Origin of the sequence: Ruminococcus sp. AF17-12, assembly GCF_003479245.1 — a bacterium.
Classification (GTDB): domain Bacteria; phylum Bacillota; class Clostridia; order Lachnospirales; family Lachnospiraceae; genus Blautia_A; species Blautia_A fusiformis.
In genome coordinates this window covers 1-87,674 of record NZ_QUGY01000016.1, presented here as the reverse complement: position 1 = coordinate 87,674, position 87,674 = coordinate 1, and the positions used below count along the sequence as shown (strand labels likewise).

69 protein-coding genes, 8 tRNA genes, 3 pseudogenes and 1 riboswitch are annotated in these 87,674 nt (G+C 43.4%); of the genes and pseudogenes, 59 read left to right on the top strand and 21 right to left on the bottom strand.

Translation table 11 applies throughout. The annotated features are described in order from the left end of the window. Positions 1-381 precede the first annotated feature (381 nt). Complete coding sequence (locus DWW77_RS15430) at positions 382-633, bottom strand: DUF5060 domain-containing protein (RefSeq protein WP_118609061.1); 252 nt, start codon at positions 631-633, stop codon at positions 382-384. Positions 634-969: 336 nt separating this feature from the next. On the opposite strand from DWW77_RS15430, the gene DWW77_RS15425 reads away from it, so the two are divergent. The 4 genes and pseudogenes from DWW77_RS15425 to DWW77_RS15410 all read left to right on the top strand — a co-directional run. Continuing rightward, positions 970-1,581 (top strand): ECF transporter S component, encoded by a 612-nt coding sequence (locus DWW77_RS15425; protein WP_118514791.1) that lies wholly within the window; start codon positions 970-972, stop codon positions 1,579-1,581. A 389-nt stretch (positions 1,582-1,970) separates the two neighbouring features. Continuing rightward, complete coding sequence (locus tag DWW77_RS15420; protein ID WP_118514789.1) at positions 1,971-2,390, top strand: MarR family winged helix-turn-helix transcriptional regulator; 420 nt, start codon at positions 1,971-1,973, stop codon at positions 2,388-2,390. Positions 2,391-2,418: 28 nt separating this feature from the next. Beyond that, on the top strand, positions 2,419-3,705 hold the full coding sequence (locus tag DWW77_RS15415; protein ID WP_118609060.1) for a cytidylate kinase family protein: 1,287 nt from the start codon (positions 2,419-2,421) through the stop codon (positions 3,703-3,705). A 522-nt stretch (positions 3,706-4,227) separates the two neighbouring features. Then, positions 4,228-4,629: pseudogene (locus DWW77_RS15410) on the top strand (family 1 glycosylhydrolase); the annotation flags it as partial. A gap of 104 nt (positions 4,630-4,733) precedes the next feature. Here the strand turns inward: DWW77_RS15410 and DWW77_RS18385 are convergent. Then, a pseudogene (locus DWW77_RS18385) lies at positions 4,734-4,895 on the bottom strand (helix-turn-helix domain-containing protein); the annotation flags it as partial. A gap of 15 nt (positions 4,896-4,910) precedes the next feature. Next, positions 4,911-5,591: an AraC family transcriptional regulator gene (locus tag DWW77_RS15405; RefSeq protein WP_286188028.1), complete on the bottom strand. Its 681-nt coding sequence runs from the start codon at positions 5,589-5,591 to the stop codon at positions 4,911-4,913. 150 nt (positions 5,592-5,741) lie between these two features. Between DWW77_RS15405 and DWW77_RS15400 the strand changes: the two genes are divergently transcribed. The 4 genes from DWW77_RS15400 to DWW77_RS15385 all read left to right on the top strand — a co-directional run bounded on the left by DWW77_RS15400 (position 5,742) and on the right by DWW77_RS15385 (position 11,535). After that, positions 5,742-7,112, top strand: a complete 1,371-nt coding sequence (locus DWW77_RS15400; RefSeq protein WP_118514783.1) for an MFS transporter — start codon at positions 5,742-5,744, stop codon at positions 7,110-7,112. Between the two features lie 16 nt (positions 7,113-7,128). After that, positions 7,129-8,307: a glycoside hydrolase family 5 protein gene (locus DWW77_RS15395; RefSeq protein WP_118609058.1), complete on the top strand. Its 1,179-nt coding sequence runs from the start codon at positions 7,129-7,131 to the stop codon at positions 8,305-8,307. Position 8,308: 1 nt separating this feature from the next. Further along, positions 8,309-9,955 (top strand): glycoside hydrolase family 43 protein, encoded by a 1,647-nt coding sequence (locus tag DWW77_RS15390; RefSeq protein ID WP_118609057.1) that lies wholly within the window; start codon positions 8,309-8,311, stop codon positions 9,953-9,955. 173 nt (positions 9,956-10,128) lie between these two features. Continuing rightward, positions 10,129-11,535: an MATE family efflux transporter gene (locus DWW77_RS15385; protein WP_118609056.1), complete on the top strand. Its 1,407-nt coding sequence runs from the start codon at positions 10,129-10,131 to the stop codon at positions 11,533-11,535. On the opposite strand, the gene DWW77_RS15380 is transcribed toward DWW77_RS15385, so the two are convergent. The 3 genes from DWW77_RS15380 to DWW77_RS15370 form a co-directional block, all read right to left on the bottom strand. Then, positions 11,517-12,635 (bottom strand): RluA family pseudouridine synthase, encoded by a 1,119-nt coding sequence (locus DWW77_RS15380; RefSeq protein WP_118609055.1) that lies wholly within the window; start codon positions 12,633-12,635, stop codon positions 11,517-11,519. The two genes, DWW77_RS15385 and DWW77_RS15380, sit on opposite strands and share 19 nt — an antisense overlap. 103 nt (positions 12,636-12,738) lie before the next feature. Continuing rightward, positions 12,739-13,359, bottom strand: a complete 621-nt coding sequence (locus tag DWW77_RS15375) for a response regulator (RefSeq protein ID WP_118609054.1) — start codon at positions 13,357-13,359, stop codon at positions 12,739-12,741. A gap of 132 nt (positions 13,360-13,491) precedes the next feature. Then, positions 13,492-14,673 (bottom strand): sensor histidine kinase, encoded by a 1,182-nt coding sequence (locus DWW77_RS15370; protein ID WP_118609053.1) that lies wholly within the window; start codon positions 14,671-14,673, stop codon positions 13,492-13,494. A gap of 330 nt (positions 14,674-15,003) precedes the next feature. Here DWW77_RS15370 and DWW77_RS15365 point away from each other — a divergent pair, with 330 nt between their 5' ends. From DWW77_RS15365 to DWW77_RS15330, 8 genes and pseudogenes are all read left to right on the top strand, one after another. Next, positions 15,004-15,945, top strand: coding sequence for an ABC transporter ATP-binding protein (locus tag DWW77_RS15365; protein ID WP_330383010.1), 942 nt, complete (start codon positions 15,004-15,006; stop codon positions 15,943-15,945). Between the two features lie 12 nt (positions 15,946-15,957). Then, positions 15,958-17,082 (top strand): annotated as a pseudogene (locus DWW77_RS15360) (ABC transporter permease). Beyond that, positions 17,069-18,214 carry an ABC transporter permease gene (locus DWW77_RS15355; protein WP_118609052.1) on the top strand — a complete coding sequence of 382 codons (1,146 nt, stop codon included), beginning with the start codon at positions 17,069-17,071 and terminating at the stop codon, positions 18,212-18,214. Before DWW77_RS15360 ends, DWW77_RS15355 begins: the two are co-directional and overlap by 14 nt. 71 nt (positions 18,215-18,285) lie before the next feature. After that, on the top strand, positions 18,286-19,257 hold the full coding sequence (locus tag DWW77_RS15350; protein WP_118609051.1) for a D-2-hydroxyacid dehydrogenase: 972 nt from the start codon (positions 18,286-18,288) through the stop codon (positions 19,255-19,257). A 138-nt stretch (positions 19,258-19,395) separates the two neighbouring features. Next, positions 19,396-19,995 carry an NUDIX hydrolase gene (locus DWW77_RS15345; RefSeq protein WP_015524319.1) on the top strand — a complete coding sequence of 200 codons (600 nt, stop codon included), beginning with the start codon at positions 19,396-19,398 and terminating at the stop codon, positions 19,993-19,995. Positions 19,996-20,043: 48 nt separating this feature from the next. Then, the gene (locus DWW77_RS18580) at positions 20,044-20,238 is read left to right on the top strand and encodes a PF20097 family protein (protein WP_118609050.1); all 195 of its coding nucleotides are present in this window, start codon (positions 20,044-20,046) and stop codon (positions 20,236-20,238) included. 153 nt (positions 20,239-20,391) lie between these two features. Continuing rightward, a complete protein-coding gene (gene udp / locus DWW77_RS15335) occupies positions 20,392-21,183 on the top strand; it encodes a uridine phosphorylase (protein ID WP_118609049.1) in 792 nt (263 codons plus the stop codon). A 36-nt stretch (positions 21,184-21,219) separates the two neighbouring features. Further along, positions 21,220-21,642 carry a cytidine deaminase gene (locus DWW77_RS15330; RefSeq protein WP_118609048.1) on the top strand — a complete coding sequence of 141 codons (423 nt, stop codon included), beginning with the start codon at positions 21,220-21,222 and terminating at the stop codon, positions 21,640-21,642. A 168-nt stretch (positions 21,643-21,810) separates the two neighbouring features. On the opposite strand, the gene DWW77_RS15325 is transcribed toward DWW77_RS15330, so the two are convergent. Together DWW77_RS15325 and DWW77_RS15320 are read right to left on the bottom strand one after the other, a co-directional pair. Then, positions 21,811-21,881, bottom strand: a tRNA-Trp gene (locus DWW77_RS15325). A gap of 129 nt (positions 21,882-22,010) precedes the next feature. Then, positions 22,011-22,098 (bottom strand) — tRNA-Ser (locus tag DWW77_RS15320). A 184-nt stretch (positions 22,099-22,282) separates the two neighbouring features. Here DWW77_RS15320 and epsC point away from each other — a divergent pair. From epsC to DWW77_RS15295, 5 genes are all read left to right on the top strand, one after another. Next, positions 22,283-23,203: a serine O-acetyltransferase EpsC gene (gene epsC, locus DWW77_RS15315; RefSeq protein ID WP_118609047.1), complete on the top strand. Its 921-nt coding sequence runs from the start codon at positions 22,283-22,285 to the stop codon at positions 23,201-23,203. 125 nt (positions 23,204-23,328) lie between these two features. Continuing rightward, positions 23,329-23,399: transfer RNA gene (locus DWW77_RS15310), tRNA-Gly, on the top strand. 3 nt (positions 23,400-23,402) lie between these two features. Further along, positions 23,403-23,475, top strand: a tRNA-Gly gene (locus DWW77_RS15305). 35 nt (positions 23,476-23,510) lie between these two features. Then, positions 23,511-23,581, top strand: a tRNA-Gly gene (locus DWW77_RS15300). Positions 23,582-23,584: 3 nt separating this feature from the next. Continuing rightward, positions 23,585-23,657, top strand: a tRNA-Gly gene (locus DWW77_RS15295). Positions 23,658-23,762: 105 nt separating this feature from the next. Here the strand turns inward: DWW77_RS15295 and DWW77_RS15290 are convergent. Then, positions 23,763-23,978: a DUF378 domain-containing protein gene (locus DWW77_RS15290; protein WP_015524323.1), complete on the bottom strand. Its 216-nt coding sequence runs from the start codon at positions 23,976-23,978 to the stop codon at positions 23,763-23,765. A gap of 211 nt (positions 23,979-24,189) precedes the next feature. Further along, a complete protein-coding gene (locus DWW77_RS15285; protein WP_286188027.1) occupies positions 24,190-25,353 on the bottom strand; it encodes a DUF5067 domain-containing protein in 1,164 nt (387 codons plus the stop codon). Positions 25,354-25,593: 240 nt separating this feature from the next. Between DWW77_RS15285 and DWW77_RS15280 the strand changes: the two genes are divergently transcribed. From DWW77_RS15280 to DWW77_RS15270, 3 genes are all read left to right on the top strand, one after another. Continuing rightward, complete coding sequence (locus DWW77_RS15280; RefSeq protein WP_118609064.1) at positions 25,594-26,532, top strand: alpha/beta fold hydrolase; 939 nt, start codon at positions 25,594-25,596, stop codon at positions 26,530-26,532. 97 nt (positions 26,533-26,629) lie between these two features. Then, complete coding sequence (malQ, locus tag DWW77_RS15275) at positions 26,630-28,174, top strand: 4-alpha-glucanotransferase (RefSeq protein ID WP_118609046.1); 1,545 nt, start codon at positions 26,630-26,632, stop codon at positions 28,172-28,174. Between the two features lie 37 nt (positions 28,175-28,211). Beyond that, a complete protein-coding gene (locus DWW77_RS15270; protein ID WP_092071388.1) occupies positions 28,212-28,640 on the top strand; it encodes a hypothetical protein in 429 nt (142 codons plus the stop codon). A gap of 129 nt (positions 28,641-28,769) precedes the next feature. Here DWW77_RS15270 and DWW77_RS15265 read toward each other — a convergent pair whose 3' ends face one another. After that, complete coding sequence (locus tag DWW77_RS15265) at positions 28,770-29,300, bottom strand: VanZ family protein (RefSeq protein WP_118609045.1); 531 nt, start codon at positions 29,298-29,300, stop codon at positions 28,770-28,772. Between the two features lie 224 nt (positions 29,301-29,524). Between DWW77_RS15265 and thyA the strand changes: the two genes are divergently transcribed. Then, positions 29,525-30,373: a thymidylate synthase gene (thyA, locus tag DWW77_RS15260; RefSeq protein ID WP_015524333.1), complete on the top strand. Its 849-nt coding sequence runs from the start codon at positions 29,525-29,527 to the stop codon at positions 30,371-30,373. A 23-nt stretch (positions 30,374-30,396) separates the two neighbouring features. Next, entirely contained in the window at positions 30,397-30,891 is a 495-nt protein-coding gene (locus DWW77_RS15255; RefSeq protein WP_015524334.1) for a dihydrofolate reductase, read from the top strand. Positions 30,892-31,038: 147 nt separating this feature from the next. Here the strand turns inward: DWW77_RS15255 and DWW77_RS15250 are convergent, their stop codons facing one another. Continuing rightward, entirely contained in the window at positions 31,039-32,064 is a 1,026-nt protein-coding gene (locus DWW77_RS15250) for a branched-chain amino acid aminotransferase (protein WP_118609044.1), read from the bottom strand. Positions 32,065-32,213: 149 nt separating this feature from the next. Between DWW77_RS15250 and DWW77_RS15245 the strand changes: the two genes are divergently transcribed. The 6 genes from DWW77_RS15245 (at position 32,214) to DWW77_RS15220 (ending at position 43,187) form a co-directional block, all read left to right on the top strand. Then, positions 32,214-33,449, top strand: a complete 1,236-nt coding sequence (locus tag DWW77_RS15245; protein WP_118609043.1) for a 5-bromo-4-chloroindolyl phosphate hydrolysis family protein — start codon at positions 32,214-32,216, stop codon at positions 33,447-33,449. Positions 33,450-33,520: 71 nt separating this feature from the next. Beyond that, positions 33,521-34,669 (top strand): toxic anion resistance protein, encoded by a 1,149-nt coding sequence (locus DWW77_RS15240; RefSeq protein ID WP_118609042.1) that lies wholly within the window; start codon positions 33,521-33,523, stop codon positions 34,667-34,669. 84 nt (positions 34,670-34,753) lie between these two features. Then, on the top strand, positions 34,754-35,818 hold the full coding sequence (gene ispG, locus DWW77_RS15235) for a flavodoxin-dependent (E)-4-hydroxy-3-methylbut-2-enyl-diphosphate synthase (protein ID WP_021651821.1): 1,065 nt from the start codon (positions 34,754-34,756) through the stop codon (positions 35,816-35,818). Continuing rightward, a complete protein-coding gene (locus DWW77_RS15230; RefSeq protein WP_118609041.1) occupies positions 35,818-40,311 on the top strand; it encodes a PolC-type DNA polymerase III in 4,494 nt (1,497 codons plus the stop codon). The genes ispG and DWW77_RS15230 overlap by 1 nt, the downstream gene beginning before the upstream one ends. Before the next feature lie 98 nt (positions 40,312-40,409). Then, entirely contained in the window at positions 40,410-42,368 is a 1,959-nt protein-coding gene (locus DWW77_RS15225; protein WP_118609040.1) for a fructose-1,6-bisphosphatase, read from the top strand. Positions 42,369-42,428: 60 nt separating this feature from the next. Next, positions 42,429-43,187 carry a hypothetical protein gene (locus DWW77_RS15220; protein ID WP_118609039.1) on the top strand — a complete coding sequence of 253 codons (759 nt, stop codon included), beginning with the start codon at positions 42,429-42,431 and terminating at the stop codon, positions 43,185-43,187. A gap of 104 nt (positions 43,188-43,291) precedes the next feature. Here the strand turns inward: DWW77_RS15220 and DWW77_RS15215 are convergent, their stop codons facing one another. Next, positions 43,292-43,507 (bottom strand): helix-turn-helix domain-containing protein, encoded by a 216-nt coding sequence (locus DWW77_RS15215; protein ID WP_015524345.1) that lies wholly within the window; start codon positions 43,505-43,507, stop codon positions 43,292-43,294. Between the two features lie 220 nt (positions 43,508-43,727). On the opposite strand from DWW77_RS15215, the gene DWW77_RS15210 reads away from it, so the two are divergent. The 11 genes from DWW77_RS15210 to DWW77_RS15160 all read left to right on the top strand — a co-directional run bounded on the left by DWW77_RS15210 (position 43,728) and on the right by DWW77_RS15160 (position 56,676). Then, the gene (locus tag DWW77_RS15210; protein WP_227752194.1) at positions 43,728-45,263 is read left to right on the top strand and encodes a YifB family Mg chelatase-like AAA ATPase; all 1,536 of its coding nucleotides are present in this window, start codon (positions 43,728-43,730) and stop codon (positions 45,261-45,263) included. A gap of 25 nt (positions 45,264-45,288) precedes the next feature. Then, the gene (gene dprA / locus DWW77_RS15205; RefSeq protein WP_110103465.1) at positions 45,289-46,176 is read left to right on the top strand and encodes a DNA-processing protein DprA; all 888 of its coding nucleotides are present in this window, start codon (positions 45,289-45,291) and stop codon (positions 46,174-46,176) included. A gap of 75 nt (positions 46,177-46,251) precedes the next feature. Then, a complete protein-coding gene (gene topA / locus DWW77_RS15200) occupies positions 46,252-48,324 on the top strand; it encodes a type I DNA topoisomerase (RefSeq protein ID WP_021651815.1) in 2,073 nt (690 codons plus the stop codon). Positions 48,325-48,470: 146 nt separating this feature from the next. Then, on the top strand, positions 48,471-49,256 hold the full coding sequence (codY, locus tag DWW77_RS15195; RefSeq protein ID WP_015524350.1) for a GTP-sensing pleiotropic transcriptional regulator CodY: 786 nt from the start codon (positions 48,471-48,473) through the stop codon (positions 49,254-49,256). A gap of 297 nt (positions 49,257-49,553) precedes the next feature. Beyond that, positions 49,554-49,838, top strand: coding sequence for a co-chaperone GroES (gene groES, locus DWW77_RS15190; RefSeq protein WP_118609038.1), 285 nt, complete (start codon positions 49,554-49,556; stop codon positions 49,836-49,838). Positions 49,839-49,885: 47 nt separating this feature from the next. Next, the gene (gene groL / locus DWW77_RS15185; RefSeq protein WP_022426640.1) at positions 49,886-51,505 is read left to right on the top strand and encodes a chaperonin GroEL; all 1,620 of its coding nucleotides are present in this window, start codon (positions 49,886-49,888) and stop codon (positions 51,503-51,505) included. Between the two features lie 113 nt (positions 51,506-51,618). Further along, positions 51,619-52,122: a DUF6106 family protein gene (locus tag DWW77_RS15180; protein ID WP_015524353.1), complete on the top strand. Its 504-nt coding sequence runs from the start codon at positions 51,619-51,621 to the stop codon at positions 52,120-52,122. A gap of 68 nt (positions 52,123-52,190) precedes the next feature. Beyond that, positions 52,191-53,645 (top strand): IMP dehydrogenase, encoded by a 1,455-nt coding sequence (gene guaB, locus DWW77_RS15175; protein ID WP_118609037.1) that lies wholly within the window; start codon positions 52,191-52,193, stop codon positions 53,643-53,645. A gap of 112 nt (positions 53,646-53,757) precedes the next feature. Further along, a complete protein-coding gene (locus tag DWW77_RS15170; RefSeq protein ID WP_286188026.1) occupies positions 53,758-54,474 on the top strand; it encodes a peptidoglycan recognition protein family protein in 717 nt (238 codons plus the stop codon). A 97-nt stretch (positions 54,475-54,571) separates the two neighbouring features. Beyond that, positions 54,572-54,653: riboswitch (ZMP/ZTP riboswitch) on the top strand. An 86-nt stretch (positions 54,654-54,739) separates the two neighbouring features. After that, entirely contained in the window at positions 54,740-55,453 is a 714-nt protein-coding gene (locus DWW77_RS15165) for an IMP cyclohydrolase (protein ID WP_118609036.1), read from the top strand. Positions 55,454-55,491: 38 nt separating this feature from the next. Then, positions 55,492-56,676 (top strand): phosphoribosylaminoimidazolecarboxamide formyltransferase, encoded by a 1,185-nt coding sequence (locus tag DWW77_RS15160; RefSeq protein ID WP_118609035.1) that lies wholly within the window; start codon positions 55,492-55,494, stop codon positions 56,674-56,676. A 206-nt stretch (positions 56,677-56,882) separates the two neighbouring features. Here the strand turns inward: DWW77_RS15160 and DWW77_RS15155 are convergent. Further along, positions 56,883-56,955, bottom strand: a tRNA-Gly gene (locus DWW77_RS15155). A gap of 166 nt (positions 56,956-57,121) precedes the next feature. Then, positions 57,122-57,811 carry a lysozyme family protein gene (locus tag DWW77_RS15150; RefSeq protein WP_118609034.1) on the bottom strand — a complete coding sequence of 230 codons (690 nt, stop codon included), beginning with the start codon at positions 57,809-57,811 and terminating at the stop codon, positions 57,122-57,124. A 162-nt stretch (positions 57,812-57,973) separates the two neighbouring features. Between DWW77_RS15150 and DWW77_RS15145 the strand changes: the two genes are divergently transcribed. Continuing rightward, a complete protein-coding gene (locus DWW77_RS15145; RefSeq protein WP_118609033.1) occupies positions 57,974-59,059 on the top strand; it encodes a 3D domain-containing protein in 1,086 nt (361 codons plus the stop codon). A 110-nt stretch (positions 59,060-59,169) separates the two neighbouring features. On the opposite strand, the gene DWW77_RS15140 is transcribed toward DWW77_RS15145, so the two are convergent. Together DWW77_RS15140 and DWW77_RS15135 are read right to left on the bottom strand one after the other, a co-directional pair. Beyond that, positions 59,170-59,242 (bottom strand) — tRNA-Phe (locus DWW77_RS15140). A 130-nt stretch (positions 59,243-59,372) separates the two neighbouring features. Continuing rightward, a complete protein-coding gene (locus tag DWW77_RS15135) occupies positions 59,373-60,557 on the bottom strand; it encodes an iron-containing alcohol dehydrogenase (protein ID WP_118609032.1) in 1,185 nt (394 codons plus the stop codon). A gap of 249 nt (positions 60,558-60,806) precedes the next feature. Here DWW77_RS15135 and DWW77_RS15130 point away from each other — a divergent pair, with 249 nt between their 5' ends. The 3 genes from DWW77_RS15130 to DWW77_RS15120 all read left to right on the top strand — a co-directional run bounded on the left by DWW77_RS15130 (position 60,807) and on the right by DWW77_RS15120 (position 63,987). Next, a complete protein-coding gene (locus tag DWW77_RS15130) occupies positions 60,807-61,715 on the top strand; it encodes an NAD(P)/FAD-dependent oxidoreductase (RefSeq protein ID WP_118609031.1) in 909 nt (302 codons plus the stop codon). Between the two features lie 43 nt (positions 61,716-61,758). Further along, positions 61,759-62,061 (top strand): thioredoxin, encoded by a 303-nt coding sequence (trxA, locus tag DWW77_RS15125; RefSeq protein ID WP_334304374.1) that lies wholly within the window; start codon positions 61,759-61,761, stop codon positions 62,059-62,061. A 102-nt stretch (positions 62,062-62,163) separates the two neighbouring features. Further along, entirely contained in the window at positions 62,164-63,987 is a 1,824-nt protein-coding gene (locus DWW77_RS15120) for a DUF6020 family protein (protein WP_118609029.1), read from the top strand. Here the strand turns inward: DWW77_RS15120 and DWW77_RS15115 are convergent. Further along, complete coding sequence (locus DWW77_RS15115; protein ID WP_092071439.1) at positions 63,984-64,664, bottom strand: Crp/Fnr family transcriptional regulator; 681 nt, start codon at positions 64,662-64,664, stop codon at positions 63,984-63,986. The two genes, DWW77_RS15120 and DWW77_RS15115, sit on opposite strands and share 4 nt — an antisense overlap. A gap of 376 nt (positions 64,665-65,040) precedes the next feature. On the opposite strand from DWW77_RS15115, the gene DWW77_RS15110 reads away from it, so the two are divergent. The 3 genes from DWW77_RS15110 (at position 65,041) to trmL (ending at position 68,021) form a co-directional block, all read left to right on the top strand. Next, complete coding sequence (locus tag DWW77_RS15110) at positions 65,041-66,726, top strand: B12-binding domain-containing radical SAM protein (RefSeq protein WP_118609028.1); 1,686 nt, start codon at positions 65,041-65,043, stop codon at positions 66,724-66,726. A 104-nt stretch (positions 66,727-66,830) separates the two neighbouring features. Then, a complete protein-coding gene (locus DWW77_RS15105; RefSeq protein WP_182431234.1) occupies positions 66,831-67,448 on the top strand; it encodes an AIR synthase-related protein in 618 nt (205 codons plus the stop codon). Positions 67,449-67,520: 72 nt separating this feature from the next. After that, a complete protein-coding gene (gene trmL, locus DWW77_RS15100; RefSeq protein ID WP_015524365.1) occupies positions 67,521-68,021 on the top strand; it encodes a tRNA (uridine(34)/cytosine(34)/5-carboxymethylaminomethyluridine(34)-2'-O)-methyltransferase TrmL in 501 nt (166 codons plus the stop codon). 101 nt (positions 68,022-68,122) lie between these two features. Here the strand turns inward: trmL and DWW77_RS15095 are convergent, their stop codons facing one another. From DWW77_RS15095 to DWW77_RS15085, 3 genes are read right to left on the bottom strand one after another with little or no spacing between them, the layout of a single operon-like run. After that, the gene (locus DWW77_RS15095) at positions 68,123-69,532 is read right to left on the bottom strand and encodes a sensor histidine kinase (RefSeq protein WP_118609027.1); all 1,410 of its coding nucleotides are present in this window, start codon (positions 69,530-69,532) and stop codon (positions 68,123-68,125) included. Continuing rightward, positions 69,529-70,230: a response regulator gene (locus DWW77_RS15090; RefSeq protein ID WP_022426654.1), complete on the bottom strand. Its 702-nt coding sequence runs from the start codon at positions 70,228-70,230 to the stop codon at positions 69,529-69,531. The genes DWW77_RS15095 and DWW77_RS15090 overlap by 4 nt, the downstream gene beginning before the upstream one ends. Positions 70,231-70,245: 15 nt before the next feature. Further along, positions 70,246-72,627, bottom strand: a complete 2,382-nt coding sequence (locus DWW77_RS15085; protein WP_118609026.1) for an endonuclease MutS2 — start codon at positions 72,625-72,627, stop codon at positions 70,246-70,248. Between the two features lie 307 nt (positions 72,628-72,934). On the opposite strand from DWW77_RS15085, the gene DWW77_RS15080 reads away from it, so the two are divergent. The 9 genes from DWW77_RS15080 to DWW77_RS15030 all read left to right on the top strand — a co-directional run bounded on the left by DWW77_RS15080 (position 72,935) and on the right by DWW77_RS15030 (position 87,544). Then, positions 72,935-73,882, top strand: a complete 948-nt coding sequence (locus DWW77_RS15080) for a 3'-5' exoribonuclease YhaM family protein (protein WP_022426377.1) — start codon at positions 72,935-72,937, stop codon at positions 73,880-73,882. A gap of 3 nt (positions 73,883-73,885) precedes the next feature. After that, positions 73,886-75,262, top strand: a complete 1,377-nt coding sequence (rlmD, locus tag DWW77_RS15075) for a 23S rRNA (uracil(1939)-C(5))-methyltransferase RlmD (protein WP_118609025.1) — start codon at positions 73,886-73,888, stop codon at positions 75,260-75,262. 183 nt (positions 75,263-75,445) lie between these two features. Then, the gene (locus DWW77_RS15065) at positions 75,446-76,135 is read left to right on the top strand and encodes a response regulator transcription factor (RefSeq protein WP_008120506.1); all 690 of its coding nucleotides are present in this window, start codon (positions 75,446-75,448) and stop codon (positions 76,133-76,135) included. Then, positions 76,111-77,376: a sensor histidine kinase gene (locus tag DWW77_RS15060; protein ID WP_110103428.1), complete on the top strand. Its 1,266-nt coding sequence runs from the start codon at positions 76,111-76,113 to the stop codon at positions 77,374-77,376. Before DWW77_RS15065 ends, DWW77_RS15060 begins: the two co-directional genes overlap by 25 nt. Positions 77,377-77,553: 177 nt before the next feature. Further along, positions 77,554-78,228 (top strand): ABC transporter ATP-binding protein, encoded by a 675-nt coding sequence (locus DWW77_RS15055; protein ID WP_006426335.1) that lies wholly within the window; start codon positions 77,554-77,556, stop codon positions 78,226-78,228. Further along, positions 78,225-80,669: an ABC transporter permease gene (locus DWW77_RS15050; protein WP_118609024.1), complete on the top strand. Its 2,445-nt coding sequence runs from the start codon at positions 78,225-78,227 to the stop codon at positions 80,667-80,669. Before DWW77_RS15055 ends, DWW77_RS15050 begins: the two co-directional genes overlap by 4 nt. 694 nt (positions 80,670-81,363) lie before the next feature. Beyond that, the gene (locus DWW77_RS15040; RefSeq protein WP_278654641.1) at positions 81,364-82,005 is read left to right on the top strand and encodes an HsdM family class I SAM-dependent methyltransferase; all 642 of its coding nucleotides are present in this window, start codon (positions 81,364-81,366) and stop codon (positions 82,003-82,005) included. Then, the gene (locus tag DWW77_RS15035) at positions 82,002-85,508 is read left to right on the top strand and encodes a hypothetical protein (protein WP_118609023.1); all 3,507 of its coding nucleotides are present in this window, start codon (positions 82,002-82,004) and stop codon (positions 85,506-85,508) included. The genes DWW77_RS15040 and DWW77_RS15035 overlap by 4 nt, the downstream gene beginning before the upstream one ends. Next, entirely contained in the window at positions 85,505-87,544 is a 2,040-nt protein-coding gene (locus DWW77_RS15030; RefSeq protein ID WP_118609022.1) for a hypothetical protein, read from the top strand. The genes DWW77_RS15035 and DWW77_RS15030 overlap by 4 nt, the downstream gene beginning before the upstream one ends. The last annotated feature ends 130 nt before the right edge of the window (positions 87,545-87,674 follow it).

Here is an 87,674-nt window from a genome sequence, read left to right as displayed (position 1 = left end):
AAGTGTGGTAACACATGGAGCTGACTGTTACTAATCGGGTGAGGGCTTGACCAAAAAGCAGGTCGTAATTGATTCAAGTGATTAACCATCAACAAAGCATGTATGTAGTTTTGAGAGTATAAAAATTAAGCAATATTTAAACTATTCGGTTTAGATATTGCTTTTTTGTTATATTTGTTTGAGATATGCATAATTATATAAACTTAACGAAATAAATAAAAAAACGGAAAGTTCATTTCTCAAAATAAACAGAGAAGAACTCTCCGTCTTTTATTTTATCACGATATTATTCTTCCACAGCAAGAAATGCAATACCTTCTTTTGCTTCGCCAAGATCAAGCCACGTGATTCCGCTGGCGCTGGTCATGATGGCTTTTCTTGTCATGTTCCAGGTATCGATGACATCGATTTTTCCTGTCCTTCTGCTTCTACGGCACCTGTGACTTTCCAGGAGTAGACTCCGGCTTCGCGTGGAAGAAAACGTACTTTATAGGTTCCGTTTCCATCATAAAATCCTTTAACCGACTGAGAGGAATTGCCGTTTGTGAATGCAGCTTTGATATCGGCAAGTGTTTCTGAGCCGTCTGGTTTTTCACCCTGGAAAACCAGTTCAAACATTTTGTTCTGAATCATATTTTTATTTCCTTTGATTGTTTTTAGCACATTTTTTATAAAAAATTTCAAATCATGTTAAACGAATTATGACAACTATATTTTAACAACAAATCAGTGTTACATATATCTTAATTTTGATATTTATATCTTTATTTTGATGTTTGTATCTTTATTTTGCACTGTTTGCGATTTGAGTGATATTTTACTAACTTACAAAACTGTACCCTAAAAAAGAATAAAAATTGTCACTTGTCATATATCCACTCATAAAGTATCATAACATCTGTGTTATTACACTGACACGCTAAAACAATCATACACAAAAGTAATAACAGAACGAGAGGGGACATTATTATGAACACACAGAACAACACAGTAGTCAAGCTTGCAGAAACTGCATTACTTGCAGCGTTATGCTACGTATCCTTTACATTTTTGCAGATCAAGATCCCAGTGCCGGGTGGAGATGCAACATCGATCCATATCGGAAATGCTTTCTGCGTGCTGGCGGCATTACTTCTTGGCGGCGTATATGGAGGACTTGCAGGTGCGATCGGAATGGGAATCGCGGATGTGATGGATCCGGTTTATATTACAGGTGCGCCGAAAACTTTTATCCTGAAATTCTGTATCGGTCTGATCGTAGGTCTTGTGGCACATAAGATCGCGAAGATCAATGAGAGCACAGATAAGAAATATGTTTTTAAATGGAGTGTGATCGCATCCATCGCAGGACTTGCATTTAATGTAATCGCTGATCCGATCGTGGGATATTTTTACAAGCAGTATATTTTAGGGCAGCCACAGAAGCTTGCAGAGGCACTGGCAAAAATGAGCGCGGCGGCAACCTTTGTCAATGCGGTTGTATCAGTGATCCTGGTAGCAATCATCTATAATGCGGTTCGTCCGGTATTGATCAAGAGTCATCTGCTCACAGTTACTAAGAAAAAAGAACAGACAGCATAATTTATTGAATTGCTATAAGTAAGTTTTCTGCGTGGTTGTGGCGAGCAATAAGCAGAGTGCTTTGTCCAAATCCAAATTCATAAAGAAGTATATAAATAACAGTTTTCAACAGTTATTCTTACGAACATTTTACAGATGTGAAAGTAAGAATAGCTGTTATTTTTTTACACTAATACGCTGTAACACACATATATTGTGTGCTTTTCATAAAAATAAGAAAGATAAATTGTGCAATATTCCAGACAATTCCAGACAAAATATAAAAAACATATTGACACAGCAAAATAAAATAGTTATAATTCTAAACGTTTGAATTATAACTATTAACATAATTAAATCGAATGCTTTTATCCGTTTGATTAGATAAAGGAGAGGAAGTGAACATACAAATGCAGGATTCATTTCACTATCTGGCCATGGTAAATCAGATGATGATCCAGAAAAAGCTCATGGAGCAGCTGAAAACCACAGGTCTTACGCTGGGACAGCCGAAAGTTCTGGATTATCTGAAGGATCATGACGGTGCCAGCCAGAAGGAAATTGCGGCAGGATGTCTGATCGAAGCAGGATCACTGACCTCCATACTGAACCGCATGGAGGAGAAAGGCCTGATCGAGAGAAAAATGCTCAACGGAAACCGTCGGACTTTTCATATTTTTATGACAGAATCCGGTAAGAAAAATCAGAAGCTTGTGGAAGCTGCTTTTGAAAAAATAGAAGAAACAGCATTTTCCGGTATTTCTGAAGAAGAACAGAAAAGATTTATGCAGACATTTGAAAAGATTTATAAAAATCTTAATGCAAAATAAATGAAACAAAAAGAGAGGAGAATAAATAATGGACAAACTGAAACGATATCTGATTTTTCTGGTAGGACTGTTTGTGAACTCGCTGGGAGTCAGTCTTATCACCAAGGCGAACCTGGGAACGTCGCCAATCTCATCGATCCCGTATGTATTAAGCCTTAACTTCCCGTTTACGCTCGGAAACTTTACCATCTTTTTCAGTATTTTTCTGATCGTATTGCAGCTGATAATCCTGAGAAAGAATTTTAAACTGGAGCATATTTTACAGATTCCGGTATCCATTGTATTCGGATATTTTATCGATCTTACCATGCTTCTTTTTTACTGGGTAAACCCGGAGATGTATGTGATGAAGATCGTTTATCTTCTCATCGGATGCCTGATCCTCGGTTTTGGTGTGTACATGGAGGTTCTGGCCGATGTAGTTATGCTTCCGGGAGAATCTTTTGTCCGCGCGATCGTCCTTACCTGGAAAACAAATTTCGGAACTACCAAGATCTGCTTTGATGTTTCCATGGCTGTGATCGCCGCAGTACTGTCATTTGTTTTTGCAGGCAGACTGGACGGTGTGCGTGAAGGTACTGTAATTGCCGCACTGCTGGTTGGATTTATCGCGAGACTTTTCGGAAAGAAGTTTGCTTTTGTAAAAACAATGCTGTTTCCGGAGACTGTTCAGGAAGAACAGCAGAGAGAACAGGTGGCTCAGACACAGCATGGCATTCAGGGAAAAAATGTCATCGCTATAGGAAGACAGTTTGGAAGTGGCGGCCACGATATCGGCAAGGCACTTGCAGAGAAGCTTGGCTATGATTTCTATGATGCAGAGATCATTCAGATGGCAGCAGGAACAACAGGCTATACACCGGAATTTATTAAAAAGAATGAGGAGATCATGACAAACAGCCTCCTCTATGATCTTGTCAATCAGATGTATTTAAACAGTAATTCTCAGGATGAGGCACCGAAGGATAAGATTTTTGCGGCGGAGTCAAAGGTAGTACGTGAGCTTGCAGAAAAAGGAAACTGCGTGATCGTGGGACGGTGTGCAGATTATGTTCTTCGAAATTCAGAAAACTGTCTGAAGGTATTCTTCTCAGCACCTCTTGAGAGCAGAATCAAAAGAGTTTCCAAAAGACAGAATATCTCTGAAAAAGAGGCAAAGACAGTCGTACAGAAAAATGAAAAGCTCCGTGCAGACAACTACCGTTATTACACAAGAAGAATGTGGGGAGCAGCAGGCAATTTTGATCTCAGCTTGAACACTGATCTTGGCGAAGATTATATCGAAACCTGTATCCGCGGAGCGATGAAACTGTAATTACGGAGTATTCCGTACCCGGCAAAATCCTATACAATTTGCAAAGAGTCTGTGTTATGCTGAATAGCAGATAGACACGATACATGGATTTTACAGCATCACTGATTTTGTGAATTGCTATAGGAGAGTTGGGGAAATTGCTTATGGGTGATCATAAAAAATACATATTAAACAGATTGGCTGAACTGACAGGCGTTGATATTTTTTGTCAGGCAGACGAAACGTTGTCAAGCTATCAGAGAAATTCAGAACTGAATCCGATTTTCAGGAACAGCCAGCTGAGAGAAGGATTAATGAAAGAGGAAGACAGTATTTATTTTATCTGTGTAAGATCAGAGGAACGGTATTATTTTGCAGGCCCGTTCAGCCTGGGCGTGCTGAACAAGGTGGAACTGCATAAATATTATAAGCGTTACGGGATACACACAGATAAAGAGAAAATCCTGAAAAGATTTCAGTTTTCGGAAGTGATGGACATTGCACAGATCATGGATGCAGTTTTAAATGAAAATACAACAGAGGATATGGCAGATCGACCCGAAGGGACTGCGCTATGTACTGAACACTCTGTGGGATCGTTATCAGAAGCCGCTTTTCATCGTGGAAAATGGTCTTGGTGCTATGGACAAGCTGGTGCAGGGTGCTGATGGCGAGATGACTGTAGAGGATGATTACCGTATCGAATATCTCCGCGATCATATCCGCCAGATGGAAGAGGCTGTCATGGATGGCGTAGATCTGATGGGATATACTACATGGGGATGCATCGACCTTGTCAGTGCATCGACAGCAGAGCTTCGCAAGCGTTACGGATTCATTTATGTAGACCGTAATGATGACGGAAGCGGAACATTGAAGCGTTATAAGAAAAAGAGCTTTCATTGGTATAAAAAGGTTATTGAGACCAATGGACGGGAATTATAAGATACTGAGAAATTTAGAATATTTAAGATAAAAAATCTTCCGGGAGTCTGTGAGATACGCTCCCGGAAGATTTTTTGTTAAACGAAAATAAGAACGCTGGCCTGTCAGTCCTTGGCGTTCTGAGTGTTTTTCCGTACCTTGGTAGGCGTACATCCGAAATGTTCCTGAAACATTCGTCGAAACAGCTTGTAGTTGGTGAAACCATGCCGTTCCAGTATTATGTGAACAGGGTCTTTGGTGTTTATAAGATCCTTGTAAATAAAAGAAAGCCGGTATTCGTTCTAATATTCCAGAAAAGTAACTCCCATTTTTTTCTTGAAAAATCTGCAGAAATAGCCGGTCTGCAGGTAAGCGACACCGGCAATCTCGTCCAGAGATATGGGACGCTGATAATTTTCGGCAATGTAATTCAGAACAAAGTTCAGCCGGTCAAGATCTTTTTTCTGCTGGCTTAGATCACTGTGAAAGATCCGGACGCGGAAATTGTGATACAGCTGAAAAAGAAGCTCAAAGATCAGACTGTTAAAACGCAGGATAAAACCATCTGGCCGGATATCGTCAATGATCTGAAGCTGCTCCAGAGTCGTTTTCAGCATTTCCAGTTTTGTTCTTTTTACGGGATCTTTTGTATGATGATCCCAGATAAACATAAACTGCTGAACATTCGGAATATATTTTTCCATGAAATCCACAGGAACCTGGAGAACGATCGCTTTATTTGGAACTGTGCATTTGGTGGAATGAATTACATTGGCATTGATCAGGATGCAGTCTCCCGGGTGGATGGTAAAGCTGGTATTTTCTATGGTGACATCAAGAGCGCCTTCCTGCATATAAAGGATCTCAACAGCCCTGTGCCAGTGCGACGGAATGTAGCTTCCGTTGTCTGTAGAAGTGTAAAATTTAACGTTGGTGACACCCGAATAATCTATGATCTCATAGGAAATTTCTTTTTTATCCATAAAACCCTCCTGCAAAAAGAGAATATTGACCTATATATTGGAGCTTTTTTGACCTAATAGATACAGAATCGTTATGATAGTATAATACCATAAAACAAAGCTTCATGGTCATGGAAATGCGAAATAAAACAAAGGGAGAAGTAAAAAAATATGAATCAAAAGAGTAAATTGACCTTTGGAAAAATTGTGGAACGTTTTTCTTATGGTTGTGGTGATTTCGGATGTAACATTATTTATACAGCAATGTCAGCGTTTCTGCTGTTCTATTATACGGACTATGCCAATGTCAGTGCGATAGCAGTGGGAACCATTATGATGGTTTCGCGTATTTTTGATGGAATTAGTGATATTATCATGGGTGTGATCGTTGACCGTACAAAATCCAAGTATGGAAAAGCAAGGCCATGGATTCTTCGTATGTGTATTCCGTTTGCAATATCCGGAATCCTTCTGTTTTCCGTTCCGGCTTCCTGGGCATCAACACCGAAGCTGGTGTATGTATTTATCACATATAATCTGGTATCTACAGTGATTTATACAGCAATCAATGTACCGTATTCTGCACTGAACGCACTGATGACACAGGATCCGTATGAGCGTTCTGTTTTAAGTATTTTCCGAAATCTTCTGGCAACAGCCGGAACACTTACGATCAATACATTTACACTTCCGCTGGTGGAGCACTTCGGAAACAATGCAGCAGCATGGACTAAAACATTTGTAGTATTTGGCTTTGTGGCAATCGTAGCATTTTTATTTACTTTCTTTGGAACAAAGGAACGTGTACGTGCATCTGAGAACAGCGGAGAGACAAAGGCAGAGGATGTGCCTTTTGTAACAGGTATCAAAGCACTTTTCAAAAACAAATACTGGATCATGATGACAGGTATGCTTGCCCTTTTCTTCCTTATGTATTCTGTTAACGGTGGTGCGACTGTATATTATGCAAAAGATATTCTCGGCGACAAAAATCTGGTAGGTACGATCAACGGTATTTTTAATATTGTACAGATCTGCGGAATGTTCTTTATTGCCATGATGGTTAAGAAACTTGGAAAGAGAAATGTATTTTCTATTGGTCTTATCCTGGATATCATTGGAATGCTGGTACTGAATTTTTCCGGTGGTTCCATGGCGATCATTGTGATTTCCAGTGTGATCCGTGGTGTTGGTAATGCCTGTGGCGGTGCAACTATGTGGGCAATGGTTTCCGACACGATCGATTATGGTGAGTGGAAAACAGGCTGCCGTACAGAGGGCCTTGTAAACAGTGCCTGCAGCTTTGGATATAAGATCGGAAATGGAATAGGATCTGCACTTCTCGGACTGATTCTGGAAATCGGCGGCTATGTGGGAACTGCAGCTGTACAGACAGAATCTGCACTGACTTCTATTAAAATCTGCTTTGTATGGATTCCGATCGCAGTTTATGTATGCGGACTTGTGATCATGAAATTTTATCATCTGGACAAGGAATTTGCCGGAATCATCGAAGATCTGAAAAAGCGTACACAGAAGTAAAAGGAGAGTACCGGATATGAATATAAAAGGCGTAAATCTTGGAAATTGGCTGGTTCTGGAGAAATGGATGAACCCGGCCCTGTTTGAGGGAACAACAGCGGAAGATGAGTATTATCTTCCAACGCAGCTTTCACCGGAGGTATATGAAGCAAGGATAAAAATCCATCGTTCGGAGTACATCACAGAAAGAGATTTTGTAACCATAAAAAGAATGGGAATGGATTCTGTCCGTATTCCGGTACCATATTTTATATTTGGGGACAGAAAGCCATTTATCGGCTGCATTGAAGAACTGGATAAAGCATTTAACTGGGCGGAAAAGTACGGACTTACCATTCTGATCGATCTTCACACTGTACCGTTAAGCCAGAATGGTTTTGATAACGGTGGAATCAGCGGCGTGTGTAAATGGGCACAGAATCCGGATGAGGTAGAATTTGTTCTTGGAGTTCTGGAACGTCTGGCAAAACGATACGGTCATAGAAAAGGTCTGTTTGGCATACAGCCGTTGAATGAACCTGTAACTGAGAATATGTGGGGGACTATGGATGTGCAGAACCGTTATGCACCGGCAGATCCGGAGCTGGCAAAAGGCTCAGCCCCGATCACCATGGAATTCTTAAGAAAATTTTATCTGGAAGCATACGATCGGATCAGTACTTACATGCCAAAGGAAAAATACGTTGTGCTCCACGACGGCTTTGAGCTGATGGCGTGGAAGGACTTTATGCAGGAAGAAAAATATTCCAATGTGATTCTGGATACTCATCAGTATCTGATGGTGGCAGAGGCAAGAGGCTGCAGTCAGACGATCGAGGGATATCTGAAATATGTGCGTGAGGAGCTGGAACCACAGATTACGGAGATGGAAAAATATTTCCCGGTGATCTGCGGTGAATGGTGTCTTTTCAATTCCCTTGCATGCGGCTGTGATACAAAAGGCGGACAGAGTGTGCTCAACGGAGTGGAAGGAAGCGAACGGGAAAGTCTTTCCACAGAAGAGAAAAAAGAAATCTATGCGACTTTGGCGAAGGCACAGCTGGAGCTTTGGGATAAATGCAGCGGATATTTTTACTGGAGCTATAAACTGCTTACAGATACCGTGAATACTCCGGGCTGGATCGGCTGGGACAGCTGGGATCTGGGACGGTGCGTTGATTTTGGCTGGTTTCCGGCCGGAAAAGGAGAAAAATAATATGATTATAAATCCAATACTTCCGGGTTTCAATCCGGATCCGTGCATCTGCCGGAAAGGCGATGATTACTATATGGCAGTTTCTACTTTTGAATGGTTTCCGGGAATTCCGGTTTATCATTCAAAAGATCTGAAAAACTGGGAACTGTATACACATGTTATTACAGATGACGAAAAAGTAGATCTCAAGAAACTTCCAAGCGCAAAGGGAATCTGGGCTCCGTGCCTGACCTACTGTGAGGAACAGGATATGTTCTATGTTGTTTACGGAGTAATGAATTCCATGAACGCCAGATATTTTGATGTGGACAATTTCCTGATCTGTGCAAAAGATATCCGCGGACCGTGGAGTGAGCCGGTTTATCTTCATTCTTCCGGCTTTGATGCTTCTCTGTTTCACGATACCAACGGAAAAAAATATGTGGTATCTCTGGAGTGGGAGACAAGAGAAGGCTATGAAAAGCCAGGTGCTATCTGCATGGTAGAATATTCCCCTGAGAAAAAAGAGATCATCGGTTATCCGAAACGGATCTGGAGAGGCGGCACAGACCGTGGCTGCATCGAAGCTCCGCACCTTACAAAACGAGGCGAGTACTATTACATCATGTGTGCAGAGGGTGGAACTGGATACAACCATTGTGTTACCATGGGACGTTCCAGAAATGTCTGGGGACCATATGAAAAAGATCCGAAAAATCCTATCGTTACCAGTGTTCCAGGGGAATCCTATGAGCGTCAGGATCCGGATCACCTGAAACCAAAGTACTATAATCCGGACTCTGTACTTCAGAAATCCGGACATGGAAGCTATGTGGAACTTCCAACAGGAGAGGTTTATCTGGTCCATCTCTGCTCCAGACCTTTTGTACCGGAGCTTCGTTGTACACTTGGAAGAGAGACAGCTATCCAGAAAATGATGTGGACAGAAGATAACTGGCTTCGCATGGCAGATGGAAGCAATCTGGCGAAGATTGAGGTGCCGGAAACATCCATTCCGGAATATCCGGTGGAAAAAACTCCAGACTTTGATGATTTCGACGGGGATGAACTTGGAAACTTTTATTATTCTCCAAGGATCATGCCTCAGCGTTTTGCTGATATGAAAGCAAGAAAAGGCTATGTGCGTCTTCGTGGACAGGAATCCAGAACCTCTCTCAACAAAGTAAGTATCCTGGCCAGAAAGCTTACAAGTGTATATGCGCGGATCACCACAAAGATGGAATTCACACCGGAAGTACATCAGCACAGCGCAGGCCTGATTCTGTATTACGACAACATGAATTATATCAATCTCCGGAAATATTACAGTGAAACCCTGGGACAGAGTGCGCTGTCCATCATCCATCTGGAAAACGGAGAAAAAACAGAGTTCCTGAATACCAGAATTCCGGTAGAAGATAAACCGGTTTATTTGAGACTTTATATAGAGGGAAGAAAATCCTGGTTTGAGTGGAGCTATGACGGAGAAACTTATGAAAAGATCGGACGTATCTTTGACACCACAAGATTTTCTGATGAGTACTGTAAGTACGGAGAATTTACAGGAACCATGGTGGGGATCACCTGTGCAGACCGCGTTCTCCACAAAAAATGTGCGGACTTTGACTACTTTGAATATATTGCAGATGAGAGCCGTATGGTGGAGTAAAAAGATACAAAAAAACGGGGATTTATCGTTATAAAGACTATTGAAAATAAAAGAAGTTTGTAGTAAGGTAGTAGCTACAACGCTTACGAAGGGGAAGACTGTTTCGGGTGGGCAGTCTTCTTTTTGTGGAGAATTTTGGATGAAGGAAAACGAAAAACAAGGAGGAAGAATTTATGGAGAAGGTAAAAGAGAAATCTTCTTTTTTCCGAAAGTTCGTAGGAGATAAGAGATTTTATCTAATGGTCCTGTCTATTGCGGTACCGATCATGGTACAGAACGGAATCACAAATTTTGTCAGTCTTCTGGACAATATTATGATCGGTCGTATCGGTACAGAACAAATGTCTGGAGCAGCGATCGTCAATCAGCTGATCTTTGTATATAATCTATGCATTTTCGGCGGGGTGTCCGGAGCGGGAATTTTTACAGCACAGTATTTCGGACAGAAGGATCATGAGGGTGTCCGCCAGACACTTCGTTATAAATTGTGGATGGCAGTGATTCTGACAGCGATCACCATTATACTGTTTCTGACAGCAGGGGGTTCACTGATCAGCATGTATTTAAAAGGTGACGGGACCGCACAGGAGATCAGGGATACTCTTATTTATGGGAAACAGTATTTATGGATCATGCTTCTGGGACTTCCGCCATTTATGATGGTGCAGGTCTATGCAAGTACCTTACGTGAATGCGGTGAGACCGTACTTCCAATGAAGGCCGGGATCGTGGCAGTGCTGATCAATCTGATATTTAATTATCTTCTGATCTATGGAAAATTCGGATTCCCGGAAATGGGAGTAAGAGGTGCGGCTGTTGCCACAGTGCTCTCCAGATATGTGGAAGCCTGCATTGTCCTGAGCTGGACACATAAGCATACAGAAAAGAATATTTTTGCACAGGGTCTGTATTCAACATTAAAGGTTCCGGCGAACCTGACAAAGAAGATACTTATTAAGGGAACCCCGCTGCTTCTGAATGAGACTTTATGGGCAGCCGGAGTGGCCATGCTGACACAGTGTTATTCAGTCCGTGGACTGAACGTGGTTGCGGGATTAAATATTTCCAATACCATCAACAATGTATTTAATATCGTATTTATCGCACTTGGAGATTCGGTAGCCATTGTTGTAGGACAACTTCTGGGGGCAGGTAAGATGAAGGAAGCCAGAGATACGGACAACAAGATGATCGCATTTTCTGTGTTCTGCTGTACCTGCGTGGCAGCTGTGATGTTTGTAATGGCACCACTGTTTCCAAGGCTTTACAATACCAATACTGAGGCACGTACTCTGGCGAAATATTTTATTATGATCACAGCATTTTTCATGCCGCAGAATGCATTCCTGCATGCAACGTATTTTACCTTGCGTTCCGGCGGAAAGACCATTGTTACATTTCTATTTGACAGTGTGTTTATCTGGGTGGTAAGTGTGACGATCGCATTTACCTTAAGCCGTTTTACAGGTTTGCCTGTACTTGTGATCTATGCAATGGTCCAGGCTGCGGATATGATGAAATGTGTCATTGGATTTATCCTTGTAAAAAAAGGCGTATGGCTTCAGAATATCGTTTCATAGAATTTTTTGAAATCTTCCGGGAGGGGTGCTTCCAGGGAGATTTCTTTTTTTGCATTTTTGTCATGATACATGGAAGACGGGGTGTCGGAAGCAATTTCATCAATTGGAAATGGAAGTTGAAATTTAAGCTTCCACGCGTGGAGTGCAGCTCGGGAAAAATAGTTCGACATGTCCGATAAACAGTACAGAGAATCACCCAGAAGAGGATGCCCGAGAGATGCCATGTGCACACGGATCTGATGGGTACGGCCGGTTTTCAGACGGAGCATTACAAGGGAAGCCGGAGCTGCTGCGTCAGGGCCAGTAGATTTCAGGACAGAATAAAGGGTTTCTGCATGTTTGCTTCCAGGAAGCGTGCCATCTGTGGATACGACCATTTTCAGACGGTTATTCGGGTCAGGTGCAAGGGGAATTGAGATCCTGTGAAAAGATCCATATTCATCCACAGGCATGAAACCGGAAACTGCAGCCAGATAGGTTTTCTCTGAAAGCCCCTCCGCACGCTGATTTTGTAATCTGGCGGCAGCAGTCTGGTTCTTGGCAAAGAGCAGGATACCGGAAGTTTCTTTATCCAATCGTCCGATAGACCGGACTTTGGTAGGCTCTTCCTTGGACCGGAAATAGGAAGCCACCTGGTTGGAGATACTGTCACTGTAGTGAGAACCGGAAGGGTGAGTGACTATTCCAGCCGGTTTGTTTATGGCAAGAATATCCTGGTCTTCGTAGAGGATTTCCAGTTCAGGAAAAAAATGTGAAGTTGAAGCTGATAAACAGCAGGAATCAGAATTAGAATATGAACAAAAGGTTAAGTCTGTAGAATGATGGAAACAGGATTTGTGACGGTCTGAATTGACAGTGAAAGTCGTAGATTCCAGCTGGGCAGAATCCACATCGTCCGTTTCCAGGCATACTGTGATCTGATCCCCGGGGTAAGTTGTTTCCGTTACCCGGCACTGCTGTCCGTTTTTCCGGATACCACCGGGACGGAACTTTGCCTGGCTGATCTGCTTTTTTGTAAGACCAGCCTGAGTGCGAAGAAAGCGGGAGATAGGCATTGGAACAGCTGCTTCCGGGATATGGATAGTAAGATAGCGGTTCATTGTGAGAAATCCTCCGATTATAGATTATAGTAAAACATTGAAAAGACATCTATATTCTGTAATATAGGACAGTTGCAGGTGCGGCGGTGGATGTAACCGGATTTTATTTATGCTGATAATAAAACACAGCAACCTGTGTCCGATCCCTCAGCTGCAGTTTATCCAGAATGGAACTGAGATAATTTCGTACCGTTCCCTCACTGAGAAACAGTTCTGCGGCAATCTCCTTATTGCTGTATCCGTTGGCAATCAGCCGGATAATATCCAGTTCCCGTTCATTGATCTCCCGGGAAGTATAATCAAATCCACCGGAAGACTGCAGAAGCTCCGGGATCTTGGACATGATCTCCGTGCCGAATACAGTCTGTCCGGAATAGACTGCCTGCAAAGCTGGAAAAATGCTGGCATAATCCTGCTTCAGAAGATAACCCTTTGTGCCAAGGCGGAGGGCTTTTACAATATATTCATCATCGGAAAAAGTAGTCAGAAGAAGAATTTTAGCCTCCGGAAATTCATCCAGTATCTTTCTGGAAGCTTCCAGTCCGTCCATTTCTTTCATACGGATATCCATCAGAAGAATATCCGGAAGATATTCTCTGTACAGAGTACAGGCTTCTTCACCATCAGAGCCGGTGGCAGTCACTTCGATATCCGGGTTTGACTCAAGAATGGTTTTTAATGCACCTGCAACCAGGCAATCATCGTCTATGATTATAATTTTCATGTCAAAATCTCCTGTTTATGAGTTATAAAAAATTAAATTACAGATCAGAAAAACAGACGAATCCAATATGCCGGGAAAGTACTTTGATCAAACAGGGAAGATTTCCAGCAGAGTGAGAAATATCTGTCTGCTTCAATTAGAAACAGATTTCGGGATCGTCACAAAGATTCGAAAACCATTTTCCTGCGTAATTTGGACTGTACCGCCCAGCGCCTTTGCACGGTCCCGGATATTGGATAGCCCCATACCACCGGAAGTATTTCCTTCCTTATTGATGTCTGCTTCAGTTTGAATATCCGGAATTCCATTTCCCGGTGTCCCATTATCCTCAATGCACAACTGATAAAGTGCAGGATGCTCCCGCAGAAGAATATTTACGGAATCTGCATTACTATGCCGCATCACATTGGAAAGCCCTTCCTTTGTAATACTGATCAGACTGTATTTCACCTCTCTTGGAATCTGCCTGGACATATCATAAGTAAGATTCACCGGGCAGAAGGTGAAATCCTTTACAAGTCCTTTTATGGCATCTTCCAGATCTAACGCATCGTCATGAAGATCATGGACACTGGAACGGATGCTGTTCATAGCACCGTTCAGGGATTCTTCCAGATTTCCAAGCAGAGGATCAAGAGAATCATTTTTGTTGATGGTTTTGCAGGCAGCAGTCATAAGGATAGAACGGGATAGTACATGTCCCACATTATCATGGATCTCTCTGGCAATTCTGTTTCGCTCGCGCAATGTAGCAGCATAAATTTCGTAATCCTGTTTTTCCAGAAGTGCCTTGTTTTTTTCAGAAAGAAGAAGCGTATGTTCCTCACTGTCATCCCGGATTTGATGAAAATCCTGGTAAAGAGCCTGATATTTTCCGGCATAGAGCCAGAGAAAAAATGAGAGAACGAAACCAAAAATCCCAAGCAGACAAAGAACTGCCGGAAATCTATTGATCTGAAAAACCAGAAATCCCCAAAGTGGAAGCGCAGCCACTGCCAGAGGAAAAAGCCCGGCAGATAAGGTCTGATACAGCAGCAGAGGGAAAAACAGAAGAAGATCCGAAAACCACAGGGAACATAATCCAAAGATCACATAGCTTCCTGCAAGAACCGGAATGATATTTCCGGCGGGTTTCAATACTGGCAAAGAATTGTGTGAACAGGATTCTGTTTTACATACCCTGCACAGATAAGTAATGCAGCAAAGGATCACCGCAAAAAGGAGGGCAAACACAAGAGCCTGATCTGCAGGCACATAAAAAAATGTTAAAGTACTGTATAAAAGCAATAGTATGGAATCTGTAAAATAACGCATAAAAAATATACCCTCCTTTCTACTACAGCATTTTCCGAAAGTCAGGCAGATAACCGGCTAAAATTATCGTATCCTGTTCCGGGAGAACCCCTTTTGCTGCACAAATTTCTGAAATCAATGTGCCTTTATTATAATATACCGGTTCCTTCCCTGCAAAGAAAAATCTATCCTTCTGAAAAAGACATGACATTTGTCATTTGCAGGTGGTGACATTCAACACTTGGAGCAGACAGAAGAAAAGGATATAATGGCATCATAGAAGAAATATGAATTTCTGCGAAAAAGACATAAAAGTCCTGCTTAACGGACTGTAAAAAAGGAGGAAAACATATGCCACAGAGTATGGTCCACATAGAAAATCTGGTAAAACGATATGGTGATCTTACCGCACTGAATCATCTGGAACTGGATATCCGGGAGGGTGAGATCTTCGGATTACTTGGTCCCAACGGCTCGGGAAAGACAACGGCCATCAGCTGCCTTTTGTCACTTCTGAAATATGACAGAGGTGAAATAAAGATATTCGGAGAAGAGATGAAGCCGGACAGTTATAAGCTCAAGGAACAGATTGGGATCGTGCTTCAGAATGTAGCCGTTTTTGATGAGCTGACAGTGCAGGAAAATATCGATTATTTCTGCGGCCTTTACATACGGGACAGGAAACGGAGAAAAGAGCTGGTAGAGGATGCCATTGAATTTACAGGTCTTGAAGATTTCCGCAAAATGTACCCGAAGAAGCTTTCCGGGGGCCTTTTACGAAGATTGAACATTGCCTGCGGGATCGCCCACAAGCCAAGACTGATCATCATGGATGAGCCGACGGTAGCTGTAGACCCACAGAGCAGAAACAAGATCCTGGAAGGGATCCAGACGCTGAACCACCAGGGCTCCACCATTATCTACACATCCCATTACATGGAAGAAGTGGAGCAGATCTGTACCAGGATCGCCATCATGGATCACGGAAGAGTCATCGCTCAGGGAACAAAGGAAGAATTGAAGCAGATGATCAAAACAGGAGAGACCATCACCGTAGAAGCCATTGCCCTGGAAGAAAAAAATCTCCGGGATATCCGCACACTGGAGCATGTGTTTGATGTGCAGTATGAAAAACAGGTGCTGGTCGTGCGCTGTACCGATGCGAAGCATAACCTGATCCGTCTTCTTAATTATCTGCAAAGCCAGGATATTTCTTTTGGAAGAGTCTTTTCCGAACTGCCTACATTAAATGATGTCTTTCTGGAGATCACCGGAAAACAGCTGAGAGATTAGGAGGGATGGGAGATGTTGCATTTACTGAAATACAGTTTTCTTTCCAAGATCCGGAATTTTAACATTGTATTCTGGCCGCTGGTCTTTCCACTTGTGCTTGGAACCTTTTTTTACTTTGCATTCGGAAATATCAATGAAGCAGATTTTCAGACGGTTCCGGTGGCAGTGGTGAAGGAAGCTTCTGCGGATACGTTTTTTATGACCTATCTGGATGAAGTGGAAAAAAGCAGTCCGGATCTTTTAAAAGCAGAAGAAATGTCGGAAAAGGAAGCGCTGGAAGCACTGCAGGATAAAAAAGTAGAAGGGATTTATTATGTGGGAAAAGAGCCTTCCCTTACAGTAGAAGGAACCGGCATAGAAGAAAGTATCCTTCAGACAGTTCTCGACAGCTGTGAAAACACCAGAACGACTATCACCAATATCATGAAAAAAAATCCGCAGATGGATATGGAAACCATGAAACCCTTGTTAAGTTCCGACAGCCTGGTAAGGGAAATCTCTCTTGGTGGCCGGACCATTGACGGAAATGTGCAGTTCTTTTACGCACTGATCGCCATGGCCTGCCTGTATGGATGATTTATCGGATTTGGCTCTGCGATCGGGATCCAGGCCAATATCACACCTCTGGCAGCCAGACGGTGTGTAACGCCGACCCACAAGCTGAAGCTGATCCTTACAGACCAGCTGACATCTTTTGCTCTGGGCTATGTGGACGTGATCATTCTGATCCTGTATCTCCGGTATATTCTCAATCTGGATTTTCAGGGACAGATGGGAAAAATGCTTGTGGTATCTTTTTTCGGAAGTCTCATCGGTGTATCTATGGGAATGTTTATAGGCAGCTTCGGAAAAATGCAGGAAGGCGTCAGAATCGGGCTCATGCTTGGAATCTCTATGGTAAGCAGCTTTCTTGCCGGACTGATGAACGGAAATATGAAGGATATCGTGGAAAAAAGTGTTCCGTTTGTGAACCGGATCAATCCTGCATCACTGATCTCAGATGCGTTTTACTGTATCAATGTATATGATGATATGACCAGATACTATAGAAATCTAATCACACTGGCGGTAATGTGCGTGGTGCTGGTGATGGCATCCTTTTTCATGGTCAGGAGGGAACGTTATGACAGTATTTAAAGGCTATATGAGGATCATGAAAAAAAATACAGGTCTGATCCTCCTGTATCTGGGCATTTTTTTCGGAGTGACAATGGCACTTCAGGCAGCGGCCGGTAAGGAAACTTATACCAGCTATGAAAGCGAAAAAATAAAGATCGGAGTGGTGGATAAAGACAACGGACCACTTGCAGAAGGACTGGTAAAATGGCTTGAAGGTACGCATCACGTGACCATGCTGGAGGATAACAGGGAGAAGCTTCAGGAAGAGCTTTTTTACAGAAATGTAGAGTACATCGTGGTGATTCCTGAGGATTTTTATGAGAGCTGTATGGTAAACGGAGAGAGCATTTCTGTGACAAAGGTGCCCGGATCTTACTCGGCATATTATGTGGATCAGCAACTGGAGAGCTGCCTGAATACAATGCGGACATATCTGAAAGCCGGTTTTTCCCAGAAGGAAGCGGCAACAGCGATCCTGGATGAAAAAAGAGGAGAAGTCACCATGCTGGATACAGATGAAAACAGTGGTACGTCCGGATGGCTCTATTATTTCCGATATATTCCATATCTGTTTCTTGCATTACTCTGCTATGTGATGGGCTACGTGTTGATGGCTTTCAAAAAAGACGATATACCAAAAAGAATGCAGGCATCTGCGGTTTCTGCAAGATGGCAGAGTCTGGAAGGGCTTCTGGCCATGTTTATCATGGGCGGGGGCTTATGGGGAATCGGTATGGCTGGAGCCATCCTTATGTATGGAAAAACATTTCTCGGTTCAGAAAATTTAGGATACTATGTACTGAACACTCTGGTAATGATGGCAGTGGCACTTTCACTTTCCTATCTGATCGGTCTTTTTGTAAAAAACAGCAATATGTTAAGCGGAATCGCAAATATCCTGTCTCTTGGAATGTGCTTTCTGTGTGGTGTGTTTGTTCCCATGAATATTATGGATAGAAACGTCCTGAAGGTGTCTCAGTTTCTTCCTGTGTACTGGTATGAAAACGTAAATGAGACTCTTGGAAGTTATAGCCACCTAACAGGTGAGGCAGCTGTATCGGTGTGGAAAGGCATTGGACTGGAAGCTATGTTTGCGGTAGTTTTTGTCTGCATGATCCTGGCAGTGACCAGGTATCAGCGGCAGAAATAACAGAAAATAATAGCAGATGGCTGTTAATTATGGTAGGATATAGCTGATAAAGATGATTTGCGGAGAAAAACATGAAAAAAATACAAGTTTTACTAAAACCACAATGCAATGCAGAAATTCAAAATCAGTTTGCAACAAAATTCGGAGATCAGTGCGAATTTACATTTCAGGGCAAAGAAACTGAGGATGCGATCGCAGCAGCAGAAGTAGTGATCGGAGAGCCAGAGGAAGAAGAAATCCTGAAAGCAGAAAATCTTCGCTGGATCCAGCTGACCTGGGCCGGTGCGGACAAATATACAAAAATGAAAGCATTCCCGACAGGAGTTACATTAACCAATGCTTCTGGCGCTTTTGGAAAGATCATATCAGAATATGTGATCGGGAATATCATTGCGCTGTACCGTGAACTTCCGAACTACTGGAAGAACAAACAGAAATACCTCTGGGTACAGAATCGATCATCAGAAACCATATATGGAAAAAACATTCTCATCCTGGGAACCGGGGATATAGGAAGAAATATTGCCCATAGAATGAAAGCGTTTGAAACGCATGTGACTGGAATAAAAAGAACTGCAGTCCCGGAGCATTTGCAGCAGATGAAAGAGTTTGATGAGGTATATGATCTGACAGCGCTGGATCAGCAGCTTCAGAAAGCGGACATTGTGATCGGCTGTCTCCCGGGAACACCGGAAACAAAAGGCCTTCTGAATTACGAACGGCTGTATTCCATGAAAAAAGATGCAATTCTGGTTAATGTAGGAAGAGGAAGCCTCATTCCAACAGAAGACCTGATCAGAGTACTGGAGGAAGGCCACTTAAAAGGAGCGGTCCTGGATGTATTTGAAACAGAACCATTGCCGGAGACATCACCTCTTTGGAATATGGAAAACGTCCTTATCACTCCACACATTGCAGGACCGAGTTTCGGTGGAAACGCTGAAGTCCAGGATATGATCTGGAACATCTGCATGGAAAATATGGAACGATATCTGAATGGAAAAAAATTAAAAAATATTGTCCGGTTAAAGGATGGGTATTAAATAAAAAAGATAGTTACAAGCTCCTTCTGATAAACTGTGAAGCAGTTATCCGGTTATGAGCAAGTAGCGAAGCGGATGCTTTTATCCGCTTGACTAAAAATACATTTATGGATATTTAAGAAAGAGACAGAGTGCATAATGATAACACGCCAGAAACTGATCGATCAGATAGAAAAATACAAGCCATATAATGAGCAGGAAGAAAAAGATAAAATCCTGATCCTGGACTGGATCAGAAATAATGAGAATGCTTTTTCCAGGGAAAATGCAGTAGCCCATATGACAGCTTCTGCCTGGGTAGTAAACAGAGAACGGACGAAAGTCCTTATGGTATATCACAACATATACAATTCCTGGTCCTGGCTTGGAGGACATGCAGATGGTGAGACGGATTTACTGTCCGTTGCTGTCAGAGAAGTAAAAGAAGAGGCAGGGATTTCCAATGTTCGTCCGGTGTCAGAAGAGATTTTTTCCCTGGAATCCCTGACTGTAGACGGCCATGTGAAAAAAGGAAAATATGTATCCAGCCATCTGCACTTTAACTTAACATATCTCCTTGAGGCAGATTCAGAAGAGGCTGTTTCCATAAAAGCAGATGAAAACAGCGGTGTAGCCTGGTTTTCACCGGAAGAAGCATTGATGAGATCAACAGAACCGTGGTTTGTGGAACATGTTTATATTAAGCTTTTGAAGAAAATGAATCTATGTTATAATGGGATAAAGACAAAAGAGGTTTGACATTGACTGAGTAAATACGAAAAGCCGGAGGAGGCATAGAAAAATAAGATGAAATGTCCATATTGCGGAGGCGAAATGTGTGAAGGCCAGATCCATTCCTTCAATTCAGGAATAGAATGGAGGAGCAGAGGTGAATCTATGCGATTAAACACCGAAAAAGGTCTGTCGAAAATGCTATATGGTGATCGGATCGAGGCTTATCGCTGCGAGCATTGTAAGAAGATCCTTATATCTTATGAATGATCTTCTTATTGTAATGCAGGATATAGTTTTGCAGGGATCGACGGGAAGCAAGGTTAAAATAAAAGAATAAAGGACTGGATTGTATGAAAATGCAGTCTTTTTTTTATTCATAAGGAACAGGGAAACTGTTAGCTGAGAAAGGGGGAAACAAACATGAAAAATTATTCAGAGGATGCGGACAGACAGTATCACATTCAGGTAGCAAAAGGAGAAGTGGGACGTTACGTTATTTTACCGGGAGATCCGAAACGCTGCAAAAAGATCGCACAGTATTTTGATGATCCGGTTTTGGTAGCAGATAACCGGGAATACGTAACATACACTGGAACACTGGACGGAGTGAAGGTAAGTGTGACATCTACTGGAATCGGCGGACCGTCCGCTTCTATCGCAATGGAAGAGCTTTATCGGTGCGGGGCTGACACATTTGTACGCATCGGAACTTGCGGTGGAATGCAGCCGGAGGTAAAAAGTGGTGATATTGTTGTTGCAACGGGTGCGATCCGCATGGAGGGCACCAGTAAAGAGTATGCACCTATTGAATTCCCGGCAGTGGCAAATCTGGAAGTGGTCAATGCACTTGTGGAAGGAGCAAAGAAAGAAGGATGTGAATTCCACACAGGTGTGGTACAATGTAAGGATTCCTTTTATGGCCAGCATGAGCCGGAAACCAAGCCGGTCAGCTATGAACTGATGAATAAATGGGAAGCGTGGAAACGTCTCGGCTGTCTTGCGTCGGAGATGGAATCCGCTGCTCTTTTTATAGTGGCAAGCCATTTAAAAGTACGTGTGGGCTCCTGCTTCCTGGTGCTTGCAAATCAGGAAAGAGAAAAGCTGGGTTTGGATAATCCTGTGGTACATGATACCGATAAGGCAATCCAGGTTGCAGTACAGGCGATCCGTGAACTGATCCGTGCAGATCAGGCACAGAAAAAAGAAGAATAACGTATACATGCCTGATTCAGGAAAGGTGGGAAAATTATGGAAGAAAAACAGATCAAAGAAATGATCGATCTGGCGATCAGACAGATGGACTATTCCTATGCGCCATACTCACATTTTCATGTAGGGGCGGTACTTCTTGCCAAAAATGGCATCTATTATACCGGGTGCAATATAGAAAATGCTGCTTATACGCCAACAAACTGTGCGGAAAGAACTGCTTTTTTCAAAGCGGTCAGTGAAGGCGTGAGAGACTTTCAGGCAATCTGTATCGTTGGCGGCAAGGATGGTGTTCCTACAGAGTATGCAGCACCCTGTGGAGTATGCAGACAGGTTATGATGGAGTTCTGTGATCCGGAAACCTTTCAGATCATACTGGCAGTCAGCAGAGATAAATATGATATCTTTACATTAAAGGAACTATTGCCATTTGGATTCGGACCGGATAATCTGGAGAAATAAGCGCAGGTAGATACGTGCAGAGATTTTCACGATATGAAGTAGTGAGAAGTAAAATATTGAAAAGTGATCGCCCAGATGTTGAATATCACAGGCCGGGCGGTCACTTTTTCTGTCATACAACAAAAAACGCCGAAAACCTTAATTAAGGCTTATCAGCGTTCCTAAGAGCAGGGGATGAGAGAATCGAACTCCCACCAAAGGTTTTGGAGACCCCTATCATACCATTTGACCAATCCCCTATATTAAATTGTGTTTTCACCACTGTTGCAATTATACATATAAAATATACAATTGTCAAGAGATGAGAGTGCTTTTTTGTATAATAAAATATAAATAAAAATTCTTCCTGTCATAAATCGGCAGAAAAACGGAGATGGAGGGATTTGAACCCTCGCGCCGGTTGCCCGACCTACCGCATTTCGAGTGCGGACCCTTCAGCCACTTGGGTACATCTCCGGATGCTTTCAGAGCTTTTCTACAGCTTTCGTGAAAACCTTTATTATTATATAAGGTATCCGGAGAAAGGTCAATCTTTTTTAAAATTTTTCTTTTTTGTATTATTGACGAATCTTCCGGACTATAATATGATAATGAGATAAAGTGTACAGACAGAAGTGGATGTGCAGAAATGGAGGGAATTATGAGCGATAAGAAATCAGCGATTCTCAGAGCAGCGAAGGGGCTTACTGAGAATTATGCTTCAGAAGAACTTTTTATGCCGAAGAGCGGCAGACGGCTGCCGAATCGTTCGGTGATTATTGATATAGTAAGAGATCTGAAATCCATTGTATTTCCGGGATATTTCAGCACAGATACCAGTGCTACCATATTTCCGGAATATTATGTGGGGCACAGACTGAATGACATTTATGACAGACTGAAAAATCAGATCGAGATTGCGCTTCTTTATCACGGAGAGGAACCGGAAGAGGCAGCAGCTCGTGCAGACAGAACCACATGTGGATTTTTTGAGCAGCTTCCGGAGATCCAGAGACTGCTTCTGACAGATGTGCAGGCTGGTTTTGACGGAGACCCTGCAGCCAAGAGCAAGGAAGAGATCATTTTTTCATATCCGGGATTATTTGCTATCTACGTGTATCGTCTGGCACATGTTCTTTATAAAGAAGAGATCCCATTTATCCCGCGCGTGATGTCGGAATATGCTCATGGCCGTACAGGAATCGATATCAACCCGGGAGCGACCATCGGAGAGTATTTCTTTATCGATCATGGTACCGGTGTGGTTGTAGGTGAGACTACAGAGATCGGAAATAATGTAAAGCTGTATCAGGGAGTGACACTGGGAGCGCTTTCCACAAGAAAGGGACAGCAGCTTGCCAATGTAAAACGTCATCCGACGATCCGTGATAATGTAACGATCTATTCTAATTCCACAGTGCTCGGTGGTGAGACGGTTGTAGGAGAGAATACGATCATAGGTGGTAATACCTTTATCACAGAATCCATTCCTGCAAATACCAAGGTCAGTGCAAAAAGTCCGGAGCTTGTGATCAAGAAACCGAAGGCCCAGGTTTCTGCCACAAATGTATGGGAGTATTGATAAAAATCTAATAAATAAAAAAGTTAAAAAAATTGCAAAAAAACTGTTGACAAATAAAACAGCATGCTATATACTAATCATCGTTGCAGCGGTCAAGCGATCGGTAATCACCGAAGCGACGATGCGCGGGTGTAGTTCAATGGTAGAACACCAGCCTTCCAAGCTGGATACGTGGGTTCGATTCCCATCACCCGCTTGTGCGATAGTGGCGTAGTTGGTAACGCGCGACCTTGCCAAGGTCGAGACCGCGGGTTCGAGCCCCGTCTATCGCTCTCATCGAAGGATGAAGATTTATAATTTCATAACTGCGGGTGTAGTTCAATGGTAGAACACCAGCCTTCCAAGCTGGATACGTGGGTTCGATTCCCATCACCCGCTTGTGCGATAGTGGCGTAGTTGGTAACGCGCGACCTTGCCAAGGTCGAGACCGCGGGTTCGAGTCCCGTCTATCGCTCTTCGGAACTCTGAGGATGATCAGAGTTCTTTTTTGTTGCGAAAAAATCCTCTGCTTTATTTTTATGCAGCAGAGGATTTTTCGCGTTATGTGTTACTGCGTAGTTTATTCAGTTGTTTCACCCTGATCGATCAGAGTATAGAAGGTCAGAAGATAAAGCCCGCATAAGCCTACAAGTCCGTAGATGATCCGGGAGAGCCAGCTCATGCTTCCGAACAGGAATGCTACCAGATTAAAATTAAAGAAGCCGATCAGACCCCAGTTTATGGCACCGACCACAGCAATGGTCAGGGTGAAGTACTGCAGACATTTATTTGACATAAGTCACCATCCTTTCGTTATACATGAAATAGTTTTTCATAGAATCGAAAAAATATACACAGGAATGAGAAAAAGAAAAACGGAAATTTCTGCCAGCCATGAAAAAATCATGAAGGAGAAATTTCCGTTTTCCTTTCATATGCAAGATAAAATGTAAATTTCCGGTTTATCGAATTTGGATCGTAAATATCCGCCAGGCGATTCCGATATCTTACTTCAGCTTCAGAATCTGAGAGGTTGTCTGTCCGCCGCTTACATTCAGAGTTTCTTTGCCCTGAAGCGTTACATCACTGGTAGTATCCTTCAGAAGAAATACCTGGCATACAGTGACGGTTTTTCCGGGATCAATGGTGCTCATGTAGTTATCTACAGCATCATCGCTGGCTTCCGGATAAGTTCCTTCCAGAACTTCTCCGTTCTGGGAAGCCTGCAGGGTGAAGTCTACAAATGCACTGGACTGGGAATCGCCGGAGTTTGTATAGTCGTAGTAGATCATCAGACAGGGATTTCCGCCGTAGTCCTTGGAAATCGCAAACTGTTTGAAACGGACGGAGAATTTGTCAGTTGTAATATCAATGGATGCACTTGTGTCCTCAGCAGAGGCCGTGCTGCCTGGGGTGGAAGAATCCTCTGCAGCGGCAGAACTGCTATCTGTGCTGTCATCCGTAAGCTGGGATGATATTTCGTCTTTTACGCTTTTGAAGTTTGCGCACATAACCTTGACTGTGGTGTCATCCAGAGAAACGATCTTCCAGTCGCTGCCGATTTTGATCAGAGGATAGGTAATATCGATCTCACTGTATTTCTCATCAGCTGTGGAAGCATTTTCGGCAAGAAGTGCAGCGAGCATTTCCTGGATATCATCCTGTGTCATTTCCTTTCCGGCATAGGCTGCGACAGCAACCTTACGGGTGTATTCCTGAATAGTTGCTGCATAGATATTGGTTCCGTCAATATATTTCATGTGAACCGTTATCCTGGCAGTTCCGTTCTGGATGTCAAATTTGTTTTTGGTGATCTTGTAGGTCATTTTTTTGTTGACGGTAGTGAAGAAATCTGTGTAAGCAGAATCACGGATATCTGCATCATCCAGAGCACTAAGATCATGACTCTGGAGAAGGTTCTCCATTGTGGTAAAATCCATGTTCTGCATGCCTGTGAGAAATTCTTCTGTGGCTTCTACCGGTTTATGGCGCTGCATCATATACCAGGCGGTTCCGCCGGCTGCGGCAGCGATCAGAAGGATGATCAGACAGATCACAAGAGGCTTTTTGCTTTTTTTCTTTCTGTGGGGAGTGTCGTCTTCAAAATCATTGGAGATCAATGATCTGGAGAGCTCATCGTCATAAAAATCATTATTGTCTTCTGTATTCATTATTCCTCCTTACAATAAGTCATTCTGGTTTTCGGGTGGGTAAGTCAGAGGATATCTGTTTGCATTTGCGGGCAAACAGCATCACCCTATGTTACCGTAACGATTATATCATAGGTTTACTGTTTGAGAAACCCCCTGTGTTATGATATACTGGAAGACACAGAAAAAGTGGTTGAGTACAGGTGACAAAGCGGAATGCGAATGCCCGCTTTATGCAGCAGAAAAGGTGAGGTGAAATATATGTTACGGACAATTCAGTATTCATTTCCTTCAAAAGCAGACGGATTGGAAATTTCCTGCCTGGCAGTAGTGCCGGAGTTGGAACGTAATGAGAAATACCGTGGGATCATACAGATCGTTCACGGAATGAGTGAGTACAAGGAACGCTACATTCCTTTTATGGAATATATGGCAGAGCGAAAATATATAAGTGTGATCCATGATCACCGTGGCCATGGAAAAAGCGTACGCAGTAAAGAGGATCTTGGGTATATGTACGGTGGTGGGGCGGATGCCATGCTGCAGGATATCCATACGGTGAACTGCTTGATCAAGGATCATTTCCCGGGTATTCCGCTGATCCTTTTCGGACACAGCATGGGCTCTCTGGCAGTTCGTGCCTATGCAGCGCATCATGACAGCTGTATGGATATGCTGATCGTCTGCGGCTCACCCAGCTATAATGTATTTCGTCCGGTCGGAGTAGCTCTGGCAAAGGCGGGAAAGACTGTTTTCGGGCCTAAACACAGTGCGGGTCTGATCGAGATGATGTCTTTTGGAAGCTATGCAATGCACTTTAAAAAAGAAAAAAACCGTTTTTCCTGGATTTGCTCTGATCCGCAGGTTGTGCAGGATTATTCGGATTCAGAATACTGTGGATTTACATTTACGGATGATGCATATCTGGCACTTTTTGACCTGATGAAAAGAGCCTATGATGTGAAGCACTGGAAGTGTACAAAGCCGGAAATGCCGGTGCTGTTTATCAGTGGGGCGGAGGATCCCTGCATGGGAAATGTGAGACAGTTTGCGAAGGCTGTCCGTGCCATGCGTTGTGCAGGATACCGGGATGTCCGGGGAAAATTATATCCGGGAATGCGCCACGAGATCCTGAATGAGAAAGACAAGGAAAAGGTTTATCATGATATATTTACATATATCTGCAAAAAAGGACTTTGAACGCTCTGTGACAGCGTGATATAATAAAAATCTGAGTGCTCCTGCAGACATCTGTGAGAGGGCGCAACTACTGAGAAAACAGGAGGATTCGTAAATTATGAGAGCAAGTGGGATTTTACTTCCGGTATCCAGTCTGCCATCGAAATATGGGATCGGATGCTTTTCTGAGGAAGCATATGAGTTTGTAGACCAGCTGGCAAGAGCAGGACAGAAATACTGGCAGATCCTTCCTCTCGGACCTACCGGATATGGAGATTCACCATACCAGTCTTTTTCTACCTTTGCGGGAAATCCGTATTTTATTGATCTGGAGGCTTTTGTAAAAGAGGGATATCTGGATAAAAGTGATTGCGAGGACTGTGACTGGGGTACAAACGAGAGCTATGTGGATTATGAGAAGATTTATAATTCCAGATTTCGGCTTTTGAGAAAAGCCTTTGAAAATTATGACTGTGAGACAGATCAGGAGTACCGTAAGTTTGTAAAAGAAAATGCTGCCTGGCTGGAAGATTACAGCCTGTATATGGCAATCAAGGACAGCTTGAATGGGATCAGCTGGATCGAATGGCCTACGGAACTCAAAAACAGAGAAAAAGCTGCATTGGCTGAAGAAAGAGAGAAGCTTGCAAAAGAAGTGGGATTTTACTGCTTCCAGCAGTTCTGCTTTTTTAAACAGTGGACAGCACTGAAAGCTTATGCAAATGCTAAGGGAGTGGAGATGATCGGAGACATCCCGATCTACGTTGCGTTTGACAGTGCGGATGCCTGGGCACAGCCGGAATTGTTCCAGTTTGATAAGGAAAATATTCCGATTGGCGTTGCCGGATGCCCGCCGGATGCTTTTTCCGCCACAGGGCAGCTCTGGGGAAATCCGCTTTATGACTGGGAATATCACAAGAAAACAGGCTATGCATGGTGGACACGCCGAATGGCAAATTGTATGAAGCTTTATGATGTGGTAAGGATTGACCATTTCAGAGGCTTTGATGAGTATTATTCCATTCCGTACGGAGATAAAACTGCCCAGTTCGGTCACTGGGAAAAGGGACCGGGAATGGATCTGTTCCGTGCGCTTGAAAAGAATCTTGGAAAGCTGGATGTGATCGCAGAGGATCTTGGTCTCCTTACAGACAGTGTGATCGAGATGGTGGAAGAATCCGGATTCCCGGGAATGAAGGTATTGCAGTTTGCTTTTGACGAGAATGAGGACAGTCCGTATCTGACGCACAGATATGAAAGGAATTGCATTGTTTACACAGGTACTCATGACAATGAGACAACAAGAGGATGGTTCCGCAATCTGAGCCAGCATGATCGAAATTTTGCCAGGGCCTATATTGGCTGTGAGGGCAAGCATGAGACTGCGGCAGTGTGGAGCATGATACGTGCGGCGATGTCCAGTGTTGCAGATCGCTGTGTGATCCCGGTACAGGATTATCTCTGCCTTGGAAATGAGGCAAGGATCAATGAACCGTCAACTCTTGGTGACAACTGGAAGTGGCGTATGAAAAAAGGCCAGCTCAATGAAACAATTATTCAAAAGATTTATAAAATGACAAAGCTTTATGGAAGACTTGTAAAAGAAGAAACGGAAGAGAAGGAAAAAACAGAAGCTGACAGGGAAAAGATATCTGACAAATAGAGAAATATAAGGATATCAGAAAGGACAGAAATACATCATGGAAGAACAGAAAAGAGAAAATAAGGAAGAGCTGCAGCAGGAAACTGCTGAGGAAAAGAATTCCGGACAGGGAAATTCTTCCACAAGAAGCAGTCTTCTGTGGATCTTTGCAGGAGGCTATCTTGTGTATACAGGATATCGTCTCTGCGCCAGTGTCATAAGCGGAGCAGAAGACTCCGGTGTGGTATTTCTGGCAGCGGGAGGTATTTTTGTTGTGATCGGAGCAGTGCTTCTGATCATGGCGATCCGTAATCTTGCAAAGGCTGGCGCACAGAAACATGAGCTGGAAGAAGCTGCTGCGAAAAAAGCGGCAGAGGAAGCTTCTCAAAATCCGGAAACCGTGGCAAAGAAAAAAATGTCAATTGCGGAGCGGGCGCATCTTGCGGAAAATCTGGATGACGCACCGGAGGAGAAAGACGAAAAATAAAACCGGATGCAGGTGAGAGTAAAATGCCTGCTGAGATATGACGATTAGTAATAGCAAAAACGGAACATCATAAGGCAAAAAAATCCTTATGTATGTTCCGTTTTTTAGATCAGGTAGATCGCAAAACAGTTATCTGCGTCTTTGCGCGTTTCTGCGTTTTTTTCGAGATTTTTTTCTGTTGGGGGTATGTAAGGTAGACCAGCAGAATGCCTGCACCAGCAAAATTCCGATCATTGCTCCGCAGCTGTCGATTCCTACATCCCTTACGGAAGGTCCGCGGGCGTCTACAAAAGACTGGTGGTATTCATCCAGTCCGGCAAATCCCACACATACAAATCCGGCAAGGAGCATCAGCCAGATTCCCCGAACTCCGTATACATAGAGGGGGAAGGAAATAGATATGGCTAGCAGGCAGTATTCTGTCATGTGAGCAGCTTTACGGACATAAAATTCGATACCGGCAGCTTCCTGGGAAAGCTGTTCCAGGCTTTTGCCGGAAGCTAATATTTCGTTTTTGGTTTCTACGATCTGGTAGCTGATCTTGTAGCTCAGGGCACCGGAAACATCTCCGGTCTGTGCGGAAAAAGAGTAGATCACGCACATCATCAGGATCGCAGGTGCAAAAGAAAAAGGTTTTAATAAGGTAATCAGTATTTTCATGGCTCTTAATATAGCACTCCCGCATGGAAAAGTCCAGAAAAATACAGAAAAAGAACAGGGAAAAGGAAAAACAGGGAGAGAAGGTTAAATGGGATAGGAGGTTAAAGGGGAAGTGGACAGTAAGGACTGAAATGTGTTAGAATATAAAATAAATTTCAGGGGCATTTTTAAGAAAAAAGCAGCCCGGGATCGAATAGAAGAAAATTACAGGAGGAAATCAACAAATGAGTCTTGCAGATAATATATTCATTGACATGTGCAAAGATGTCATAGAAAACGGAACCAGCACAGAAGGTGAGAAGGTACGTCCTGTGTGGGAGGATGGAACTCCGGCTTATACCATCAAGAGATTTGGTGTTGTGAACCGTTATGATCTCCGGAAGGAGTTTCCGGCACTGACTTTAAGAAAAACAGCGTTAAAGAGTGCAATGGATGAGATTCTATGGATCTGGCAGCAGAAATCCAATAATATCCATGATCTTCACAGCCACATCTGGGACAGCTGGGCAGATGAGAACGGCTCCATCGGAAAAGCCTACGGCTATCAGTTAGGTGTGAAGCATCAGTATAAAGAGGGAATGATGGATCAGGTAGACAGAGTTCTTTTTGATCTTAAGAACAATCCGTACAGCAGAAGGATCATGACCAATATTTATGTACATCAGGATCTCCACGAGATGAATCTTTACCCATGTGCCTATTCCATGACTTTCAATGTAACCAAGGAACCCGGAAAAGACAAGCTGGTCCTTAATGCGGTGCTGAACCAGAGATCGCAGGATATCCTGGCTGCAAACAACTGGAATGTGTGCCAGTATTCTCTTCTTCTCATGATGATCGCACAGGCCTGCGATATGGAAGCCGGAGAGCTTGTTCATGTGATCGCAGACTGCCATATTTATGATCGTCATATTCCGGTAATTAAAGAACTGATCTCTAGAAAACCGTATCCTGCACCGACAGTAAAACTGAATCCGGAGATAAAGGATTTTTATAAATTCACCACCGATGATCTGATCGTGGAGAATTATGAGACATGGCCACAGATCAAAAATATTCCCATTGCAGTATAATTGCATAAAGAAAGGAAGAAAGAATGAATATTATTGTTGCAGCAGATAAAAACTGGGGAATCGGAAGAAATAATGAACTTCTGGTAAGTATTCCGGCAGATATGAAGATGTTCCGTGAGGAAACTACAGGAAAAGTGGTTGTTATGGGAAGAAAAACACTGGAGTCTTTTCCAAACGGACTTCCTCTGAAAAACAGAACCAACATTGTGATCACCGGCAACCGGGATTATCAGGTAAAAGGTGCGGTGATCGTTCACAGCATCGAGGAAGCACTGAAGGAAGTGGAGAAATATCCGGCAGAGGATGTGTACTGTATCGGCGGAGACAGTATTTACAAACAGATGCTCCCGTACTGTGATACAGCTCATGTGACAAAAATCGATTTTGCATATGAAGCGGATGCGTATTTCCCAAACCTGGATGAGGACCCGGACTGGGAGATCACAGCGGAGAGTGAAGAACAGACATACTTTGATCTGGAATATGCGTTTGTAAAATACGAGAGAAAAGATAGGTAATGTGAGCACAGATCATAAAGCAGAATGAGAATGCCCGCTTTGTACAGAAAAACAATGAAGAAATAATAAAAAAACAGACCACCGAAAAAAATACGGCGGTCTGTTTTTTTGTGCTTAATGTTATGTATAATGACGAAAATCCGGTAATTACTCGATTACGTGGATCCATCCCTTCGGTGCTTCGATGCGTCCCATCTGGATACCGGTCAGTGTGTCGTACAGCTTCTGGATGACCGGACCCATTTTTTCCATTCCGCTTGGGAAGCAGATTTCTTTGCCGTGATCATTGATCTTTCCGACAGGAGAGATAACTGCAGCAGTACCGCAAAGACCACACTCTGCAAAATCTTTAACCTCATCGAAGTAGACCTCACGCTCTTCAGCTTCCAGTCCAAGGTACTCCTTTGCAACGTAGATCAGAGAACGACGTGTGATGGAAGGAAGGATGCTGTCAGACTTCGGTGTTACAACCTTGCCGTCTTTAGTAACGAAGATGAAGTTTGCTCCGCCTGTCTCCTCAACTTTTGTACGAGTCTTGGGATCAAGGTACATGTTCTCATCAAAGCCCTGTTTGTGAGCATCTACGATAGCATGAAGGCTCATTGCGTAGTTCAGGCCAGCCTTGATGTTACCGGTTCCGCAAGGTGCGGCACGGTCATAGTCGCTGACACGGATCGTGATCGGTTTGGCGCCGCCTTTAAAGTACGGACCAACCGGTGTTGTAAGGATACGGAACTGATATTCGTCAGCCGGTTTAACACCGATCACGGCGTTGGAACCAAACATGTACGGGCGAAGATAAAGTGTTGCGCCGGAACCATATGGCGGAACCCATGCAGCATTTGCCTTAACAACCTGCTCAACAGCGTCGATAAATCTTTCCTTCGGGAATACCGGCATTTCAAGTCTTGCTGCAGATGCAGCAAGACGCTCTGCGTTCAGGTCAGGACGGAAAGTAACGATATGTCCGTCTTCTGTTGTGTATGCCTTCAGACCCTCGAATACACTCTGAGAATACTGAAGCACACCAGCACACTCATTGAGTACGATATTAGGGTCTGTGCTTAAAGTACCCTCATCCCATTTTCCATCTTTAAAATTAGACACGTATCTGTAGTCGGTTGGCATGTAAGCGAATCCGATGCTGGACCAGTCGATGTTCTTTTTTTCCATAACGATTCCTCCGTTTACAATTTTTACTTTTTACCATTGTAAAACTTTTACGTGATGACTTCAATAGTTTTTTGTTCCTTTTTTTCATTTGCTTGTAATTTTAATATGATTTCGATATAATAAAAATTATCTATGGACTGGAGGGAAAAATGGACAATCACGAATTTGAAGACCTTGGAAAAAAGATTCAGGATATTGTAGATAATGCAGTGAATTCAAACAGCTATCACGAATTAAGCCATACGATCAACCAGACAGTAAATAAGGCCATTGATTCCGGAAGCGAAGCGCTGAAAAATGCGCTGAATTCCGTGTTTGATCCGGGTGCTGATCCGGAATTCCGTAAGAAAAGCTATACATACCAGAGCCCTTATTACGGAAGAAGCAGAAAAGCAAAGCAGCAGGCTGCAAGGAAACAGTCGGAACTGCTTTACGGAAAGACTACCGGTGAGAATCTCAAAGGCATGATGATGGCAGTTTCCGGTGGGATACTTTTAAGTGGCATGGGGCTTGGAGCCATGGTGCTTCTGATCTGGATGGGCATTGGACACAGCGGTGCACTTGCAGCAGGTGTGCTTGGAGTGATGTGTGCAGGCGCAGCAGGTGGCGGTGCTCTTTTGGGAGCAGGAACAAGTCGTCTCGGAAGACTGGGACGTTTCCAGAAATATATCCGTGCGCTGGGAGACCACACCTACTGTAATTTTCAGAAGCTTGCTCAGGCAGCAGGAAAGAACGAGAAATTTGTAAAAAAAGATATCAGCAGAATGATCCAGAAGGGCTGGTTTCTGGAAGGCCATGTGGATGAGCAGGGAACCTGTCTGATCACCAGTAATGAGACCTATCAGCAGTATCTGGAAACACAGAAGCAGCTGGAGCTTCGTAAACAGGAAGCAGATCCTAAGGTTCAGCTGGAGGAGAATATGAGTCCGGAAGCCCAGGAAGTCCTGAGAAAAGGAAATGAATTTCTGGTAAAGATCCGTGAGAGCAATGACGCCATTCCCGGAGAAGAAATTTCGGCAAAGATTTCCAGGATGGAAATGATCGTTCAGAAAATTTTTGAGCGTGCAGGAGAGCATCCGGAGGTGATTCCGGATCTTAAGAAAATGATGGACTACTATCTGCCTATGACTGTGAAGCTTCTGGATGCTTATGAGGATATGGATGGACAGCCTGTACAGGGTGAGAATATCACGGCTTCCAAGAAAGAAATTGAAGAAACCATTGATACACTGAATATTGCATTTGAGAAACTTCTGGATTCCATATTCCGGGATACCGCGTGGGATGTATCCACCGATATTTCTGTGCTGCATACGGTTCTGGCACAGGAGGGGCTGACAGAGGATGATTTCAAAAAAATGAAACAGAATGCGGAAATGAAATAAGTACAACGAGCAGATAAGAAGCTGGAATACAGACATCTGCCGGAAGGTACAGCTGATCAAGGAGAATGCTTATGGGAGAAGAATTTAAAGACTTTGAGGTAGAAGCACCGGTGCTGACTCTGGAACCGGATCTCACGGAAGAAAAAGAAGAAATTACAAAAAAAGAACCGGAGAAACCCCAGGAGCCGGCAGTAGAGGAACCGGTGTTATCTCCCCAGGAACAGAAAATCGTAGAAGATTTTGCAGCAAAGATCGATATTGAAAATACAAACCAGATCCTGCAGTACGGAGCCGGCACTCAGAAGAAGATGGCAGATTTTTCTGATGCAGCGCTGGTAAATGTGAAGACACAGGATCTTGGGGAGGCAGGGGAGCTTCTTGCAAATGTGGTAGGAGAATTGAAGGATTTTGATGCCACAGAGGAAAAGGGATTTTTCGGCTTTTTCAAAAAACAGACAGCGAAGGTGGAAACTCTGAAAAACCGTTACACAAAGGCCGAGGGAAATGTGACGAAGATCACGGAAGCTCTGGAGCAGCACCAGATGCGTCTGATGAAAGATTCTGCCGTGCTGGACAAAATGTATGAGCAGAACCTTGCATACTTTAAAGAACTTTCCATGTACATTCTTGCGGGTAAAAAGAAGCTTAGGGAAGTCAGAGAAGGCAAGCTCAACGAATTGCATCAGAAGGCAGCGGCAAGCGGACTTCCGGAAGATGCACAGGCTGCCAATGATCTGGAAAGCAAATGTGACCGCTTTGAGAAAAAGCTTCATGATTTGGAGCTTACCAGAACCATTTCTATGCAGACTGCACCGCAGATCCGCATGATCCAGAACAATGATACGACGATGATCGAGAAGATCCAGACAACCATTGTAAATACCATTCCTCTCTGGAAAAGCCAGATGGTGCTGGCTCTAGGGATCGCGCACTCCACAGAAGCCGCACAGGCACAACGGCAGGTTACGGATTTTACCAATGAACTTCTGAAGAAAAATGCGGAAACGCTTCACCTGGCATCTGTGGAAACTGCAAAGGAATCCCAGCGTGGTATTGTAGATATTGAAACTTTGAAAAAAACCAATCAGGAACTGATCCAGACACTGGATGATGTGATGAAAATCCAGCAGGAAGGCCGTGAAAAACGTCAGGCAGCAGAGGCAGATATGAGACGTATGGAAAACGAACTGAAAACAAAGCTGCTGGAGATCCGACGTTAGGAGTAAGAGTAAAAAGATAGTTCGGAAAGGAAAGGCAGGGCGTTTGAAGACACCTGCCTTTCAGGATTCATAAAGGAGATTTTTATGTACAGAGATCATACAAAAGTAATAAAAATTGGAAATCGTGTTATCGGAGGAGGAAATCCGATCCTTATCCAGTCCATGACCAATACGAAAACTGAAGATGTGGAAGCAACGGTTGCGCAGATCCTTTCTCTGGAAAAAGCAGGCTGTGATATTATCCGCTGCGCAGTTCCTACTATGGAAGCTGCGAAGGCTTTATCCCAGATCAAAAAACAGATCCATATTCCGCTGGTTGCGGACATCCATTTTGATTATCGCCTTGCCATTGCAGCCATGGAGAACGGTGCGGACAAGATCCGTATCAATCCGGGAAATATCGGTTCCAAAGAGAGGATCCAGGCAGTTGTGGATACAGCAAAGGAACGGAATATCCCTATTCGTGTAGGAGTAAACAGCGGTTCCCTTGAAAAAGAACTGGTAGAAAAATATCACGGTGTTACAGCCGAAGGACTTGTGGAGAGTGCTCTTGATAAGGTGCACATCATTGAAGAGATGGGATATGACAATCTTGTGATCAGCATCAAATCTTCTGATGTTCTCATGTGCGCCAGAGCCCATGAACTGATCGCAGAAAAAACACAGTATCCTCTTCATGTGGGAATTACAGAAGCAGGAACTCTGTATTCGGGAAATATCAAATCAGCTATCGGACTTGGGATCATCCTGTATCAGGGAATCGGAGATACCATCCGTGTTTCTCTGACAGGCGCGCCGCTGGAAGAAGTGAAATCAGCCAAAAGGATCCTGAAAACGCTGGGACTTCGCAAAGGAGGCGTGGAGGTTGTTTCCTGTCCGACCTGCGGAAGAACAAAAATCGATCTGATCGGCCTTGCAAACCAGGTAGAGACCATGGTACAGGATATTCCTCTTGATATTAAGGTTGCAGTTATGGGCTGTGTGGTAAATGGACCGGGAGAGGCGAAGGAAGCAGATCTCGGAATTGCAGGAGGCGATGGTGTTGGTCTTCTGATCCGGCATGGAGAGGTTGTAAAAAAAGTACCGGAAACGGATCTTCTGGATACACTTCGTCAGGAACTTCTTACCTGGAATGAGCAGGAGTCATAATGGAGAAAGATTTTTTTGATGTATTTCCGCATCTTAAAGTGAAGAAAGAGCTGGAAGAACTTCTGGACATGGTATTTGTGACAAAGGTTTCCATGAACCCCGGAAGAACTCATCTGAGGGTTTATATTGAAAGTAGCCGCTGGATACACAAGAAGAATATTTTTGCGCTGGAGGATGAGATCGAACGGCAGTGCTTTCCGGGGATTCCCATGACTGTAACAGTTGTGGAAAAATTTCATCTTTCCGAGCAGTATACACCGGAGAACTTTCTGGAAAGCTACCGTTCCAGTATGGAGATGGAGCTGCGCAACTATAACATGCTGGAGTACAATCTGTTCCGCAGATCAAAAATCATTTTTACAGGAAAAGATACCTTGCGTATGGAGCTTCCGGATACGGTTATTTCCAGACAGAAAAGCGAAATACTTGTTGAATATTTTCATAAGGTTTTCTGTGAACGCTGCGGTATGGATCTGAAAGTGGAACTGGATTTTGTGGAAGTGAAAGAGAGTAAATACCGGAAAAATGCTGCACTTCAGATCAAACAGGAAGTGGAAAATGTCCTGAAGCATGCCAAACTCAGCGGGGATCAGGAAAGTGAACCGAAGCAGGAGGATACAGCCAAGGAAGAGACAAAGAAAACCTCAGGAGATAAGAAGGGCGAAAAGACAAACGAGAAGAAATCCGTTGACAAAAAACAGCAGAAGGTTCAGAAGGGAGATTTCCGCGGCAGCTTCGGATTCCGCAGGGACAGCAATCCGGATGTGGTTTACGGCAGAGATTTTGATGGAGAAACGATTCCGCTGGAGAGCATTACCGGTGAGATGGGGGAGGTTATCATCCGATGTCAGGTTATGGATGTGGAAGCTCGTGAGATCCGAAATGAGAAAACGATCCTGATCTTCCCTGTGACCGATTTTACGGACAGTATTGTTGTGAAGATGTTTCTGCGTAACGAGCAGGTTCCGGAAGTGACGGAAAGTGTAAAAAAAGGCGCATTCCTGAAGCTGAAGGGAGTTACCACCATTGACCGTTTTGACAGTGAGCTTACTATTGGAAATATTACAGGTATCAAGAAAATCGCCAATTTTACTAGCACAAGAATGGATACCAGTCCTCAGAAGCGTGTGGAGCTTCACTGTCACACCAAGATGAGCGATATGGATGGTGTCAGCGATGCAAAGGCATTGGTAAAACGTGCCTATGAGTGGGGACATAAGGCTATCGCTATCACGGATCATGGCGTGGTGCAGTCCTTCCCGGAGGCAAATCACTGCTTTGATGCCTGGGGCGGTTGTGTTCCAAAGGAGTCTGATTTTAAGGTGCTCTATGGAATGGAAGCGTATCTGGTAGACGATCTGAAGGGTATGGTCACCAATTCCAAAGGGCAGCGGCTGGATGGAGATTTTGTTGTTTTTGATATTGAGACTACGGGATTCTCAGCACTAACCTGCAGGATCATTGAGATTGGCGCGGTAAAAGTGGAAAAAGGACAGATCACAGATCGTTTTTCCACCTTTGTAAACCCGGAAGTGCCCATTCCGTTCCGTATTGAGCAGCTGACAAGCATCAATGATTCCATGGTCCTGGATGCACCTGTGATAGAGGAAGTACTGCCGAAATTCCTGGAATTCTGTGAGGGCTGCGTGATGGTGGCCCATAATGCGGACTTTGATATGAGCTTTATTATTGAAAACTGTAAACGGCAGGGGATTTCGGATGATTTTACTTATGTGGATACCGTTGGTATGGCTAGATTCCTTCTTCCTGCCCTGAACCGTTTTAAACTGGATACGGTAGCCAAGGCAGTAGGTGTTTCTCTTGATCATCACCACAGAGCTGTGGATGATGCGGCATGTACCGCAGAGATTTTTGTGCGGTTTGTAAAGATGCTGGAAGAAAGAGATATTTTTGATGTGGATGAGATGAACAGGCAGGGTGCGGTTTCACCGGATACCATCCGAAAGCTGCCCACATACCATGCTATTGTTTTTGCAAGAAATGAGACCGGAAGGATCAATCTGTACAAGCTGGTAAGCCAGTCCCATTTAAAGTACTATCACAGAAGACCAAGGGTTCCCAAAAGCGTGCTGGAAAAATACAGGGAAGGCCTTCTGGTGGGAAGTGCCTGCGAGGCAGGAGAGCTTTATCAGGCACTTCTTCGCAATGCACCGGATCAGGAGATCGCCAGACTGGTAAATTTTTATGACTATCTGGAAATCCAGCCTCTTGGGAACAATGCGTTTATGCTTGCGGATGAAAAACATGATATGATCAATTCTGAGGAAGACTTAAAAGAGATAAACCGGAAGATCGTAAAACTTGGAGAACAGTTCAAAAAACCGGTGGTTGCCACCTGTGATGTGCATTTTATGGATCCTCAGGACGAGGTTTACCGACGGATCATCATGGCAGGAAACGGATTTTCTGATGCAGATAACCAGGCCCCGCTTTATCTTCGTACAACGGAGGAAATGCTGGAGGAATTTTCCTATCTGGGAAGTGAAAAGGCGGAAGAGGTGGTGATCACCAATACCAATAAGATCGCAGATATGATCGAGAAGATATCACCGATCCATCCGGATAAATTTCCACCGGTCATTGAGAACTCCGAGCAGGATCTTAAGAATATCTGTTTTACGAAGGCCCACGAAATGTACGGAGATCCGTTGCCGAAGATCGTGGAGGACCGTCTGGACAGGGAGCTGAATTCTATTATCTCCAATGGTTATGCGGTAATGTATATCATTGCACAGAAGCTTGTGTGGAAGTCCAATGAGGACGGCTATCTGGTTGGATCCCGTGGTTCTGTAGGTTCTTCTCTGGCAGCGACCATGTCCGGTATCACGGAGGTAAACCCTCTGCCGCCTCATTATCTCTGTCCGAATCCGGACTGTAAATACAGTGATTTTGATTCCCCTGAGGTGAAAAAATACGCGGGTATGGCAGGATGTGATATGCCGGATAAGATCTGTCCGAAATGCGGTGCCAGGATGAACAAGGAAGGCTTTGATATTCCTTTTGAGACATTCCTTGGTTTTAAAGGTGATAAGGAGCCGGATATCGACCTGAACTTTTCCGGTGAATATCAGGCCAATGCCCACCGGTATACAGAGGTTATCTTCGGAAAAGGGCAGACCTTTAAGGCGGGAACCATTGGTACCCTTGCGGAAAAAACCGCATTTGGTTATGTGAAGAACTATTATGAGGAACGGGGGCAGCACAAGCGTTACTGTGAGATCAACCGTATCGTGAAGGGCTGTACCGGTGTCCGCCGTACCACTGGCCAGCATCCGGGAGGTATCATCGTACTGCCTATGGGTGAGGAGATTGAGAAATTTACACCTGTGCAGCACCCGGCCAATGATGTGAACAGTGATATCATCACTACACATTTTGATTACCATTCCATTGACGGAAATCTTCTGAAGCTTGATATACTTGGACACGATGATCCGACAATGATCCGTATGCTGGAGGATCTGACCGGCATCAGTGCAAGAACAGTTCCGCTGGACCAGAGAGATGTCATGTCCCTGTTTGCGGGAACGCAGGCTCTGGGGATCAGCCCGGAGGATATCGGCGGCTGCAGGCTGGGATGCCTCGGAATCCCGGAGTTTGGTACAGACTTTGCTATGCAGATGTTGATTGATACCAAGCCGAAATATTTTTCCGACCTGGTACGTATTGCCGGACTTTCTCACGGTACGGATGTATGGCTTGGAAATGCCCAGGTATTGATCCAGAATGGTACAGCTACCATTTCCACAGCAATCTGTACGCGAGATGATATTATGATCTATCTCATCGGAAAAGGAGTGGAAAGTGGTCTGGCGTTTACCATCATGGAGAGTGTCCGTAAGGGAAAGGGTCTTCGTGAGGAATGGATCCAGACTATGAAAGAGCATGATGTTCCGGACTGGTATATCTGGTCCTGTAAGCTGATCAAGTACATGTTCCCGAAAGCCCATGCGGCAGCTTATGTTATGATGGCGTATCGTATCGCATGGTATAAAGTGTTTCATCCACTGGCTTATTATGCAGCATTTTTCAGTATCCGTGCCACTTCCTTTTCCTATGAACTGATGTGCATGGGAAAAGAACGTCTGGAATATTATATGGCGGAGATCCGGAAAAAAGGTGATGAGGCATCCAAGAAGGAACAGGATACACTGAAGGATATGAGAATCGTACAGGAAATGTACGCCAGAGGTTTTGATTTTGTGCCGATCGATCTTTATAAGGCAAAGGCACACCGGTTCCAGATCATCGGAGATAAACTGATGCCTGCTCTGGATACCATAGAGGGTCTTGGAGATAAGGCAGCAGAGGCAGTTGTGGATGCTGCCGCAAAAGGCAGATTCCTTTCCAAGGATGATTTCCGTGATCGTACCAAGGTCAGCAAGACCGTTATCGATCTGATGGATGATATGGATCTTTTTGGAGATATCCCGCAGTCCAATCAGATGTCACTGTTTGATTTTACGGGTTGATATATGATACCGGAAGGGCTTACAATAAATAAAAAATACTGCCGTTTATCCTGAAGGCTGATTTGGCAGTGAGAACTCCCAGGAGGATACCAGATACTATGAAAAAAGAAGAATTAAGATACCTGCAGCGACTTGCGGAGCTATATCCTACTATAGCAAAGGCTTCAACCGAGATCATCAATCTGCAGTCTATATTAAACCTTCCGAAAGGTACCGAGCATTTCATGTCGGACATTCATGGAGAATACGATGCGTTTTCCCATGTTCTTCGGAATGGATCAGGGGCTGTACGAAAAAAGATCGATGATGTATTCGGACATACCTTAAGCAACAGCGACAAACGTTCTCTTGCCACACTGATCTATTATCCGAAGGAAAAGATGGAGGTTGTAAAAAAACAGGAAGAAGACATGGAGAACTGGTACAAGATCACACTTTATCGTCTGATCGAAGTATGCAAGACAACGGCATCCAAATATACCCGTTCCAAGGTCCGTAAGGCACTTCCTGCAGACTATGCATATGTGATCGAGGAGCTGATCACAGAGAAAGCGGAAGTTCTGGACAAAGAAGCATATTACGATGCCATCGTCAATACGATCATTGAGATCGGCCGGGCAGAGAATTTTATCATTGCCCTGGCAGAACTGATCCAGCGTCTTGTTGTGGATCATCTTCATGTGCTGGGAGATATTTATGACAGAGGTCCGGGCCCGCATTTCATCATGGATCGTTTGATGAAATATCATTCGCTGGATATCCAGTGGGGAAATCATGATGTGGTCTGGATGGGAGCTGCTACAGGACAGAAAGCCTGCATTGCAACGGTGATCCGGAACAGCATCCGTTACCGAAATATGGATATTCTTGAGGATGGATATGGGATCAATCTCATGCCTCTGGCAACCTTTGCAATGGAGGCTTATAAGGATGATCCATGTACTGCTTTTGAGATGAAGGGAGATGCCAATAACTATAGTATTCTGGAAGAAGAGCTTGGACGGAAAATGCACAAGGCTATTGCCATTATCCAGTTTAAGTTGGAGGGTCAGCTGATCCGCCGGCACAAAGAATTCCATATGGAAAATCGTTGTTTGCTTCATAGGATCGATCCGAAAAAGGGAATGATCACACTTCCGGACGGAAAAGAATATCCGCTGACCGATACATATTTTCCTACTATTGACTGGAAAAAGCCATATGAACTTACCACAGAGGAAAAGGATGTAATGGAACGCTTGGATTCCGCGTTCCGAAACTGCGAGAAACTGCAGAATCATGTCCGGCTTCTTCTGGACAAGGGAGGCCTTTATAAAACTTATAATGGAAATCTTCTGTTCCATGGAAGTATTCCGCTTAATGAGGATGGAAGTCTGAAAGAAGTCCAGATTTATGGAAAAACCTACAAAGGAAAAGAATTGTATGATGTTCTTGAGACTTATGTGCGCCGGGCGTTTTTCTCTGTAAATGAGGATGAAAAGCGTAAAGGCAGGGATATTATGTGGTATATCTGGGCAGCTCCGAATTCACCGCTGTTCGGAAAAGACAAGATGACCACCTTTGAACGTTATTTTATTAAAGATAAGGAAACACATAAAGAAGCTAAAAATGCCTACTATCATCTTCTGGAAAATGAGAATGTTGTAGATGATCTGCTCCGTGAATTTGAACTGGATCCGGAAAAAGGTCACATCATCAACGGGCATGTGCCGGTTCACCAGAGTGAGGGAGAGAGTCCTGTAAAATGCAATGGCAAAGTTCTTGTGATCGACGGCGGTTTTTCCAGACCATATCAGAAGGTTACGGGGATTGCCGGTTATACACTGGTTTATAATTCCTACGGGCTGATCCTGTCTGCTCATGAGCCTTTTACTTCTGCGGAAGAAGCGGTAGCCAAGGAGCAGGATATTGTTTCCAACAGGGTGGCAGTTCACTACAATAACAAACGTACTCTGGTCGGTGATACCGATACCGGAACTGCTCTGAAGGAAAGGATCAGTGAGCTGATCCAGCTTCTGGAAGCTTACAGAAAAGGTATCATCAAAGAGAAAAAATAAGCAGAATTGAGAAATACAAGAAGGGTTTCCTGTATGCTATAGTAAACAGAGGTAATGCAGATGAGAAAAAACAAAAGAAGAAAAAAACGGCTGAGAGCAGTTCTGATCCTGTTGATCATTCTGTTTATTCTGGCAGGACTGGGAGGGATGCTGTATGTTTCCCACAGGGATAAGGTGGAAAAAGAACAACGAAGAGAGGCCGCATTGGCTGCATTGGACAGTATTCCGGAGGTGACAGCAACTCCGGCAGCAACAGCAACACCGGTTCCGACAGCGACACCGACACCGTCATTGACACCGGTCCCGACAATCCTTCCGGCATTTGAACCGGAAAATTATCAAGGGATCTGGTACAGCGAAGACGGGCTGACAACGATCGATATTTATGATATCAGTCTGAAATCTGTTTCCTTTACCTATAAGAGAGTGAATGGAAAAGATCCTTCCATGACCGCAGAAGCAGATGTGACTGCAGAGGTAGCAGGAAATGCCACACAGTTCCGTTTTAAGGATTCCGAAGGGAATAAGGCAAAAGGAGAGTTTGTTTTCGATAAAAGTGGTGAGCTTTATGTGAAGGTAAAAACATATGAACGGGGAGAGGGATCTCTGACCTATCCGAAAACAGAGTCTATTATGACCCGGCAGGAGCCATCCCTGGAAGTATCCGAAAATTCCGAAGAAGATGCTTCCTATAATGAAAGCAACGAAAGTTCCTATGAACAGGAATCCTACAGCGAAAGCAGTGAAGATTCTTCTGATGAAAATACAGAAGAATATGAGATTCCCTACGGAGAAGAAGAAACCTATTATACGGAATGATCAAAAAAATAAAACACGGTAAAATAAAGAATCCCCGGATTTTGGCAATCAGGGAATCCCGATACAGGAATTCCCGAAACTGTTCCACATTTCCGGGGATCTCTTTATTTGATCATTTTTTTGCGGTCTGTGCGGCCGACGAGATAATCGATGCTGGTGTCGTAATAATTTGCCAGCCGGATAAGCATTTCGATAGGAATATTACGGGATCCCGTTTCATAATGGGAATAAGAACGCTGACTGATATGAAGAATCTCACTTAATTCTCTCTGGGACAGATCCGCGTCTGTACGTAAATCCTGAATACGCTGAAATTTCATTGTGCTCACCTCTTCTTTCTATTGAAAGTATAAAACAGAACGAAATGCACCCTTGCAAAAGAGAGCAAAATGGACTATACTAAATTTATTATCTTCTAAAATTCAGAAAATGTCTATCTGAAAATTCCCTTGTTTTTAACCAATGCGGATTTCAAATATCCGCCTGACCTGAAAAGACGAAAAGATGGAAGATCGGGATCCGTTTTTTTCGCAGAAAGGAATGTATTTGTTTGCGAGTGTTTTATCAGCAGCGATCTACGGAATGGAAGTACGTGAGATCCAGGTTGAGGCAGATGTCAGTGATGGTCTGCCCTCTTTTGCTATGGTAGGATTTCCCTCTGCCCAGGTGAGAGAGGCCCAGGAAAGAGTCCGGACTGCATTTAAGAACAACCGGCTTTGTCTGCCACCAAAAAAAGTAACTGTAAATTTTGCACCTGCCGATATGAAAAAGGAAGGAGCCGGTTTTGATCTGCCTGTGGCAGCTGCAGTACTTGCGGCTGCCGGAATTCTGGAACCGGATCTTCTGGAAGGAGTTATGATCGTAGGAGAGATCAGTCTGAATGGAGAGATCCATGGGGTTGCCGGAGTTTTGCCTCGGGTGATCCGCGCAAGAGAGCTGGGCTTACGCTTTTGTGTTATTCCGGAGGAAAATATCCGGGAGGGGAATCTGGTGAAGGATATGCCGGTGTTTGGAGTAAAAAGTCTGAATGACATGATCCGATGTCTGAGAGACCCAAACACTTATACAGCTGCGTATCAGGAAAAAGAAAAAACAGAAAATAAACCGGAAAAACCAAAGGTTGATTTTGCGGACATCTGCGGGCAGGAAGGAGCCCGGCGGGCAGCAGAGATCGCAGTAAGCGGTTTTCATAATATTCTTTTTATCGGACCGCCAGGATCCGGAAAGACCATGCTGGCAAGACGTCTGCCTACCATTATGCCGGAGATGACATTTGAGGAAAGCCTGGAGATCACCAAGGTATACAGTGTGGCAGGACTTCTCACGGAAAAAGATCCGCTGATCCGGCAGAGGCCTTTTCGAAGTCCGCATCATACCAGTTCCCCTCAGGCTTTGGCAGGTGGCGGCAGGATACCGGGGCCGGGGGAGATCACTCTTGCACACAGAGGTGTTCTTTTTCTGGATGAGATGCCGGAATTTTCCAGAAAAAGCCTGGAGATCCTGCGTCAGCCGCTGGAAGATAAGGAGATCCATCTGTCCAGAGCTGCCGGAACTTATATTTTTCCGGCCAGTTTTATGCTGGCGGCAGCGATGAATCCCTGTCCCTGCGGATTTTATCCGGATATGAACAGATGTCGCTGTACATCAGGGGAAATCACGCATTATCTTGGAAAGATCAGCCAGCCTCTCCTGGAGCGTATTGATATCTGTACAGAAGTTCCGGCAGTGAGTTTTTCAAAAATGAAAAAGAAAATTGCAGGGGAATCCTCTGCGCAAATAAGAAAGAGGGTGGAAGCAGTACAGGAGATCCAGAGAGAACGTTACAAAAAGGAAAAATTTTGCTTCAATGGGGAGCTTGACGGAAGAAAACTGGAAAAATACTGTGTAATGACGGGAGGGGCAGACAAACTTCTGGAGCAGGCATATGAGCAGTTTCAATTCAGTACCAGAGCATATCATAAGATCCTGAAAACAGCTAGGACCATCGCGGATATGGAATCTTCCGAAAAGATAAAGGAAGAACATATCTGCGAGGCGTTGGCTTACCGGGCATATGATAAGAAATACTGGTCATAAAACAGAAAAAAGGAAGGTATTTTATATGGAAGAAATACAGCAAACAAGGATCCGGTGTGCCCGGAAGGACAGTAGTGTTTATCCGGCAAGACTTAAGGAACTTCCCGGTATGCCAAAACAATTATATTACATTGGAAGCTTTCCGGATGATGCCAAACCTACAGCGGCGATCGTGGGAGCAAGGCTGTGCAGTCCTTACGGACGGATACAGGCCTTTAATTACGGAAAATTCTTAAGCGAACATGGGGTGCAGGTGATCAGCGGTATGGCGGCCGGCATTGATGCTGAGGGCCACAAGGGTGCCCTGGAAGGTGGTACCCCGACCTTTGCCGTGCTGGGAAATGGTGTGGACATCTGTTATCCTTCATCCAGCAGAGGTATTTACCGGAGGATCCCCGAAAAAAACGGAGGGATCATCAGCGAATATGAACCAGGTACCAAAGGCAGGGCATATTATTTTCCGGCAAGGAACCGGATCATCAGCGGACTGGCAGATCTGGTGCTTGTGGTGGAAGCAAAGGAAAAGAGCGGATCACTGATCACAGCTGCCTGTGCACTGGAACAGGGGAAGATGGTATACGCCATTCCGGGAGCGGTAAATGATGCGCTGAGCAGAGGCTGTCACAAGCTGATCTACGACGGAGCAGGAATTGCATACTCTCCGGAAATACTTCTGGATGAGTGGGGATTATCTGTGAAAAAAAAGACAAATTTGTCTGAAAAAAGCAAGTTGGGACTTGCAACGGATTTGGATTTGGTGTATAGTTGTCTCGATTTACGACCAAAAAATCTGGATCATATTATCAGAAAAACCGGTTTTTCACCGGGAAAAACAGCCGGGATCCTGGGACAGCTTATTTTGATGGGGCTTGTGAAGGAAACCGGGAGACAGTATTATATCAGACTTGAATAAATGCTTTTTTGCCCGGAGATTTAGCAGGAGTTTTTAAGCCGGACAGGAAGGCAGAATGAGATTAGGAGAGGTAAAATGGCCAAAAATCTGGTGATAGTAGAGTCACCTGCTAAAATGAAGACAGTAAAGAAATTTCTGGGGGCAAATTATACAGTAGAAGCGTCCAACGGTCATGTGAGGGATTTTCCCAAGAGCCAGTTTGGTATTGACGTGGACAATGATTTTGAACCGAAGTATATCACAATACGAGGAAAAGGTGAGCTTCTTGCAAAACTTCGTAAAGAAGCAAAAAAAGCAGATAAGATCTATCTTGCAACTGACCCTGACCGTGAGGGAGAAGCAATTTCCTGGCATCTGATGCAGGCTTTGAAGACAGATACTGCAAAGATGCACAGGATCACATTTAATGAAGTAACAAAAACAGCAGTTAAGGCGTCCATCAAGCAGGCCAGGGAACTGGACATGAATCTGGTAGATGCACAGCAGGCAAGGCGTATGCTGGATCGTATGGTAGGTTATACCATCAGTCCGCTGCTCTGGGCCAAGGTAAAAAGAGGTTTAAGTGCAGGCCGTGTACAGTCTGTGGCACTGCGTATCATCTGTGACAGAGAAGATGAGATCAATGCATTCATTCCTGAAGAATATTGGAGCCTGGAGGGTGAATTTCAGGTAAAGGGTGAGAAGAAACCGTTGACAGCCAAGTTCTATGGAACAGATAAAAAACTTCCGATCAGAAACCGGCAGGAAATGGATGAGATCCTGAAAAGTCTGGAAGACTGTAAATATGAGATCACAGAAGTAAAAAAAGGTGAGAGGATCAAAAACGCTCCCCTTCCGTTTACCACAAGTACTCTGCAGCAGGAAGCTGCCAAGACACTGAATTTTTCTACGCAGAAGACTATGCGCCTGGCACAGCAGTTATATGAAGGTGTGGATGTAAAAGGCAGTGGTACGGTAGGTCTGATCTCCTATCTGCGTACAGATTCTACTCGAATTTCAGAGGAAGCAGATGCAGCAGCAAGAACTTATATTTCTGAGCAGTATGGTTTGGATTATGTTTCTCAGACAGAGAAGGCGATCAAAAACGGACAGAAGATACAGGATGCTCATGAGGCGATTCGTCCTACAGATATTGCGAGGACACCAGTTCTGGTGAAGGAATCCCTGACCAGGGATCAGTTCCGTTTATATCAGCTGATCTGGAGACGTTTTGCGGCGAGCAGAATGGCACCGGCACGTTATGAGACCACGTCTGTCAAGATCGGAGCAGGTGAGTATGTGTTCACGGTTGCAGCATCCAAGGTTGCCTTTGATGGCTTTATGTCTGTGTACACAGAAGAGGGCGATGACAAAAAGGGCAATGTTTTAAGTCAAAGTCTGGAAAAGGGTATGGAGCTGAAGCTGAAAGAACTGAAGCCGGAGCAGCATTTTACACAGCCGCCGGCACATTACACAGAGGCTTCACTTGTAAAGACTATGGAAGAGCTTGGAATCGGACGTCCAAGTACGTATGCGCCGACCATCACAACGATCATCAGCAGACGCTATGTATCCAAGGAACAGAAAAATCTTTACGTCACAGAGCTTGGAGAGGTTGTTAATAATATTATGAAACAGGCTTTTCCAAGTATTGTGGATGTAAACTTTACAGCAACTATGGAGGGGCTTTTGGACTGCGTGGAAGCAGGTACCGTACAGTGGAAAACGGTTGTACGTAACTTCTATCCGGATCTGAAGCATGATGTGGATGAGGCTGAGAAAGAGCTTGAGAAAGTTGATATACAGGATGAGGTTACGGATGTGATCTGCGACAACTGTGGCCGCAACATGGTGATCAAGTACGGTCCTCATGGAAGATTTCTTGCATGCCCCGGATTTCCGGACTGCCGTAATACAAAACCATATTATGAGAAGATCGGTGTTGCATGTCCGAAGTGCGGCGGCGAAATTGTCATGAAAAAAACGAAAAAAGGCAGAAAATATTACGGATGTGAGAATAATCCGGAATGTGATTTTATGTCCTGGCAGAAACCTTCTGCAAAGAAATGTCCGAAATGTGGTAATTATATGCTCGAAAAGGGAAATAAGCTGGTTTGCAGCCAGGAAACCTGCGGATATGTGGAACAAAAACCAAAAGATGAAGATTGATTGAATAAATGCTTTTCTATTAATTTTCAGAAAATCCCGTTAAAAATAAAAAAAATATAAAAATGTCTTGTAAATTTCCAGAATAACGTGTAATATTAGACTAGAAAAACGATTTCTTTCAAGGTACGAAAGTGAAAGGAGGAAAAATGAGCGTTCAGTTGCTAGATAAAACTAGAAAAATCAATAAGCTTCTGCATAACAGCAGCTCAAGCAAGGTAGTGTTTAACGACATTTGCCAGGTGCTCATGGAAACCTTAAGTTCCAATATCCTGGTACTCAGTAAGAAAGGTAAGGTTCTGGGAGTCAGTATCTGCCCGGGTGTGGATGAGATCACAGAGCTGATCGATGACAAGATCGGCGGACATATCGACCCGTTATTGAATGAGAGATTTCTTGGTGTTCTTTCCACAAAGGAGAATGTCAATCTCCAGACACTTGGCTTTGAGCATGTACCCGGAAATTATCAGGGAATCGTGAATCCGATCGATATTGCAGGTGAGAGACTGGGAACGTTATTCATGTACCGCAATGATCATCCCTATGATATTGAGGATATTATCGTCAGCGAGTATGGTACAACAGTTGTTGGCCTGGAAATGATGCGTGCGGTTCATGACGAGAACGCAGAAGAAGACAGAAAACAGCAGATCGTTAAATCGGCATTCAGTACACTGTCCTTCTCAGAACTTGAGGCGATCATCCATATTTTTGATGAGCTGGATGGGGATGAGGGTATCCTGGTTGCCAGCAAGATCGCTGACCGTGTAGGTATCACCAGATCCGTGATCGTAAATGCACTGCGTAAATTCGAGAGTGCAGGTGTGATCGAATCCCGTTCATCCGGTATGAAGGGAACTTACATTAAAGTTCTTAATGAAGTGATCTTTGATGAGCTTGAGGAGATAAAAGCACAGAGAAGCAAGAAGGCATAATGTGATCAGCACTGTCAGATGCTTGATATAAGATAAAGAACGTGACAAAAGAGACTTCCCGCTATCGTGGGAGTCTCTTTTTTGTCTGTTTCATAAAATCAAAATAAATAATGAAATTAAGAAAACGAGAGAAAACAAGAGTATAAAAGAGATAAAATCAGAATAATATAGAAAAACCATATCTTAAAAGGGTTGCGAAAATATGTGAAATTCACTAATATAGCCATAGTGATTAGCACTCGTATAAAGTGAGTGCTAGCAGACGAAGATGGAACTTATAAAGGAGGAACATAGATCATGAAGTTAGTACCTTTAGGCGACAGAGTAGTATTAAAACAGGTTGAAGCAGAAGAGACAACAGCATCCGGAATCGTGCTTCCGGGACAGGCACAGGAGAAACCACAGCAGGCAGAGGTCATTGCAGTTGGACCTGGCGGAGTTGTAAACGGAAAAGAAATAAAAATGGAAGTAGAAGTCGGAAATACTGTTATCTATTCCAAATATGCAGGAACAGAAGTAAAGATGGATGGAACTGATTATATTATTGTAAAGCAGGAAGATATCCTGGCAATCATTAAATAATATAAACATCTTATCGTATATCAATATAAATAGGAGGTCATTTTATCATGGCAAAAGAGATCAAATACGGCGCAGAAGCAAGAGCAGCACTTGAAGCTGGTGTAAATAAACTTGCAGATACAGTAAGAGTAACACTTGGACCGAAAGGAAGAAATGTAGTACTTGACAAATCTTTCGGTGCTCCGCTTATCACAAACGATGGTGTTTCCATTGCAAAAGAGATCGAGCTTGAGGACGGATTCGAGAATATGGGTGCTCAGATCATCAAAGAGGTTGCATCCAAGACAAACGATGTAGCTGGTGATGGTACTACAACAGCAACCGTGCTTGCACAGGCAATGGTACATGAGGGAATGAAGAACCTGGCAGCAGGAGCGAACCCGATCATCCTCAGAAAAGGAATGAAAAAAGCAACAGATGTTGCAGTAGAAGCAATCAAGAACATGAGCCAGGCAATCAACGGAAAAGCTCAGATCGCTAATGTAGCCGCAATCTCTGCAAGTGATGAGCAGGTTGGACAGCTGGTTGCAGACGCTATGGAGAAGGTTTCCAAGGATGGTGTTATCACTGTTGAGGAGTCCAAGACCATGCATACAGAGCTTGACCTTGTTGAAGGTATGCAGTTTGACCGTGGATATATTTCCGCATACATGTCTACAGATATGGAGAAGATGGAGGCAACTCTTGATGATCCGTATATTCTGATCACAGATAAGAAGATCAGCAACATCCAGGAGATCCTTCCGCTTCTTGAGCAGGTTGTTCAGGCTGGTGCAAAGCTTCTCATCATTGCAGAAGATGTTGAGGGTGAGGCTCTCACAACCCTGATCGTTAACAAACTGAGAGGAACCTTCCAGGTAGTAGCTGTTAAAGCACCTGGCTATGGTGATAGAAGAAAAGAGATGCTTCAGGATATCGCGATCCTGACAGGCGGACAGGTGATCTCTGACGAGCTCGGTCTTGATCTGAAGGAAGCTAAAATGGAGCAGCTCGGACGTGCAAAATCCGTTAAGGTTGCAAAAGAGAATACAGTTATCGTTGACGGCCTTGGCGATAAAGATGCCATCGCAAAACGTGTTGCTCAGATCCGTGCGCAGATCGAGGAGACAAAATCCGAGTTTGATAAAGAAAAACTTCAGGAAAGACTTGCAAAACTGGCAGGCGGCGTAGCTGTTATCCGTGTAGGTGCTGCTACTGAGACAGAGATGAAGGAAGCAAAGCTTCGTCTTGAGGATGCTCTTGCAGCAACAAGAGCAGCTGTTGAGGAAGGTATCATCGCAGGCGGCGGATCTGCTTACATCCATGCTTCCAAAGAGGTTGCAAAACTTGCAGCAACACTTGAGGGAGATGAGAAGACAGGTGCTTATGTGATCCTGAAAGCCCTTGAGGCTCCGTTGTTCCACATTGCTGCAAACGCAGGACTGGAAGGCGCTGTTATCATCAACAAGGTAAGAGAGTCTGAGGTAGGTACAGGCTTTGATGCTCTGAATGAGAAATATGTAAACATGGTTGAAAATGGAATCCTTGATCCTGCAAAGGTTACAAGAAGTGCACTTCAGAACGCAACAAGTGTTGCATCTACACTTCTTACAACAGAGGCTGTAGTTTCTACGATCAAAGAGGATACTCCTGCTCCGGCACCAAACCCGGGAATGGGAATGATGTAATTTCAAGCAGGCAGGTAAATAATTTACAAAATGAGAGGGCCTGCGTCATGGACGCGGCTCTCTTTTTGTGTTATAATCAAAAGAAATCAGTAAATTACGAAAGGAAGAAGCAAATGAGTGACTTATATTCAGAACTTCTGGTAAAGAAGAAACAGACAGGGAAGGATCTTGCTATAAAATACGGTCTTATTGCACTGACCGTGATCATGGTTCTGGGAGGTCTGGTGCTGAATGCACTTCTTCTGGTTCCGGCTATCGCTCTTGGTGTTGCATGCTATTTTGTAATTCCGAAAACAGACCTGGAATATGAATATCTGTTTGTTAACGGGGAACTGGATATTGATATGATCATGTCCAAGTCAAAGAGGAAAAGAGTAAAATCACTTCAGCTTGCGGAGGCTGATCTTGTGGCACCTCTGAAATCCCACAGAATGGATTATTACAACGGAAATCAGAAGATGAAAACCATAGACTTTTCCTCAGGTATTGAGGATCATAAGCGCTATGCCATGATCGTAAGAGACAGCGGAGAAACCTGCAAGGTGATCCTGGAGCTGGATGATGAACTTGCCAATACCATGAAAAATTCTGCACCGAGTAAAGTTTTTTTGGATTGACATGAATCTTGTTTTTTGTTACACTAGTTCACAAATTTAAAATATCTTACACAAAGGGAGGAAATGCAATGGGTACTATTATTGGTGAAGGCATTACGTTTGATGATGTCCTGCTGGTTCCGGCTTATTCTAAAGTAATTCCGAATCAGGTTGATGTTTCAACGTATTTAACCAAGAAAGTAAAGCTGAATATCCCCATGATGAGTGCGGGAATGGACACAGTTACAGAGCACAGAATGGCAATTGCTATGGCCAGACAGGGTGGTATCGGTATCATTCACAAGAATATGTCCATTGAGGCACAGGCAGAAGAGGTTGACAAAGTTAAACGTTCTGAGAACGGTGTTATCACCGATCCATTTTATCTTTCAGCAGAGCATACACTGAAGGATGCCAATGATCTGATGGCGAAATACCGTATTTCCGGTGTTCCGATCACAGAAGGCAGAAAACTGGTAGGTATTATCACAAACCGTGATCTTAAATTTGAGACAGATTTCAGCAGAAAGATCAAGGAGTGCATGACTTCAGAAGGACTGATCACAGCTAAGGAAGGAATCACACTTGAGGATGCCAAGAAGATCCTTGCGAAATCCCGTAAGGAGAAATTACCCATTGTAGATGATGACTTTAATTTAAAAGGACTCATTACCATCAAGGATATCGAGAAACAGATCAAGTATCCGCTTGCAGCCAAGGATGCACAGGGAAGACTTCTCTGTGGTGCTGCGGTTGGCATCACAGCAAATGTGCTTGCACGTGTTGATGCGCTTGTGAAGGCTAATGTAGATGTGATCATAATTGATTCTGCACATGGTCATTCAGAAAACATTTTAAAAGCAGTCCGCGAAATCAAGGCAACATATCCGGAGCTTCAGGTAATCGCAGGTAATGTTGCAACAGGCGAAGCTACCAAGGCTCTGATCGAGGCTGGAGTAGATGCAGTTAAAGTTGGTATCGGACCGGGATCTATCTGTACAACACGTGTTGTTGCAGGTATTGGTGTTCCGCAGGTTACTGCAGTTATGGATTGTTATGAAGTGGCTAACAGCTACGGAATCCCGATCATTGCAGACGGCGGTATCAAATATTCCGGAGATATCACCAAGGCCATCGCAGCAGGTGCCAATGTCTGCATGATGGGAAGCATGTTCGCAGGATGCGATGAGAGCCCGGGAACATTCGAACTTTATCAGGGAAGAAAATATAAAGTGTATCGTGGAATGGGATCTATCGCAGCTATGGAGAATGGCAGCAAGGATCGTTATTTCCAGGAGAATGCAAAGAAGCTTGTGCCGGAGGGTGTTGAGGGTCGTGTTGCGTATAAAGGACATGTTGAGGATACCGTATTCCAGCTGATCGGTGGTTTAAGATCCGGTATGGGTTACTGTGGAGCAGAGAATATTGAGAAGCTTAAGACAACAGGCAGATTCATCAAGATTTCAGCTGCATCTCTTAAAGAGTCACATCCACATGACATCCACATCACAAAAGAGGCTCCAAACTACAGTGTAGATGAATAATAAAGGAAAAAAAGGTAAGACCGGTAAAAAGTCACCCAGGCCGTCCCATAGCGGGCGGCCTGTTTCCGTAAAGAAAACTTCCTCCGGGTCTTCCAGAAGAAAAAAGAAGTCTTTGAGAAAAAAGAACCCGATCAAGATCCTGCAGAGGATTGTGCTGATATGTATCATTGTGATCGTTGCTTTTGCTGCGTGTGCGTTAGGATACGCATTTTTTGAGATGCGCATGGAACAGAGTGAAACTCAGTCCGGACAGGAAGAGATATCCGGGAATGCCAGCGGAAATGGCGGACCGGAACAATGGCAGGCAGAAGGAGCACCTTTTATTGATGTGGAGCTTCTGACACCGAATTCCTATTCCAGACCACAGATTTCTATGGAACAGGTAAATTATATAGCCATTCATTATACGGCCAATCCGGGATCTACTGCCGTATCCAACCGGAATTATTTTGAAAATCTTGCGACAACGCAGGACAACAAAGTCAGCAGTCATTTTGTGGTAGGGTTGGAGGGAGAAGTGGTACAATGTATTCCCACTTCGGAAATATCCTATGCCACAAATTCCAGAAATGTAGATACCATATCCATTGAATGCTGCCATCCGGATGAAACAGGGCAGTTTAATACAGCAACCTATGATTCAGCGGTAAAGCTGACAGCGTGGCTTTGTACACGCTTTGGACTGACTTCGGATCAGGTGATCCGTCATTATGATGTCACAGGTAAAGACTGTCCGAAGTATTACGTGGAAAATCCCGATGCATGGATCCAGATGAAATCAGACATTGCAGCACAGATCCAGACAGATTATGCATTACGGGGGAAATAAAGTGTTACTGTTTATTTTGTGAGCAACAAGAAGTCTGGAAAAATAATTTCTGAAAATAGGGGCTTGAAAATTAAGAAGAAGTATTGTAGTATAACAGCAGAAGCTGCATGACTGGCGGAAAGTAGGATTACCTACAGGGAGTGCAGTGAAGTGAGAAGCCGACCGCCTGGGCAGCCTGATAAGGGGTGTCCAGGCGGTTTTTTGTTACCGTTCATATCCTGGGATAAGCCCCGGGCCTTACATTAGACAAGGAGGACTGTGAAAAATGACGACATTTTCACTTGAAAAAGAACTGAAAGAAAATTCCTATCCGGGAAGAGGAATTGTGATCGGACGTTCCGCTGACGGGAAACATGCAGTTACTGCATATTTTATTATGGGAAGAAGCGAGAACAGCAGAAACCGTATTTTTGTTGAGGATGGGGAAGGAATCCGTACACAGGCTTTTGATCCGTCCAAGCTTACAGACCCGAGCCTGATCATTTATGCACCGGTACGTGTCCTTGGAAATAAGACCATCGTAACAAACGGTGATCAGACAGATACGATCTATGAGGGAATGGACAGACAGCTCACCTTTGAACAGTCTCTCCGCAGCAGAGAGTTTGAGCCGGATGCGCCGAACTATACACCTCGTATTTCAGGCGTTCTTCATGTTGAAAACGGTAAATTCAATTATGCGATGTCTATTTTAAAGAGCAATAACGGAAATCCGGATTCCTGTCTTCGTTATACATTCGCCTATGAGAATGCGGCGGCAGGACAGGGACGTTTTATCCATACTTATAAATGCGATGGAAATCCACTTCCAAGTTTCGAGGGAGAGCCGAAGCTGGTAGAGATCCCAAACGATATTGATGAGTTTGCGGATCTCCTCTGGAAGAGCCTGAACCAGGATAATAAAGTTTCTCTCTTTGTTCGTTTTATTGACATTGAGACAGGAAATTATGAATCCAGGATTGTAAACAAGAATAAATAAGAAAATAGGGATATCACAGAGAACGGAGGAGCTTTTTCATGAAAGAATTACAGTTAAAATACGGATGTAACCCAAATCAGAAACCATCAAAGATCTATATGGCAGATGGAAGTGAGCTTCCGATCCAGGTACTCTCCGGAAGACCGGGATACATCAACTTCCTGGATGCCTTTAATGGCTGGCAGCTGGTACGTGACCTTAAGAAAGCAACCGGACTTCCGGCAGCAACTTCATTTAAGCATGTATCTCCGGCAGGTGCTTCCATCGGACTTCCGCTGAATGAGACACTGGCAAAGATCTACTGGGTAGGTGATATGGACTGGAAGAATTTTTCCCCGCTTGCATGTGCGTATGCAAGAGCAAGAGGTGCAGATCGTATGTCATCATTTGGTGATTTTATTTCTCTTTCTGATGTCTGCGACAAAGATACCGCAATGCTGATCAAGAGAGAGGTTTCTGATGGTGTGATCGCACCAGGATATACAGAGGAGGCTCTTGAAATTCTGAAGCAGAAGAAAAAAGGCAATTACAATGTGATCCAGATCGATGAAAACTATGTTCCGGAACCTTTGGAGCACAAACAGGTATTTGGAGTCACTTTTGAGCAGGGCCGCCAGGAGCTGGCAATTGATGATACGCTGATCTCCAATATTGTAACAGAGAATAAAGAGCTTACGGAAGAAGCCAAGAGAGATATGAAGGTTTCTCTGATCATCCTGAAATATACACAGTCCAATTCTGTATGCTTTGTTAAGGACGGACAGGCTATCGGCGTTGGTGCAGGACAGCAGTCCCGTGTACATTGTACACGCCTTGCAGGCCAGAAAGCAGATAACTGGTATCTCCGTCAGTGTCCGAAAGTACTGGAGCTTCCGTTTAAAGACACGATCACACGTGCGGAGAGAGATAATGCCATTGATGTTTACATTGGTGAGGAATATATGGATGTCCTTGCAGATGGTGCATGGGAAAAGACATTCACAGAGAAGCCGGAAGTGTTCACAAAAGAAGAGAAGAGAGCATGGCTGGATGGTCTTACCGGCGTGACACTGGGATCCGATGCATTCTTCCCGTTCAGTGATAATATCGAGCGCGCATATAAGAGCGGTGTAAAATATATTGCAGAGCCGGGTGGATCTGTACGTGATGACGCAGTTATCGATACATGTAATAAGTATGGAATGGTGATGGCATTTACAGGAATCCGCCTTTTCCACCACTAAAAGATATATATCATGACCATGATAAGCGGCTGAAATAAAAGATAAAAAATATAAAGTCCCGAATCTGAATTTCTGGAAAAAAGAAATCAGATTCGGGACTTTTTGATTGAAGAAGGATAGTTTTCAACAGGCTGTGAATATCCATATGATTGAAAGCAGGTATAAATCAGCAAAAAAAAAGAACTCTGAAAAACAGAGTTCTGAAGAGCGATAGACGGGGCTCGAACCCGCGGTCTCGACCTTGGCAAGGTCGCGCGTTACCAACTACGCCACTATCGCATATGCCTTATCGCCTCAAGCATTTCCCTCAGCGACAAGACATATATTAGCATAGATTTTATATTCTGTCAAATGTTTTTTGGAATTTTTTTGAAATTATATACAACATATAAAGTTTATTCCAGACATCTGAAACAGACCTTGTATATGAGAATATTTCGGTGGCTTATGAGTTATTGTCTAAGTGGTAATAGCGCAAAACATGATCCGGATAGTATTGGTCACCATAGTCCCATGGACCTGCAGGATCGTGAAGGGGATCATCTTCATCACGTTGTGTGTTGCCGCTTGCTATCTGGGCAAAGGCCTGGGCACTTTGGGCCGTCCACACAGTCTGATCGTTCTCCTCCAGATAAGCAAAATAGGAATCGGCTCCGAAATTATATGCCTGCAGAGCCAGACGGATTTTGGAAAGATCAGTCGGACCGGTACAGCCGGCTTTATCCAGAGCATATTTCAGTTCCTGGATGCCACAGGAAATAGAGTAAGAAGGATCTGTGATACCATTGGGCTGCTGAGGATATCTGGCATTGTAGGCTCCTTCTGAGGACTGCATGGGATCGGTACCCTGTCCGGAGCTTTCCTGCATCATCACAGCCAGGAGCAGGTCTACATAGTCGGACATATCATATTGTGCTGCTTCGCTGGAAACCTCATCGCGATAAGCTTCACAGGCTGCATTGATCTGATGGGTTTCCTCCTGCCTGCCGGAAAATCCGGGAAAACGCAGAAGGATACAGCCCACGATCAGCAGAAAAAGACATGTCAGAAAGATCTTTTGCCTGCGTACCTGCTGTACACGGAGTCTGTGGCGCTGTTTTTTAGTAAGGGTTGGTTTCTTGTGTTTTGTATTCATATATGTATTGTATCCGTTACGGATAGATTTGACCAGTTAAAAAATATGATCTTTTTGTTAAAAATTTCTGAAGACTGTCCTGTGAAATTGCAAAATATGATCTGATATGCTATGATAGTCGGGACAAACCGTAGAATGCCGGAAAAAAGGAGGCAAGATTTCATGCGAAAAAAGCTTCTGGCAGTTATTTTATGTGCTTCTATGCTTTTCCCTGCATCAGTATCTGCAGAGGTATTGGGATATGAAGCAACATTGGATACATATACACAGGAGAAAAAAACACCTCAGCAGTTTCAGATCGATGATGGGGCGGGAAATACAGTAAATGTTTTGGCGAAGAGTGATACGCTTTATGTTACAGCGAAAAATACGGAAATCCGGTCCAATCCGGGAGACAGTGGTACAGAGCTGCGTTCTGTGATCCTGGGAACGAAACTTGAAAGAGTTGCAGTCTGTGACAATGGCTGGAGCAAGGTGACCTTCCAAAAGAAAGGTGAGGACAAGATCATCGGTTATGTTTCGGACAGCGTGCTCAGTGATACAGAGATCGTAAATAAATTTACGGATACAGTTACAGCGGCACAGGACAGTGATATCCTGGATTATCCCGGCAAGAAAGACGGAGAGGTTGTAGGAGAGGTCCTTCAGGATGATGAGTTGAAAAGAACAGGTACGGTAGATGCTGATGCTATCTGGAGCAGGATCGTTTACACAGATGACAGTGGTTCAGATCACGTCGGATATATTCCGACCAGCTGTCTGGAAGGTTATCAGGCTACGGAAGTGGCCAAGGCAGAGCAGGAAAAGAACACAAAAGCAGGATCCCTTACCAAGAGTTCAGGGGAGGGGATTTTTGCGGATGCAGTGGATGGTGTAACTTCCACAGGTGGTTCCGGAAGTACCGCAGCTGGCGTACAGATCGGAACGCCGGTATCAGTATCTTCTGACGCGACACTGAAACCACTGGGAACATTCCGGATCACGCATTATTGTCCGTGCAGCATCTGCTGCGGACCATGGGCGAATGGAATTACTTCCACAGGAGTAACGGCCACTACCAACCGTACGATCGCAGTGGATCCGAGTCAGATCCCATACGGTTCCAAAGTAGTGATCAATGGCCAGGTTTATGTTGCAGAGGACTGTGGAGGAGCAATCCGGACCAATTGTATCGACGTATATGTGGCAACACATTCCGAAGCAGAGCAGAAGGGTGTGTTTTATACAGAAGTATATTTGCTTCAGTGATCAGAAAAAGACTGCTGTAGATTCCATTCCATAAGGGATTTGCAGCAGTTTTTTTGTATAAAAAAACTCTGACCAGCAGAGGCTATTCTGCGATCAGAGTAAAAAAATAATGCCCAGAGCCGGAATCGAACCAGCGACACGAGGATTTTCAGTCCTCTGCTCTACCAACTGAGCTATCTGGGCATGTCTCTTTCGAGTACTTTGTTACTTTAACACATTTATGTAGAGAATGCAAGGGAAAAATAAAAAAAACAGATGTTTTTCTGAAAAATCTGATTTTCAAAAAAACATCTGCAATATTATGGCTACAGATTTATCTGGCAGCAAGATAGATTTTTTCCATATCTTTCATGTTCAGCTGTTTGAACACACCGATGGTACGGGTGTCTTCAAAGCTGCATTTAAACGCCAGATCATGGATTTCTTTTTCTGTAAGATCAAGACCAAGCTCATGAAGGCTGGTAGGCATCTGGATGGAACGGAAATAATCTTCCATGGCTTCTATGCCGGCAAGAGCAGTTTTGTTGAAGTCGGTACTGCAGGGAATGTCAAAGATATTGACTGCAAACTGGGCAAAGCGTTCCGGATTTGCATCATAAACGTAACGTGCCCAGCTTCCCCACAAAGCGGCAAGACCGGCTCCGTGAGCCACATCGTAGGTGCCGCCCAGTTCATGCTCCAGCTGGTGACAGGCCCAGTCACCACCGCCGGTTCCGCAGCCGGTAAGTCCATTGTGGGAAAGGCTGCCGGCCCACATGATCTCTGCCCGTGCAGTATAATTATCCGCCTCCTTCATCAGGATCCGGGAGTTATAGATCACGGTCTGCATCAGAGATTCGCTGATACTGTCAGTGATCTCCATGGTTTCGATATTTACAAAGTACCGTTCCATAGTATGCATCAGGATATCCACACAGCCGCTTTCGGTTTGATATTGCGGCAGGGTATAGGTGAGGCGGGGATTTAAAATAGCAAAACGTGGGCGGCACAGATCGTTGCGGGCACTACTCCGTTTCAGCCAGCCCTCTTCATTGGTGATCACACAGGATCCGCTCATTTCATTTCCGGAAGCTGCGATCGTCAGGATAACGCCTACAGGAAGACAGGCTTTTGGGGTTTCGGTGCGGAGAAAAAAGTTCCATACATCTGTATCCGGATTGGCAAGTCCATAGCCGATGGCCTTACAGGAATCAATAACGCTGCCACCGCCAACAGCCAAAAGAAAATCAACCTGTTCTTTGCGGCAAAGCTCAATACCCTCACGTACCTTAGAGAGACGGGGATTGGGAACCACACCGCCAAGAGTGACATAGGAGATACCAGCTTCATCCAGAGAAGATCGGATCTCATCGATCAGACCGGAGCTTACTGCACTGTGGCTGCCATAATGGATCAGTACTTTGCTGCAGTTCTGCTCTTTTAGAACAGTGCCGATCTTAAGGTGTGTATCTTTCCCGAAAATAACCCGGGTAGGGGTAAAATATTCAAAATTTCTCATAGAGATTAGGCTCCTTTTTATGATCCCGCAGGGGTATCATCTTGGTTCATTTAATTGGTTTAAAGACGTTATAATAATAGCATAGAAGAGAAACAGACGCAAATAAAAGCTATTGAAAAAAGGTGTAATTTTTGGGGAATGTGGTATAATGACTTCTGTGAAGGAAAAGTGACCTGATCACAGAAACAGACCAATGCGAAGCGTATATTATAGAACAGATCCAAATGAAGAAGAAAGCAGGTGTCTGAAATGGAGAATATCATTATCATAGGAGCAGGTCCGGCCGGGATCTCGGCAGCACTTTATGCGGCAAGGGGAAATATGAATCCGCTGATTATAAATACAGGGATCGGTTCACTGGAAAAAGCAGAGAAGATCGAGAATTATTACGGACTGGAGCAGCCATTGTCCGGCAGAGAGCTTTTTGAAAGAGGTCTTGCCCAGGCAAGAGCACTTGGAGTACGGATCCTGGATGCCCAGGTTGTGGGAATGGGTGGTTTTGATACTTTTGAGGTGAAAACTACCGCAGGAGATTTTGAGGCACGCAGTGTGATCCTGGCAACCGGAAGCAGGAGAGCTTCTGCCAGGATTCCGGGAGTAAAGGAATTTGAGGGAAAAGGTGTCAGCTACTGCGCAGTATGTGACGCATTTTTTTACAGAGGAAAAGAAGTGGCAGTGCTTGGAAGCAGTGATTTTGCTCTTCATGAAGCAGAAGAACTTTCTCATACCGCTTCCCGTGTGACGATCTTTACAGATGGAAAGAAACCGGAATTTTCAAGAGAAAATCCGCTTCCGGTTAATACCATGAAGATCCAGGCAATCGAAGGGGATGAACGTGTTTCAGGCATCCGCCTGAAAAGTGATGTGTCCATGCAGGAGGCAGGTGCCGGAGAAGATTCTTTTGTGCCGGCAGAGGGAGTCTTTGTAGCGCTTGGTACAGCCGGAAGCTCGGAGATGGCCCGCCAGATCGGAGCGGAACTGAATGAAAAAGGAAATATCCGGGTCAATGAAGAGATGGAGACTACAGTTCCGGGGCTGTATGCAGCAGGTGATTGCACCGGTGGACTTCTCCAGGTGGCAAAAGCTGTTCATGACGGTGCCCAGGCAGGACTTTCCGCCTGTCGGTATGTGCGGAAGCTTTTGAAAGCGGAGGCATAAGCTGAAATTAAAAAAAACAAATACAGGATCAAGGAGGAATTTTATCATGGCAAAAGTTTTTACAACAGACAATTTTGAAACTGAGGTATTAAATGCAGAAAAGCCGGTACTGGTAGATTTTTGGGCAACCTGGTGCGGACCATGCAGACGTCAGGCTCCGGTCGTGGAAGAGCTTGCAGAAGCCGGATATGAGGTTGGCAAGGTTGACGTAGACAAAGAGCCATCACTGGCACAGCAGTACAAGATCATGAGTATCCCCACACTGCTGGTATTCAAAGAAGGAAAAGAGACCGCACGTTTTGTGGGACTGACATCAAAGACAGAGCTTGAGGCAGCGCTTCAGTAACCAAAACAGAAAACAGAAAAAACAGATACAGCTCTGGGAACCGAAACGGTTTCCGGAGCATTGTTGGTTTACTGAAAATTTTAGACAAGGGTAAATAAAAATATGGATGAGAAAATAATAAAAAAGAATGCAGTGCCTGTGATCGCGGCAATGATCACAGCGCTGGCCTTTTCTTTTACGGGCCTTCCAATGGATGGAAATACTTCTGTAGAAAAAATGAGCGATGTTTATAATGGATTGGGATGCACGAGCTTGCTTGCATGGATCCTGCTTCTTATTTTATACGTGAAAGGATGGGAGGGCTACCGGAAATACAGAAACTGGCAGGCACATGTTTTGGCAGTGATCTTTTCGGCGGGAATGCTTCTTGGAACTTCTTATTTTACAAATGGAAACTGGGATTTTCTGTTTGGCGCAAAGAAACAGATCCTGATCTCAGCCGGATGCTTTATAGGATTTTATATTATCTGTGATATGGGAATCACTTATTTCTGGAGGATTCCTGAGATGGAGTTTTTCCGAAAGGCCTGCGGGCGTATCCCGGCCAGAGAGGAAGAAGTAATGTGGTTCCGCCTGGCAAAGATATCTATGATCATTGGATGGACACCGTTTATCCTGGCGTTTCTCCCAGGCTCGATCCCGGCGGATGGATTTCGGCAGCTGGATGTATTTTTGGGAGCTATGCCGCTGGACAATCATCATCCATGGGTCCTGACGATGATCATGGGTGGACTGCTGACACTTGGAAAAACTATCTGGTGTTATAATTTTGGAGTATTTTTGATCGTCATTGTGTTTACTTCTGTGGAAATCTGGTGTTACAGTGCGGTAGTCCGCTATCTGTACAGATGGAAGGCTCCAAAATGGATACTTTTTGGTACTGTTCTGCTGTTTGCATTTGTTCCCATATTTGGAAGCTATGCCCAGGCAGTGATCAAAGATGGATTATATGCGGCAGTCATTACTTTGTATTTTGCAGTGTATATAGATATTTGTCATTCCTTTTCCAAGAGAAAGGCAGTATATTTATTTCTTCTGGGAATCAGTGTTTGTCTTACCCGAAATAATGGCATTCATCTGGTCCTGCCTTCTTTGATCCTTTTGTTTTTCTTCCTGGTAAAGGGAGCGAGGAAATATGCATTTATTGTGGCTGTCTGTGTTTTTGCCTGCTATCTGGGCGTAGAAAAGGGGGCAGCACCTGCCCTTGGCGTGGCACCTGGATCCCGATGTGAAATGCTTTCGGTACCGTTTCAGCAGACTGCCCGATATCTGAGAGAATATCCGGATGATGTAACCGCAAGTGAGAAGAAAGCGATCAACAGGATCCTGGATTATGATGTTCTTGCCGAGAAGTATAATCCGGAACTGTCGGATCCTGTGAAAATTACATTCAGGTTCAGAGATGATGATAATGATCCTAAATTGGATGGATACATGAACGATTATTTTAAAGCCTGGTTTGCCATGTTCCGTCGTCATCCGGGAGTATATGTCCAGGCGACATTGAATAACACCTATAGCTATAATGATCCGTTCCATATGGGAAGAGGACAGCAGGGCGTGTACCGGTTTTACATAGATAAACTGTATCAGAAAAAATCCGGGATCGATGTCAGCTATGTGGGCCCAAAAAAGATCCAGTATCTATTCAAGCTTTATGATGAATTATGGATGCGTGCACCTGGGCTGGGACTTATCTTAAGTGCAGGAACGTATACCTGGCTTACTCTGTTGCTGATGGGGTATCTTCTGGTGAAGAAACAATGGAAAAAACTCCTAATCTTTGCCATACCGGTGCTGAATATACTGATATGTCTTGTGTCTCCTGTAAATGGGATGATCCGTTATATGTGGCCGGTAATGACTATTATGCCGATGCTGTTCTGGTGGATCCTGCAGCCGGCACCTAAAACATCTTCAAATTAAAAAGTATTCATCATTTCATAAAGACGTCTTTTATCCAGAATGCGGATCGATCCCCGTGAGATCTGGATAGAGCCGTCTTTATTCATTTTTTTAAGGCTGCGGCTGACAGCTTCTCTGGCACTTCCGATGGAGCGGGCGATGGCTTCCTGTGTGAGAGCGAGCTCATCGGAACCGGTATCTGCAGCTTCATCCAGAAGAAAGGCTGCGATCCGCTGAGTCAGGGTCATAAAAAATGTCCGTTCGATTCCTGCGATCACATCTGAGAAATGTTCAGTTGTCCGTTTGTAGATGAAATTTTCCAGATAGATATTGTTTTTCATCAGCCGGGAAAAAGGAACTGCCGGAAGCAGAAGCAGATCACAGTCTGTTTCTGCATCGATCTGTACATCAAATGTAATGGCAGAAAGCATGCAGGAGGCGGAAAGAGTGCAGATGTCACTATCCCTTAAACGGTACAGGGTAGCCTCTTTTCCCTGAGCGGACAGTAGATAAACACGGAGAACTCCCTTCAGAAGAAAAAGAGTTCCCAGGCACTGGCGCTCTTCAGACTGTATGGCAGCACCTGCCGGGTAATGAAGCTCGCGAATGTTATCAAGAAGAAAATTCTGATCTTCTTCCGTCATATGTTCCCAGAAGGGAAACGCCTGAAAATAATTCAGACAGCTGTTTCGATCCATAAAAAGATTACTCCTTTATAAAAATATATAGTACTCATTTTAACGCTGTTTGGATGGAAATACAACAAAAACGGCATTTTTGCGGCAGGAGGGAAATCCCTGTTTGTTACTGTTCACTCCGTTCTCAGCAACACGCTTCGCAATGCACAGAATTTATGCTGATCGCATAAATTCGCGCGGTATGTCTCGGGTTTTCTGTGACCTTCGCTCACAAAAAACACCTCGCGGAATATTACCAGTGAACAGTAACCCCTGTTTTTCTATTTACATCCGGTGGCGGGAACGTTATAATCATAAAGCGAAAAGGATCAACAGAGAAATAATGAAAACTGCCGGGGAAAGAAATTATCCGACAGAAGTTAGGAGAATATAAAATTTGAAAATCTTACTTGCAGCATGCAATGCAAAATATATCCATTCCAATCTGGCGGTATATAACCTGAAATCCTGTTCCGGAGAATACAGCTCCAGGGTTGTGGTCAAAGAGTATACGATCAATCAGATCAGGGATGACATTTTAAAAGATATTTATCTGGAGCAGCCGGATGTGGTCTGCTTTTCCTGCTATATCTGGAATATTTCCTTTGTCAGGGAGCTGGTGCCGGATCTTAAGAAAATCCTTCCACAGGTGGAGTTTTGGGCAGGAGGCCCGGAGGTATCCTACGATGCGGTGGAATTTCTGAAAAAGAACCCTGCGTTTTTTGGAGTGATGGTGGGAGAAGGAGAGGAAACCTTCCATGAACTGGCAGGTTATTATATAGAAAGAAAACCGGAAACTTTGAGCGGGATCCGTGGAGTGGCTTTTCGTGATGAAAACAAAGGCAGGGATATTGTACACACGGGCTGGCGGGAATTGATGGATTTAAGTAAAGTTCCGTTTGCATACAGCAATCTTACAGAGTTTAAAAACCGCATTATTTATTATGAGAGCAGCAGGGGATGCCCCTTTTCCTGCAGCTACTGCCTTTCTTCCATAGATAAGAAGCTTCGGTTCCGTGATATTGAGCTTGTAAAAAAGGAATTGCAGTTTTTTATTGATAATAAAGTTCCTCAGGTCAAATTTGTGGATCGTACCTTCAACTGCAAGCATGACCATGCCATGGAGATCTGGAGGTATATTACGGAGAATGATAACGGGATCACCAATTTTCATTTTGAAATTTCAGCAGATCTTCTCCGTGCGGAGGAGCTGGCGCTGATGAAAACCATGCGTCCGGGCCTGATCCAGCTGGAGATTGGTGTACAGTCTACCAATCCTCAGACCATCAAAGCCATTCGGAGAACCATGGATTTTGAAAAGCTGAAAGGGATTGTAGAACAGATCCACAGCTTTGGAAATATCCACCAGCATCTGGATCTGATCGCAGGACTTCCCTATGAGGGATACGACAGCTTCCACAAGTCCTTCTGCGATGTTTACGCACTGCGTCCGGAACAGTTTCAGCTTGGTTTTCTGAAAGTGCTGAAGGGCTCACACATGATGGAAATGACAGGGGAATATCAGATTCTTTACAAGGATCGGGAACCCTATGAGGTACTTTCCACAGCCTGGCTGACCTACGGGGAGATTTTAAGGCTGAAAATGGTGGAAAGTATGGTGGAAGTGTATTATAATAGTGGGCAGTTCAAAAATACCCTTGTATTTCTGGAGAAGTATTTTGACGATCCTTTCCGGATGTATGAGGCACTTGGCAGATTTTATGAGAAAAAAGGATACTCGGAGATCTCTCATTCCAGGATGAGGCGCTATGAGATCCTTATGGAGTTTGCCGGAGAACAGAAAGAGATCCCGCCGGAAGCACTTTCCGATGTAATGCTCCTCGATCTGTATCTTCGAGAGAATTTAAAGAGCAGGCCATCCTTTGCTTCAGACCAGAAGCCGTATGAGCGGCAGATCTGGGATTACCGGAAAGCAAAAAAAATCCCGAAAACCGCCCATATCGAGGTGTTCCGGGATGGAAAGAGGCTTCTTTTTGATTATACAGACAGGGATCCTTTGACCAACAATGCACAATTAACGGATATTACAGATGAGGTGAATAATAATTATGGGAATGTTTGATCCGAAAAAAAGGAAAGTGATCACAGCGATCATCGCAGTTATTCTGGTACTGGCAATGGTAGTTCCGACTGTGCTTTCGCTTATCATTTATTAAGGCGGCAGTTATGAAACTTGGAAAAAAGGCACTGGAGGCGCTTCAGGCAGAAATAGACGGGCGGCTTATGCCGGGAGATGAGCTGATCGTGGCAGGCCCTGTGGCTGCAGAAGGAACTGCATGGATCACAAAGAATTATCATGACAGACTGCGGGATGTTTTTGCAGAACGGTTTCTAGAGGATGTTGTGAAGCTTCCGGAGGTTTACGGAATAGGAACAGAAAAAGAGAATAATAAGATCTGGAAAATGGCGGAAGAATCCGGAGCCAGTGCCCGATATCTGATGGGAGAAGGTGGCTTTCTTGCTGCCCTCTGGAAAATAGCGGAGGCATCCGGGGTAGGTCTTAGCGCAGATCTTCGAAGTGTGCCCATCCGACAGGAAACCATAGAGATTTGTGAGGTCTTTGATGTGAATCCGTACAAGCTCTTTTCCAGCGGAAGTATTCTTCTGGGAATCCGTGGAGGCGATGCGTTTGTGCAGCAGCTGCGGCGAGAGGGGATCATGGCAGCAGTGATCGGACAGACCGATTCCGGAAATGACAGGCTTCTTTACAGCGGCGGAAATGCCAGATATCTGGAACGGCCGGCAGAAGATGAAATCAAAAAGCTTGGCTTTTTGATTTCATGAGCAAGCAGCGAAGCGGATTGCGAATGCATATTTTGTATATTTAATGTTATGTAGAAAAGAGGAAAATAATAAATGGGAGTTTTGAATATTGTGCTCCATGAGCCGGAAATTCCGGCAAATACAGGAAATATCGGCAGAACCTGTGTGGCAACAGGAACCAGGCTGCATCTGATCGAACCGCTTGGTTTTCGCCTGAATGAAAAGGCCATTAAGCGTGCAGGTATGGATTATTGGGAACATCTGGATGTGACCAGATATCTGGACTATGAGGATTTTCTCAAAAAGAATCCGGGAGCAAAGATTTATTACGCAACCACCAAGGCACCTCAGACTTATACAGATGTGCAGTATGAGGATGACTGTTTCATTATGTTTGGCAAGGAGAGTGCGGGAATCCCGGAGGATATCCTGGTAAACAATCAGGAAACCTGCGTGCGGATCCCGATGATCGGAGATATCCGTTCCCTGAATTTAAGCAATTCAGTTGCCATTGTGCTTTATGAGGCGCTGCGACAGCATAATTTTACGCATATGAATCTGGAAGGCCATCTGAGAAATTACGACTGGAAATAAGCCTGCAAAGAGTAAATAAAAACCTCTGATCCGGAAATACTGTAGGAGATATTGAGAGATATTTCTTTTACAGCCTTCCGGATCAGAGGTTTTTTGATGTTTTATTTTGCTTTTTCCAGTGTAAAGATAAATTCTGTTCCAACACCTACGGTGCTGATCACATTGATATTCTGCTTATGAGCGTTGATGATCTCTTTTACAATGGCAAGGCCAAGCCCGGTACCCTTGCGGTCTTTTCCACGGGAGGCATCGATCTTATAGAAACGGTCCCAGATCCTGGAAAGACTTTCCTTTGGAATTCCGCTTCCATGGTCTTTGACTGAGACAAAAACCTTGCCATGATTGACTGTGGTTTCCAGTATGATAGAAGAATTGTCGCTGCTGAATTTTACCGCATTGTCCAATAAATTGTACAGTACCTGCTGGATCTGTTCCATATCTGCACGGACAAAAAGCTCTTTTCCCGCAAGGCGGAGCTCCAGACGGATGTTTCGTTCCGAACAGGTTCCCTCAAAGGTGGCGGCTGTGGTACGGATCGTTTCATTGATATCAAAACGCCGCATATGCATCATACGCTTTTTGACATCCAGTTCGTTTAAGGTAAGGAGACTTCGGGTAAGCTTCTCCAGACGGGTGGATTCAAAAGCAATGACTTTCAGATAACGTTCCTGCATTTCCGGTGGGATGGTACCGTCCAGCATGGCTTCCACATAGCCTTTGATGGAGGTCAGAGGCGAGCGGAAATCATGGGACACATTGGAAATGAATTGTCGTTGATACTCTCCGTTTTTGTTCAGCTTGTCTGCCATGTAATTCAGGGAGTGGGAAAGATATCCCATCTCATCTTCAGAATCTACGGGGATCGTGTAGGTAAGATTTCCGTTGGCAAATTCCAAGGCACCCTTTAAGATTTCTTTCAGAGGTTTGTGGACCCTGTAAAAATAGATCAGAAGAAAACTGAAAAACAGTGCATAGATCACAATAAAGATCAGGACCATAACCTCTACGATATTGCTGCGGCTTTCGTAGAGGTTTTTCATAGGGTAGTGGATCACCAGATAACCAGTCACCAGATCCGTATCTTTTATGGGAACGACTGTGCTTAGCTGTGTGGTTTTTAATGTCCCGTAAAACGTACCGGAGGAATAGCAGGTATCTTCGTAATCTTCCGGTCGGAAGTTCCTGACGGTGATATCACCGGAATCAGAGGACTGCTGGTTTGTGTTTATCAGAACGTTCCCATCTGTATCCATAACCCAGAAATCTGCATTTTGAAAGGCTGCTGCAGAGGAAAGAGCCATGGTGAGGGATTTGTTTTTGGGGCTTTTTACAGCCTGACGAAGTTCATTTTTGGAAACCAGCTGGCTGGCAGTGCGGTAAAGGGACTCTCCGGTAGAGCGCTCCAGCCTTTTTTCTACCAGGTAGGAGCCACCGGAGGAAAGCAGCAGAAAGCAGATTCCGCCCAGCATAAAGTACAGGATCAGCAGTTTAGTATAAAGATGCTGTTTCATGAATCCTTTACCTCAAATTTGTAACCGATTCCCCAGACTGTGGAAAGAGCCCAGTTTGGGTTATCCTTGATCTTCTCACGTAGACGTTTGATGTGAACGTCTACGGTTCTGGTATCGCCAATGTATTCATAGCCCCAGATGTGATCCAGAAGCTGTTCTCTTGTGAAAACCTGATTGGGAGAAGCTGCCAGGAAATAGAGAAGCTCCAGCTCCTTTGGCGGCATATCGATCTGGTGTCCCATATAAGTTACAGAATAGTTGGTCAGGTTGATCACCAGATCCGGATAGGAAACACATTTTTCCTTTGGCGCGGCAGACGGAGATTTTACATGAAATCTGCGCAGTACCGCACGGACACGTGCCACCAGCTCTTTGGAGTCAAAAGGCTTGATGATGTAATCATCCGCTCCAAGTTCCAGTCCCAGGACTTTGTCAAAGGTTTCTCCCTTGGCGGAAAGCATAATGATCGGTATATCGGAGGTGTGACGGATCTCACGGCATACCTGGTATCCGTCAATGCCCGGAAGCATGAGATCCAGAAGGATCAGATCCGGATGAAAAATATGGAACTGCTTCAGGGCTTCCTCGCCGTCATTTACGATCTTAGTCTCAAAGCATTCTTTTGTGAGATAGAGAGCAACCAGCTCTGCAATGTTGTTGTCATCGTCAACAATGAGGATTTTCTGTTTTGTAGCCATGGCTTCAGCTCCTTTTTATTTCTTGAATTCTACAATGGTCACGCCGGCATCGCCTTCTCCGAATTCGCCGAGACGGAAGGAAGCTACGTGCTTTTGGCGCTTCAGGTAATTGTGGACACCTTTGCGGAGGGCACCGGTACCTTTTCCGTGAATGATACGGACGGATTTCATGTGTGCGATATAGGCGTCATCCAGATATTTATCCAGCTCTGCAACTGCCTCATCTACGGTTTTTCCGAGAAGATTGATCTCTGTGGAAATGCTGGCTGCCTTGGACATACGGATCTTTCCGGCGCCGGTACGCTGCATGGACGGAGTGGTGATCACCGGCTCGTCCACAAGCTCCAGATCGGAGATATGAACCTTGGAACGTATGATACCCATCTGCACAAAGAGATATCCTTTGGAATCCGGATGACTGGAAACTGTTCCTTTCAGATTCAGGCTGAGCACCTTTACGGTATCGCCAAGAGAAAGATCGGATGGCTTCAGCTGTTTCTTTGGCTTTTGCTTCTGCTGCTTGGAAGACATTCCATTTTCGGCTTTTGACATACGCTTTTTCAGGTTCTGGCGCTCTTTTTCCACGGAAGCGGTATCTACGTGATCCTTCTGGAATTTATGGAAAAGCTTCATGGTCTGATCTGCGTATTCCTTGGTATCGCGGAGAATCGCATGTGCCTGTTCATTGGCTTCTCTGAGAATCCGCTCTTTACGTTCATCCAGCTTTTCTTCTTTTTCCTGAAGAGATTTTTTCAGCTCTTCTACCTGTTCTTTGTAACGGGCAATTTCAGCACGCTCGTTTTCGATGGTGACACGGCTCTGCTCCAGGGATGTCAGAACATCTTCAAAAGATTCATCCTGCTCGCTGATCTGTTCCTTTGCTTTGTCGATGATGAAATCCGGAAGCCCCAGCTTGGAAGAAATGGCAAATGCGTTACTTTTTCCCGGAACACCGATCAGAAGACGGTAGGTCGGACGTAAGGTTTCCACATCGAATTCACAGCAGGCATTTTCCACACCTGGAGTGGAGAGGGCATAGATCTTCAGTTCGCTGTAATGGGTGGTTGCCATGGTACGGATACCCTGCTCGTGAAGATGTGACAGGATCGCAATGGCAAGAGCGGCACCCTCTGTAGGGTCCGTACCTGCACCAAGCTCATCGAAGAGGACCAGGGAATCCTGATCTGCAGATTTCAGGAAGGAAACCACGTTTGTCATATGAGAGGAGAAGGTACTTAAGGACTGTTCAATGCTCTGCTCATCTCCGATATCAGCATAAACCTCGCGGAAAAGTGCAAGTTCGGAACGATCCAGCGCCGGGATATGGAGACCCGACTGTCCCATCAGGGTAAGAAGACCTACGGTTTTCAGAGAAACAGTTTTACCACCGGTGTTTGGTCCGGTGACAACCAGGAGGTCAAAATCATCCCCGAGACGGATGTCAATAGGAACGGCTTTTTTCTTATCGATCAGTGGATGACGGGCCTGGCGAAGCCGGATCCGGCCTTCTGTGTTGAAAACAGGTTCACTGGCGTTCATGTCCATGGCAAGTGCGGCACGGGCAAAAATAAAGTCCAGCTGTACCATGATGGAAAGATCTGCGTGAATAGCCTCCAGCTCAGCAGCTACCTGCTGGCTTAAGGATGCAAGGATCACTTCGATCTCTTTCTGCTCTTTCAGCTCCAGCTCGCGGATGTCGTTGTTCAGCTTGACAACAGCCATAGGCTCAATGAAAAGAGTGGAACCTGTGGCAGACTGGTCGTGGATCATACCGGGAACCTGGCCTTTATATTCAGCCTTTACCGGGATACAATAGCGACCGTCGCGCATGGTGATAACGGAATCCTGAAGATAATTCCTGGCACTTCCTGCAACCAGAGAAGAAAGCTGGGTGTGTATCCGGTCATTGGTGGCCTTGATACTGCGGCGGATCTGGCGAAGCGTGCTGCTGGCATCGTCACTGATCTCGTCCTCGGAAAGGATACAGCGGCGGATCTCTGTGCTGAGTGGTGTCAGAGGTTCCAGTGCCGCAAACATTCCGTCAAGGGAATCGGTCATTCCGTCATCACGGTCACTTCTGGAATAGGCCTTTACACGACCGGTATTCTCAAGAAGACTGCAGACAGAAAGCAGCTCTGGTGCATTCAGGGCGCTGCCAACAGTAAGACGTTTTAATGTGCCGCGGATGTCCTTGACGCTGCCGAAGGAAATGCCGCCTTTTTTGAACAGGCGTGCAAGGGCATCGTGTGTCTGCAGCTGCATGGACCGGATCTCCTCAATGTCTGTGGAAGGGGTAAGCTTCCGACAGAGATCTTTTCCCATGGGGGAGGAGGCCTTGTCTGTGAGCAGATCTATGATTTTATAGTATTCAAGTGCTTTGTATGCTTTTTTGTTCATTGTTGCTGTAGTTACTCCTTTTTGTTACTTCTGTTGATTCCGTGTTTTTCTGCGTAACACAGGATATGCAAAAAAACACTTCGTTTCCTATTTTACATGATTTCCATAGCAAAGGAAAGTAAAATGTGTTATGATACTGAATAAAGCCCGGAAGTAAGTGGAAACTGTGCAGAAATGCTAGAAAGCCTGGACCGGGATGCGGCCAAAGATCATAAAGAAAGTCTGGCTATAAATGCAAAGTGTGAAGCGGATGTGTTTGTGAGTATGTCTGCTTTGAAAGTAAAAAGAACAGAAAGGCAAGAATTTTATGCGTTTTTTAAATGAATTACATGAGGGAGACAGAGTAAACGGGATCTATCTCTGCAAACAGAAACAGGCAGCTACAACGAAGAATGGCAAGCCCTATGAGAATCTGATCCTTCAGGATAAAACAGGTGTGATCGATGGTAAGATCTGGGATCCCAATTCTCTGGGAATTGATGAGTTTGATGCGTTGGATTACATTGAGATCATGGGAGATGTGACAAGCTTTGCAGGCGCCATGCAGCTGAATATCAAGAGAGCACGCAAGGCAGGAGAAGGGGAGTATGATCCGGCAGATTATCTTCCTACCAGTGAGAACAGTGTGGATGATATGCAGAGCCAGCTGCGAGAGCTTATCAACAGTGTGAAGAATCCCTATCTTTCCCAGCTTCTGAAGAAGCTTTTTGTAGAAGATCAGGAATTTATGAAGATATTTGAGGGACATTCTGCAGCCAAGACCGTACATCACGGCTTTATCGGCGGACTGATGGAGCACACTCTTGGAGTGACCCGTCTCTGCGATTATATGGCGAATGCATATCCGCTATTGAACCGAGATCTTTTGATCACAACCGCACTTCTTCATGATGTGGGCAAAACGAAGGAGCTTTCTGCTTTTCCGATGAATGATTATACAGATGAGGGACAGCTTCTGGGACATATTGTGATCGGAGCACAGATGGTACATGATCTTGCAAAAGAGATCCCGGATTTTCCGGAGAAGCTTGAGAATCAGGTGATCCATTGTATTCTTGCACATCATGGTGAGCTGGAGTACGGTTCTCCCAAGAAGCCGGCACTTGCAGAGGCAGTTGCCCTGAATCTGGCAGACAATACAGATGCAAGGATGGAGACACTGACAGAAATTTTCCACGCAGACAAAGGCAAAAAAGAATGGCTTGGTTTCAACCGGCTTTTTGAGTCCAATTTAAGAAGAACAGGAGATATTTAATAGATGGAATTCCGTAAAAACGATATACTGACTTTGGATATAGAGGATTGCGGAGTTGACGGTGAAGGTATCGGGAAAGCCGATGGCTTCACCGTTTTTGTGAAGGACGCCGTGATCGGAGACCGGATCAGCGCCAAGATCATCAAGGCAAAAAAGAACTACGGCTATGGCCGTCTGATGGAGGTGATCACACCGTCCCCGTATCGTGTGAAACCGGCCTGCTCCATTGCCCGCCAGTGCGGAGGATGCCAGCTTCAGGCATTATCCTATGAGCAGCAGCTGAAATTTAAAGAGAAAAAGGTTCGTGGACATCTGGAGAGGATTGGCGGATTTCAGGATCTTGATATGGAACCGATCATGGGGATGGAAGCCCCCTATCATTATCGAAACAAGGCACAGTTTCCGGTAGGAAAAAATAAAGACGGAAAGATCATCACAGGCTTTTATGCAGGAAGAACCCACTCCATCATTGATAACCGAGAATGTATTCTGGGAGTGAAACAGAATAAAGAGGTTTTGGACCGTGTGATCGGACACATGGAAAAATATCATGTACAGCCCTACGATGAGGCCACGGGAAAAGGTCTTGTACGTCATATTATGATTCGTTATGGCTTCCATACAGATGAGATGATGGTCTGTCTGATCTTAAACGGAGATAAGATCCCTGCAGAAAAGGCTCTTGTGGAATCACTCTGTGAAATTCCGGAAATGACCAGCATTACCATCAATGTTAATAAAAAACGGAACAATGTGATCCTGGGTGATCAGCTTCGCCTCCTTTGGGGACAGTCCTATATAACGGACAGCATTGGAGATATTTCCTATCAGATCTCTCCCCTGTCCTTTTTCCAGGTCAATCCCATCCAGACTGAAAAACTGTATGGAAAGGCTCTGGAGTACGCCGGCCTTACGGGAAATGAAACTGTCTGGGATCTGTACTGCGGAATCGGAACTATCTCCCTGTTCCTGGCCCAGAAAGCAAAATTCGTCCGCGGCGTGGAGATCGTACCACAGGCCATTGACAATGCAAGAGAGAATGCGAAGCTCAATGGCATTGAGAATGTAGAGTTTTTTGTCGGAAAAGCAGAGGAAGTGCTGCCGAGAGAGTATGAGAAGAATGGCGTTTATGCAGACGTTATCGTGGTAGACCCGCCACGGAAGGGCTGTGATGAGGTACTTCTGAATACGATCCTTAAAATGAAGCCGGAGAGGGTTGTGTATGTGAGCTGTGACAGTGCGACACTGGCGAGGGATCTGAAGGTGCTGTGTGCGGCGGATTATGAACTGGTGCGGGTTTCTACTACTGATATGTTTCCGCAGGGAGTCCATGTGGAGACTGTGGTTCTTTTGTCCCAACTGAAACAAAAGCCGGCATGAAGGTTTCCAATCTGTATATCTCACAGGTAAAGAGAAAATGCGGAATTGAGGTTGGAAAGAATTATAATTTACCTAAAAATGAAGATAGCAGGCAACCGCAGTGTCCAGAAGATAAAGAGAGTGCAATTGTGGAGGCATTGAAGCATTTTAAGATGAATAGTTAATAAAGAGAGGTCAGATGCTATGCCAGGTATACTCGTGGTTGAAGATGATGAAAATTTAAATCGTGGAATTACATTTTCACTGAAAAAATCCGGATATGAGGTTTTTTCAGCAGAATCAGTGAAAAAAGCGAAAAGAATTGCAAGTGATAATAATGTGGATGTTACCATTTGTGATGTGAATCTTCCGGATGGGAATGGACTGGAATTTGTAAGGTGGATGAGATGCAATTATAATACATACATTATTTGTCTTACAGCACTAGATCAGGAGATGGATCAGGTCATGGGATATGAAGCAGGGGCAGATGATTATATTACAAAGCCGTTTAGTCTTTCGGTACTTCTTTTGAAAATAGAAGCACATTTCCGCCGCAGACAGGAGAAAACGGAAGCCGGAAAGATGATTTCGGGAGATATCGTATTTATCGCAGGAGAAATGAAAGTCCTGATAAAGAGTCGTGAAATCAGTCTGACAAAAACGGAGTTGAAAATGCTGACTTTTTTTCTTCAGAATCCGAAACAGATTCTTTCAAAAACACAAATATTGGAAAATGTGTTTGATCTGGAAGGGGATTTTGTGGATGAAAATACAATCGCTGTCAATATCAGAAGACTCCGTGAGAAAATTGAAGACAATCCGGCTGCACCGGTCTATATAAAGAATATCAGAGGTCTTGGGTATATATGGAATCAGGAGGTAAGGCAGTGACAAAGAGATATCACAGGAAACTCACATCAGCCTTGTCTTTGGTATTGCCGGTCATATTAGTGTTTGTAATATTAAATTGCTTTACCACGTATGTGTTTTATGAAGATTATAAATATAAAATGAATCTTATGACAGAGATTGCTGCAAAGGAAGAATTTTCCGGGCTGGATGCTGTTTCGGAATTGCTTAAGGATAAGGATATTGAAACTAACGAACAGGGAAGGCGATTATTGGAGCAATATGGATACTGGGGGAATAAAGGGAATGCATTTTATTCGCAATTCCGGCATCAGGTTATGGTGACCGGTGCTGTAAGCATTGTGATATGCGTGCTTCTTTTGACTTTTTTACTTTATTGGAAGAAAAAAGAAGATGCGTGTCATCAGAAAATTTTAGACCAGTTGGAAGAAATTCTGATCAGATTCCGTGAAAATAAATTTGATGATTTACTGAAAACGGAAAATCATGCAGAACTGGAAAAATTGAATGACCAGCTTGAAGCAATCGGACATCATATTCAGTTGATAAAGGAAGAAGCAAGGGCAGAAAAGGAGAACACGAAAGAAATGGTTTCTGATATTTCTCACCAGTTAAAGACACCGGTTGCAGCTTTGGATACATGTTTTAGTGTGCTGATGCAGAATGACTTAAGTGCCACAGAACAGGAGGAGTTTCGTATCCGTTGTCGGAGTGCTCTGGATGGACTGGAGACATTATTGCAGTCGCTTCTTGAAATATCCAAGATGGAAACTGGACTGATTCAGATTAATAAGAAAAAACTTCCGCTTATGGATACTGTCATATCTGCTGTGAACCGCACTTATCCTAAAGCGGATGAGAAAGAAATTGAATTCGTTTTTGACTATGAAAAAGAGCTGGAAACATGCACGATTATGCAGGATAAAAGGTGGCTTGGTGAAGCTGTGATCAACGTTCTGGATAATGCGGTCAAGTACAGTCCGTGTGGTTCAAAAATATTTATCCGGTTACAAAAAAGAAACGATCTTGTAAGAATGGAAATTGAGGATCAGGGAATTGGTATTCCGCAGAATGAGTATCACAAAATTTTTCAACGATTTTACAGAGGAAGTTCCAAGGAGGTCATGGAAAAGAGTGGTACAGGAATCGGACTTTTTCTATCGAGAGAAATTATCGAAAAACACGCAGGTACGATTACGGTAACCTCCGGCAAAAAGAAAAAAGGAAGCACGTTTGTGATTCAATTACCATATGTTGGTTAAATTTTAAGTGAGCAGAAATCTTACAATTCTGTAAGATTTCTGCTCGTTTTTTGAAAGTGAAATGAAAGATTGTCCTGATACAATTTGGATGTAGGTTGAAAAATGACCAAATATATAAACAGGCAAAGAAAGCGTGCTGAAAAGGTACGCTTTACAGAATTGAAAAGGAGGCAACACATGAGTGTGATATTAGAAACCAAGCAGCTTTGTAAGTTTTATGGCGCAGGTGAGAATCAGGTCAAAGCGGTCAATCAGGTGGACATTCAGATTGAACAGGGAGAATTTGTCGCAATTGTTGGAAAGTCAGGTTCCGGTAAAAGTACATTACTTCATATGCTTGGAGGGCTAGACACCCCGACAAAAGGCAGTGTTACTTTAGCAGGGAAAGATTTATACAGGATGAAGGAAGATGCCCTTGCTGTTTTCCGCAGAAGAAAAATCGGATTTGTTTTTCAGGCATTTAATCTGGTTTCATCTGTTAATGTCTGGGAAAATATTGTACTGCCACTGGGGCTGGATGGAAGAAAAGTGGATGAAGCGTATGTAAATGATATTATTGCAACTCTGGGGATTGAAAACCGGATTTATAATCTGCCAAATCAGTTATCCGGAGGACAGCAGCAGAGAGTAGCAATTGCAAGAGCACTGGTGAATCGTCCGGAAATTATATTTGCAGATGAGCCGACAGGAAATCTTGATTCTAAGACCAGTGATGAGGTAATCGCTCTGCTTAAGATGACAGCAAAAAAATATGGACAGACAATTGTAATGATTACCCATGATGACGAAATTGCACAGGTCGCTGACCGTATTCTGGTGATTGAGGACGGACAGGTGGTGGATTTCAGATGAAGACAATAAGCAGGATTGCATATAGCAATGACAAAAGGAACAGGACAAGAAGTATACTGATCATGATGGCAATTTGTCTGACCACGATGCTGCTTGTTATCATCAGTACTGTGGGAAATGGGGTAATTCATTTACAGAAAAGTCAGGCGGCAGGATCATATGGAAGCAATTATGGTCTGTTTGTTTCCGCAGACGGATCGCAGTTAAAAGAAGTAAACCGCCGTGCGGAAATAGATGCTACAGGCACTATGTGCACCGAAGGTATCATAAAAGGCAATGAAAAAGGCGGGTTTGTCTGCATGGATGAGACTGCAAGAAAAATGCTTCCTTATAATAAAGAATATGAGTTGAAGGAAGGAAAGTATCCGGAAAAAATGCAGGAAATTGCCGCAGGAAGAGCATTTTTTCGTGCAATGGGGTATGGTGATGTAAAGATCGGAGATACGGTTACACTGGATTACCGCGCAGGAATGCAGTCAGAATATAAGCCGGAAGAATTTGTTGTCAGCGGAATCCTATATGATCGGGATGAGTATACCATCGAGGCATCTTATGTTGCTTTCGGGTCACAGGAGTTTTATGATGAGCATGTCGCAGAGAATGACAGACAGTATAATATTTATTTTACTTTAAATGATTCTGCAAATGTATCTATGAATAATATTGATTCGGTTATAAAGCAGATTGCAGCAGCTTGTGGGATCGAAGAAAAAAACGTTATAGTCAATGATCTCTATTTGCAATGGGTCTTGCAGCCGAGTTATGAAACGATTGCGGTATGCGGGGTTTTGATTCTTGCAATTGTACTTTTCTCTGTTGTGGTCATTTATAATATTTTTCAGGTCGGTATTGCCAACAAGATACAGGAGTATGGAAAAATCAAGGCTCTGGGAGCGACAAAAAAGCAGATGAAACAACTGATCTTCAGAGAGGGTATGTTTTTGACAATTTCTTCAATACCAGTTGGATTGCTTCTTGGTTTTCTGATTGCAAAATGCGGTTTTAACTGGCTGGTAGAACAGGGAAACTTTGTATCAACCGGAACTGGCTCTATGGGAGTCCAAAATCAGCAGATGCCACTGTTTTCCCTGCCTGTTATGCTTCTATGTATTTTCGTGTCATTTTTTACCGTTGCTTTGGCGCTGCGTAAACCAATGAAAATTGTTTCACGGATTTCACCTATCGAAGCAACACGGTATTTAGAAAATGCAGAAACACACAAAAAAGGAAAACGAAATGGCAGAAAAAATGTCACCGTGTTTTCTATGGCAATGGCAAATATAACGGGTAATCCAAAAAGAACCATTGGTACCATCCTCACACTGGGGCTTTCCTGCGCATTGTTTGTGATTATCTCTAATTATGTAGGAAATATTGATACGGAGCATGAAGCACGTCTTTCCGTTAATCATGGACAATTTGAACTGCAGCTTGACTATTCTGCTGAGTACGATGAAAGATATCCGGAGAATAATCTGGATACGATTCTGACGGATAATCCATTGAATGATTCAATGATTGAAGAAATCAAAAGCATTCCAGGAGTGACAGATGTCATGACGAGAGAGATTGTCTCTGTAAATCTGAACGGAACAAGATTTCCGGCTGATATTGTGAGTAAAAATGATTTTGATTTTATGCGCCAAGACGGGGATATTGGCTCTATGGACTATGATCAGGCGGTAAAGAATGGTGAAATTTTCTTTGGTTGGTTGATGTGGATGGAACAAGATGGATATGCTCCGGGTGAATCCATTGCATTTGACTTTGAGAATGGAAGTGAAACCTATACCTATCAGGGAAAGATTGCAGGATCCTTTGTAAGCGCGGACACTTATCTTGTCATTCCGGAAGGTGTATACCGTTCCATGAATCCGAGGGGAACAGCCTATGGCTATTTGTGGGTGGACTGTGATAAAAAAGATGTTGCATCTGTGGAACAGAGTCTGAATACTTTGATTTCTAATACTTCGCATATAAAAATGGATACCTATCATGCACAGTTACAATCTGCAGAATTCACAGCTCGCATGATGAAGCTTGGCTGTTATCTGTTTATGGCGGTTGTAGGACTCATCGGTTTTATGAATATGGCAAACACCATAATCATGAATATTACGACAAAAAAGCAGGAATATGGTGTATTACAGGCTGTGGGTATGACAAATAAACAATTAAATTTATGTCTGCAGTTACAGGGAATGATGTTTACGGTTGGTACCATATGCGTAGCTTTGATCATTGGTCTGCCGCTCGGCTATGCACTTTTTTCCTATGCAAAACATAATGGAATATTTGGAATGAATATCTATCATGTTCCAATCGTACCAATTTTTATTATGATTTTTTTGGTCGGTCTGTTGCAGATTGTACTTTCCTGCGTTTTAAGCAGTAATCTGAAAAAGGAAACGCTGGTAGAAAGAATAAGGTATCAGGGATAGCAAGTATTGCTGGGATATCCTCAGTATCATAACAGGAATTAAAAGCACTTGGTTTCAAAAAGTTTTGTACTTTTGACAAAATGCAACCGATTTTTCATCAATTATAATAAATTTGATTAAGCAGCCTGTGTGTAATGAAGCATACAGGCTGCTTGCATTTTATAACGGTTGAATGAAAAAGTAACTTCCACCATGTGCTAGTACTGATAAGTAAAAGGATTTCTGCAGAATTAATTTCTACAAGATATAGATATTTACACAAAACAAAACTATAATATAAGGAGAAAACACCGTGTTTTTACGGGATTGGAACATCACGAAAGGACCGCTGGCTGTTCTTTGCAAGGGTAACTTCCACCGGTCTGGAGAATACGATGCCGGAAATGAATGTGATATTTAGTGCTTTAACAGCGTGGGTTTTAATATCACCTGATCCGCGGGTATATCTTTAAGATCGCAAAGTTCCAATAGTTTTCTGTCTATCAGTAACTGAGCCAGTTTAAATGGGGTACAGCCGTTTAAACTGGCTCTTGCCACGCTATTGATATGGTTAGCTATCAGAGTTACCTTGCTCTGGTTCAGTTGTGCGAAGCCTATACCTTGATTTGGATAAAGTGAAAGCTGAAATCAAAAAGCAATTAGGCTGATAAATTCTAGTTTGCAATACCTAAATCCTAGGAAAGGAGACCTGCCGATGTGCGCACAAAAGCTATCGTTCGATTATGCACAAACCTTGCACACTGTGCGTATCGTTCATAATGCACATAGTGTTCATCGTTCACGAGTACAAAAGGGGAAATCGTGTGATTGTATCAATTTTGTAAGGGCAACCGATCCTGCGTGTGGTACGGGTGGTTTCTTGCTTGCAGCTTATGAGCATATGAAGAGACAGAGCAAGGATATTGAAAAGCAGAAGTTCCTTAAGAATCATGCTTTATTTGGAGCAGATAATACTGCACTTGTAGTAACACTTGCATCAATGAATCTTTACTTACATGATATCGGTGTAAACAAGAGCCCTATTGCATATCAGGATTCTCTTATTGATACATCAGATAAGATGTACAAGGTGATACTAGCGAATCCACCATTTGGAATAAGACCTCAAGGAAGTGTGGAGGTTGCAGCTAATAGACCTGAGTTTGTAAAAACATCCGATAATCAGGTTAACTTCTTACAGCATATCATGTCTATTGTAAAAACAGGTGGACGTGTTGGTGTAGTTCTTCCGGATAGTGTACTTACAGATACTGGTGCAACAGCACAGGTAAGAGAAAAGCTTTTGAAGGACTTTAATCTTCACACCATACTAAGAAAAACTTGGAGGATACTATGAAACAGGCGATTGTAAATTTTTGCAAGTCAACGGATACGGGATTGTTCTTGCTAGATATGCCGACCGGCTTCGGAAAAACATATAGTGTACTTGAGTTTATGGTCGACTATTATGATTCGCCGGAATTCAAGGATAAGAAGATTTTTTTTGTTACAACTCTTAAGAAAAATTTGCCGGATAAGGAGTTGCGTGAACATTTTGCAAAGCGCGGTAAAGCAGATGATTATGATAAATATTGTTTGCGAATAGAAGCTAATGCAGATATGGTTGTAGAAAAATTGGATGAGTTATATCGTGCCAGAAAAATTCCAGCAGCAATCACTATGAAACAAGAATTTAAGGATTTACATGGTTCAGTAAAACTATTAAACGAATACAGAGATAAAAAGCGTGAATTAAAAGGAACCAGTAAGGACATTATAAATGTTTTATGCAAGAACGCAGAGGATGCAATTCGCAAGCAGCAGGAAGGTGCCTTTCGTAAGGTGATAGAAAGTGAGCTGAAGCAGTTCAGGACACCAAAGGAAAAGTTAAAGAATATTGCTAATAATCTTGATTATCATTGGATAGGAGAATTGTATCCAGCAGTATATACGAGAGAAAAACGGATAGTTTTTATGTCTATGGACAAGTTTTTCTTGGGGAATACTACGATTATTGAACCTACATACAGCTTTTACAATAATGATATTACAAAAAATGCAATTATTTTTATAGATGAGTTTGATGCAACAAGAGACAGGTTACTTAATCAGATCATAACAAGAGGCTTAGAAAATCATATTGATTATTTAGGTCTGTTTCATCGTGTATATGCATCTTTGAAGACGAGAGATTTTCCGGCAGAGCTTACTACTGCATCGAAGTTACAACAAGCATATCTTGATGAACACAAAAACGCGAAAAATCCTACGGAAATTATTGAAGGATTTGGTGGTGTGTTTGATGAAACATATGACCGTTTTGCGATGCAATATAGCTTCAAAACAGAAGAAGATGGTAAGGGCGATAGAAGTCGTAATTTTATTTTTAATGACTTACAGTTTCATTCGGTATTTGAGGGAGAAAATGCTTTTATTGATATAGATACCGATATGAAGGCAAAACAGAACTGGTTGCGTTTTACAAAAAGAAGACCAACAGAGAAAGAAGGTGGCGTATTAAGTTTGCTTGCCAGTGTTAAAGGCTGCTTGACTTATTTTCAGAACGGAGCTAGAAATCTTTCGTTTAATTATAAGCATCATAAGGATGAGGATAAAAGGCCGGGTGACGATGATTATACGTTTGAAAATGCAATTGAGTCAGTGCTGACAGAGTTTCATTTATCAAGAGAACAGATAAGGTATTTGAAGCCTATCGTAATGGGAGGCCAGGTAAAGTCGAAGAAAGATAAAAAAGACAGCAATGGAAAAATGTCGTTAAAGTATTTTGATCGCTCTGTCTATAATAGGGGATTTCGCTATTATGATTTTATAGATGATCCTAATCACAGTATGCGTTCGGAGATTCAATTATTTGATTTTCAGGATTCGCCAGAACGTATTTTACTTCACTTGTCTGAAAAGGCTCAAATTATAGGTATTTCAGCTACCGCAACACTTGATACGGTTGTTGGCAATTATGACTTGGAATATCTTCAAAGGATGTTGCAGGATAAATATTATGTGATGCCAGAAGCAGATAGGTGTAGATTACAGGAGTCATTTCAAACTTTTGTTGCAAACTATGACAAAGTAAATATTCATGTGGAGCCAGTTTCTTATAATGCGGATGATAGAGTTGAATTATCAGAGATATTTAACGGAAACGAAGCACTTATAACGAAGTATGCGGAAAAATTATCAATATCATTTGAGCGCGTTGAATATGCAAAGAATAACTTTATTCGTGTTGTAAAGGTAATGAAGGCATTTATCTTAAATGATTCGGTTAAATCCTTCTTGTGTCTTAATAATAAATTGCCGCAGGAGAATAAGGGGCTTTTTGATATTAAATTATTAGAGGAATTCGCAGACGCTATTATTAAGCTTTATGGTATCAAGGGATTAAAAGGTAAAGACTTGTTATACAGTATAAATAGTGAAGATTATGATGCTAAGCGTGCGGAGTTTATACAGAGATTGTCAAAGGGAGAAAAACTCTTTGTTATATCTTCCTATAATACAGTTGGTGCGGGACAAAATTTGCAATATAAAGCACCGGGGAATGCTACTATTGTAGCAGTTAATGATTACGATAGAGGAGATATGGAAAAAGACTTTGACTGCATATATCTTGAGAAGCCGACAAATCTTCTGGTGAATGTGGATAGCAAAAAGGGAATTGAAGCTGAAGATTTAATTCGTTTTGTATATCAGATGGAATTCTTGATGGAAAGAGGAGAAGTTTCTCGTAAAGATGGGATTGCAGTAATTAAAGATGCATTTATATGCTTCAGTGGTGGATATACTTTTTCGGGAAAAAAGGGAGAACCATATAAAACAGATTCTGTAAATAATTTTGCGATTCGAACATTAATACAGGCAGTAGGAAGAATATGTAGAACTGGTCTTAAGAATCCGGATATATATATTTATGTGGATAATACCATTTTAACAGATTACGATTTGTCTGTTGTGGAGCAACGAATGTTGAATCCTGAATTTGCGGAACTAGTTAAAGTGGGTAAAACATATTATAATGGTCAGGCAAATGAAAATTTGGATATTGCCGTAATGGAAAATCGTGCCGGAACATTAGCACTGAAGGCAATGCAGATTATAAATGAGCTGAAGCGCAATTGGACTGATGATAGTATAGATTATTGGAAAGCATTGCGTGAGTTATGCCTTATGAGGCCTACACTAAGCAGAAAAAACGTAGAACAGAATTCGCAATATCAGCTTGTATATATGTGTGCGCCGGGAGAAATTACAGCTTATTCTTATGAGCAAGAAGGAGACTATAATAAAAATATAAATATCAAGTTTGACGGTAGTCTTCCACAAAAGATGTCAGAGGATGAGGTGCATTTGAAAGAGATTATGCAAATCCCAGGAGTGAAAGCATTGTTTGAAAAGCATGGATATGCAACGAGCTTTGTTCCTAGTGAGTTTATATTGACGCCACCTATGTTTAATAATATTTATAAAGGTGCCTTAGGCGAAGTTGTTGGTAAATATATTTTAGAACAATATGCAGGAGTAACGTTGCAGGAAATGCCACCGGAGTTTTTTGAATTGTTTGATTATACCCTAGGTAATGGCGTGTATATTGATTTCAAGTTATGGAAAGAAACCATGTTAATATCTGCGGAAGAAGAAAAGAAAAACGTCCTGGAAAAGCTAGATAAGTGTGGAGGAAAGAGAGCGGTAATAATCAATATTATGCTTGATCACAATATGCAGATTACGTCTAGTGATAATGGTAGAATTATTGAGATACCATATTTATATCGGTTGGATAGAAAAGAAATAGGAACAGAAATCATAGCAAAAATAAATCGGGGGGGATATTTGCAATGAGTATAAAGAAACTTTATTCGAATGAACTCCTGGCTTCGTTTGAATATTCCAACATTGACAAAGATTATGATTTTTATTATGTTACAACATCGGATAAATATATAAAAGGTGGAGCTACTTTTCTAGATATTGATGATATAAAGATATCAGCTCTGCAATTTGAAAGCGGAAAGAGTTTTTGGGTTATGCTTCCTAAAAACGCTATTTCCAGAGCTGAGTTTGTACGTTTGTTGAATGCAAAAGAGGATGGAGATAGTTTGTCTATAAAATCTATGACAAGTAGCAGTATACCGGAGTATTTGTTGACACAATTGTTTTTGAATGCGCTAACGAGTCCGGTTGATGAAATGATATCTTTTAATAATCTGTCAGGGAAATTATTATGTTTTCGACCTGCATGGTTGAATAAGGATAAGGAGAATTTTATTTGGGGTATGCAGTGCCTTGAGGTGAAAATCGGAGATGATATGTGTGTAAAATTGGTAGCACATAGGTTGACATCACTGGCACTTAAAAAGCAAATGAAATTTGAAAAAAGAAAGTTACAGGATTTTCCGCAATATGAGTTTAGTTATAACAATAATACTTTAAAACGAGTATCTAATGAAAATAAAGACCGTAGAGAAAACTTTATTATAAAACCCGTAGATGGTGAAAGGGGTAGCATTACATTCTTTGACTTTACGGATTATGAAACGTTTTCATGTACCAAGATGGGTGTTTTATATGATATTTTGAATGCCTTACATGATGAATTTGGTAAGTATATTCGCGTTAAATTTAAACAATATAGTATTGACGAAGTTTTGGAATATAAGCGTGCGTCATTGGAGTTATATAAGGATATTGTTAAAAAGGAAGTTTTGAATTCTGGAATTAATATAGTGGATGCTGTACACACTGAAACTTCTGAAGATTATTTGCAGGATGTAGCGGATGGTATTAATAAAATTATTCCAGAGGCAAAATGCAGCGTTGGTAAAAGATTATCAAAGAAGAAGCTTAACGTACGATATATACATGATAAATCCTTCTATTCAGATTCGGAAGTGGACCCGCATCAAGAAAGCATGGAGGATTATGTTGTTCAGCATATTACAGTAGAGAATTTTAAACACCAATCATCAGCGGCAGTTTATAATATTCTGAAAGAGCTTGTAATTAAAAAGGACATTGCTATTGGTAAAATTACATTGGTGGATTGGAGTCAATACGGATATAAAGCAGACTGGTTATTTGGTGTAGTTGTAGACGGTACATATTACTTCATGACCATTCATCCGGACGGTTCATTTAAAATTGAAGCATTGAAACGAAATCTTTTTACCATGACAGAGTATGATAAATACATGGATTATTTCGGTTTGAATGAAGAGAATAAAAATGATTATAGAGGTGTTATAGGTTTAGTAAAAGATGCAGAGGGTAATATTAATCTTATAAAGGATACCAATATGTATTCTATGCCTGATTATACTGCGATGGGTGATGTGCTTAAGAATGTAGCTAGTGAAGGTAGATTTCCAGGAAAAGACGTAGTAACTTGGCTTCGTCTAGTAATGGATACAACAGATAAAATAAAAGTACACGCAGAATTGGATATAGTTATCCCGCATATCGACGTGAATGCAGAATACACGAAAGCCAATGTAATGGGATTATTCAAAGGAATTACAACAAAGAAAGAAGTTGTGCGCTATGTTTTTGAGAATACCGGTATTATGCTATATGCCTACCTGCGTGGAGAAGAAGAGAGACGCGAGTATCTTTCCGGAAATATAGACATTAATTATTTTGATTATGATGATACGCATGCAAAATATTCAGTTGGTGAAATTGGTAATGGAATGAAATACACAATTGAGAGAGCCAGCGTAGTGCGTGAGATACAGGCGGTAGAAGGCAGTAAGTTAATTTTTAAGAAAGTGTTGCCACTTATGGGAGTAGAGTTTGTAAGGTATGGAATGTTAACGGTTGTTCCGTTTCCGTTTAAGTATTTAAGGGAATATATTGTGAAAGAAGAAAAGAGCGTATAAACAATGAAGGTCACTAGCGCAGTACTAGCGGCCTTCTTCGTTTTTACGCTTGGTATAATCGCTGGATTTTTGTATACGGTAAATAGTTAGTACCGTGCTTTTCACCTAAAACCATGAGATAATCCCTTTG

Bases quoted from the DNA above. Each gene is read 5' to 3' on its own strand.
- DWW77_RS15430 (WP_118609061.1), bottom strand. From the start codon at position 633: ATGATTCAGAACAAAATGTTTGAACTGGTTTTCCAGGGTGAAAAACCA.
- DWW77_RS15425 (WP_118514791.1), top strand. From the start codon at position 970: ATGAACACACAGAACAACACAGTAGTCAAGCTTGCAGAAACTGCATTA.
- DWW77_RS15420 (WP_118514789.1), top strand. From the start codon at position 1,971: ATGCAGGATTCATTTCACTATCTGGCCATGGTAAATCAGATGATGATC.
- DWW77_RS15415 (WP_118609060.1), top strand. From the start codon at position 2,419: ATGGACAAACTGAAACGATATCTGATTTTTCTGGTAGGACTGTTTGTG.
- DWW77_RS15405 (WP_286188028.1), bottom strand. From the start codon at position 5,591: ATGGATAAAAAAGAAATTTCCTATGAGATCATAGATTATTCGGGTGTC.
- DWW77_RS15400 (WP_118514783.1), top strand. From the start codon at position 5,742: ATGAATCAAAAGAGTAAATTGACCTTTGGAAAAATTGTGGAACGTTTT.
- DWW77_RS15395 (WP_118609058.1), top strand. From the start codon at position 7,129: ATGAATATAAAAGGCGTAAATCTTGGAAATTGGCTGGTTCTGGAGAAA.
- DWW77_RS15390 (WP_118609057.1), top strand. From the start codon at position 8,309: ATGATTATAAATCCAATACTTCCGGGTTTCAATCCGGATCCGTGCATC.
- DWW77_RS15385 (WP_118609056.1), top strand. From the start codon at position 10,129: ATGGAGAAGGTAAAAGAGAAATCTTCTTTTTTCCGAAAGTTCGTAGGA.
- DWW77_RS15380 (WP_118609055.1), bottom strand. From the start codon at position 12,635: ATGAACCGCTATCTTACTATCCATATCCCGGAAGCAGCTGTTCCAATG.
- DWW77_RS15375 (WP_118609054.1), bottom strand. From the start codon at position 13,359: ATGAAAATTATAATCATAGACGATGATTGCCTGGTTGCAGGTGCATTA.
- DWW77_RS15370 (WP_118609053.1), bottom strand. From the start codon at position 14,673: ATGCGTTATTTTACAGATTCCATACTATTGCTTTTATACAGTACTTTA.
- DWW77_RS15365 (WP_330383010.1), top strand. From the start codon at position 15,004: ATGCCACAGAGTATGGTCCACATAGAAAATCTGGTAAAACGATATGGT.
- DWW77_RS15355 (WP_118609052.1), top strand. From the start codon at position 17,069: ATGACAGTATTTAAAGGCTATATGAGGATCATGAAAAAAAATACAGGT.
- DWW77_RS15350 (WP_118609051.1), top strand. From the start codon at position 18,286: ATGAAAAAAATACAAGTTTTACTAAAACCACAATGCAATGCAGAAATT.
- DWW77_RS15345 (WP_015524319.1), top strand. From the start codon at position 19,396: ATGATAACACGCCAGAAACTGATCGATCAGATAGAAAAATACAAGCCA.
- DWW77_RS18580 (WP_118609050.1), top strand. From the start codon at position 20,044: ATGAAATGTCCATATTGCGGAGGCGAAATGTGTGAAGGCCAGATCCAT.
- udp (WP_118609049.1), top strand. From the start codon at position 20,392: ATGAAAAATTATTCAGAGGATGCGGACAGACAGTATCACATTCAGGTA.
- DWW77_RS15330 (WP_118609048.1), top strand. From the start codon at position 21,220: ATGGAAGAAAAACAGATCAAAGAAATGATCGATCTGGCGATCAGACAG.
- epsC (WP_118609047.1), top strand. From the start codon at position 22,283: ATGAGCGATAAGAAATCAGCGATTCTCAGAGCAGCGAAGGGGCTTACT.
- DWW77_RS15290 (WP_015524323.1), bottom strand. From the start codon at position 23,978: ATGTCAAATAAATGTCTGCAGTACTTCACCCTGACCATTGCTGTGGTC.
- DWW77_RS15285 (WP_286188027.1), bottom strand. From the start codon at position 25,353: ATGAATACAGAAGACAATAATGATTTTTATGACGATGAGCTCTCCAGA.
- DWW77_RS15280 (WP_118609064.1), top strand. From the start codon at position 25,594: ATGTTACGGACAATTCAGTATTCATTTCCTTCAAAAGCAGACGGATTG.
- malQ (WP_118609046.1), top strand. From the start codon at position 26,630: ATGAGAGCAAGTGGGATTTTACTTCCGGTATCCAGTCTGCCATCGAAA.
- DWW77_RS15270 (WP_092071388.1), top strand. From the start codon at position 28,212: ATGGAAGAACAGAAAAGAGAAAATAAGGAAGAGCTGCAGCAGGAAACT.
- DWW77_RS15265 (WP_118609045.1), bottom strand. From the start codon at position 29,300: ATGAAAATACTGATTACCTTATTAAAACCTTTTTCTTTTGCACCTGCG.
- thyA (WP_015524333.1), top strand. From the start codon at position 29,525: ATGAGTCTTGCAGATAATATATTCATTGACATGTGCAAAGATGTCATA.
- DWW77_RS15255 (WP_015524334.1), top strand. From the start codon at position 30,397: ATGAATATTATTGTTGCAGCAGATAAAAACTGGGGAATCGGAAGAAAT.
- DWW77_RS15250 (WP_118609044.1), bottom strand. From the start codon at position 32,064: ATGGAAAAAAAGAACATCGACTGGTCCAGCATCGGATTCGCTTACATG.
- DWW77_RS15245 (WP_118609043.1), top strand. From the start codon at position 32,214: ATGGACAATCACGAATTTGAAGACCTTGGAAAAAAGATTCAGGATATT.
- DWW77_RS15240 (WP_118609042.1), top strand. From the start codon at position 33,521: ATGGGAGAAGAATTTAAAGACTTTGAGGTAGAAGCACCGGTGCTGACT.
- ispG (WP_021651821.1), top strand. From the start codon at position 34,754: ATGTACAGAGATCATACAAAAGTAATAAAAATTGGAAATCGTGTTATC.
- DWW77_RS15230 (WP_118609041.1), top strand. From the start codon at position 35,818: ATGGAGAAAGATTTTTTTGATGTATTTCCGCATCTTAAAGTGAAGAAA.
- DWW77_RS15225 (WP_118609040.1), top strand. From the start codon at position 40,410: ATGAAAAAAGAAGAATTAAGATACCTGCAGCGACTTGCGGAGCTATAT.
- DWW77_RS15220 (WP_118609039.1), top strand. From the start codon at position 42,429: ATGAGAAAAAACAAAAGAAGAAAAAAACGGCTGAGAGCAGTTCTGATC.
- DWW77_RS15215 (WP_015524345.1), bottom strand. From the start codon at position 43,507: ATGAAATTTCAGCGTATTCAGGATTTACGTACAGACGCGGATCTGTCC.
- DWW77_RS15210 (WP_227752194.1), top strand. From the start codon at position 43,728: ATGTATTTGTTTGCGAGTGTTTTATCAGCAGCGATCTACGGAATGGAA.
- dprA (WP_110103465.1), top strand. From the start codon at position 45,289: ATGGAAGAAATACAGCAAACAAGGATCCGGTGTGCCCGGAAGGACAGT.
- topA (WP_021651815.1), top strand. From the start codon at position 46,252: ATGGCCAAAAATCTGGTGATAGTAGAGTCACCTGCTAAAATGAAGACA.
- codY (WP_015524350.1), top strand. From the start codon at position 48,471: ATGAGCGTTCAGTTGCTAGATAAAACTAGAAAAATCAATAAGCTTCTG.
- groES (WP_118609038.1), top strand. From the start codon at position 49,554: ATGAAGTTAGTACCTTTAGGCGACAGAGTAGTATTAAAACAGGTTGAA.
- groL (WP_022426640.1), top strand. From the start codon at position 49,886: ATGGCAAAAGAGATCAAATACGGCGCAGAAGCAAGAGCAGCACTTGAA.
- DWW77_RS15180 (WP_015524353.1), top strand. From the start codon at position 51,619: ATGAGTGACTTATATTCAGAACTTCTGGTAAAGAAGAAACAGACAGGG.
- guaB (WP_118609037.1), top strand. From the start codon at position 52,191: ATGGGTACTATTATTGGTGAAGGCATTACGTTTGATGATGTCCTGCTG.
- DWW77_RS15165 (WP_118609036.1), top strand. From the start codon at position 54,740: ATGACGACATTTTCACTTGAAAAAGAACTGAAAGAAAATTCCTATCCG.
- DWW77_RS15160 (WP_118609035.1), top strand. From the start codon at position 55,492: ATGAAAGAATTACAGTTAAAATACGGATGTAACCCAAATCAGAAACCA.
- DWW77_RS15150 (WP_118609034.1), bottom strand. From the start codon at position 57,811: ATGAATACAAAACACAAGAAACCAACCCTTACTAAAAAACAGCGCCAC.
- DWW77_RS15145 (WP_118609033.1), top strand. From the start codon at position 57,974: ATGCGAAAAAAGCTTCTGGCAGTTATTTTATGTGCTTCTATGCTTTTC.
- DWW77_RS15135 (WP_118609032.1), bottom strand. From the start codon at position 60,557: ATGAGAAATTTTGAATATTTTACCCCTACCCGGGTTATTTTCGGGAAA.
- DWW77_RS15130 (WP_118609031.1), top strand. From the start codon at position 60,807: ATGGAGAATATCATTATCATAGGAGCAGGTCCGGCCGGGATCTCGGCA.
- DWW77_RS15120 (WP_118609029.1), top strand. From the start codon at position 62,164: ATGGATGAGAAAATAATAAAAAAGAATGCAGTGCCTGTGATCGCGGCA.
- DWW77_RS15115 (WP_092071439.1), bottom strand. From the start codon at position 64,664: ATGGATCGAAACAGCTGTCTGAATTATTTTCAGGCGTTTCCCTTCTGG.
- DWW77_RS15105 (WP_182431234.1), top strand. From the start codon at position 66,831: ATGAAACTTGGAAAAAAGGCACTGGAGGCGCTTCAGGCAGAAATAGAC.
- trmL (WP_015524365.1), top strand. From the start codon at position 67,521: ATGGGAGTTTTGAATATTGTGCTCCATGAGCCGGAAATTCCGGCAAAT.
- DWW77_RS15095 (WP_118609027.1), bottom strand. From the start codon at position 69,532: ATGAAACAGCATCTTTATACTAAACTGCTGATCCTGTACTTTATGCTG.
- DWW77_RS15090 (WP_022426654.1), bottom strand. From the start codon at position 70,230: ATGGCTACAAAACAGAAAATCCTCATTGTTGACGATGACAACAACATT.
- DWW77_RS15085 (WP_118609026.1), bottom strand. From the start codon at position 72,627: ATGAACAAAAAAGCATACAAAGCACTTGAATACTATAAAATCATAGAT.
- DWW77_RS15080 (WP_022426377.1), top strand. From the start codon at position 72,935: ATGCGTTTTTTAAATGAATTACATGAGGGAGACAGAGTAAACGGGATC.
- rlmD (WP_118609025.1), top strand. From the start codon at position 73,886: ATGGAATTCCGTAAAAACGATATACTGACTTTGGATATAGAGGATTGC.
- DWW77_RS15065 (WP_008120506.1), top strand. From the start codon at position 75,446: ATGCCAGGTATACTCGTGGTTGAAGATGATGAAAATTTAAATCGTGGA.
- DWW77_RS15060 (WP_110103428.1), top strand. From the start codon at position 76,111: ATGGAATCAGGAGGTAAGGCAGTGACAAAGAGATATCACAGGAAACTC.
- DWW77_RS15055 (WP_006426335.1), top strand. From the start codon at position 77,554: ATGAGTGTGATATTAGAAACCAAGCAGCTTTGTAAGTTTTATGGCGCA.
- DWW77_RS15050 (WP_118609024.1), top strand. From the start codon at position 78,225: ATGAAGACAATAAGCAGGATTGCATATAGCAATGACAAAAGGAACAGG.
- DWW77_RS15040 (WP_278654641.1), top strand. From the start codon at position 81,364: ATGTGCGCACAAAAGCTATCGTTCGATTATGCACAAACCTTGCACACT.
- DWW77_RS15035 (WP_118609023.1), top strand. From the start codon at position 82,002: ATGAAACAGGCGATTGTAAATTTTTGCAAGTCAACGGATACGGGATTG.
- DWW77_RS15030 (WP_118609022.1), top strand. From the start codon at position 85,505: ATGAGTATAAAGAAACTTTATTCGAATGAACTCCTGGCTTCGTTTGAA.